Source organism: Kitasatospora sp. NBC_00240 (assembly GCF_026342405.1).
Classification (GTDB): Bacteria; Actinomycetota; Actinomycetes; order Streptomycetales; family Streptomycetaceae; genus Kitasatospora.
Genome location: NZ_JAPEMU010000001.1, coordinates 7,449,277 through 7,563,039, shown reverse-complemented (window position 1 = coordinate 7,563,039; position 113,763 = coordinate 7,449,277). Strand labels below are relative to the sequence as shown.

At 73.6% G+C, this 113,763-nt stretch carries 99 protein-coding genes, 1 tRNA gene and 3 pseudogenes (2 of these 103 cut by a window edge); 39 read left to right on the top strand and 64 right to left on the bottom strand.

Going from position 1 to position 113,763, the window contains the following annotated elements:
- Nucleotides 1–901, bottom strand: the 5' portion of a protein-coding gene (locus tag OG689_RS32440) for a carbohydrate ABC transporter permease (RefSeq protein WP_266324399.1). The gene continues 149 nt to the left of window position 1, outside the view; only the first 901 of its 1,050 coding nucleotides appear in the window; its start codon is at nt 899–901; its stop codon lies off the left edge, out of view.
- A gap of 2 nt (nt 902–903) precedes the next feature.
- Nucleotides 904–2,175 (bottom strand): extracellular solute-binding protein, encoded by a 1,272-nt coding sequence (locus OG689_RS32435; RefSeq protein WP_266324398.1) that lies wholly within the window; start codon nt 2,173–2,175, stop codon nt 904–906.
- Between the two features lie 395 nt (nt 2,176–2,570).
- Between OG689_RS32435 and OG689_RS32430 the strand changes: the two genes are divergently transcribed.
- The 4 genes from OG689_RS32430 (at nt 2,571) to OG689_RS32415 (ending at nt 7,245) form a co-directional block, all read left to right on the top strand.
- Nucleotides 2,571–3,632, top strand: coding sequence for a LacI family DNA-binding transcriptional regulator (locus OG689_RS32430; RefSeq protein WP_266324397.1), 1,062 nt, complete (start codon nt 2,571–2,573; stop codon nt 3,630–3,632).
- A gap of 47 nt (nt 3,633–3,679) precedes the next feature.
- Complete coding sequence (locus OG689_RS32425; RefSeq protein WP_266324396.1) at nt 3,680–4,315, top strand: polysaccharide deacetylase family protein; 636 nt, start codon at nt 3,680–3,682, stop codon at nt 4,313–4,315.
- A 99-nt stretch (nt 4,316–4,414) separates the two neighbouring features.
- Nucleotides 4,415–5,302: a TetR/AcrR family transcriptional regulator gene (locus OG689_RS32420; RefSeq protein WP_266324395.1), complete on the top strand. Its 888-nt coding sequence runs from the start codon at nt 4,415–4,417 to the stop codon at nt 5,300–5,302.
- Nucleotides 5,303–5,442: 140 nt separating this feature from the next.
- The gene (locus OG689_RS32415) at nt 5,443–7,245 is read left to right on the top strand and encodes a hypothetical protein (protein ID WP_266324394.1); all 1,803 of its coding nucleotides are present in this window, start codon (nt 5,443–5,445) and stop codon (nt 7,243–7,245) included.
- Between the two features lie 122 nt (nt 7,246–7,367).
- On the opposite strand, the gene OG689_RS32410 is transcribed toward OG689_RS32415, so the two are convergent.
- Nucleotides 7,368–8,447, bottom strand: coding sequence for a saccharopine dehydrogenase NADP-binding domain-containing protein (locus OG689_RS32410; RefSeq protein WP_266324393.1), 1,080 nt, complete (start codon nt 8,445–8,447; stop codon nt 7,368–7,370).
- A 71-nt stretch (nt 8,448–8,518) separates the two neighbouring features.
- Between OG689_RS32410 and OG689_RS32405 the strand changes: the two genes are divergently transcribed.
- Together OG689_RS32405 and OG689_RS32400 are read left to right on the top strand one after the other, a co-directional pair.
- A complete protein-coding gene (locus OG689_RS32405) occupies nt 8,519–9,484 on the top strand; it encodes a helix-turn-helix domain-containing protein (RefSeq protein ID WP_266324392.1) in 966 nt (321 codons plus the stop codon).
- 349 nt (nt 9,485–9,833) lie between these two features.
- A complete protein-coding gene (locus OG689_RS32400) occupies nt 9,834–12,101 on the top strand; it encodes a glycoside hydrolase family 18 chitinase (protein ID WP_323189342.1) in 2,268 nt (755 codons plus the stop codon).
- A 122-nt stretch (nt 12,102–12,223) separates the two neighbouring features.
- Here the strand turns inward: OG689_RS32400 and OG689_RS32395 are convergent, their stop codons facing one another.
- The 6 genes from OG689_RS32395 to OG689_RS32370 form a co-directional block, all read right to left on the bottom strand.
- Nucleotides 12,224–12,922: a spermidine synthase gene (locus OG689_RS32395; protein ID WP_266324391.1), complete on the bottom strand. Its 699-nt coding sequence runs from the start codon at nt 12,920–12,922 to the stop codon at nt 12,224–12,226.
- A 130-nt stretch (nt 12,923–13,052) separates the two neighbouring features.
- Nucleotides 13,053–14,156 carry a putative sulfate exporter family transporter gene (locus OG689_RS32390; RefSeq protein ID WP_266327599.1) on the bottom strand — a complete coding sequence of 368 codons (1,104 nt, stop codon included), beginning with the start codon at nt 14,154–14,156 and terminating at the stop codon, nt 13,053–13,055.
- Nucleotides 14,157–14,169: 13 nt separating this feature from the next.
- Entirely contained in the window at nt 14,170–14,733 is a 564-nt protein-coding gene (locus tag OG689_RS32385; protein ID WP_266324390.1) for a cysteine dioxygenase family protein, read from the bottom strand.
- 199 nt (nt 14,734–14,932) lie between these two features.
- On the bottom strand, nt 14,933–15,838 hold the full coding sequence (locus tag OG689_RS32380) for a LysR family transcriptional regulator (protein ID WP_266324389.1): 906 nt from the start codon (nt 15,836–15,838) through the stop codon (nt 14,933–14,935).
- A 208-nt stretch (nt 15,839–16,046) separates the two neighbouring features.
- Nucleotides 16,047–16,796 carry a response regulator transcription factor gene (locus OG689_RS32375; protein WP_266327597.1) on the bottom strand — a complete coding sequence of 250 codons (750 nt, stop codon included), beginning with the start codon at nt 16,794–16,796 and terminating at the stop codon, nt 16,047–16,049.
- A gap of 35 nt (nt 16,797–16,831) precedes the next feature.
- A complete protein-coding gene (locus tag OG689_RS32370) occupies nt 16,832–17,656 on the bottom strand; it encodes a histidine kinase (protein ID WP_266324388.1) in 825 nt (274 codons plus the stop codon).
- 152 nt (nt 17,657–17,808) lie between these two features.
- Here OG689_RS32370 and OG689_RS32365 point away from each other — a divergent pair, with 152 nt between their 5' ends.
- Nucleotides 17,809–18,519, top strand: a complete 711-nt coding sequence (locus OG689_RS32365) for an ABC transporter ATP-binding protein (RefSeq protein WP_266324387.1) — start codon at nt 17,809–17,811, stop codon at nt 18,517–18,519.
- A complete protein-coding gene (locus OG689_RS32360) occupies nt 18,516–20,828 on the top strand; it encodes an ABC transporter permease (RefSeq protein WP_266324386.1) in 2,313 nt (770 codons plus the stop codon). The genes OG689_RS32365 and OG689_RS32360 overlap by 4 nt, the downstream gene beginning before the upstream one ends.
- A gap of 61 nt (nt 20,829–20,889) precedes the next feature.
- On the opposite strand, the gene OG689_RS32355 is transcribed toward OG689_RS32360, so the two are convergent.
- The 7 genes from OG689_RS32355 to OG689_RS32325 form a co-directional block, all read right to left on the bottom strand.
- Nucleotides 20,890–21,708: an amino acid ABC transporter permease gene (locus tag OG689_RS32355; RefSeq protein WP_266327595.1), complete on the bottom strand. Its 819-nt coding sequence runs from the start codon at nt 21,706–21,708 to the stop codon at nt 20,890–20,892.
- 107 nt (nt 21,709–21,815) lie between these two features.
- Nucleotides 21,816–22,460, bottom strand: a complete 645-nt coding sequence (locus OG689_RS32350; protein ID WP_266324385.1) for an amino acid ABC transporter permease — start codon at nt 22,458–22,460, stop codon at nt 21,816–21,818.
- 12 nt (nt 22,461–22,472) lie between these two features.
- A complete protein-coding gene (locus OG689_RS32345) occupies nt 22,473–23,369 on the bottom strand; it encodes a glutamate ABC transporter substrate-binding protein (RefSeq protein WP_266324384.1) in 897 nt (298 codons plus the stop codon).
- Nucleotides 23,370–23,377: 8 nt separating this feature from the next.
- Nucleotides 23,378–24,130 (bottom strand): amino acid ABC transporter ATP-binding protein, encoded by a 753-nt coding sequence (locus OG689_RS32340; RefSeq protein WP_323189341.1) that lies wholly within the window; start codon nt 24,128–24,130, stop codon nt 23,378–23,380.
- A 35-nt stretch (nt 24,131–24,165) separates the two neighbouring features.
- Nucleotides 24,166–24,417, bottom strand: coding sequence for a lipopolysaccharide assembly protein LapA domain-containing protein (locus OG689_RS32335; protein WP_266324383.1), 252 nt, complete (start codon nt 24,415–24,417; stop codon nt 24,166–24,168).
- Between the two features lie 261 nt (nt 24,418–24,678).
- A complete protein-coding gene (locus OG689_RS32330) occupies nt 24,679–26,451 on the bottom strand; it encodes an ABC transporter ATP-binding protein (protein WP_266324382.1) in 1,773 nt (590 codons plus the stop codon).
- Between the two features lie 214 nt (nt 26,452–26,665).
- A complete protein-coding gene (locus tag OG689_RS32325) occupies nt 26,666–28,465 on the bottom strand; it encodes an ABC transporter ATP-binding protein (RefSeq protein ID WP_266324381.1) in 1,800 nt (599 codons plus the stop codon).
- 422 nt (nt 28,466–28,887) lie between these two features.
- Here OG689_RS32325 and OG689_RS32320 point away from each other — a divergent pair, with 422 nt between their 5' ends.
- Nucleotides 28,888–29,751, top strand: a complete 864-nt coding sequence (locus OG689_RS32320; RefSeq protein WP_266324380.1) for an aldo/keto reductase — start codon at nt 28,888–28,890, stop codon at nt 29,749–29,751.
- A gap of 174 nt (nt 29,752–29,925) precedes the next feature.
- Here the strand turns inward: OG689_RS32320 and OG689_RS32315 are convergent, their stop codons facing one another.
- Nucleotides 29,926–30,792 (bottom strand): MarR family winged helix-turn-helix transcriptional regulator, encoded by an 867-nt coding sequence (locus OG689_RS32315; protein ID WP_266324379.1) that lies wholly within the window; start codon nt 30,790–30,792, stop codon nt 29,926–29,928.
- A gap of 438 nt (nt 30,793–31,230) precedes the next feature.
- Here OG689_RS32315 and fabG point away from each other — a divergent pair, with 438 nt between their 5' ends.
- Complete coding sequence (fabG, locus tag OG689_RS32310) at nt 31,231–31,998, top strand: 3-oxoacyl-ACP reductase FabG (protein WP_266324378.1); 768 nt, start codon at nt 31,231–31,233, stop codon at nt 31,996–31,998.
- Nucleotides 31,999–32,334: 336 nt separating this feature from the next.
- Here fabG and OG689_RS32305 read toward each other — a convergent pair whose 3' ends face one another.
- Nucleotides 32,335–33,297, bottom strand: a complete 963-nt coding sequence (locus OG689_RS32305; protein WP_266324377.1) for an LLM class flavin-dependent oxidoreductase — start codon at nt 33,295–33,297, stop codon at nt 32,335–32,337.
- A gap of 86 nt (nt 33,298–33,383) precedes the next feature.
- Between OG689_RS32305 and OG689_RS32300 the strand changes: the two genes are divergently transcribed.
- Both OG689_RS32300 and OG689_RS32295 read left to right on the top strand, forming a co-directional pair.
- Nucleotides 33,384–34,181 (top strand): helix-turn-helix transcriptional regulator, encoded by a 798-nt coding sequence (locus tag OG689_RS32300; protein ID WP_266324376.1) that lies wholly within the window; start codon nt 33,384–33,386, stop codon nt 34,179–34,181.
- A 217-nt stretch (nt 34,182–34,398) separates the two neighbouring features.
- A complete protein-coding gene (locus OG689_RS32295; RefSeq protein ID WP_266324375.1) occupies nt 34,399–35,157 on the top strand; it encodes a phosphatase PAP2 family protein in 759 nt (252 codons plus the stop codon).
- 26 nt (nt 35,158–35,183) lie between these two features.
- Here OG689_RS32295 and OG689_RS32290 read toward each other — a convergent pair whose 3' ends face one another.
- Nucleotides 35,184–35,372 carry an I78 family peptidase inhibitor gene (locus OG689_RS32290; RefSeq protein WP_266324374.1) on the bottom strand — a complete coding sequence of 63 codons (189 nt, stop codon included), beginning with the start codon at nt 35,370–35,372 and terminating at the stop codon, nt 35,184–35,186.
- 95 nt (nt 35,373–35,467) lie between these two features.
- Between OG689_RS32290 and OG689_RS32285 the strand changes: the two genes are divergently transcribed.
- Nucleotides 35,468–35,740 carry a DUF6343 family protein gene (locus tag OG689_RS32285; RefSeq protein WP_266324373.1) on the top strand — a complete coding sequence of 91 codons (273 nt, stop codon included), beginning with the start codon at nt 35,468–35,470 and terminating at the stop codon, nt 35,738–35,740.
- Between the two features lie 67 nt (nt 35,741–35,807).
- Here OG689_RS32285 and OG689_RS32280 read toward each other — a convergent pair whose 3' ends face one another.
- The 15 genes and pseudogenes from OG689_RS32280 to OG689_RS32210 all read right to left on the bottom strand — a co-directional run bounded on the left by OG689_RS32280 (nt 35,808) and on the right by OG689_RS32210 (nt 53,678).
- The gene (locus OG689_RS32280; RefSeq protein WP_266324372.1) at nt 35,808–37,238 is read right to left on the bottom strand and encodes an aspartate aminotransferase family protein; all 1,431 of its coding nucleotides are present in this window, start codon (nt 37,236–37,238) and stop codon (nt 35,808–35,810) included.
- On the bottom strand, nt 37,228–39,138 hold the full coding sequence (gene dxs / locus OG689_RS32275; protein ID WP_266324371.1) for a 1-deoxy-D-xylulose-5-phosphate synthase: 1,911 nt from the start codon (nt 39,136–39,138) through the stop codon (nt 37,228–37,230). Before dxs ends, OG689_RS32280 begins: the two co-directional genes overlap by 11 nt.
- A gap of 269 nt (nt 39,139–39,407) precedes the next feature.
- On the bottom strand, nt 39,408–40,436 hold the full coding sequence (hpnH, locus tag OG689_RS32270; RefSeq protein WP_266324370.1) for an adenosyl-hopene transferase HpnH: 1,029 nt from the start codon (nt 40,434–40,436) through the stop codon (nt 39,408–39,410).
- 2 nt (nt 40,437–40,438) lie between these two features.
- Nucleotides 40,439–41,197, bottom strand: coding sequence for a 1-hydroxy-2-methyl-2-butenyl 4-diphosphate reductase (locus OG689_RS32265; RefSeq protein WP_266324369.1), 759 nt, complete (start codon nt 41,195–41,197; stop codon nt 40,439–40,441).
- Nucleotides 41,194–43,122: pseudogene (gene shc / locus OG689_RS32260) on the bottom strand (squalene--hopene cyclase); the annotation flags it as partial. The pseudogene shc and the gene OG689_RS32265, both read right to left, overlap by 4 nt.
- Nucleotides 43,123–43,345: 223 nt before the next feature.
- Nucleotides 43,346–44,377 (bottom strand): polyprenyl synthetase family protein, encoded by a 1,032-nt coding sequence (locus OG689_RS32255; protein ID WP_266327591.1) that lies wholly within the window; start codon nt 44,375–44,377, stop codon nt 43,346–43,348.
- A 158-nt stretch (nt 44,378–44,535) separates the two neighbouring features.
- On the bottom strand, nt 44,536–45,963 hold the full coding sequence (gene hpnE / locus OG689_RS32250; protein ID WP_266324368.1) for a hydroxysqualene dehydroxylase HpnE: 1,428 nt from the start codon (nt 45,961–45,963) through the stop codon (nt 44,536–44,538).
- 103 nt (nt 45,964–46,066) lie between these two features.
- The gene (gene hpnD, locus OG689_RS32245; RefSeq protein ID WP_266327590.1) at nt 46,067–46,924 is read right to left on the bottom strand and encodes a presqualene diphosphate synthase HpnD; all 858 of its coding nucleotides are present in this window, start codon (nt 46,922–46,924) and stop codon (nt 46,067–46,069) included.
- A gap of 41 nt (nt 46,925–46,965) precedes the next feature.
- Entirely contained in the window at nt 46,966–47,952 is a 987-nt protein-coding gene (hpnC, locus tag OG689_RS32240) for a squalene synthase HpnC (protein WP_266327588.1), read from the bottom strand.
- A gap of 307 nt (nt 47,953–48,259) precedes the next feature.
- Entirely contained in the window at nt 48,260–49,051 is a 792-nt protein-coding gene (locus tag OG689_RS32235) for an ABC transporter ATP-binding protein (protein WP_073925453.1), read from the bottom strand.
- Between the two features lie 28 nt (nt 49,052–49,079).
- Nucleotides 49,080–50,018, bottom strand: a complete 939-nt coding sequence (locus OG689_RS32230; RefSeq protein ID WP_266324367.1) for an ABC transporter permease — start codon at nt 50,016–50,018, stop codon at nt 49,080–49,082.
- 127 nt (nt 50,019–50,145) lie between these two features.
- Nucleotides 50,146–51,069, bottom strand: coding sequence for a glycosyltransferase (locus OG689_RS32225; RefSeq protein WP_266324366.1), 924 nt, complete (start codon nt 51,067–51,069; stop codon nt 50,146–50,148).
- Entirely contained in the window at nt 51,066–51,803 is a 738-nt protein-coding gene (locus tag OG689_RS32220) for a CDP-alcohol phosphatidyltransferase family protein (protein ID WP_266327584.1), read from the bottom strand. Before OG689_RS32220 ends, OG689_RS32225 begins: the two co-directional genes overlap by 4 nt.
- Before the next feature lie 70 nt (nt 51,804–51,873).
- On the bottom strand, nt 51,874–52,935 hold the full coding sequence (locus OG689_RS32215; RefSeq protein WP_266324365.1) for an iron-containing alcohol dehydrogenase family protein: 1,062 nt from the start codon (nt 52,933–52,935) through the stop codon (nt 51,874–51,876).
- The gene (locus OG689_RS32210; protein WP_266324364.1) at nt 52,923–53,678 is read right to left on the bottom strand and encodes a phosphocholine cytidylyltransferase family protein; all 756 of its coding nucleotides are present in this window, start codon (nt 53,676–53,678) and stop codon (nt 52,923–52,925) included. Before OG689_RS32210 ends, OG689_RS32215 begins: the two co-directional genes overlap by 13 nt.
- A 556-nt stretch (nt 53,679–54,234) precedes the next feature.
- Between OG689_RS32210 and idi the strand changes: the two genes are divergently transcribed.
- On the top strand, nt 54,235–54,876 hold the full coding sequence (gene idi, locus OG689_RS32205) for an isopentenyl-diphosphate Delta-isomerase (protein WP_266324363.1): 642 nt from the start codon (nt 54,235–54,237) through the stop codon (nt 54,874–54,876).
- Between the two features lie 258 nt (nt 54,877–55,134).
- On the opposite strand, the pseudogene OG689_RS32200 reads toward idi, so the two are convergent.
- Nucleotides 55,135–55,599, bottom strand: a pseudogene (locus OG689_RS32200) (ATP-binding protein); the annotation flags it as partial.
- Between the two features lie 550 nt (nt 55,600–56,149).
- On the opposite strand from OG689_RS32200, the gene OG689_RS32195 reads away from it, so the two are divergent.
- Both OG689_RS32195 and metG read left to right on the top strand, forming a co-directional pair.
- Nucleotides 56,150–56,234: transfer RNA gene (locus OG689_RS32195), tRNA-Leu, on the top strand.
- Nucleotides 56,235–56,476: 242 nt separating this feature from the next.
- Nucleotides 56,477–58,201, top strand: coding sequence for a methionine--tRNA ligase (metG, locus tag OG689_RS32190; RefSeq protein ID WP_266324362.1), 1,725 nt, complete (start codon nt 56,477–56,479; stop codon nt 58,199–58,201).
- Nucleotides 58,202–58,336: 135 nt separating this feature from the next.
- Here the strand turns inward: metG and OG689_RS32185 are convergent, their stop codons facing one another.
- The 6 genes from OG689_RS32185 to OG689_RS32160 all read right to left on the bottom strand — a co-directional run bounded on the left by OG689_RS32185 (nt 58,337) and on the right by OG689_RS32160 (nt 67,384).
- Entirely contained in the window at nt 58,337–59,116 is a 780-nt protein-coding gene (locus OG689_RS32185) for a VOC family protein (protein WP_266324361.1), read from the bottom strand.
- Between the two features lie 68 nt (nt 59,117–59,184).
- Entirely contained in the window at nt 59,185–62,286 is a 3,102-nt protein-coding gene (locus OG689_RS32180) for an AAA domain-containing protein (protein ID WP_266324360.1), read from the bottom strand.
- Nucleotides 62,287–62,648: 362 nt separating this feature from the next.
- Nucleotides 62,649–65,174: a collagenase gene (locus OG689_RS32175; RefSeq protein ID WP_266327582.1), complete on the bottom strand. Its 2,526-nt coding sequence runs from the start codon at nt 65,172–65,174 to the stop codon at nt 62,649–62,651.
- Nucleotides 65,175–65,555: 381 nt separating this feature from the next.
- Entirely contained in the window at nt 65,556–66,050 is a 495-nt protein-coding gene (locus OG689_RS32170) for a DUF5990 family protein (RefSeq protein ID WP_266324359.1), read from the bottom strand.
- A gap of 153 nt (nt 66,051–66,203) precedes the next feature.
- Nucleotides 66,204–66,914 (bottom strand): hypothetical protein, encoded by a 711-nt coding sequence (locus OG689_RS32165; protein WP_266324358.1) that lies wholly within the window; start codon nt 66,912–66,914, stop codon nt 66,204–66,206.
- A 14-nt stretch (nt 66,915–66,928) separates the two neighbouring features.
- Entirely contained in the window at nt 66,929–67,384 is a 456-nt protein-coding gene (locus OG689_RS32160) for a helix-turn-helix transcriptional regulator (protein ID WP_266324357.1), read from the bottom strand.
- A 187-nt stretch (nt 67,385–67,571) separates the two neighbouring features.
- Between OG689_RS32160 and OG689_RS32155 the strand changes: the two genes are divergently transcribed.
- A complete protein-coding gene (locus tag OG689_RS32155; RefSeq protein WP_266324356.1) occupies nt 67,572–68,120 on the top strand; it encodes an RNA polymerase sigma factor in 549 nt (182 codons plus the stop codon).
- 12 nt (nt 68,121–68,132) lie between these two features.
- On the opposite strand, the gene OG689_RS32150 is transcribed toward OG689_RS32155, so the two are convergent.
- The 4 genes from OG689_RS32150 to OG689_RS32135 all read right to left on the bottom strand — a co-directional run bounded on the left by OG689_RS32150 (nt 68,133) and on the right by OG689_RS32135 (nt 72,910).
- Nucleotides 68,133–68,612 (bottom strand): VOC family protein, encoded by a 480-nt coding sequence (locus tag OG689_RS32150; protein WP_266324355.1) that lies wholly within the window; start codon nt 68,610–68,612, stop codon nt 68,133–68,135.
- 300 nt (nt 68,613–68,912) lie between these two features.
- Nucleotides 68,913–69,542: a PadR family transcriptional regulator gene (locus OG689_RS32145; protein WP_266324354.1), complete on the bottom strand. Its 630-nt coding sequence runs from the start codon at nt 69,540–69,542 to the stop codon at nt 68,913–68,915.
- 145 nt (nt 69,543–69,687) lie between these two features.
- Nucleotides 69,688–71,709 carry an NADPH-dependent 2,4-dienoyl-CoA reductase gene (locus OG689_RS32140; RefSeq protein ID WP_266324353.1) on the bottom strand — a complete coding sequence of 674 codons (2,022 nt, stop codon included), beginning with the start codon at nt 71,707–71,709 and terminating at the stop codon, nt 69,688–69,690.
- 178 nt (nt 71,710–71,887) lie between these two features.
- Nucleotides 71,888–72,910, bottom strand: a complete 1,023-nt coding sequence (locus OG689_RS32135; protein ID WP_266324352.1) for a HEAT repeat domain-containing protein — start codon at nt 72,908–72,910, stop codon at nt 71,888–71,890.
- Between the two features lie 266 nt (nt 72,911–73,176).
- Here OG689_RS32135 and OG689_RS32130 point away from each other — a divergent pair, with 266 nt between their 5' ends.
- Nucleotides 73,177–74,124 carry a polysaccharide deacetylase family protein gene (locus OG689_RS32130; RefSeq protein ID WP_266324351.1) on the top strand — a complete coding sequence of 316 codons (948 nt, stop codon included), beginning with the start codon at nt 73,177–73,179 and terminating at the stop codon, nt 74,122–74,124.
- A 173-nt stretch (nt 74,125–74,297) separates the two neighbouring features.
- On the opposite strand, the gene OG689_RS32125 is transcribed toward OG689_RS32130, so the two are convergent.
- From OG689_RS32125 to OG689_RS32110, 4 genes are all read right to left on the bottom strand, one after another.
- Entirely contained in the window at nt 74,298–75,275 is a 978-nt protein-coding gene (locus OG689_RS32125; RefSeq protein WP_266324350.1) for a carbohydrate ABC transporter permease, read from the bottom strand.
- Nucleotides 75,275–76,210 (bottom strand): carbohydrate ABC transporter permease, encoded by a 936-nt coding sequence (locus OG689_RS32120; protein WP_266324349.1) that lies wholly within the window; start codon nt 76,208–76,210, stop codon nt 75,275–75,277. The genes OG689_RS32125 and OG689_RS32120 overlap by 1 nt, the downstream gene beginning before the upstream one ends.
- A 426-nt stretch (nt 76,211–76,636) precedes the next feature.
- The gene (locus tag OG689_RS32115; RefSeq protein ID WP_266323786.1) at nt 76,637–77,911 is read right to left on the bottom strand and encodes an extracellular solute-binding protein; all 1,275 of its coding nucleotides are present in this window, start codon (nt 77,909–77,911) and stop codon (nt 76,637–76,639) included.
- 584 nt (nt 77,912–78,495) lie between these two features.
- Nucleotides 78,496–79,431 carry a MerR family transcriptional regulator gene (locus OG689_RS32110; RefSeq protein WP_266324348.1) on the bottom strand — a complete coding sequence of 312 codons (936 nt, stop codon included), beginning with the start codon at nt 79,429–79,431 and terminating at the stop codon, nt 78,496–78,498.
- Nucleotides 79,432–79,713: 282 nt separating this feature from the next.
- Here OG689_RS32110 and OG689_RS32105 point away from each other — a divergent pair, with 282 nt between their 5' ends.
- Entirely contained in the window at nt 79,714–80,835 is a 1,122-nt protein-coding gene (locus OG689_RS32105) for a helix-turn-helix transcriptional regulator (RefSeq protein ID WP_266324347.1), read from the top strand.
- Between the two features lie 110 nt (nt 80,836–80,945).
- On the top strand, nt 80,946–81,917 hold the full coding sequence (locus OG689_RS32100) for an NAD-dependent epimerase/dehydratase family protein (RefSeq protein ID WP_266324346.1): 972 nt from the start codon (nt 80,946–80,948) through the stop codon (nt 81,915–81,917).
- A 457-nt stretch (nt 81,918–82,374) separates the two neighbouring features.
- On the opposite strand, the gene OG689_RS32095 is transcribed toward OG689_RS32100, so the two are convergent.
- Nucleotides 82,375–83,628 (bottom strand): SUKH-4 family immunity protein, encoded by a 1,254-nt coding sequence (locus OG689_RS32095; RefSeq protein ID WP_266324345.1) that lies wholly within the window; start codon nt 83,626–83,628, stop codon nt 82,375–82,377.
- Nucleotides 83,629–83,878: 250 nt separating this feature from the next.
- Between OG689_RS32095 and OG689_RS32090 the strand changes: the two genes are divergently transcribed.
- The 3 genes from OG689_RS32090 to OG689_RS32080 all read left to right on the top strand — a co-directional run bounded on the left by OG689_RS32090 (nt 83,879) and on the right by OG689_RS32080 (nt 87,686).
- Nucleotides 83,879–85,438, top strand: coding sequence for a M1 family metallopeptidase (locus OG689_RS32090; RefSeq protein WP_266324344.1), 1,560 nt, complete (start codon nt 83,879–83,881; stop codon nt 85,436–85,438).
- 171 nt (nt 85,439–85,609) lie between these two features.
- Nucleotides 85,610–86,110 (top strand): hypothetical protein, encoded by a 501-nt coding sequence (locus OG689_RS32085; protein WP_266324343.1) that lies wholly within the window; start codon nt 85,610–85,612, stop codon nt 86,108–86,110.
- A gap of 577 nt (nt 86,111–86,687) precedes the next feature.
- Nucleotides 86,688–87,686, top strand: a complete 999-nt coding sequence (locus OG689_RS32080; protein ID WP_266324342.1) for a helix-turn-helix transcriptional regulator — start codon at nt 86,688–86,690, stop codon at nt 87,684–87,686.
- Here OG689_RS32080 and OG689_RS32075 read toward each other — a convergent pair.
- From OG689_RS32075 to OG689_RS32060, 4 genes are all read right to left on the bottom strand, one after another.
- Nucleotides 87,658–88,467, bottom strand: coding sequence for a family 1 encapsulin nanocompartment shell protein (locus OG689_RS32075; protein ID WP_266324341.1), 810 nt, complete (start codon nt 88,465–88,467; stop codon nt 87,658–87,660). The genes OG689_RS32080 and OG689_RS32075 overlap by 29 nt on opposite strands.
- Nucleotides 88,464–89,618, bottom strand: a complete 1,155-nt coding sequence (locus tag OG689_RS32070) for a Dyp-type peroxidase (protein WP_266324340.1) — start codon at nt 89,616–89,618, stop codon at nt 88,464–88,466. The genes OG689_RS32075 and OG689_RS32070 overlap by 4 nt, the downstream gene beginning before the upstream one ends.
- Before the next feature lie 405 nt (nt 89,619–90,023).
- Entirely contained in the window at nt 90,024–90,638 is a 615-nt protein-coding gene (locus OG689_RS32065; RefSeq protein ID WP_266324339.1) for an FMN reductase, read from the bottom strand.
- Between the two features lie 35 nt (nt 90,639–90,673).
- Nucleotides 90,674–91,780, bottom strand: coding sequence for an LLM class flavin-dependent oxidoreductase (locus OG689_RS32060; RefSeq protein ID WP_266324338.1), 1,107 nt, complete (start codon nt 91,778–91,780; stop codon nt 90,674–90,676).
- 201 nt (nt 91,781–91,981) lie between these two features.
- Between OG689_RS32060 and OG689_RS32055 the strand changes: the two genes are divergently transcribed.
- A complete protein-coding gene (locus OG689_RS32055; RefSeq protein WP_266324337.1) occupies nt 91,982–92,743 on the top strand; it encodes a protein phosphatase 2C domain-containing protein in 762 nt (253 codons plus the stop codon).
- A 133-nt stretch (nt 92,744–92,876) separates the two neighbouring features.
- Here OG689_RS32055 and OG689_RS32050 read toward each other — a convergent pair whose 3' ends face one another.
- Nucleotides 92,877–93,275, bottom strand: coding sequence for a peptidoglycan-binding domain-containing protein (locus OG689_RS32050; RefSeq protein WP_266324336.1), 399 nt, complete (start codon nt 93,273–93,275; stop codon nt 92,877–92,879).
- Between the two features lie 432 nt (nt 93,276–93,707).
- Here OG689_RS32050 and OG689_RS32045 point away from each other — a divergent pair, with 432 nt between their 5' ends.
- On the top strand, nt 93,708–94,292 hold the full coding sequence (locus OG689_RS32045) for a TIGR03086 family metal-binding protein (RefSeq protein WP_266324335.1): 585 nt from the start codon (nt 93,708–93,710) through the stop codon (nt 94,290–94,292).
- Between the two features lie 238 nt (nt 94,293–94,530).
- Entirely contained in the window at nt 94,531–95,274 is a 744-nt protein-coding gene (locus OG689_RS32040; RefSeq protein ID WP_266324334.1) for a hemerythrin domain-containing protein, read from the top strand.
- On the opposite strand, the gene OG689_RS32035 is transcribed toward OG689_RS32040, so the two are convergent.
- Nucleotides 95,258–96,043 (bottom strand): VOC family protein, encoded by a 786-nt coding sequence (locus tag OG689_RS32035; RefSeq protein ID WP_266324333.1) that lies wholly within the window; start codon nt 96,041–96,043, stop codon nt 95,258–95,260. The genes OG689_RS32040 and OG689_RS32035 overlap by 17 nt on opposite strands.
- Nucleotides 96,044–96,401: 358 nt before the next feature.
- On the opposite strand from OG689_RS32035, the gene OG689_RS32030 reads away from it, so the two are divergent.
- The 8 genes and pseudogenes from OG689_RS32030 to OG689_RS31995 form a co-directional block, all read left to right on the top strand.
- Complete coding sequence (locus tag OG689_RS32030) at nt 96,402–97,106, top strand: hypothetical protein (RefSeq protein ID WP_266324332.1); 705 nt, start codon at nt 96,402–96,404, stop codon at nt 97,104–97,106.
- A 174-nt stretch (nt 97,107–97,280) separates the two neighbouring features.
- Nucleotides 97,281–97,832, top strand: coding sequence for an OsmC family protein (locus OG689_RS32025; RefSeq protein WP_266324331.1), 552 nt, complete (start codon nt 97,281–97,283; stop codon nt 97,830–97,832).
- A 212-nt stretch (nt 97,833–98,044) separates the two neighbouring features.
- Nucleotides 98,045–98,704 carry a TetR/AcrR family transcriptional regulator gene (locus tag OG689_RS32020; RefSeq protein ID WP_266324330.1) on the top strand — a complete coding sequence of 220 codons (660 nt, stop codon included), beginning with the start codon at nt 98,045–98,047 and terminating at the stop codon, nt 98,702–98,704.
- A 193-nt stretch (nt 98,705–98,897) separates the two neighbouring features.
- Nucleotides 98,898–100,403, top strand: coding sequence for an MFS transporter (locus OG689_RS32015; RefSeq protein WP_266324329.1), 1,506 nt, complete (start codon nt 98,898–98,900; stop codon nt 100,401–100,403).
- Between the two features lie 46 nt (nt 100,404–100,449).
- Entirely contained in the window at nt 100,450–101,361 is a 912-nt protein-coding gene (locus OG689_RS32010; RefSeq protein ID WP_266324328.1) for a glutaminase, read from the top strand.
- 146 nt (nt 101,362–101,507) lie between these two features.
- A complete protein-coding gene (locus tag OG689_RS32005) occupies nt 101,508–102,284 on the top strand; it encodes a hypothetical protein (protein WP_266324327.1) in 777 nt (258 codons plus the stop codon).
- Between the two features lie 81 nt (nt 102,285–102,365).
- On the top strand, nt 102,366–102,839 hold the full coding sequence (locus OG689_RS32000) for a DUF4240 domain-containing protein (RefSeq protein WP_266324326.1): 474 nt from the start codon (nt 102,366–102,368) through the stop codon (nt 102,837–102,839).
- A 127-nt stretch (nt 102,840–102,966) separates the two neighbouring features.
- Nucleotides 102,967–103,191, top strand: a pseudogene (locus OG689_RS31995) (disulfide bond formation protein DsbA); the annotation flags it as partial.
- Between the two features lie 164 nt (nt 103,192–103,355).
- Here OG689_RS31995 and OG689_RS31990 read toward each other — a convergent pair.
- The 3 genes from OG689_RS31990 to OG689_RS31980 all read right to left on the bottom strand — a co-directional run bounded on the left by OG689_RS31990 (nt 103,356) and on the right by OG689_RS31980 (nt 105,032).
- Nucleotides 103,356–103,748: a transglycosylase family protein gene (locus tag OG689_RS31990; RefSeq protein ID WP_073926505.1), complete on the bottom strand. Its 393-nt coding sequence runs from the start codon at nt 103,746–103,748 to the stop codon at nt 103,356–103,358.
- A gap of 703 nt (nt 103,749–104,451) precedes the next feature.
- Entirely contained in the window at nt 104,452–104,637 is a 186-nt protein-coding gene (locus tag OG689_RS31985; RefSeq protein WP_266324325.1) for a hypothetical protein, read from the bottom strand.
- A 125-nt stretch (nt 104,638–104,762) separates the two neighbouring features.
- A complete protein-coding gene (locus OG689_RS31980; protein ID WP_266324324.1) occupies nt 104,763–105,032 on the bottom strand; it encodes a dsRBD fold-containing protein in 270 nt (89 codons plus the stop codon).
- A gap of 215 nt (nt 105,033–105,247) precedes the next feature.
- On the opposite strand from OG689_RS31980, the gene OG689_RS31975 reads away from it, so the two are divergent.
- Together OG689_RS31975 and OG689_RS31970 are read left to right on the top strand one after the other, a co-directional pair.
- Nucleotides 105,248–106,069, top strand: a complete 822-nt coding sequence (locus tag OG689_RS31975; protein WP_266324323.1) for a YndJ family protein — start codon at nt 105,248–105,250, stop codon at nt 106,067–106,069.
- A 255-nt stretch (nt 106,070–106,324) separates the two neighbouring features.
- Complete coding sequence (locus OG689_RS31970; RefSeq protein WP_266324322.1) at nt 106,325–107,065, top strand: hypothetical protein; 741 nt, start codon at nt 106,325–106,327, stop codon at nt 107,063–107,065.
- Here OG689_RS31970 and OG689_RS31965 read toward each other — a convergent pair.
- The 3 genes from OG689_RS31965 to OG689_RS31955 form a co-directional block, all read right to left on the bottom strand.
- A complete protein-coding gene (locus tag OG689_RS31965; RefSeq protein ID WP_266324321.1) occupies nt 107,043–107,756 on the bottom strand; it encodes a zf-HC2 domain-containing protein in 714 nt (237 codons plus the stop codon). The two genes, OG689_RS31970 and OG689_RS31965, sit on opposite strands and share 23 nt — an antisense overlap.
- The gene (locus OG689_RS31960; RefSeq protein ID WP_266324320.1) at nt 107,753–108,316 is read right to left on the bottom strand and encodes a sigma-70 family RNA polymerase sigma factor; all 564 of its coding nucleotides are present in this window, start codon (nt 108,314–108,316) and stop codon (nt 107,753–107,755) included. Before OG689_RS31960 ends, OG689_RS31965 begins: the two co-directional genes overlap by 4 nt.
- Before the next feature lie 168 nt (nt 108,317–108,484).
- Entirely contained in the window at nt 108,485–109,093 is a 609-nt protein-coding gene (locus OG689_RS31955) for a hypothetical protein (RefSeq protein WP_266324319.1), read from the bottom strand.
- 286 nt (nt 109,094–109,379) lie between these two features.
- On the opposite strand from OG689_RS31955, the gene OG689_RS31950 reads away from it, so the two are divergent.
- On the top strand, nt 109,380–109,757 hold the full coding sequence (locus tag OG689_RS31950; protein WP_073925722.1) for a co-chaperone YbbN: 378 nt from the start codon (nt 109,380–109,382) through the stop codon (nt 109,755–109,757).
- Between the two features lie 158 nt (nt 109,758–109,915).
- Here the strand turns inward: OG689_RS31950 and OG689_RS31945 are convergent, their stop codons facing one another.
- Together OG689_RS31945 and OG689_RS31940 are read right to left on the bottom strand one after the other, a co-directional pair.
- Nucleotides 109,916–110,467, bottom strand: a complete 552-nt coding sequence (locus tag OG689_RS31945; RefSeq protein ID WP_266324318.1) for a GNAT family N-acetyltransferase — start codon at nt 110,465–110,467, stop codon at nt 109,916–109,918.
- 115 nt (nt 110,468–110,582) lie between these two features.
- Nucleotides 110,583–111,218, bottom strand: coding sequence for a TetR/AcrR family transcriptional regulator C-terminal domain-containing protein (locus OG689_RS31940; protein WP_266324317.1), 636 nt, complete (start codon nt 111,216–111,218; stop codon nt 110,583–110,585).
- Between the two features lie 138 nt (nt 111,219–111,356).
- Between OG689_RS31940 and OG689_RS31935 the strand changes: the two genes are divergently transcribed.
- Together OG689_RS31935 and OG689_RS31930 are read left to right on the top strand one after the other, a co-directional pair.
- Nucleotides 111,357–112,871: an APC family permease gene (locus tag OG689_RS31935; RefSeq protein WP_266324316.1), complete on the top strand. Its 1,515-nt coding sequence runs from the start codon at nt 111,357–111,359 to the stop codon at nt 112,869–112,871.
- Between the two features lie 211 nt (nt 112,872–113,082).
- On the top strand, nt 113,083–113,763 hold the 5' portion of the coding sequence (locus tag OG689_RS31930) for a 1,4-alpha-glucan branching protein (protein ID WP_266324315.1). The gene runs 33 nt beyond the window's last position; 681 of the gene's 714 nt are visible here — the first part of the coding sequence; it begins with the start codon at nt 113,083–113,085; the stop codon falls past the right edge of the window.

The window sequence follows — 113,763 nt, the reverse complement described above, 5'->3', positions numbered from 1 at the left end:
TGACGTAGGTGGCCATGGTGGCGGACGAGCCGGCCGGGCCTCCGAGGGTCATGATCCAGACCAGCTCGAACAGTTGCAGCGATCCGATCACCGAGAGGAAGATCCAGATCCGGATGGTCGGGCCGAGCAGCGGCAGGACGACCTTGCGCGTCGTCTGCCACTGGGTGGCGCCGTCCAGGGCGGCCGCCTCGCGCAGCTCGGCCGGTACGCCTTGCAGGCCGGCCAGGAAGAGGATGATGCCGAAGCCGATGTACTTCCAGGTGGCGACGACGAACAGGGTGTAGAGCACCAGGTCCTGATCGGCCAGCCATTCGTGCACCAGCCCGTCCAGGCCCACGCTCCGCAGGCCCTCGTCCACGGCGCCGCCGGGCTGGAGCATCACCAGCCAGGCCACGGCCGTGATCGCCTCGGACAGCACGTACGGGGTGAAGGCGATCAGCCGCAGGGCCGCCCGGCCGCGGATCCGGCCGTTGAGCAGCAGCGCGAGTCCCAGCGTCAGCGGCAGCTGGACCACGATCGACAGGACGGCGAACTGGATGTTGTGCCGGAGGGCGCCCTGGAACATGGGATCGGCCAGCGCCTTGGTGTAGTTGGCGAAGCCGACGAGCTTGGTCGGCGGCCCGAAACCGTTCCAGTCGAAGAAGCTGTAGTAGACGGCCGCCGCGATCGACACCAGCACGAACAGGACGAACAGCACCAGCGCCGGGGTGAGCAGGAGGGCCAGCTCCCAGCGGCTGCGAACGCTCAGCCGGCGCCCGGTGCGCCGCCGCCTCGTTCGCCCCGCCGGTTCGGCGCCGGGTGCGCCCGGCGGGCGGGCGTCGGTGCGGGAGGCACCGGTGCGGGAGGCACCGGTGCGGGAGGCACCGGTGCGGGAGGCACCGGTGCGGTCGAGGGTGGTCATGGTCAGCCTGCCGAGTTCACGGCCTGGGCGACCGAGCCGGCGTCCCCCTTGCCGGCGAAGAGGTTCGCCACGGCGTCGTTGAGCGCCTGGCCGGCCGCCGTGGGCAGCGCGACGTCGAAGTACACCTGCACGTAGCTGGCCTTGGAGTTGTAGGTGAAGACCTCCTTGACCACCGGGTCCTTGATCGCGGCCTCCGCCGCGGGGTTGACCGGAATGGTCGCGGCCCCGGAGGCGATCAGATCGGTCTGCACCTCGGCGCTGGTCAGGTACTTGAGCAGGTCCGCACAGGCGTCGGCCTGCTTGGTGGTGCAGGAGAAGCCGTCGCCGCCACCGAGCGCGACCGACGGGTCGCCGGCCGCGCCGGCGATCGAGGGGAAGGGGAACCAGCCGAGCTCGGCCTTGTAGGAGGGGTCGTCGGTCAGGCCCTGCATCACGCTCGGGTTCCAGTCGCCCTGCAGTTCCATCGCCGCCTGGCCGGCCGCGACCATGCCGGCCGAACTGCCGGTGCCCTGCTGCGCGGGCGTGCCGTTGAAGCCGGCCTGGAAGGGCTTGAGGGCGATCAGGTCGATCACGTCCTGGCCCGCCCTGGTGAAGCACTGATCGGTGAACTTCGCCTTCGCCACCGAGGACTTGAGCGTGTCGACGCTGCACTCGCGCACGGCGAAGTAGTTGTAGTAGAAGGCGTCGGGCCAGCGGTCCTTGCCGCCGAGGGCGATCGGCACGGTACCGGCGGACTTCAGGGCGGCGACGGCGGACTTCAGCTCGTCGATGGTGGCGGGCGCCTTGGTGATGCCCGCCTTGGCGAACAGGTCCTTGCGGTACCAGAAGCCGACCACGTGCGAGGCGTAGGGGACGCCGTACTGCTTGCCGTCGGACGCCCAGCCCTGGGCGGCCGCCCCGAGCTCCTTGATCCAGCCGCTGGTCCGGGCGGTGATGTCCGCGACCCGGCCGGACTTGGCCTGGGTCGCCAGCAGGCCGCCGCCCTGGTTGAAGTAGACGGCCGGCGGGTTGTCCGACTGCAGGGCCAGCGGGACCTTGGTGGGGAACTGCTCGTTCTGGATCGGGACCACGTCGAGCTTGGCACCGGGGTGGTTCTTCTCGTAGGCGATCGCGGCACGCTGCCAGACCGACCGCAGCGGGTCCTGGGTGCCGTTGTGCCACCAGGTCGTCGCGCCGCCGGCGGCGTCCGATCCGGAGCCACCGCCGCTGCTGCAGGCCGTGACCAGGGCGAGTGCCGCCGCCATGACCAGGGCGCCGTTCGTACGTCTGCGCATGGACATTGTTTCCTCCGTGACAGTCACCGGTTGCGAAAGTTTCGAATTGCGGTCGACGTTCGTCGACATGCAGCGGGGCCAGGACTTGGGGGCGACCAGGACCGAGGCCGACCTCGGACCTCGACACCTTGGAATCCCAAGGCACCGAGGTCATGGAACCGTTGAACCATGGGCCCCGGGCTACGACCCGTGTATCCCCGAAGCTCAGGCACTGGCGGCCACTTGGAGCCGGGGGCCCGAACCGACGCTCGAATGTTTCAGCTATCTTTCGAACGTTTCGGGAAAGCTATGACGCCGCCCGGACGGAGTCAAGAGCCGTGACACGATCGCGCGGGATCGACGGACGAACGTCCCGTCCGGCCGCCGCCGGAGGCCCAGGGGCTACCATTCCTGCCATGAGTGCTGGAGAGATCGAGTTTGGAAGCGGCGAGGTGATCGACCTCGCCGAGGGTTCGGACAGCACACCCACGCTGTCGGAGATCGCCCGCGCCGCCGGCGTTTCGGCCCCGACTGTTTCGAAAGTGCTCAACGGCCGCACCGATGTCGCGCCGAAGACCCGGGCCCGGGTCGAGGAGCAGTTGCGGGAGCTCGGCTACCAGCGCCGGCGCAGCACCGCGCAGCCGTCCCGGCTGCTCGACCTGGTCTTCCACGAGCTGGACAGCGCCTGGGCGGTGGAGGTGATCCGCGGGGTGGAGAACGTCGCCCGCGCGGAGGACCTGAGCATCGTGCTCTCCGAGTCGGCCGGGCGCCTCACCCCCGGCCAGACCTGGGTCGACGGCGTCCTCGCCCGGCGCCCGGCCGGGGTGGTGCTCGTCCTGTCGGACCTCGACGCGGGCCAGCGCACCCAACTGACCAGCCGCGGCATCCCGTTCGTCGTGATGGACCCGGCCGGCGACCCGGCCGACGGCGTGCCCTCGGTGGGTACCAACAACTGGCACGGCGGGCTGGCCGCCACCCGCCATCTGCTCGAGCTCGGGCACCGCAGGATCGCCATGGTCGGCGGCCCCTCCGGCATGATGTGCAGCCGGGCCCGCCTGGACGGCTACCGGACCGCCCTGGAGACGGCGAAGATCCCGGTCGACCCGCAGCTGATCCTGGAGGGGAACTTCCACCACGAGGCCGGCTACACCGCCGGCCGGGAGCTGCTGACCCTCCCCGAACGCCCCACCGCCGTCTTCGCCGGCAACGATCTGCAGGCGCTCGGCCTGTACGAGGCCGCCCGCGAGCTCGGCCTGCGGATCCCGGAGGATCTCAGCGTCGTCGGATTCGACGACCTGCCGCTGGCCCGCTGGGTGGGACCGCCGCTGACCACGGTGCGCCAGCCCCTGGTCGAGATGGCCGAGACGGCCGCCCGGCTCGCCGTCGATCTCGGCCGCAGGCGCCAACCCGCCGCGACCAGGGTCGACATCGCCACCAGCCTGGTGGTCCGGAGCAGCACCGCCGCACCGCCGAGGTGAGCCTCCCGGCGGCCGGCCCGGGCCGGCCGGAGGGGGCCGGGGCGCCGGTGCGAGGACGGCGGGCCGGGCCATGCTCCGACCTGGACTTCGAGAACCGTCCCGAAAGTTTCGATCCCACTGCGCGACCTGCCACCGTCGCCCTGACCTTCGACGACGGGCCGCACCCCGACTCCACGCCCGCCCTGCTGGCCGCCCTGGCCGCCGGCGGCCGGCCGGCCACCTTCTTCGTCCGGGGCGACCAGGCCGAACGCCACCCCGGCCTGGTCCGCGCGATCCACCGCGCGGGCTTCGAGATCGGCAACCACAGCTTCAGCCACCCGTACCTGACAGGTCTGCGGCCGGCCGGGATCGAGGCCGAGATCGAACGCACCCAGCGCACCGTGGCCCGCCTGACCGGCACCAGGCCGGCCCTGTTCCGACCGCCCTACGGCGAGACGAACCCCATGGTCCGTGCGGCGGCCACGGCCGCCGGCCTGACCGAAGTCCTCTGGACGGTGGACACCCGCGACTGGGCCGGCGCCGACCCGGCCGCCATCGCCGGGGCCGTGGCGGCGGCCCGGCCCGGCGACATCGTCCTGCTGCACGACGCCGGAGGCCGGAACACCGTCGACGCCCTCCCCCTCGTCCTGGCCGCCCTCGCCCGCCGAGGGCTGCGGCCCGGCCCCCTCGCCACCGGGGCCTGAGCGGCCTGGGGAGCGCGCCCGGGCGGCCCCGCTCGGCGGACCGGCCGGCAACCGCCCCCTGGCCACCCCGATCCGGCGCCGACGAATTAGGGTGACGGCATGGCTTCCCGTACCCCTCCGGTGGCGCAAAGGTCCGCGAACACGCCGGTCGACGAAGGCACCGGCCGGACCGCCGCCCACGCGACCGCCGGCGTCCAGGCCGGTACCGGCGCGCCGGGTACCGCTCCGACGGGCGCCGCCCCGGGCGGGGCCGACCGCCCGCGCCGCCGGCTCAGCGTGGACGAGCGCCGCGAGCAACTGATCGCCGTGGCCCTGCAGCTGTTCAGCCTCCGCCCGCCGGAGGAGGTGTCGATCGACGACATCGCGGCCGCGGCCGGCGCGTCCCGGCCACTGGTCTACCACTACTTCCCCGGCAAGCAGGCGCTGTACGAGGAGTCGCTGCGCCGGGCCGGGCAGGAGCTGGCCGGGCGGTTCGAGGAGCCGGCCGCCGGCCCGCTGTCGGAGCGGCTGTACCGGGTGATGGGACGCTACCTGGACTACGTGGACAGTCACGGCCCGGGCTTCGCCGCGCTGCTGCGCGGCGGGTCGGTGGCCGCCAGCCCGGGCACGAACGCCGTGATCGACCAGGTCCGGCGGGCCGCGCACGACCAGATCCTGCTGCACCTGGCCGTCGCCGAGCCCAGCGCCGGCCTGCGGCTGACCGTCCGGGCCTGGATCGCCAACGCCGAGATCACCTCGCTGGAGTGGCTGGCCGACCGCGCCGTCCCGCGCGAGGACCTGCAGCTGCGCCTGGTCCAGGAGTTCATCGCCTCGCTGACCCTGACCGCCGCCCGGGAGCCCGCGCTGGCGGTCGAACTGGCCGGGTACTTCGCGGAGGAGCAGCCGGACGGCCCGACCGGCCGGCTGGTCCGCGAACTGGCCGGCCTGTTCGGCGTGCCGGGCCTGGCCGACACGGTGGCGCGGCTGGCCGCACCGCCGGCCGGCTGACCGCCCGCCGCGCGGCGGCTCGGCGCCGTCCGCCCGTCGCCGCCCGGACTGCTTCGGCTTCAGCTGGGACGGCGGCGTCTGATAGAAATTGAGCGCATCTCAGACGATCACGAACGCAGTAGAGCGGGGGGCTCGCCACCATGACCCAGGACGGCTACACCGGCGTGGAGGTGGCCCCGTTCGCGGCGGCCGAGCAGGTCTCCGCGACGCTCGGCAGCCTCGCCGAGGCCTTGCTCGACAACCGGGCCGCACGCTACCCGCTGGCCTCGCTCACCGCCCTCCGGGGCCGGGCGCACGCCGACACCGAGGCTCTCTTCACGGTCCGTCCGGCCGGCGCGGGCCACACCCACCAGGCGGTCCGCGGCCTCGGCACGGTCCTCGCCACGGGGGCGGCCGGCCGGGTTCCCGCGCCGCGCTCCGCGAACGCCGCCGCCGCGCTGCTGACCCGCTTCGGCGGCGGCCCGGTGCGCGGCGTCACGCCCGGCCCCGAAGGCCTGGCCGCCGCGGACTTCGAACTCCCGGTGACCGGTGAGGCCGCGGACCCGGCGCTGCGCCCGGAGTTCACCCCCGCGCTGGCCGAGCTCGCGAGCGGTCAGCAGACCCGCCGACCCGCCGAACTGGCGGCCGGTGCGGGCGCCGAGGCACGGCTGGTCGTCCCGCCGGTCTTCCACCCGCTGACCGCGCCCGAGGCCGGCGGCGACCTGGCCGTCCACCTGGCCGAGGTCGCCGAGGAGCTGTTCAGCGGCACCGGCCCGGCCCGGCGCCGAGACTTCGCGGTGCTCGGTGCCACCCTGGCGGACCTGACCGCCGCAGCCGGCGTGAGCTTCGCCGGCCTGTCCGCGCTGACCGTGGACGGCCGTCCGTCCGACGCCTCACTGGTGGTCTCGCTGACCCGCCACCCCAGCCCGATCCAGGTGCTCGCCACCGAGCTCGCCACCGCCCGCCCGAACGCCGAGGTGTGGACGGTCCTGCTGCCGGCCGGCCCGGCCGCGGTGCTGGTCGAGGGGCGCAGCGTCCCGGTGCCCGGCCGGCTCGCCGCGGACGGCATCCGGCACTGGGCGGTGTCGTCCGTGGTGGAGGCCTTCGTGCCGCTGCCGGACGGCGCCTCGGTGCTCTGCGTCCAGCTCGCCACCGCTCACCGCGAGGACTGGGAGCTGTACACCGGTGTCTTCGCCGAGCTGCTGAAGAGCGTCCAGTTCGCCTGGGACGGTGTGGACGGGCGCGCCACGGCGCCGGTCGCCGCGCAGGCCGCTCCCGTGGCGCCGACCCACCCGGTGGTCGAGGCCGCCGGAGCCGCGGTCGAGGCGGCGGCCGTCGCGGTGGCGCCGGCCGAGCCGGAGCCGCTGCGCGGCACGCCGGTGCGGATCCCGCCCGCCGACTTCAACCCCTTCGCCCCGCAGCCGGACGTCCCGGCGCCGGCCGCCGAGGCCGCCGCCACCGAGCTCGCCTCGGCCGAGCCGGTCCTGAAGGGCACGCCGGTGCGGATCCCGCCGCCGGACTTCAACCCCTTCGCGCCGATGGCCACCCCGCCCGCCGCGGCCGAGGAGGCACCGGCGCTGAAGGGCACCCCGGTGCGGATCCCCCCGCCGGACTTCAACCCCTTCGCGCCGATGCCGGCCGAGCCCGCCCCGGCGGCCGCGCCGACCGCTCCGGCCGCCGCCCAGGCCGCCGATCCCTTCGGCACCGTGACGGCCCCTCAGCAGAGCGACCCGTTCGGCACCACCCTGCCGTCGGCCGCCCCGGCGCCGGTGGCCGCCCCGCCGATGCCCACCACCCCGCCGGCCGCGGTGCCCGCACCGGCGGCCGACGAGGAGCCGGTGCTGAAGGGCACCCCGGTGCGGATCCCGCCGCCGGACTTCAACCCCTTCGCGCCGATGGCCACCCCGCCCGCCGCGGCCGAGGAGGCACCGCCGGCTGCCCCGGAGACCAGCCCGTTCGGCTGATCCGCCGCACGAACGCTTCACCGTACGGCGGGGCCGGCTCCGGTCGGCCCCGCCGCCGCGTGTCCGCCGGGGGGCTGTCCGCCCGGGTACCCGTCCGGACGGCTCCCGTCCGGTCTGCCTGGTCAGCGGCCGCCGTCGGCCGGGTCGGCGTCGAGGTGGAGCTCGACGAGGATGTGCGGGGCCAGTGCGCGCAGGAAGTCGGCCGCGTCGAACATCGCGCCGGCAGCCAGCACCCCGCCCGGCTGCCCCGGCGCGCCGAGCAGGCGCTGGACCGCCTCGACCGCCAGCGGGGCGCTGACCGCGTAGATGTCCTGGCCCCGGGCCACCGCGCGGCGCTCCCGGCCCTCGGCCCGCACCACCACCTCGACCAGGAAGGTCTGCGCCGAACGCCCGCGCTCGTCGACCGGCGCCGGCGGCGGCGCGTCGGGGGCCGACAGGTCCGCGACCGCCTCGGTGGACATGTAGGTGTGGATGTTCCGGACGCTCAGGTGGCGGGGGATGGTCACGCTGTCCGCCATGGTGAACTCCCCCAGCACCGCCCGGTCGCCGACCGGCGCCGGGAAGGCCCACCGGGTGGCCGGGGCCGGTGCCGTCCGGGCTTCCATCCGGCCGTCGGCGAAGACGAGCCGGCGATCGCCCCGCCGCTGCCGGGAGACCCGGCCCGACGCCCTGGTGCCGGCCGTGGGGTGCCAGGTGCTCAGCGCGTAGGCGATGTGCACCTCGTCCGCCGTGTGCCAGTCGTCCATGGCCGCGGTGACCAGCAGGTCGCCGAGGCCGCCGTAGAAGGCCATCGCGGGGACGACGGGCGTCCCGGCGGCGCGGGCCCGGTCCGCGTGGTGCGCGAAGGTGTCGGCGACCGCCTCCAGCTCCGCCGCCACGTCCACGTACGGGATCCCGGCGCGCAGCGCCGCCTCGACGACGGGTGCGGCGGTGGTGGCGAAGGGACCGGCGGCGTTGATCACGGCGGCCGCCCCGGTCAGGGCGCTGTCGAGCGAGGCGGGGTCGTCCACCGACGCGGGACGGACGTCGAGGCCGCCGTGCGACTGCGCCAGCTCCTCGAGCCGGCCGGCGTCGCGCCCGGAGAGGATCGGGGTCAGTCCGCGGTCCAGGAGTTCTGCCACCACGAAGCGCCCGGTGTGCCCGTAGGCGCCGAACACCACCACGGTCGTCCGGCCGTCTGCCCTGCTGTCCAAGAGGTCCATGACGAACATCCTGCCGAGGACTTCAGGCGTCCGGGAGTGTCTGCAATGCCATGCCCCGTACAGTTTCGGACATGAGCATCGTCGCGATCGCCGTCACCGACGGCGTCATGCACTTCGAACTCGCCGCGGCCTGCGAGGTCTTCGGTGTCGACCGGTCCGACGTCGCCGACCCCTGGTACGAGTTCGCGGTCTGCGGTCCGCCCGGCGCGCAGGTCGGCGGGCGCTTCCGGCTCGAACCCGACCACGGGCTCGACCGGCTGGTGCAGGCCGACACGGTGATCGTCCCCGCCTGGGCCGACCTCGACGTGGCCCCGCCGGCCGAGCTGGTGGAGGCCGTCCGCGCGGCCCACCGGGCCGGCGCCCGGGTGGCCTCCCTGTGCACCGGGGCGTTCGTGCTCGCCGCCGCCGGGCTGCTGGACGGCCGGCGCGCCACCACGCACTGGCTGCACGCCGCGGAGCTGGCCGCCCGGTACCCCCGGGTGCGGGTCGACGCCGATGTGCTCTACGTCGACGAGGGCAGCGTCCTCACCTCCGCGGGCAAGGCCGCCGCGATGGACCTCTGCCTGCATCTCGTCCGGCTCGACCACGGCACCGCCGTCGCCAACGCGGTCGCCCGCTGCCTGGTCGTGCCACCCCACCGGGCGGGCGGCCAGGCACAGTTCATCCCCTCCCCGATGCCCGCCCGGTGCGCCGCGCACCCGCTGGCCGAACTGCTCTCCTGGGCGCTGCGGCGGCTCGACCGGCCCATCACCGTGGAGGACCTGGCCCGGCAGGCCAACATGAGTTCACGCAACCTCGCCCGGCACTTCCACGCCACCACCGGCACCACGCCGCTGCGCTGGCTGCTGGCCCAGCGGATCCACCGCGCCCAGGAGTTGCTGGAGACCACCCAGGACAGCATCGAGGCGATCGCCACCGCGACCGGGATGGGCACCGCCACCACCCTGCGCCGGCACTTCAACCGCACCCTCGGCGTTCCCCCCGACACCTACCGGCGTACTTTCCGCAACGACCGGCCGCCGACGGGTCTCGGCTGACGCGCGATCTCCTTGATACGCAGGGCAGTTAGGCACCATGTCCCAGCTCTGCGGCACAACCTCCCCCTTCTTGCGGCACCTTGACGTCGACCCATGGCGGAGGCAGGCCTTCATGACGGACCGTGCCAGGTCCGCGACGCCAAGTGGTACAGACCTATTGCCAGTTGGCGTCACGCTCCCTACCCTCGCTTAGCACAGGACCTCCACGGCAACCCGACGGCCCGAGGCCCCCGCTCCGCGCTGCACCCTGGCCGGAGCCGCACACCGCTCCACGCACCTGACACCTCCCCACAGGTAACGGGGTGGCTCCGGCCCCGTCCGGACGCGCCCCCAGACAGGAGCCACATCCATGCGCAGACGTCGGATCCGAATCCCCCTGCTCGCGGCCGGGAGCCTGCTCGCCCCGCTGATCGCGGTCGCGCTGCCCGCCACCGCGGCCCACGCCGCCTCCCCGACCGCCACCCTGGCCAAGGGCAGCGACTGGGGCAGCGGCTACGAGGGCAGCTACACCATCACCAACGGCTCCACCAGCACGCTCAACGGCTGGACCCTGGAGTTCGACCTGCCGGCCTCCAACACCGTCGCCTCGCTCTGGAACGCCACGTACACCACCGCGGCCTCCCACGTGACGGTCAAGAACCCCGGCTGGGCCGCCACCATCGCCCCCGGTGCCTCGTACAACTTCGGCTTCAACATCGCCTATTCGGGCAGCTACCAGGCGCTGGCGAACTGCAAGCTGAACGGCAGCCCGTGCGGCGGAGTCACCGGACCGGACACCACCCCGCCGAGCACGCCCGGCAACCTGCGCAGCACCGGCAGCACCTCGACCACGGTGGCGCTGGCCTGGAACGCGAGCACCGACGACGTCGGCGTGACCGGCTACGAGGTCTACCAGAACGGTGTCAAGGTCCAGACCGTGACCGGGACTTCGGCCGGTGTCAGCGGCCTGACCGCGGCCACCGCGTACCAGTTCACCGTGCAGGCCCTGGACGCCGCCGGCAACCGCTCGGCCGCCGCCGGACCGCTCGCCGTGACCACCCCGCCGACCACCGTCCCGGACATCACCCCGCCGTCGGCCCCCGGCACCCCCGCGGTGACCTCGACCAGCTCGACGAGCATCTCGCTGAGCTGGGCCGCCAGCAGCGACAACATCGGTGTCACCGCGTACGACGTCTTCAACGGCACCGCGCCGGCCACCACGGTGACCGGCACCACCGCCGCTGTCGGCGGCCTGACCCCGGACACCGCGTACACCTTCACCGTCAAGGCCCGCGATGCGGCCGGCAACATCTCGGCCGCCTCCGCCCCGGTGAGCGCCAGGACACAGGTCGGCGGCGGTGATCCCGGACCGGCGCTGAAGATCGGGTACTTCACCCAGTGGAGCATCTACGCCCGCGGCTACAGCGTGAAGAAGCTGGACACCTCGGGCTCGGCCGGGCGGCTCACCACGCTCAACTACGCCTTCGCCAACATCCACCCGACCACCAAGCAGTGCTTCCTCACCAACAAGGCGGCCGGGACCGACTCCGACCCCAACGCGGGTGACGGCGCCGGCGACGCCTGGGCCGACTACGGCCGGGGCGTGGACGCGGGCAGCTCGGTGGCCGGCACCACCGACACCTGGGACCAGAAGCTCGCGGGCAACTTCAACCAGCTGAAGCAGCTCAAGGCCAAGTACCCCAACCTCAAGATCCAGATCTCGCTGGGCGGTTGGTCGTACAGCAAGTGGTTCTCCGACGCGGCGGCCACCGACGCCTCCCGCAAGGCGCTGGTCAGCTCCTGCATCGACCTGTACCTCAAGGGCAACCTGCCGGTGATCGACGGCCGCGGCGGCGCCGGCAGCGCCGCGAACATCTTCGACGGCATCGACCTCGACTGGGAGTGGCCGAACTCCGACGGGCACCTCGGCAACGTCTTCAAGCCCGCCGACAAGGCCAACTACACCCTGCTCGCCCAGGAGTTCCGCCGCCAGCTGGACGCCCTGGGCGCCACCAACGGCAAGCACTACACGCTGAGCGCCTTCCTGCCCGCCGACCCGCTGAAGGTCACCGCCGGCATCGACATCCCCGGCCTGTTCGGCGCCTTCGACTTCGCCACCGTCCAGGGCTACGACTACCACGGCGGCTGGGAGACCGGCACCAACCAGCAGTCGGCGATCAAGCTCCCGGCCGGCGACCCGAGCCCGGCCGACCGGAAGTTCAGCTCCGAGATCGCCATCAACGCCTACGTCAACGGCGGTGCCCCGAAGAGCAAGCTGACGCTGGGCATCCCGTTCTACGGACGCGGCTGGACGGGCGTGCCGCGCGGCACCACCAACGGCCTCTTCCAGACCGGCACGGGCCCCGGCCCGGGCACCTACGAGGCCGGGTACGAGGACTACCACAAGCTCAAGGACATGGCCACGAGCGGTGGTTACACCATCTACCGCGACCCGGTGGCCGGCTACGCGTACATCTACAACGGTTCGGTCCTCTACACCTACGACGACCCGACCGAGATCGCCCGCAAGACCGCCTGGATCAAGTCCCAGGGGCTGGCCGGCGCGATGGTGTGGTCCTTCGACGGCGACACCGCGAACGGCGAGCTGATGGCCGCCGTGGACAACGGCCTGAAGTAGCGGGCCGATCGGGAGACGGTGCCCGCCGCCCCGGCCGGGGGCGGCGGGCACCGTCGCGGCGTGCCGCGGCGGGCGGCGTAGGACGTCCGGGCGGCTCGCGACGCCGCTGCGGCGCGGTCCGCTCAGGCCGGGTGGCGGGCCAGGTGCACGACGTCCGGCACACCGCGGGCGACCGGGACCTCGTACGTACGGACGTCCGAGAACCCGGCCGTGCGCAGCGCCTCCTCGAACGCGGCGGAGGGCTGCGCGCTCCACACCGCGAGGACGCCGCCCGGCCGCAGCCTGGCGCGGAGCCGGGCCAGCCCCAGCGAGCCGTAGAGGCCCGAGTTGGAGTCGGTGACCGTCCAGTCCGGCCCGTTGTCGATGTCCAGGCAGAGGGCGTCGTAGCGCTCGCCGTCGACGGCCAGGTACTCCAGCAGGTCGGTGTGCAGCACCCGCACCCGGGGGTCGGCCAGCGCCCCCGCCGAGAAGGCGGCCAACGGGCCGTCGCGGTGCCAGTCGATGACGGCGCCCTCCCGCTCGACCACGGCGATCCGGCCCCAGCGCGGCTCGGCCGCGGCGTACGCGAGCGAGAAGCCGACGCCCAGCCCGCCGATGAGGACGCGCGGCTCCGCGACCGCGGTGCCCAGGCTGTCCAGGGCGGCCTGGACCAGCAGCCGCTCCGAGCGGCCGTCGGCGGTGTCCATCAGGAAGCACCCGTTGGCGATGATCTCGAAGTGCTCGCCGCGCCGCCGCAACACCACCTCGCCGTACGGGCCTTCCCGCCGGTCGAGGGTGTCGACGGCATCCGGTCCGTCCCGGTCGGGCAGTGCGGTCGTCATGGTGTCCCCCGGGCTCACGTGTCAGCAGTGGTACGTGGGCGACTCTATCCGAGCCCGGGCGGGCCGGACCGGGACTTTTCGGGGCGGAGAGGCCGGCGGGGCGCGAACCGTGCGGCGCGCGGGTCCGGCCCTACGAGGTGAGCAGCACCCCGGCGTAGGAGACTCCGGCGATCATCACCCAGGAGGCGAGGCCCAGGGCGGCGATCCGCCCACCGGTCCGCATCATGGTCGGCAGGTGGACGGCGCTGCCGAGGCCGAACAGTGCGGCGGCGAGCAGCAGTTCACGGGCGTCCTGGGCGAGGGTGAGGGCTCCGGCCGGGACGGCCCCGGTGCTGCGCAGCGCGATCATCAGCAGGAACCCGGCGACGAACAGCGGGACGACCGGTGGTCGCGTCCCGGCTCCTGAGCGCCCCCCGGAGCTCCCGGGCGCCCCCGCCGTCCCGGTGCCCTCGGTGGCCTCAGTGCCCTTCGCCGTCCCGGCGGTCCGGCGCGGACGCCGGGCGGCGAGGCCGACCCCGGCCACCAGCGGCGCGAGCAGCACCACCCGCATCAGCTTCACCAGGACGGCCTCGCGCAGCGCCACCGGTCCGCCGCTCTGCGCGGTGGCGACCACCTGGCCGACGTCGTGCACGCTCGCGCCGACCCAGCGCCCGAAGCCGCCGTCGTCGAGCCCGAGCGGCTGGTGCAGCAGCGGGAGCACGGCGATCGCCAGGGTGCCGCAGAGGGTGACCAGGGCGACCGAGGCGGCGATGTCCTCCTCCTCGCTGCCGGCGGCCTGGCCGACCGCGCCGATCGCCGAGGCGCCGCAGATCGAGTAACCGGTCGCCACCAGCAGCGACTGGTCGCCGGGCAGGCCGAGCCGGCGGCCGAGCCACCAGGTACCGGTGAAGGTCAGGGCGACGACCGCCAGCACCATCCCGACCGTGGCCCAGCCGAGGCCGAGCACGTCGTCCGCGCCGAGCGCGAGGCCGAGCAGGACGATGCCGAGCCGCATCAGCCGGCGCCCGGCCGTGGAGAGGCCGGGCCGGGCCGCGCCCCGGACGAAGGGGCGCAGGCCCGGCAGGTGGGCGGCGGCGATGCCGAGCGCCACGGCGGCGGTCAGTTTCGGTACGGCCGGCACGAGTTGGTGCACGCCGAGGGCGGCCGCCACGCCCAGGCAGGCCAGCAGCAGGCCGGGGGCGTCCCCGCGCAGCGGCGGGCGGGCGGATGCCCTGGGGTGGGTGCGCAGGGTCAGTGCCACGCCCGGCTCACCCCTCGTCCGCGGGCAGCCGGTAGACGCGCCGGATGCTGGTGCCGAGCCGGCCGACGTCGGCGCCGTAGACGTGCAGGGAGACGGCGAGGGTGGACCCGGCGTTGCGGACCTGGTGGATGTCCCCGGGCGGGGCGAAGGCGGCGACGCTGCCCTGCGGGCCGAGCACGTCCTCGGTGGCGACCAGGCGACCGGTCCGGCCGTCGGAGACCAGCCGGTAGCGGCGTTCGCTCTCCTGGCCCCGGTGGACGCCGGCCACGCACCAGGAGACGTGGTCGTGGATGGGGGTGCACTGACCGGGCAGCCACACCAGGGCGACCAGCGAGAAGCTGCCGTCCGCCTCGGCGTGCAGCACGTGCTGGCGGTAGCGCTCCGGGTCGGCCTCCTGCTGGGCCAAGGTGAGCAGCTGCCCGGCGCCGAGGTGGGGCGCGAGGCGTTCGCCCACCAGGTAGGCGGTGAGTTCGGGTGGCAGGCCCCGGCCGACGACCTCGCGGATCTCGCCGACGAGGGCCCGCATGCGCTCGGTGAGGACGGTCGTGTCGACCGTCGCGGAAGTGGTCATGTCCGCAGCGTCGGCTCGGCCGCCCCGCGACGTCCAACGACGGTTTCTTCGGCTCCCCCTGGCTGAGCTTATGGGTCGGGACGGCCCCGGCCGTGCCCCGGGACGGCTCCCGGGGCACGGTCCGCAGCAGCCCCGCGGGCCGGACGGCCCGGACCGGGCCTGCGGGCCGGGCCTCCCGAGCCCGCCCCGACGGGCCTGGTCAGCAGCCGGACCGGGCCGCCGCGGCCGTCCGCAGGCTGTCCAGCACCAGCGTGGTCGCCGGGATCGCGCGATGCTCGCGCAGTACGAAGGCGCTGACCTTGCGGCGCAGGTGCGGTTCGGCGGTGCGGCCGGTGACCTTGCGGTGGCACATGAAGCTGAGCACCAGGGCGGGCATCAGGGCGACGCCGACGCCGGCGGCGACCAGGCTCTGCACCGCGAGGTTGTCGTCGGTGCTGAACACCACGTCGGGTTCGAAGCCCTGCTCCGCGCAGACGTGCAGGAGGTTCGCCCGGCAGCGCGGACAGCCGGCGATCCAGCGCTCCTCGGCCAGGTCCGCCAGCCGTACGGCGTGCCGGCGGCCCAGCGGGTGGCCGACCGGCAGCAGGACCGTCAGCAGGTCCTCCATCAGCGGGATCTCCTCGACCCCCGCCGGTGGCCCGGCCACCGGGCCGGGGTAGCTGAACGCCAGGGCGATGTCGCACTCCCCGCGCAGCAGGCGGCGGACCGAGTCGGGTGGCTCGGCCTCGTGCAGTTCCACCCGGACGCCCGGGTGCTCGGCGAGCAGCTGGGCGATGGCGGAGGGGATCAGGGTGGCGGTGGCGCTCGGAAAGGCGCAGACCCGGACCCGGCCGGCCCTCAGCCGGGCGAGGGCGGTGAGCTGCTGCTGCGCGGCCGAGAGGCTGCCGAGGATGAGTTCGGCGTGCCGGGCCAGTGCCTCCCCCGCCTCGGTGAGCCGCAGCCCCCGGCCGGACCGGGCGAACAGCGGTACGCCGACGGAGCGTTCCAACGCCTTCATCTGCTGGGTGACGGCCGGCTGGGTGTAGCCGAGCTCGCGGGCCGCCGCCGAGTAGGAGCCGGCCCGCACCACCTCGTGGAAGGTCTTGATGTGACGGGTGTCGAACACTCCCGAAGCATAAGCAAATATTGTGGCGCTCCGGGCGGGTCCCGCTTTTCCCTTTGGTTTCCCGCGAATCCTCGGTCCCCGTGAACCCGCCGTTCCCCACAAGGCCCGCACTCCCCGGCGAACCGTCGGCCTGCCGCTGACCTCCGGAGCCCGGGCCCTCGTCCGCCGACCCCTTCCGCACCGCCGGTGCTTGCGCCCCGCCGCCCCGTCAGCCGCCCGGCGGCGGGAAGGAGTCGCCCGGTGACACCAGCCCGGTCTCGTAGGCGAGCACCACGGCCTGGGCCCGGTCGCGCAGCGAGAGCTTGGCGAAGATCCGGGCCACATGGGTCTTCACCGTCGCCTCGCTGAGCGTCAGGACGGCCGCCAGTTCGGCGTTGGACAGCCCCCCGCCCATCAGGGTCAGCACCTCGTGCTCACGGGGTGTCAGCGCGGCGAGGTCCCGGTGGACGGCCGGACCGCCGGTGCCCGGGCGGTGGCCGCCCCCGGCGCCCGTGCCCTGGCCGCCGGCCGCGAAGCGCGCCACCAGCCGGCGGGTGATCGAGGGCGCGAGCAGCGCGTCACCGGTGCCGACCAGCCGGACGGCCGCGGTCAGGTGGTCGGAGGTGACGTCCTTGAGCAGGAACCCGCTGGCGCCGGCGGCCAGTGCGGCGTAGACGTAGTGGTCGAGGTCGAAGGTGGTCAGCATGATCACCCGGCAGTCCCGGTCCTGGGCGAGCACCCGGCGGGCGGCCTCCAGGCCGTCCATGCCGGGCATCCGGATGTCCATCAGCACCACGTCGGGCCGCAGGGTGCGGGCGGCCTCCACCGCCTCGCCGCCGTCGGCGGCCTCGCCGACCACGTCGATGCCGCGTGCGGTCAGGATCAGCCGGAACCCGGTGCGCACCAGCTCCTGGTCGTCCACGATCAGGACCCGGGGCGCCGGCGCGGCGGTCGGCCCGGCGCTCGGGCCGGCGGGCAGTACGGCCCGCGGGTCCGACCCGGCCCCGGAGCCGGTCACGGCCGGTCCAGCGGGATCCGGGCGCGGACGCGGTAGCCCCCGCCGAGGCGCCTGCGGGCGTCCAGGTCACCGCCGTAGACGGCCACCCGCTCGCGCAGCCCGAGCAGTCCGCGGCCCGCGCCGTCGCTCCCCTCCCGGGTGCCGCGCCCGCCGCCGCCGGCGAGCACGCTCGGCCCGCTGTTCAGCACCTCCACCCGCAGGTAGCGGTCGGAGTACCGGACCGTCAGTTCGGCCTGTCCCCCGTCGCTGTACTTGAGGGCGTTGGTCAGCGCCTCCTGGACGATCCGGTAGGCGGTCAGGTCGATCCCGGCGGGCAGCGGGCGCGGGTCCCCCGAGATCCGCACCTCGACCGGCAGGCCGGCGAAGGCGATCCGGTCCACCAGTGGGCCGAGCCGGCCCAGGCCCGGCTGCGGTTCGAGGCGGCCGGCGCCCTCGCCGCCCTCGTCCTCCGCGCCGTCCGGCGAGGGGGCGAGCAGGCCGAGCAGGTGCCGCAGTTCGGTCATCGCGCCCCGGCCGGCCGCCTCGACCGCCCGCATCGCGGTGGCGGCCTCGTCCGGCATGGTGGTCAGCACCTCACGGGCCGCGCCGGCCTGAACCACCATCAGGCTGACGTTGTGGCTGACGATGTCGTGCAGCTCCCGGGCGATCCGGGCCCGCTCGGCGTCCACGGCGGCCACCGCCGCGCTCTCCCGCTCCCGCTCCAGCAGCCAGCCGCGATCGGCCAGCGCCTTGCGGTGCGAGCGCCGCTCCCTCAGCAGCGCGGCACCCAGCCAGCCGGCCGCGGCGCACACCACGGCCAGGATCATCACCAACGGTCCCACCCCGGATCTCCACACAAGATCACTTTGGCAGTCCGCGCCGCGTTCCGCATCCCTCCGCGGGACCCGGCCCCGTACATCCGCAGGATGACGGGCCGGGCCGGATACACCGGGGGGCTGATGCCGGGGGCCGGCGGCGCTTCTAGGTTCATGTCATGACTACAGATCACGACAGCGCGCAGCCGGTCGTCGTACGGCTGGACGCCGTGCGCAAGGAGTACGGCGAGGCGACGGCCCTGGACGGGGTGTCGCTGGAGATCCGGGCCGGCGAGGCGGTCGCGGTGATGGGTCCGTCCGGCTGCGGCAAGTCGACCCTGCTCAACATGGTGGCCGGCCTGGACCGCCCGACCGCCGGCACGGTCCGGGTGGGCGGCGAGGACCTCGGCAGCCTCAACGAGACCGGGCTGGCGCTGTTCCGGCGCCGGCAGGTGGGCATGATCTTCCAGTTCTTCAACCTGATCGACGACCTGCCGGCCCTGGACAACGTCGCGCTCTCCGCCCAGCTGACCGGGACCCCGGCCCGCCAGGCCCGCCGCCGGGCGCTCGAACTCCTCGACGAACTGGGCATCGCGGACCGCAAGGACGCCTACCCGGCGACCCTGAGCGGCGGCGAGCGCCAACGGGTGGCCGTCGCCCGGGCCCTGATGAACCGCCCGGCCCTGCTGCTGGCGGACGAGCCGACCGGCGCGTTGGACAGCCGCGCCGGCGAGCAGGTGATGGACCTGCTGATCGACCTCAACCAGATCGGCCAGACCCTGCTGATCGTCACCCACGACCCGCGGCTCGCCACCCGGTGCGCCAGCCGGCTGATCGAGTTCGCCGACGGCCGGGTGGCCCGCGAGAGCGTGCTGGAGCGGTCGTCGTGAGCGCGGTGTGGCGGGCCGCGTGGGCGGCCGTACGCCGCCGGCGGCTGCAGAGCGTGGTGGTCGGCCTGGTGGTGCTCTGCTCCACCACGACCGTGATGCTCGCGCTGGGCCTGCTGGACGCCGTCTCGGCCCCGTTCGACCAGGCCTTCGGCCGGCAGCACGGCGCCCATGTGGTGGCCACCTACGACCCGGCCGGCGTGTCGGCCGCCGAGCTGGCCGAGGCCGCCCGGCGGCCGGGCGTCCAGGCGGCCGAGGGCCCGTTCGGCCAGGGGTCGGTCAAGGTCGTCAAGGGCTGGCCCGGGTTCCCGGCCGGGACCCTGAAGGTGGTCGGCCGGGCGGACCCGGCGGCCGCCGCGGTGGACCGGCCCGCGCTGCTGGCCGGGCGCTGGGCCGCCGCTCCCGGAGAGCTGGTGCTCAACCAGGACTACACCGGGCTGGTGCTGGCGGACCTGCTGGGGACGACGATCGACGCGCCCGGCAGCCCGCCGCTGACCGTCGTCGGCGTCGCCACCAGCATGAGCCGCTCCGCCGACGCCTGGGTGGTGCCGGAGCAGATCGGCGCGCTGCACCCGGACGCCGTCCAGATGCTCTACCGCTTCACCGCCGCCGGCACCGCGCCGGAGGTCGGCTCGGCCCTGGACGCGGTCACCGCCGGGCTGCCGCCGGGTGCGCTGGTGTCCGCGCAGTCCCATCTGACCCTCAAGGAGGCCTACGCCGGGACGGCCAGGGACTACCTGCCGTTCATGACCCTGTTCGGGGTCCTCGGGCTGGCGGTCTCCGTCCTGATCGTCGCCAACGTGGTCGGCGGCGCGGTGGTCTCCGGGTTCCGCCGGACCGGCGTGCTCAAGGCCCTGGGCTTCACCCCCAACCAGGTGGTGGCGGTCCACCTGGTGATGGTCTCGCTGCCGGCCGTGGTGGGCAGCGCGCTGGGCACGCTGGCCGGCGGGCTGCTGGCGGAACCCGTCCTGGACGCCGCCTTCCAGGGGGTGCGGCGGGGCAGCGCGGTCGTCGAGATCGCGCCGTGGGTGTCCGTGGTCTGCCTGCTCGGCATGCCGGCCCTGGTCCTGCTGGCGGCCTTGCTGCCCGCGCTGCGCGCACACCGCCTCTCCGCGGCGCAGGCCATCAGTGCCGGCAGCGCCCCGCGGACCGGCCGGGGCCTCGCGGTCCAGCGCCGGCTGGGCGGCAGCCGGCTGCCGCGTGCGGTCAGCCTTGGCCTGGGCCACCCGTTCGCCCGCCCGGCCCGCACCGCGCTGACCCTGGCGGCCGTCCTGCTCGGCGTCACCACGGTCACCCTGACGACCGGCCTGACCAGCACCATGGTCGCGTACGGCGGAACGCAGGCCGGCCGCACCGGACCCGAGGCGGTCGTCTGGGTGGGGCGGCCCGCCTTCGGGGAGACGCTTCCCCGGCTGGGCGACCGTGAGCTGGAGTCGCTGGTGCGGTCCCGGCCGGGCGTGACCCGGGTGACGGCGCACGCCGTCGTCGACGTCCGGCTCGCCGGGTACACCCAGCCCGACACGGTCTTCTTCCAGCGCGGCGACGACGACCCGGGCATGGCCGCCCAGATCGTGGCCGGGCGCTGGCTCGCCGGGCCGGGCGAGGTGGTCGCCGCGCCGCTGTTCCTGAAGCAGCACGGACTGGCGGTCGGCGACCGGACCACCATGGAGCTGGACGGCCGGCAGACACCGGTGACCGTGGTCGGCGAGCTGATCAGCGGCGGCGGCGACCGGATGTGGTCGAGCTGGCCGACCCTGACCGCACTCGCCCCCGACGCCGTGCCGGTCAACTACGCGGTCGAGCTGGCCCCGGGCACGGACGTCCAGGCCTTCACCGAGGCCGTCCGGGCGGCCGAGCCCGGCCTGTACCCGATGCCGGCGGGCACCGGGAACACCGCGACGACCACCGTCGTCACCTTCGCCTCGGTGTTCACCCTGCTGCTGACCGCCGTGGCCGCGCTCGGTGTCTTCCACACGGTGCTGCTGAACACCCGGGAGCGCCGCCGGGACCTGGGCATGCTCAAGGCGGTCGGGATGACGCCGCGCCAGGTGGTGCTGATGACCGTGACCTCGGTGGCGGCGCCGGGCGTGCTCGCCGGGCTGGCCGGCGTCCCGCTCGGGATCGCCGGGCACCGCCTGATCGTGGACCACGTCGGGTCCGTGGTGTTCCCGGAGTCCATGAAGGCCGTCTGGCACCCGGCGGGCCTGGCGCTGCTGGTCCTGGCCGGGGTGGCGATCGCCGCCCTCGGTGCGCTGCTGCCGGCCCGGTCGGCGGCCCGGCTCACCATCGCCGAGGTGCTGCACAACGAGTAGTGCGGTGAACAGGGCGGCCGGGCCGTACGTCGCATCGCGGCGCGGCCCGGCCGCTCCGGGCCTACTGCTGAGCCTCCGGCGGCACCCCCGGGGGCAGGCCGGGCACCACGCCCGCCTCGGCGACCGGGGCGCCGCCCCTGATCCGCGGGCTGCGCCGGCTGCGCCCCTCCACCCAGCGGGCCAGCCAGGAGAGCGCCAGGCACATCCCGATGTAGACCGGCGCGATCACCATCACCACCGGGATGAAGGGCAGGTCGTAGTCCAGGTTGGTGGCGATCAGCTTCCCCGCGTGCAGGAACTCCTCGTAGGTGATCAGGAACCCGAGCGAGGTGTCCTTGAGGGCCACCACCAGCTGGCTGATGATGGCCGGCAGCATCGCCCGGTTGGCCTGCGGCACCAGGACGGCGGCCATCACCTGGGTCTTGCGCATACCCAGCGCGTACGCCGCCTCCCGCTGGCCGGCGGGCACCGCCAGCACCCCGGCCCGGAAGACCTCGGCCAGCACCGAGCCGTTGTAGAGGGTGAGGCCGGCGACCAGCGCCCAGAGCGGCTGGACCTTCAGCGCGACGAAGATGAAGAAGATCATCACCAGCAGCGGCATCGCCCGGAAGAACTCCACCACCACCGTGGACACCCAGCGCACCACCCGGTGCTCGGAGAGCCGGCCGGCCGCGAACAGCGCGCCGAACGGCAGCGCGAACAGCACCGTCCAGCCGAAGGCCTCCAGGGTGCGGCCGAGGCCTCGCAGCAGCAGCTCCTGAACCCCCCGGTACTCGAAGGCCATCCACTTCTGGTAGGTGAACTGCTGGGTGTGGAACAGCATGTAGACCACCCAGCCGAGCAGCGCGGCGATCGCCAGCAGCGCGAGCACCCCGTACATCCGGTGCCGGGCCACCGCCTTCGGGCCGGGCACGTCGTACAGGGCGGAGGCGGGCGCCGACCGCCGCGCGGAGGGGCGGACGGCCGGCCGGACGGAGGGGGGAGCGGTCACCGGGACACCGCCGTTCGTCGTTCGAGGAGGTTGAAGACGGCGCTGATGGCCAGGGTGATGACCAGGTAGCCGACCGCGATCCAGACGAAGGTCCAGACGATGCCGTACCCCAGCTCGTTGATGGTCCGGTAGGTGCCGAGCAGTTCGACCACGCTGAACGAGCCGGCGATCGCGGAGTTCTTGGCGAGCGCGATCAGCACGCTGCCGATCGGCGCCACCACCGACCGGTAGGCCTGCGGGAGCACCACCAGGCCCAGCGTCTGACCGAAGGTCATGCCGAGACTGCGGGCCGCCTCGCCCTGCCCGAGCGGCACGGTGTTGATGCCCGAGCGCAGCACCTCGCAGATGAAGGCCGAGGTGTAGCAGCCGAGCGCCAGCACCGAGAAGGTGAAGAACGGCAGCACGATGTCGAAGCGCGGCAGGCCGAGCACCACGATGAAGAACAGCAGGGTCAGCGGGGTGTTGCGCAGGATCGTCACCCAGCCGGTGCCGAAGGCCCGCAGGGCCCGGATCGGCGAGACCCGGAAGCTCGCGATCAGCACGCCGAGCAGCAGGGCCAGCGCGGAACTGACCACGGTCAGTTCCAGCGTGCCGACGAAGCCGTGCCAGTACGTCGACCAGTTGTCGGTCAGGACTTTCATACCGCGCGCTCCTCAGTACCGGTCGATCGGCGGCGGGGCGGGGGCCGGCACGCCGGACAGGCCGAGCGTCGCGTCGTAGGCCTTCTTCCAGTCGCCGTTCTTCTCGTGCGCGGCCAGCGCGTCGTCCAGGGCCAGCCGCAGCACCGTGTCCTCGCGCGGGGTGCCGATCCCGTACGGCTCCTTGGAGAAGGGCTCCCCGGCGATCTTCAGCTCGTCCGGCACCTTGGCGGCGTAGCCCTGCAGGATGGCGTTGTCGGTGGTGACGGCGGCGACCTGCCCGGTGACCAGGTTGTCCACGCAGGCCGAGTAGGTGTCGTAGGCGACCAGGTCCGCCTGCGGGTAGTCCTTCTCGATCCGCTGGTACGGGGTGGAGCCCGCCGCCGAGCAGACCTTCTTGCCGGCCAGGTCCTGCGGCCCGTGGATGCTGTCGTCGCTCCGGCGCACCAGCAGGGACTGGCCCGCGACGAAGTAGGGCCCGGCGAAGCCGACCAGCTTCTTGCGGTTGGCGTTGATCGTGTAGGTGCCCACGTAGTAGTCGACCTGGCCGTTCTGCAGCGCCGTCTCACGGTTGGCGGAGGCGATGGTCCGGAACTGGATGCGGTCCGGGCCGAAGCCGAGGTAGGCGCCGACCATCTTGGCGATCTCGATGTCGAAGCCCGAGTAGACGCCGGTGGCGGGGTCCTTCTGGCCCAGGTAGGGCTGGTCCTCCTTGGCGCCGATCACCAGGTGCCCACGGCCGCGGGCGGCGTCCAGGGTGGGCGAGCCGTTGATCACCTCCCCGGTGCGGACCTGGTACGAGGGCAGCGCGCTCGGCTGCGGGCCCTTGGGCGGCGGGGTGCCGGGCTTGCCGCAGGCGGCGAGCAGCACCAGCACGGCGAGGGCGGCGAGGGCGCGTCGGACGGTCGTCATGGCGCCCCTCAGTGCTTGAGGATCTTGGAGAGGAAGTCCCGGGCCCGCGCGCTCTCGGGAGCGTCGAAGAAGGCCTCGGGGCTGCGGTCCTCGACGATCCGGCCGTCGGCCATGAACACCACCCGGTTGGCGGAGGCCCGGGCGAACCCCATCTCGTGGGTGACCACCACCATGGTCATGCCCTCGTGCGCCAGCAGGCGCATCACGTCCAGCACCTCGTTGATCATCTCGGGGTCGAGCGCCGAGGTGGGCTCGTCGAACAGCAGCGCCTTGGGGTCCATCGCCAGCGCCCGGGCGATCGCGACGCGCTGCTGCTGGCCGCCGGAGAGCTGCGCCGGGTACTTGTCCTCCTGCGAGGCCAGCCCCACCCGGTCCAGCAGCGCCCGGGACTTCGCGTCCGCCTCGGCCCGGCCCCGGCCCCGGACCTTGACCTGGGCCAGCGAGACGTTCTGCAGCACGGTCTTGTGCGCGAACAGGTTGAAGGACTGGAAGACCATCCCGACCTCGGCCCGCAGCTTCGCCAGGCCCTTGCCCTCGGCGGGCAGCGGCTCACCGTCGATCCGGATGCTGCCGCTCTCGATCGGCTCCAGCCGGTTGATCGTCCGGCACAGGGTGGACTTGCCCGAGCCGGACGGCCCGATCACCACGACAACCTCGCCGCGGCCCACCGTCAGGTCGATGTCCTGCAGGACGTGCAGGTCGCCGAAGTGCTTGTTGACCCCGCTCAGCTCGATCAGCGGGGTGAAGACAGCGGTGCTCACCTGGGTGATCCCTCCTCAGGGGTCGAGGAGGTCCGTCACTTGGCCCGGCGGCCCTTGAGCAGCCAGCCCAGCGCGGCGCCGGCCAGCAGGGTGGCCAGCAACGCGACCCAGAGCGGCGCGGTGACCGTGAACACCCAGAACTGGATCTTCACCTTGTCGAGGTTGGCGAACAGGAACCACACCGCCAGGACGACGATCGCCCCGATCGCCAGATAGCGGGTGGGGACACCGGCGATCTCGCTCTTCCCGGGGCCTGCCGACGACGAACCGTCCGAAACTTTGGTCACCCCGGCAGTCTGGGTGCCGGGCCGGCGGTTCGTCCGTTCGCCCGGCCGCGACTGACCCTCCCGGGCCCGCCGCCCCACCCGAACGGCCCAGCGGCCGGGAACGGACGCCCCCCCGGGGGTGGCGATCAGGGCACCGGGGTGGCGTGCGGGGCACCGGGCAGGCAGGACCGGCGATCAGGGCACCGGGCAGGACCGGACGGCGAACGGCGCCCGCGCCGGGCTGCTCCGGATGCGGAGGGGCCCGGCGCGGGCGCGGCAGCACTACCGCTCGTCCCGCCAGGAGCGCCAGAGCGCCGCGTACGGGCCGCCGGCCGCGACCAGCTCGGGATGGCTGCCGTACTCGCTGATCCGGCCGCCCTCGACCACCGCGATCACGTCCGCGTCGTGCGCGGTGTGCAGGCGGTGGGCGATGGCGATCACCGTCCGGCCCTCCAGCACCCGGGAGAGCGAGCGCTCCAGGTGCCGGGCGGCCCGGGGGTCGAGCAGCGAGGTGGCCTCGTCCAGCACCAGGGTGTGCGGGTCCGCCAGGACCAGCCGGGCCAGCGCCAGCTGCTGGGCCTGCGGCGGGGACAGGGCCGTACCCCCCGACCCGACCTCGGTGTCCAGGCCCTCCGCCAGGCCGTCCACCCACTCACCGGCGTCCACCGCGTCCAGGGCGGCCCGCAACTCGGTGTCGTCGGCGTCGGGCGCGGCCAGCCGCAGGTTGTCCCGCAGGGTGCCGACGAACACGTGGTGCTCCTGGTTGACCAGCGCCACCCGGGCCCGGACCCGCTCGGCGGGCATCCGCGCGAGCGAGGCGCCGCCGAGGGTGACACTCCCCCGGCCCGGGGCGTAGATCCCGGCCAGCAGACGGCCCAGGGTGGACTTGCCGGCCCCGGACGGGCCGACCAGCGCCACCCGGCTGCCCGGCGCCACGTCCAGGCTGATGCCGTGCAGCACGTCGGCGCCCTCCCGGTAGCCGAACCGCACCTCGGTGGCCTCCACCCGGTGCCCGTCCGGGTGGACCGAGTCGTCCGTCTCCGGATCCTCCACCTCGCGGACCCCGACCAGCCGGGCCAGCGAGGCCTGGCCGATCTGGAGCTCGTCGTACCAGCGCAGGATCAGGTCGACCGGACCGGTGAGCGCCTGCGCGTAGAGCACACCGGTGGTCAGCTGGCCCACACTGATCCAGCCCCGGAGGGTGAACAGCCCGCCGAGCACCAGGGTGCCCAGCACCGCGAGCGTGTAGACGGCGTCGATGGTGGGGAACCAGACCGAGCGGAGCCAGAGCGTGTAGCGCTCCCAGGCCAGCCACTCGCCGAGCTTGCGGTCGGTGAGGCGGATCCGGTCCTCGCCCAGCCGCAGCGTCTCGACCGTCCGGCCCGCGTCGACCGTCTCGGCCAGCACCGTGTTGACCGCCGCGTACCCGGCCGACTCGGAGCGGTAGGACTGCGGGGCACGCCGGAAGTACCAGCGGGAGCTGGCCAGCAGCAGCGGCAGGCCGATGACGGCGGTGAGGGCGAGCAGCGGCGAGGTGACCACCAGCGCGCCCAGCACCAGCACCAGCGAGACCACGGCGACGGCCAGCTCGGGCACCGCCTCGCGGACCGACTTGGAGAGCCGGTCGATGTCGGTGGTGCCCCGGGAGACGAGGTCACCCGTGCCGGCCCGCTCCAGCACGCCGGGCGGCAGGGCGACCGAACGGACCAGGAAGTCCTCCCGGAGGTCGGCGAGCACCTCCTCTCCCAGGACTCCACCGCGCAGCCGGGACCACCAGGTGAAGGCGGACTGGACCAGCAGCGCCAGCAGGTACCAGCCGACGGCCGCCGCGATGGCGCCCTCGGCACTGCCGGAGGCGAGCGACTCGACCAGCCGGCCGAGCACCCACGGCCCGACCAGCCCGGCCACCGTCGCGACACCGTGCAGCCCGACGACCGCGCCGAAGTTGGCACGGTGGCGCCGGGCGAGCAGCCGGACGTAGCTGCGGACGGCCGCCGGGGAGCCGACCGGCAGCATGGTCGCCGGACCGGTCTCCGACTGGGCGGGGGGCTTCATTCGGTACTCCTCGGGCGAGATCCGGCGGCTGCGCCGCGGTGCCGGCCGGGAAGGCTCCGGACGGCCGGGGGACGGCCGGGCCGGGGCCCGCCGGGCAAGGACGTGACGGGACGGGACCGGACCGGCGGGGACGGGAGAGGTGGCGACGGGACCGGCGGTCCGGTCCGCCGCTCCCGCGCGCGGACGCACGGGGGAGCGGCGGGGAAGGCGTGCCTCACACCGCCTCCTTCACGCTCACGGGCGCCGCCGCCGGCGCCGGGTCCTCCTCGCGGGTGACCACGGCCCGGTAGAGCGGTTCGCGGTGCAGCAGCTCGCGGTGGGTCCCGGAGGCGGTGACCCGGCCTTCGTGGACCAGCAGCACCCGGTCGGCCTGGTCGAGCAGCAGCGGGCTGGTGGCCAGGACGACGGTCGTCCGCCCGGCGCGGCTGCGGCGCAGGCCGGCCGCGATCCGCGACTCGGTGTGGGCGTCGACGGCGCTGGTCGGTTCGTCCAGGACGAGCACCGGCGGATCGGCCAACAGTGAGCGGGCCAGTGCCAGGCGCTGGCGCTGGCCGCCGGAGAGCGAGCGTCCGCGCTCGGTGATCACGGCCCGCATCGGGTCTCCCCCGCAGTCGGGCGAGCCGTCCACCAGCGCGTCCAGCACGTCCTCGGCGCGGGCGGCGGCCAGCGCGTCGGCGGGCTCGATCCGGCCCGAGGCGGGCACGTCCAGCAGCTCGGCCAGGGTGCCGGAGAGCAGCACCGGCTCCTTGTCGTGGACCAGCACGGCGGCGCGGGCCTCGGCCAGCGGCACGGCGTCCAGCGGGGTGCCGCCGAGCCGCACCGCGTGCTGCTCGGGCGCCGGCTCGTCCCCCTCGGCCGGCGGGACATGGCCGCCGAGGCGCTCGGCGAGCTCCCCGGCGAAGTCCGGATCACCGCAGACCACGGCGGTCAGCTCGCCCGCGCGGGCGGTCAGCCCGGTGCGGGGGTCGTGCAGGTCGGCGCGGTCCGGGCGGGCCAGCGCGGCGTCCGGGGCCCGGCTCGTCCGGGACAGCGCGAGCACCCGGGTGGCCCGTCCGGCGGAGACCCGGGCGACGCTCCAGGCGTGCGCGGCCTCGCCGAGGATGCGCAGCGGCGCGGCCAGGAAGGCCGTCGCGCCGTAGACCGAGACCAGGGTGCCGATGCCGATCTCCCCGGTGGCGGCCAGGTGCGCGCCGTACCAGGTGACGCCGACCACGAAGAGCCCGGGCAGCAGCACCTGCTGGGCCTGCATCAGCGAGGAGAGCCGGGTGGCCCGCACCGCGGCCGCCCGGACCTTCTGCGAGGCGGCGCGGTAGCGCGCCAGGAAGAGCTCCTCACCTCCGATGCCGCGCAGGACGCGCAGCCCGGCGACGGTGTCCGCGGCCAGCTCGGTGGCCTTGCCGCCGAGCGCGCGCTGCTCGGCGTACCGCTTCTCGAAGGGCCCGAGCAGCGGCCAGACCGAGGCGGCCAGCACCGGCACGCCGAGCAGGACCACCAGGCCGAGCAGCGGCTGGACGGCCAGCACGACCGCGCTGACGCCGAGCCAGACCAGCACCGCGGCGCGGACCCGGGCGACCAGCTCGACGTACCAGCCGATCTTCTCGACGTCACCGCTGCCCACCGCGACGATCTCGCCGGTGGCGATCCGGCGGGAGAGGCCGGCGCCGAGCCGGGAGGCCTGTCGGGCGACCAGCTGGCGGACCTGGGTGGCGGCGGTGATCCAGTTCCAGACCGCCTGGCGGTGGAGCAGCACGGTACCGCCGGCGGCGACCACCGACAGGGCCAGGGCGAAGGCCCCGGCCCGCCAGATCCCGGCGGCGTCACCGTCGACGGCGGCCTGGACGCCCTGGCCGAGCGGCAGCGGCAGGGCCGCCCGACAGCCCATCTCCAGCAGCGCCCAGCAGGTGGAGAGCACCTGGCCGCGGCGTTGGCTGCGCTGGAGCCAGCGCAGGAAGGCGAGCGGCGAGGAGAGATCGGGACTTCCGGGGTCGGACAGCGGCAGGGGTTTGAGCGGCATGACGCTCCGTTGCAGGGTGTACGGGCATGGGACGGGTGGCGCACGGCCCGGATCACGGGACGCGGCCTGGCATCCGGCGCACCGGGTGGCCGGGGCCGTAGGGGTACGGAGGCGTCGGGGACGGCGACGGGACACGGGGTCACCGGCGTTGCCGACAGCCGTCGTCGACCGGAAGGATCGAGGTGGTGCGGACGGGGGTACGCCCACGGGCGGCAGGTGGGAGGCGGGGCCGGCGGCATCACGGCGGATGGGGTTCAGGACGTCATGGGAATCGAGCCTGCCGGTAGCGATGTGACGTACGCAACAGGTTTTCCGGCCGTCCGGCAGCCGCCGACTTTCCGGGCCGGCCCGGGAACATCGACGCCACCGGCCTGGTTGGCAAGATCCGGAAGCATCGGACGACCAGGAGGGCACCCCTTCCCGTGAGCACCATCCCCACCGTCTCGCTCAACAACGGGGCGCACATCCCGCAGCTCGGCTTCGGTGTCTGGCAGGTCCCGGACGCCGAGGCGACGGCCGCGGTCCGCACGGCGATCGAGGCGGGCTACCGATCCGTCGACACCGCCGCGGTCTACGAGAACGAGGCCGGCACCGGCCGGGCCGTCGCGGAGGCGATCGCCGGCGGCGTCCGCCGCGAGGACCTGTACATCACCACCAAGCTGTGGAACTCGGGCACCGCCGACTGGACGGGCGAGCAGGGCCGCGACGCGGTGCTCAAGGCCTTCGACAGCTCGCTCGACAAGCTGGGCCTGGACTACCTCGACCTGTACCTGATCCACTGGCCGCGGCCGATGCACGGCAGCTACCTGAACGTGTGGAAGGCCTTCGAGCAGCTGCTCGCGGACGGCCGGGTGAAGTCGGTGGGCGTCTCGAACTTCGGCCCCGAGCAGCTGACCCGCCTGCTGGAGGAGTCCTCCGTGGTGCCGGTCCTCAACCAGGTCGAGCTGCACCCGCACTTCCCGCAGCGCCAGCTGCGCGCCTTCCACGCCCAGCACGGCATCGCCACCGAGGCGTGGAGCCCGCTGGGCCAGGGCAAGAGCCTGCTGACCGAGCCCGCCCTCGTGAAGATCGCCGAGAAGCACGGCCGGACCACCGCCCAGGTGGTGCTGCGCTGGCACCTGCAGAGCGGCGTGATCGCGATCCCGAAGTCGGTCACCCCTTCGCGGATCAAGGAGAACCTGGACGTCACCGGCTTCGAGCTGGACGCCGAGGACTTCGCGGCGATCGAGGCCGTCGAGACCGGCATCCGTCTCGGCCCGGACCCGCAGGGCTTCGACTGGAACTGACCGGCCGCACCGGGCCCGGCGTCGCCGGGCCCGGACCGGACGAGCCGGCACGGGCCGCACCGGGAAAGGCCCGGACGGGCACGATCGAATTCTGAAGGCGCGTCAATGCCGAAGGCCGTCACCCCGGGATCGAGGTGACGGCCCGCAGAATTCAGGCGAATCGTTTTGGCTGGTCTACAGACGAGCCGCCTTGGCCAGCAGCGCGAGGGCATCCTCGTGCTCGTGCTCCTCCAGCGGCGAGAGCAGCAGTCGCTGCACCTCGCGCACCCCGGCCGCGGAGCGGTGCAGCAGATCCTGGCCCGCCGAGGACAGCGAGAGCAGGTTGCGACGACCGTCCGAGGGGTCGCGGCGACGGAGCACCAGACCACGGCGGACCAGCCGGCTGACCATCTCGGCCATCGTCGCCTTGTCCAGCGAGGCCAGCTCGCCGACCGTGCGCTGGTCGGCGCCCGGCTCCAGCTCCAGTGCGTCCAGCACCGCGTACTGCGGCGCCGTCAGCTCCGAGCCGACATGCTCGGACCAGAGCTTGGTGTGCACCTGCTGCCCGACGCGGATCAGGTAGCCGATCGCCCGCTGGGCGTCGAGCATCGGACGGGCATCGGTCAGAACGGCCACCGCGGCCGGCTCCAGCCTGGCTATCCTCGCCATCACCCGGACGATTTCCAGCTGCTCCTCAGGGCTGAGCGGCTCGAACAGCGTGCGCTGCACACGAACCACGCCGCCGGTGGCCTCGCGGACCGCCTGGGCGCCGTTCTGAGAGAGCGCCAGCAGCTTGCGCCGGCCGTCCGCCGGGTCGCGACGCCGCAGCACCAGGCCGCGCCGCACCAGACGGGCGACCATTTCGGCCATCGTGGCCTTGTCGAGCGAGGCCCGCTCCCCCACCGTGCGCTGGTCGGCGCCCGGTTCGAGGGCGAGAACCAGCAGTACGGCGAACTGCGGAGCCGTGAGGTCGGCCCCGACGTGCTCGGACCACAGACGAGTGTGGACCTGCTGTGCAACGCGGATGAGGTGTCCGGGCGACTGCTGCAGTCGCGCGGACACGCGGGTCGTCGGGATCTCCCCCAGCACCATGTATCCGTCCCGATGTCACACCCGGTGTGTGTGGGACACCCGGGTGGGGCAGTAACGGCGTGTGGGCGTCCCGCTATGAGGGAGGGCGCGCCAGCCGTGCAGCCGGTGGCTGCTGGCGCACACTATACAAACGCCAAGGCCCTGCTGGCAGACGGGGGCCGATAGTAGACGCAACTTCGGCGAACTTGGCATATTTACACGCCCGCCCGGGGTGCCGTTCACCCGCTCGTAGCAGAAAGCCGACCGACCGGTCCTTACCCTCGGTCACCTGCGGCTCTGTCCTCTGGTTCACCAGACTACTCGTCGGTAAGGTGGCGGCGAAGCGCTCTCAACGCCACCCTCCGGCCGGCCTTCACGAATTTTTCGCGCGGCCCGGCCCGTAACCCCACGAGAGAGACGAGACCGAGCATGACCGAGCAGAGCACCGCCCCCCGGGTCGCGGTCGTCACCGGCGCAGCCCGCGGCATCGGCGCCGCCACCGCACTGCGGCTGGCCGCGGACGGCTACGCCGTCGCCGTGGTCGACCTGGAGGAAGCCGCGGGCAAGGACACCGTGGACAAGATCGTCGCAGCGGGCGGCCGGGCCCTGGCCGTCGGGGCGGACGTCTCCGACGCCGAGCAGGTCCAGGCCGCCGTCGACCGGATCGCGGCCGAGCTCGGCGCCCCGGTCGTCCTGGTCAACAACGCCGGCGTACTGCGCGACAACCTGCTGTTCAAGATGTCCGAGTCCGACTGGGACACCGTGATGAACGTGCACCTCAAGGGTGCTTTCCTGATGACCCGCGCGGTGCAGAAGCACATGGTCGACGCCGGGTTCGGCCGGGTCGTCAACCTGTCCTCCTCCTCCGCCCAGGGCAACCGCGGCCAGGCCAACTACTCCGCCGCCAAGGCCGGCCTGCAGGGCTTCACCAAGACCCTGGCGATCGAGCTGGGCAAGTTCGGCATCACCGCCAACGCCGTCGCGCCCGGCTTCATCGCCACCGAGATGACGGCGGCCACCGCTGCCCGAGTCGGCATGGAGTTCGAGGCCTTCAAGGCGGCGGCCGCCACCCAGATCCCGGTCAACCGGGTCGGCGTCCCCGAGGACATCGCCAACACCATCTCGTTCCTCGCCGGTGAGGGCGCGGGCTTCGTGTCCGGCCAGGTCATCTACGTCGCCGGCGGGCCGCTCGACTGAGCCGCCCCGGCCCACGGGCGCCCTCGGCCGCCTCGGCCGGGGGCGCCTTCCGCCGTCCGGGCCCGATCCTCCCCGCCGGCCCGGTCGCGGGCGGCGGCACTGTCCTCTATATAGGCATGAGCATGCTCCCGTGCACAGCATGGTCATGCCCGGACCGCCTGCCTCGGAGCGGCGCGGGCCGTGACCGGGCCGCCGGCCCGGCGCCCGGGACCGGCATCCTCGCCCCCGGCCGTACCGAGCTCGCCCGCCCCGGCCGTACCGCCCGCGCCGACCCGCGCCACCCGCGCACCCGCGCACCCGCGAGGAGCAGCACCGCGGGCCGGCCGCCGCCCGCACTCAGTCGCGCCCCCGCAGGACGGGCAGCAGTGCGGCGAGCCCCTCCAGTTGCTCCGCCTGGGCGGCGGCGTCGAGCGCGCCGATCCGGCACACCAGGTGCCGGGCGCCCTGCTCCGCGTACCGGCCCAGCTCCCGCGCGATGTGCTCGACCGGTCCGGCGATCAGGCACTGGATCGTCTCGGCCACCTCGAGCGGCGCCCCGTAGGTCGTCCTGGTGTACACGTCCAGCGCCTTCCGGCCGGCCGCCGGGTCGGGCGCGATCAGCACGGTGGTGTAGAGCGCGGGGGCGACCGCGGCCTGGTCCCGCCCCGCCTCGGCGGCCGCGCGCCGTACTTCGGTCAGGCCCGGTCCGTAGGCGCGGTGGTCCGGCGGGTAGGGCAGCCAGCCGTCGTAGTGCCGGCCGGTCCGGGCCAGCGCCGCGGGGGTGGCGCCGCCCAGCCAGATCGGCGGGCCGCCGGCCCGGTGCGGGGCGAGGCCCCCGGGCAGGTCGTCGAGGTGCAGCACCTTGCCGTGGAACGCGGACGGGCCGGTCGAGGTCCACAACTGCCGCCAGAGCGCCACGGTTTCGTCCAACCGGCCGAACCTGCGCTCCCACGGCACCTCGGAGGCGGCGTACTCCCGCTCGGAGCGGTTCGGGAAGCCGGCGCCCACCGTCACCACCAGCCGGCCGCCCGACAGCAGGTCCACCGAGGCGAGCGCCTGCGCCGTCTGCACCGGCCGGCGGAAGGCGGGCAGCAGGGCGGCCGTGCCGAGGGTGACCCGCTCGGTGCGGGCGGCCAGCGCACCGAGCAGGGTGATCGGCTCGATCATGGGCTTGAGCAGGGTGTCCCCGACCCAGAGCGAGTCGAAGCCCAGCTCCTCGGCCCGCGCCCCGAGACCGAGCAGGCCGCGCGGCCCGCCGGCTCCGTCCCACTGTGCCGCTCCGGTCGGCAGTACCACTCCCACGCGCATCTCGTCCGTCATGGGAGCCAGCCTGCGCCGCTCCGGCGAGCCGGGCAATTCCCTGCGGGGAATGGCGACTCCCTCAGCCCCGGCAGTAGAACTGGGTCGTGGACTTCCCTCAGGCACTGCGCGAGCGGCGCACCCGACGCCGCCTCAGCCAGCTCGAACTCGCGGACCGGGCCGGCACCACCCAACGGCACCTCAGCTTCATCGAGACCGGCCGCTCGACGCCCGGGCGTGACCTGGTGGTCCGGCTGGCCGAGTCGCTGGAGCTGCCGCTGCGCGAACGCAACGACCTGCTGCTGTCCGCCGGATTCGCCCCCGCCTATCCGCGCGGCGCCCTGGGCGGCCCCGAACTCACCCCGGTGCTGGACGCGTTGGAGCACATCCTGACGGGCCATCTGCCCTATCCCGCGGTGGTGGTCGACCGGTACGGCGAACTGGTCGCCGCCAACGCGGCGTTCGGGCTGCTCACCGAGGAGGTGCCGGCCGAGCTGCTGGGTCCGGCGACCAACGTCTACCGGGTGGCCCTGCACCCGCGGGGCCTGGCACCGAGGATCGGCAACTTCGCCGAGTGGGCCCAGCACGTGCTGACCGGTTTGCGCCGCGAGCTGGAGCGCCACCCGGACGAGCGGCTGGACGCCCTGCACGCCGAGCTGCGCTCCTACCTGCCGGCCCGGGCGCCCGTCGCGGCCCCGCTGGGATTCGCGGTCCCGCTGGAGCTGCACTCGCGGCACGGCCTGCTGCGGCTGATCACCACCATCACCACCTTCGCCACGGCTGCCGACGTGACCCTGGCGGAGCTGAAGCTGGAGGCCTTCCTGCCGGCCGACCGGGCCACCTCGGTGATCCTCGCGGGGCTCCGGGACGCGCAGCGGGAGGATGGGCCGAGCGGGCGGGGCTGACCTAGACAATCCATAGGATTCATGCTCGAACATCGTTCACCAATTCGATTCGAATTGACCCCCAGGGGTGATCGACAGAAACCTTCACTTTCGCTTCGAGGTCACCCCCCGAGGTGCGAACACCTGACGAGAAGCCTGCTTAGCACATACCGTGACCTGCAGTCTTTTCCTCAGGGAAATTCAGTCATGAATTCTTGGCGCGGGTAATCTCCATTCCGTGCAAGCCCAGACCGAATCATCATCGGCCCCGAGTCGGCCGCCGGCCGAGCAGGTCACGGCCTACTCCACCTGGCCCCCGTTGAACCGGACGCAGGCCACCCTGCTCGGCCTGACCGCACTGGCCTACCTGATCGTCATCGCCGGGGTGCTCCTGGACACCGCCCTGGTGGACCTCGACTGGTGGGCCAGACTGGCCCGGCCCTACCACCGGTGGCCGGAGCTGGAGCCGCTGCTGAGCGCCTGGGTGGTGGCGGGCCAGCGCGGCCCGTCGGCGATCGCGGCCGGCGGCTGGCTGGTCTGGCGCGCCTGCCGGACCCACAACGCGCGCCCGCTGCTGGTGATGGGCACCGCCCTGCTACTGCTCAACGTCACGGTCGGCACCGTGAAGATCGTCACCGGTCGGCTCGGTCCGCACTACGCCCACTACGTCGGCTCGGCCGAACTCTTCTCCGGCGGCACCATCTTCCCCTCCGGTCACACCGCCAACGCGGTGGTCACCTGGGGGGTGCTGGCCTACCTGGCGGCGCGCTGGCGGCGGACCGGCGCCGTCCTGGCCGGCGCCACCGCCTGCTCGATCGGGCTCACCACGGTGTACCTCGGCACGCACTGGGTGAGCGACGTCCTCGCGGGGTGGGCGGCCGGCCTGCTGGTCCTGCTCGCCCTGCCGCTGGCCGAGCCGCTGCTGGCCTCCGCGGCCGTCCGGATCGCGGCCCACCGCCGGGCGCGGCGGCCCGGGGGCCCAACCGCCGGCCCGTGACCGCGCCACCGGCCCGTGGCCGCGGGTCAGCCCTCCCAGCCGCGCTCCACCACACCGTCCCGGACCACCAGGTTCAGCCGTCCCTCGCGGTACTCCATGGTGATCATCGCGCCGGGTTCCAGCACCCGGACGCCGGCCCAGCCACGCTCACGGGCCAGTTCCTCGGCGACCTCGACGGACAGCCCGGCGAAATCCCGGGTCGTCTCCTCCGTCATCGCGGTTCCCCCTTCCGGTCGGACGTACGCTGGAATCGTAGACCCGCCCGGGCCGGACGGCCGGGGCGGTGCCCCGCCGCGAGGAGGTGAGCGCCGTGCGTGCGACGACCCCCCGGCGTTGGCGCAGCGGCACCGAGCCCGCGACCGCCCGCAGCGACCTCAAGCTCCGGCTGCTGCTCTCCCTGACCTTCACGCCGTTCTTCGCGCTCTGCACCGTCGGTTTCGCGGTGTTCGCCGCCCGGGCGGCGCCGGACGGCGCGCCCTCCCGCGGGACCCTGATCGGGTTCACGGTCGCCTGCGCCGTCCTGACCGTGTTCGCCCTGATGGACCTGGTGGTCGTGCTGCACCGACGGCAGACCGAACTCTGACCGCCGGCCCCTCGCGCGGACGGCACGGACGGTGCCCCGACCCGGCCGGAGGCACGGTCCGCCCCGGTCACCTGCTGCCGACCGCCTGCTTGACCAGCGTCCGCCCGAAGTCCCACATCAGGCCGCTGCCCCGGTGCGCGTCGTCCATCACGTCGGTGAAGGCGTCGACGAAGCGGTCGACGTCCCGCTCGGTGATGGTCAGCGGCGGGATCAGCTTGATGACCTCCAGGTGGTCCCCGGACACCTGGGTGAGGATCCGGTGCCGCTGGAGCAGCGGGACGACCACCATCTGCGCGAACAGGCCCTTGCGGGCGGCCTGCAGGGCCGTCCACCCGGTGCGCAGCTTCAGCGACTTCGGCCGGCCGAACTCGATACCGATCATCAGGCCCCGGCCCCGGACCTCGGCCAGCAACTCGTACCGGTCGGTGAGCGCGGCGAGCCTTTCGCGCAGCAGGTCGCCCGTGCGGCGGGCGTTCTCGACCACTTTCTCGTCCCGCATCACGTGCAGGGTGGCCAGCCCGGCGGCCATCGCCTGGGCGTTGGAGCCGAAGCTCGCCGAGTGCACCAGGACCCGGTCCATCGAGGAGTACACCTTCTCGAAGATCCAGCCCCTGCCGAGGGTGGCGCCGACCGGCACGTAGCCGCCGGAGAGCGCCTTGGCCGCGCAGACCAGGTCCGGCAGCACGCCCGCCTCGTGCTGGTAGGCGAAGAACTCACCGGTCCGGCCGATCCCGGTCTGCACCTCGTCGCAGATCAGCAGGGCCTTGTTCGCGTGCAGCAGCTCCTGTGCGGCGCGCAGCCAGCCGGGCGGCGGGGCGAGCACGCCCTTGCCCTGGATCGGCTCGACGATCAGGGCCGCGACGTCGCCCTTCCTGAGCTCGCGGGCGAGGGCGCCGAGATCGCCGAGCGGGATCGCGGTGTCCGGCAGCAGCGGGTCGAAGCCCTTGCGGAACCCGCTCTCCCCGTTGACCGAGAGCGAGCCCGCGGTGAGCCCGTGGAAGGCGTGGTCGCAGTAGAGGACGCGGCGGCGCCCGGTGGCGTACCGGGCGAACTTCAGCGCCGTCTCGACCGCCTCGGTGCCACTGTTGCCGAAGAACACCCGGTCCAGCCCCGGGGTGTGGGAGAGCAGCTCCTCGGCGAGCAGGCCGGGCAGCGGGGCGCAGTCGAAGCGGGTGAGGTCGGGCAGGTCGAGGTCCATCACCTGCTGGACGGCCGCCCGCACCACGGGGTGGTGCCGGCCCAGCGCGAAGATGCCGAAGCCGGCCAGCATGTCGAGGTACTCGTTGCCCTCGGCGTCGTAGAAGTACGGGCCCTCGGCGCGCTCGTAGTACTTGTCGAAGCCGATGGTCCGCAGCATCCGGGGCAGCTGCGGGTTGAGGTACCTGCTGTGCAGCTCGTAGCGCTCGGCGCCGCGTTCGGCGAGCAGCGCGGCGAGGTCGAATCCCGGCCCGGCGGCCGGGCGGTCGGGGGCCGGTTCGGTGCTGGAATCAGCCGGCATGGCGCTGGTTCGCTCCTCGGGTCGGTAGCAGCCGCTTGGCGACGGCGGCGGTCTGGGCGGCCACGCCGGTGCCGGTGAGGCCGATCTCCTCCAGGATCTCGCCGCGGGAGGCGTGCGCGAGGAACTCCTGGGGAATTCCGAGCGCCCGCAGCGGGGTGTCCACCTCGGCGTCCCGCAGCGCCTGGGCGACGGCCGCGCCGACGCCGCCGGCCCGGCCGTTGTCCTCGACGGTGACCACCAGGCGGTGGGCGGCCGCGAGTTCGACCAGCGCGGGGTCCACCGGCTTGACCCAGCGCGGGTCGACGACGGTGGCGGTGAAGCCGTCGGCCAGCAGCAGGGCCGCGGCGTCCAGGCAGGCGGGGGCGGTGGTGCCGACGGCGACCAGCAGGATCTCCGGCGCGGGACCGGTGCGCAGCAGCACGTCGACACCGCCGATCCGCTCCTGCGCCGGGACGGCCGGCCCGATGTCGGCCTTGGGGAACCGCACCACCGTGGGCGCGTCGGCGACCTCGACCGCCTCCCGTAGCAGGGCCCTGAGCTGGTCGGCGTCGCGCGGGGCGGCGAGCCGCAGGCCCGGGACGACCTGCAGGATCGACATGTCCCACATGCCGTTGTGCGAGGCTCCGTCGGTGCCGGTGACACCGGCGCGGTCCAGCACGAAGGTCACACCGAGCCTGTGCAGCGCGACGTCCATCAGGACCTGGTCGAAGGCCCGGTTGAGGAAGGTCGCGTAGACCGCGACGACTGGGTGCAGCCCGCCGGTGGCCAGACCCGCGGCGCTGGTGACGGCGTGCTGCTCGGCGATCCCGACGTCGAAGGTCCGTTCGGGGTACGCCTCGGCGAACTTGGTCAGCCCCACCGGCTGCAGCATCGCGGCGGTGATGGCGACGACGTCCGGCCGCTCGGTGCCGATGGCGAGCAGCTCGCTGCCGAACACGGACGTCCAGGAGGTGCCGCCGCTGGGCGAGATCGGCAGGCAGGTGTACGGGTCGATCGGGCCCACCGCGTGGAACCGGTCCGCCTCGTCCTGCTCGGCGGGCCGGTAGCCGCGGCCCTTGACCGTCAGGCAGTGCACGATGACCGGGCCGCCGAAGCCGCGGGCCTGGCGCAGCGCCTGCTCGACGGCGGCGATGTCGTGCCCGTCGATCGGGCCGAGGTACTTCAGGCCGAGGTCCTCGAACATGCCCTGCGGCGCGAAGGCGTCCTTGAAGCCCTTCTTGGCGCCGTGCAGGGCGTCGAAGATCGGCTGCCCGACCAGCGGCGTGCGCTGCAGGGCGCCCTTGCCGAGCGCCAGGAACCGTTCGTAGCCCTGGGTGGTGCGCAGGGTCGAGAGGTGGTGGGCCAGGCCGCCGACGGTCCTGGCGTAGGAGCGCTCGTTGTCGTTGACGACGATGACCAGCGGCCGGTCCTGCGCCTCGGCGATGTTGTTGAGGGCCTCCCAGGCCAGGCCGCCGGTGAGCGCCCCGTCGCCGATCACGGCGACGGTGTACCGGTCGTGCTGGCCCAGCAGCTGGGTGGCCTTGGCGAGGCCGTCGGCGTAGGCGAGCGCGGTGGAGGCGTGCGAGTTCTCCACCAGGTCGTGCTCGGACTCGGCCCGCGACGGGTAGCCGGACAGGCCGCCCTTGGCGCGCAGCCGGCTGAAGTCCTGCCGCCCGGTGAGCAGCTTGTGGACGTAGCTCTGGTGCCCGGTGTCCCAGACGATCCGGTCGTACGGGGAGTCGAAGACCCGGTGCAGGGCGATGGTGAGTTCGACGACGCCGAGATTGGGGCCCAGGTGACCGCCCGTCCGGGTGACGGCGCCGATCAGGAAGTCGCGGATCTCCTCGGCCAGGAGGGGGAGGTCCGATGCGGGAAGCTGTCTGAGGTCCGCTGGTCCCTTGATCGCGGGCAGGAGTGACATGGGTTCACCTCAGGACTCGTTCGGCTCAGGGCTTGTACGGCTCAGGGCTGGTTCGACTCAGGGTTTCCGGGACTCGGGGCCTTCCTGGACTCAGGGTTCCGGGACCGGGGACCTCTTCGGCTCGGGACTTGATCGGGTCGGACTCGTGCGACCGGTGAAAGCGGTGTCCAGCCTGCCGTGGGAACGGCCGGCGCGCCTGCTGAGCGCGGCACGCCCGGCCGCCCGCGAGGGGCGGGGCCCGGCACGGGGAGCCCGTGCCGGGCGGCGGGTCAGTGCTGGCGGTTGGCGCCGATGGTCTCCCGGACGGCCCGCAGCGACTCGGTGAGCGAACCCATGGTGGCGAGCACGGCGGTCGGCTCGTACCCGCAGTGCGCCATGCAGTTCTCGCAGCGGGGGTCGCGGCCGCGGCCGTACTTCGACCAGTCGGTCTTCTCGATCAGTTCGCGGTAGGTCGGCACGTAGCCGTCGGACATCAGGTAGCAGGGGCGCTGCCAGCCGAACAGCGAGTAGTTCGGGATGCCCCAGGCGGTGCACTCGAAGTCGACCTTGCCCTCCAGGAAGTCCAGGAAGAGCGGGCTGTGGTTGAGACGCCAACGGCGCCGGTTGCCGCCCGCGAAGGTCTTCCTGAACAGCTCCCTGGTCTGCTCGACGCCGAGGAAGTGCTCCTGGTCGGGTGCCTTCTCGTAGGCGAAGGCCGGGGAGATCATCATCTCGTCGACCTTGAGGTCGTCGTTGAGGTAGTCGAGCACCTCGATGATGGTCTGCGGGGTGTCGGTGTTGAAGAAGGTGCTGTTGGTGGTGACCCGGAAGCCGCGCCGCTTGGCCTCCTTGATCGCCTCCACGGCCTCGTCGAAGGTGCCCTCCTTGGCCACCGACGCGTCGTGCCGCTCACGAAGCCCGTCGATGTGCACCGTGAAGGTGAAGTACGGCGAGGGGGTGAACTTGTCCAGCTTCTTGCGCAGCAGCAGCGCGTTGGTGCAGAGGAAGACGTACTTGCGCCGCTCCACCAGTTGGCGGACGATCTCGTCGATCTGCGGGTGCATCAGCGGCTCGCCGCCGGCGATGGAGACCATCGGGGCGCCGGACTCCAGCACGGCGCCGACCGCCTGGGCGACCGGCATCCGCTGCTTGAGCACCCCCGCCGGGTGCTGGATCTTGCCGCAGCCCTCACAGGCCAGGTTGCAGGCGAACAGCGGCTCCAGTTCCACGATGAGTGGGAACTTGTCCCGGCGCTTGAGCAGCTTCTGCTGCATGAGGTAGGTACTGACCCGCACGGTCTGGCGCAGCGGCATGGCCATGGCTAGCTCGCCTCCTGAGGGAGCGTCGAGGATGTGGGGTGAACCGGGGGGTGATGGCCGGTGCGCAGACCGGCGCGGGAGGCGCCGGCCGGGGCCGCACCGGCGGTGGCGCAGACCTGCGCGTGCCAGGCCACCAGGGCGGGAACGGTGGCGCGCAGGGTGCGCCAGGCGCGCAGTCCGGCCGGCAGGGTGCCGGGGCGGACCAGCTCGCGCTCTGGTGTGTCGACCACGACCCGCAGGACGGCGGCCGGCATCGGGCCGGCGGCGGGTCCGCCGCCGGGCTGCGCCGCCGGGTGGAGCTCCCGGAGCCGGGCCAGCACGGCCGCGGCCTCCATGTCGACGGCCAGCGCGCCCTGCGCGTGCAGGGCGCGGCGCTCCAGGCCGCGGACGACGTGGTCGGCGGTGTGGTGCACACCGATGTGGGTGGTCAGGCCGTCGGCCCGGAGGGCCTCGGCCAGGGCCGGGCCGGACCCGATCCCGAAGTGGTTTCCTTCGGCGTCGCGCACCCCGTCCGCGACGATGACGTCCCCCGGGCTCGTCCCCAGTGCGACGGCGGCGCCGAACCCGGCGACCACCAGGGCGCTGTACCCGCCCGGGGCGGCCGTCAGGAGGCGTCCGACGGCGAGTCCGGCGCGGCGCCGGCCCATCCCGGTGCGCACCAGGACGGGCGGGCCACCGGTCGCGCCCGACCAGTCCCCGCCGCGCAGGGCCCAGACCTCGGGGCCGAGCGCGCAGAGCACCAGGAGCGGGGCCGTGCTCATCGGGCGGCCCCGATCCGGGGCACGCTGCCGGCCGGGGTGCCGGTGCCGGGCGTGCCGTGCAGGTAGCGGCCGAGGGCGGTGACGGGGAAGACCAGGCGGTAGAGGTGGTAGTTGATGGAGAAGTCCCAGGGGAATCCGGTGCCGGTGAACTGTGGTTCGTCCCAGGTGCCCTCGGGCAGCTGGGTGCCGACCAGCCAGTCGACGCCGCGCTCGACGGCGGGGTTGGCCCGGCCCTGCGGGCCCTCGCCGGCGGCGAGCAGGGCCATCAGGGCCCAGGCGGTCTGCGAGGCGGTGGAGTCACCGCGCCCGGCCCAGTTCTGCGGGTCCTCGTAGGAGCGCATGTCCTCGCCCCACCCTCCGTCGGCGTTCTGGCGCTCCTCCAGCCAGCGGACGGCCCGGCGGATCGCGGGGTGGCCCTCCGGGAGGCCGGCCGCGACCAGGGCGGGCAGGACGGAGCCGGTGCCGTAGATGTAGTTGGTGCCCCAGCGGCCGAACCAGGAGCCGTCCTCCTCCTGGTTGCGCAGCAGCCACCGCACGCCCCGGCGGGTGCGCGGGTCGTCCGCCATGCCGACCTCGGCGAGCATCTCGACCACGTGGGCGGTGACGTCGGCGGACGGCGGGTCGACGACCTCGCCGAAATCGCAGAAGGGCAGCTTGTTGGGCAGGGTGCTGGTGTTGTCCACGTCGAAGGCGCCCCAGGCGCCGTTCTTGGACTGCATGCCGAGGTTCCAGTCGACGGCCCGCCCGACCGCGCCGGAGACCCGGCCGGGGTCGGGGTGCGCCACCCGGCGCAGGGCGAGCACCACCTCGGCGGTGTCGTCGATGTCGGGGTAGTTGTCGTTCTCGAACTCGAAGGCCCAGCCGCCGGGGGCCAGCGACGGGCGCCGGACGGACCAGTCGCCGCGTCGGGTGATCTCCTCGCCGATCATCCAGTCGACCGCGGAGACCAGGGCGGGGTGGTCGGCCCCCACCCCGGCGTCGACCAGCGCGACGGTGGCCAGGCAGGTGTCCCAGACGGGTGACTGGCAGGCCTCCAGCCAGCGCATGCCGTCCTCGGTGTGCACGGTGAAGCGGTCGAAGGCGGCGAGGCCGGCCTGCATGACGGGGTGTTCCAGCTCGTAGCCCTGCAGGTGGAGGGCGATCAGCGAGTAGACGGCGGGGGGCTGGATGCCGCCCCAGCAGCCGTCGGCCTCCTGGCGTTCGACGATCCAGCGGGCGGCCTGCGCGAGGGCGACCCGGCGCAGCGGGCGGACGGCCCGGCGGTGGTAGGCGTGCAGGAACTTGTCCAGCCGCTCGAAGATGCCGTCCCAGCTGGTGGGCGACGCGAGCGGGCGCTGGGGGAAGGGGTTCGCCGGGTCGGTGTGCAGTTCGGTGAGGGCGAACGGGGCCGGGCGGACCGGGCGGTGGGCGGACACCACGGTGAGCGGGACGATCGTCTGCCGGGCCCAGCAGCCGAAGGCGTAGATGTTCAGCGGCAGCCACCGGGGCAGGAACATGATCTCGGGCGGCATCTCGGGCAGCCGTTCCCACGGCCACCAGCCGAACAGGGCCAGCCAGATCCGGGTGAAGACCCGGGTGGCCGCGATGCCGCCGCTGTCCCTGATGTGCCGGGCGGCCGCCTGCATGTGCGGGGCTCCGGGGTCGTCCCCGGCGAGTTTCAGGGCGACGTACGCCTCGACGGTGGTGGAGAGCTCCGCCGGGCCGCCGTAGAAGGTGGACCACGTGCCGTCGTCCCGCTGCTGGGAGCGGATCCATTCGGCGGTGGCCTTGGTCAGTTCTTCGTCCCGGATGCCGAGGAACTGGCGCAGTAACAAGTCCTCGGCGTCCATGGTGACGTTGGTTTCCAGGTCACCCTTCCACCAGCCCTCGGAGCTCTGCAGTGACAGCAGGTGGGTGGTGGCGCGGGACAGTGCCTCCTGGGCGGAGGCGGGGCCGGTGCCACCGATAGTAGGTCCATCAGCTTGTCGGACCGGTTGGCTTCCGTCGGGCTCCCACCGCCCGGCGCTCGCGGGTGGCAGGGACGGAGCCGCCGCCGGCGCCTGGTGCCCCTTGAGGCGGTCAGGCGCCGGTGGGCGCTCGCCCACCGCGACCGGCTCGGAATCGTACTCAGGGTCGAGCCGGCCGTCCGCAGTTGCTGTCAACTTGACGTCACCTCTCTCGTACCACCACGAATTCGGCGAGTGCGACGAAGTGCTCGCGCACCGTGTCGGCCATCGGCACCTCGTCCAGGGCGGCGAGGGCAGTCTTGTGCTGGCGGCGGGCCTCGTCCTGGGTCCAGGACCGGCCGCCCGCCTCCTCGATCAGTGCCGCGCGGGCGGCGAGCTGCGGTTCGCTCTCCTCCCCGCGCCCCTTGGGATCGGCCAGCTCCTCGGCCAGCCGGCGCGAGGCGGCGCTGCCCTCGGCCAGGGCCGCGGCGACCGGCAGGGACTTCTTGCGCTGGCGCAGGTCGCCCCAGTGCGGCTTGCCGGTGACCTCGGTGGCACCCCAGATGCCGAGCAGGTCGTCGACGGCCTGGAAGGCGAGGCCGAGGTGGTGGCCGTAGCGCTGGAGCGCGTCCGAGGTGCGGTCGTCGGCGCCGGCCAGCACCGCGCCGATCGCGGCGGCGGCGGCGAGCAGGGCGCCGGTCTTGTTGCCCTCCATCTCCAGGCACTCCTCGACGGTGACGACGTCGCGGTGCTCGAAGGAGAGGTCCTGGGCCTGGCCGTCGATGAGCTTGCGGGTGGCGGTGGTGATCAGCCGGACGGCCCGGGCCGCGTCGGTGGCACTGGCCCCGCCGGTCACGGCGGCGTCCAGCAGCACCTCGGTCCCGAGGGTTGCCAGGGCGTCGCCGACCAGGATCGCCTGGGCCGGACCGAAGACCGTCCAGGCGGTGGCCCGGTGCCGTCGGGTCTCGTCACCGTCCATCAGATCATCATGGAGCAGGGAGAAGTTGTGCACCAGTTCAACGGAGACCCCGCCGGGCACGCCGACCTCGGCCGGAGCGCCCACGGCCTGGGCCGAGAGCAGGGCCAGCGCGGGGCGCACGGCCTTGCCGCTGTCGCCCTGGACGGCGCTGCCGTCCCGGTCGATCCAGCCGAAGTGGTAGGCCGCCACGGTGTCCATCGGGGCCGCCAGACGGGCCACCGAGGCCCGCAGCGGGGCGGCGCAGAGCCTGCGGGCGTGGGTGAGCAGCTCGGGCACCGAGACCGGCTCGGCCTGCGCCGTGCCTCCCGCGCCTCTGCCGGTGCGTGACTCCACGTACGTTCCCTCTCCCTGGTGGTGCCGGGCCGTGCTGGACGGCCGGGTGATTGCGGTGTCGGCGGCGGTGTGCGCGGCGCCGGCGCGGACGGGGCCCGGGGTCACCTGGGCCACCTCCCGTCACCTCGGTCGACGGGTCGGCGGGCGCCGCCCGCCAGGGCGGCGTCGGCCGCCGCGTGGCCGCTGCGCACGGCGCTCTCCATGGTCGCGGGCCAGCCGGTGGCCGTCCACGAACCGGCCAGCAGCAGGCCGGGGACGCGGGTGCGGGCCTGCGGGCGCAGCGCGGCGCTGCCCGGCGCCGGGTCGAAGGTCGCGGTGCGCTCGCGGGTGACGAAGAAGTCCAGCACCTCGGCGCCGGCCGCGGCGGGCAGCAGCCGGGCGAGCTCCGGCAGGTACCGCCGGCGCAGCTCCGCCACCGGCAGGTCGATCTCGTCCTGGACGGCGGACTGGGACACCGCGAGGTACTGGGCGTCCGGGTGTGCGGCGCCGAGGCCGGAGCCGGCCAGCCCGGAGTGCGAGGTCCGGTCGAAGACCCACTGGACGGGCGAGTCCAGCGCGGCGAAGAACGGGCGGCGGAGCACCTTGCGGTCGTAGATCACGTGCAGGTTGAGGATCGGCGCGGTGCCGAAGGCCGCGAGCCGCTGCTGCCCCTCGATCGCGTCCGGCGGGAGCAGGGCGGCGGCGCTGTCCTGGGCGCCCGCGAGGACGACCGTGTCGGCGGCCAGCAGCTCGCCGCCGTCCAGCCGTACGGCGTGCTGGCCGGCGGGCTTGAGTTCGGTCGCGCGGGCGCGCAGCAGGACCCGTACGCCGGCGCGCTCCAGCTCGGCCAGCGCCGCGTCGTGGTGGATCGCGCCGAGCGGGACGGCGGCCGTGCCGATGTCCGAGGCGCCCGGCTCGGAGAGCAGGCCGGTCTTGAAGACCATCGCGGCCAGGGCCAGCGAAACCTGGTCGGCCCTGGCGTTCAGGGTCGCCACGCCCACCAGGTCCCACATGGCGGCCAGGGTGGCGGCGTTCTGGCCGTGGCGGCGCAGCCAGTCGCCGAAGGAGATGTCGTCCAGGGCCGGGTCCGCGAGGTCCAGGCCCTTGAGCGCGAGCGCCGCCCGGACCACCCGCAGCCGGTCGGCGGGGCCCAGGTGCGGGTACGCCGCCAGGCTGCCGGCCAGGTGCAGCGGGACGGGCAGGGCGGCCCGGCGCAGCCGGCCGAGGGTGCGGCGGGCGGTCGGCCCGGAGCCCCGGACGCCGAGCACGGGGACGTCCAGCCGGGGCTGCACGTCGACCAGTCGGCCGGCGCCGAGCCGGTCGACCAGGCCGCGGTAGGCGGTGCAGCAGCGCAGGAAGACGTGCTGGCCGTTGTCGACCGTCAGCTCGCCGCGCTGGAAGGAGAAGGCCAGGCCGCCCAGCCTGGGACGGCCCTCGACCAGGGTGACGCGGTGGTCGGCCTCGGCGAGCCGCAGGGCGGCGGTGATGCCGGCCAGGCCGCCGCCGACCACCACGGCGGTGGGCCGGGCGGTGTCGGATCGCACGCTCATCGGCCCTCCCCCCTGTCGTCGGCGCACGGGAAGCAGGTGCTCGACGCGAATCCGCCCGTGTGTGATTCCGCGTTGACAAAGCGTGACATAACTGACGTGAGAATCAAGAACGCCCTCCGGCGAGCCCCGACAGTGCCACGTATGCCTTCTCCCAGCCCGGCAGCGACACCCGGCCGCGCAGGACCGACTCGGGGTCCGAGGCGATCCGGCCGAGCAGCCGGTGGTAGATGCCGGCCATCGCGGCGGTGCAGGCGCGGCTGCGGCGGTCCAGCAGCGGGAGCAGGCGCAGGCCCTCGGCGAAGGCCTGCTGGGCCCGCGCGGCCTCGAAGGCCACCAGGCCGGCGAAGTCGGCGCCGGGCTCCGGCCTGGCCTGGGCGAAGCCCTGCTCGCAGCCGAACCGGGCGAGGTCCTCGGCGGGCAGGTAGGTCCGGCCGTTGACGGCGTCCTCGCGCAGGTCGCGCAGGATGTTGGTGAGCTGCAGGGCCAGGCCCAGGGTGTCGGCGTACTCGGCGCCGCGCTCCGGGTCCTCGCAGCCGTAGACGCCGAGCGAGAGGCGGCCGATCGAGCCGGCCACGCAGCGGCAGTAGACCTTGAGCTGCTCGTAGGTCCGGTACTCGGCGCCCTTGAGGTCCATCTCGACGCCGTCGATCAGCTCGTCGAAGCCGCCCAGCGGGATCGGGAAGCGCCGCGCGGCGTCCGCCAGCGCGACCTTGATCGGGTCGGTGTCGTCCTCGGCGACCTCGCCGGCCCGGATCTCGTCCAGCAGGTCGCGGGTGCGCAGCAGCTGGTCGGCCTTGCGCTCGGGAGGCAGTTCGCCGTCGCCGATGTCGTCGACCCGGCGGGCCAGGGCGTAGAGGGCCGACATGGCCAGCCGCTTGGGCTCCGGCAGCAGCCGGATCCCGTAGCTGAAGTTGCGGGCCTGCAGGCCGGTGACCGCCTCGCAGTACCGATAGGCCGCCATGACCTGCGCCGACGCCAGTGGTGATGCCGCCACTCGGGCGTTCACCTTCCCTTCGCGAAGATTGCCGCCGCCTTCGCTGCGAGGCGGCGCTTGTCGGGCTTCGCCTGCTGGGCGAGTACGTCGTACCCGGCCGCCTCGACGGCGGCCAGGGCCGCGTAGCCGCCGGCGGTGAATCCCGCCAGGAGCAGTCGGAGCCTCCCCCGAACCGTACCCACCAGCGGCGCGCCGCGATCGAGCAGGGTCCGGGCCCGCTCCGCCTCGAAGGCGACCAGCTCACGGACGGCCGGGCCGGCGCTCGGGGCGGCGAGGTCGGCCTCGGTGACGCCGAACCGCGCGAGGTCCTCGGCGGGGAGGTAGATCCGGCCCCGGGCGAGGTCCTCGGCGACGTCCTGGAGGTGCTCGACGATCTGCAGCGCGGTGCAGATCGCGTCCGAGAGGGCGATCCGCTCGGGGGTGGAGACGCCGGCGATGGCGAGCACCAGCCGGCCGACCGGGTCGGCGGAGAGCCGGCAGTAGTCGGTGAGGTCCTGGTAGCCGGGGTAGCGGGCGGTGGTCTGGTCCACCCGGTTGGCCTCGATCAGCCGCCGGAAGGGCTCGGGGGTGAGCGCGTGCCTGCCGACCAGCGGGACGAGGGAGCGCATCAGCGGGTGCCGGGGCCGGTCGGCGGCGCCCGGCTCCAGGGCCGTCTCGAAGACCCGGTCGAGGTCCCGTTCCAGGCCGTCGAGCAGGGCCAGCCGGAAAGCGGTCTCCGCGGGGTCGGGCGGGCCGGCGGGGGCTCCCGCGGCCGGGCGTGCTGGCGCGGGCACCTCGACGTCGAGCTGCCGGGCGGTGCCCGCGGGGTCGGCGAGGTCCCCGTCGCCGGCGTCGTCGACCAGCCGGGCGAAGCCGTACACCGCCATCAGGTCGGTGCGCCAGGCGGCCGGCAGGAAGAACGGGGCGACCGGGAAGTTCTCCAGGTCCGCCTTGTCCAGCGTCTCCCCTGCTGACGGGTCCGTTGACTCAACTCTCGGATGGGCCGAAGCCGACACTGCTGTCACTCCCCCGTTCTACACCGTCCGGACCACCGACCTCGCCCGGACACGCGTCCGATACCGGGGGGCACCCCCCGGCCGGGACCGGGCGCACCCTCCCGCGGAACGCCTCCGGCGCGGGGCCGCCCGGGGCGTGTCCCCTGCGGCACACCCCTCCCCCGTGTACAGACTGACATCACGGGGCGCGCCGGGAAAGACCACCCCGGCCGCCTCGCCGCCGTCTCACCCGCACAGCCGAGGGGCCGGTGCCCGGGCGGCGTCGCCGACCCTGGCACCGGCCCCGTGACCGGCCGTGCGTACACCCTTACGGGCGCTCGCCCTTCTCGTAGGCGCGGACGACCTCCTCGGTCGGCCCGTCCATGATCATCTCGCCGGTCTCGATCCAGATGGTCCGCTCGCAGGTGTCGCGGATCGAGTTGTTGTTGTGACTGACCAGGAAGACCGTGCCGGCCTCCTGGCGCAGCTCGCGGATCCGGTCCTCGCTGCGCTTCTGGAACGCCTGGTCACCGGTGGCGAGCGCCTCGTCGATCAGCAGCACGTCGTGCGTCTTGGCGGCCGCGATCGAGAAGCGCAGCCGCGCCGACATCCCGGAGGAGTACGTGCGCATCGGCAGGTTGATGAACTCGCCCTTGTCGTTGATCCCCGAGAAGTCGACGATCTCCTGGTAGCGCGCCCGGACCTCGGCCGGGGTCATCCCCATCGCCAGGCAGCCGAGCACCACGTTGCGCTCACCGGTCAGCTCGTTCATCAGTGCGGCGTTCACACCGAGCAGCGAGGGCTGGCCGTTGGTGTAGATGCCGCCCTTCTCGGTGGGCAGCAGGCCGGCGATGGCCGCCAGCATGGTGGACTTGCCCGAGCCGTTCGAGCCGATCAGCCCGACCGCCTCGCCCTTGTACGCGGTGAAGCTGATCCCGCGCACCGCGTGCACCTCGGTGATGGCGGGCGAACGCTTGCGGGCGATCAGCCGGCTCAGGGCCGAGGTCGCGCTGCCCTTGCCCGCCGACGCGCCGTGCACCTTGTACACGATGTGCACGTCGTCCACGATCACGGTGGGCACCCTGGCGGTGTCGGCGGCTGCCACAGCGTCCCGCGTCATGGTGTCGTCCTCGGTGATGGTCGTCGTCTCAGCCACGGCCGTACTCCTCCTCGGCCTTCCAGAAGAACACATATCCGGCAACAAAGAGCACCACGGCCCAGGCGATCGCGATCACCCAGATGTGCTGCGGGAGGGTCTGGTAGTGCTCGGGGTACAGGTTCTTGTCGAAGATCTGCGGCATCAGCGAGTGCCGCATCAGCTCCATGTAGATCGAGGCCGGGTTGAGCTCCATGAGCCGCTGGGCCCAGCTCGGCCAGCCCGAGATGCTGCCCTGGATGCTGTACATCACGCCGGAGACGTACATCCAGGTCCGCAGGATGAACGGCATCAGCTGCGACATGTCACTGGCCTTGGCACCGATCCGGGCCATGATCAGCGCCAGACCGGTGTTGAACGCGCACTGCAGGAACAGCGCCGGGACCATCAGCGCCCAGCTCGCGCCCGGCGTGATGCCGAAGCCCAGCACGATGGCGATCAGCACGACCATCGAGATCAGCAGCTGCTGGAGCTGGATCACGGTGAACGCGATCGGCATGCTGGCCCGGGGGAAGTGCAGCGCCCGGATCAGGCCCAGGTTGTCGGAGATCGACCGGGTACCGGCCTGCACCGCGCTCTGGGTGAACTGGAAGATGAAGACACCCGTGCAGAGCCACGGGATGTACTCGGGGATGTCGCGGTTCTTCAGCATCACGCCGAAGACCAGGTAGAACACCGCGCAGTTCAGCAGCGGCGTCACGACCTGCCAGACCTGCCCGAGCTTGGCCGTCGTGTACTGGGCGACCAGGCGGGCGGTGGCGAAGGCCACGATGAAATGCCGACGTCCCCACAGCTGCCGGCTGTACGCGAACACACCGGGGCGTTTGCCGCTGATGGTCAGGCCGTACTTGTTGGCAAGCTGCTTGGGAGTCAGGCCCGCGTCCGCCCCCCTCGGGGCCGAGAGGCTAACGGGTTCACTCACTGTCGACACATTCGTCCTTCGCGGGATCAGGAGTCGGGCGGCCGGTCGGCGGGGGTACGCCGGACGTCCGCCGGAAGGGGATCCACTGGGATCACGGGGGAGGTCCGGCCGGCGGTGTGGTCGCCGGCCGCTGCGATCAGATGACCGGCGGTCTGCCCAACCTGGTCAGCCGCCACACAGTACGCCATCGCATGGGCCGGCGCGTGCCGCAGGGCTCGCTCCAACCCGCCCGGAACCCGCCCACCCAGGCCTTGAGCGCCTCGGGGGAGGGGCGGCGGGCCAGCGTCAGCAGGAACCAGGTTCCCAGGTAAAGAGGCACGAACAGGGCGGGAAGGTTCCGCCGTGCGAGCCAGACCCGGTTCCGGGCCACGTTGTGGAAGAACGTGGCATGCCGGGCGGGCGAGGTGGTCGGGTGGTGCAGCACCACGTCCGCCCGGTAGTCGATGGACCAGCCGGCGTCCAGCGCCCGCCACGCGAGGTCGGTCTCCTCGTGCGCGTAGAAGAACTCCGCGGGCAGCTGGCCGGCCTGCTCGAACACCGTGCAGCGCACGGCACTGGCGCCGCCCAGGAAGGTCGTCACCCGGGACGAGCGCAGCGGATCGCTGGCCCGCAGCCGGGGCACGTGGCGGCGCTGGGTGACGCCGGTCTCCGGATCGGCGATCCGGAAGCTGACGATGCCCAGAGCCGGATCGGCGGTGAACGCCTCACGCAGCAGCCGGGCCGAGTCGGTGCCGGGGAGCCGCCCGTCGTCGTCCAGGAAGAGGACGGCGTCGACGTCCCGGCCGTTCGGGCCGAACAGCTCGATGCCGACGTTGCGCCCGCCGGGGATGCCGACGTTCTCCGGCAGCTCGACCGAGCGCACGCCCGCCGGCAGCGGCGGCAGCGCGGCGCCCTGGCCGACCACCGCCAGCTCGACGGCCGGACCCTGCTGCGCGAGCACCGAGTCGATCAGCGCGTTCAGCTCGGCCGGGCGGTTGCCCATGGTGATGATCACCGCGCCGAGGCGGAAGTCCTCGGGGCGGGTGGCGGCGGTGCCGGCGGAGGCGGCCGGGGCGGTCATCGGAGCCTGCTGGAGAGGACGATGCTAAGCAGGTGCAGGACCGTCTGCAGCATGGCGACGGCGGCCAGCACGACCACCGCGAGCCGGGTGAAGAACAGCCCGCCGTGGACGGCGTCGGCCAGCCCGGCGGCCAGGATGAACAGTGAGGCCTCGACCGCGCCGACCAGCCGGTGGAACTTCAGGAACGCGGCGGCCTTGCGGGCCTTGGCCACGCCTGAGGAGCGCGGCACCGCGGCGCTGTCCTCGACCGCGCTCAGGCCGCTGCGCGCCCGCGCCACGTCCACCAGATCGGTCTCCGACTTGATCAGGATCGCGCCGAGCGCGGCCAGCGTGCCCAGGAACGCCCACTCCCACTTCGACCCGCCGCCGTCCTGGTGGAACAGGTCGGCCGCCCGCAGGCCGAGGCCGGTGAGCAGTGCCGCCTCGGACATGTAGTGGCCGACCCGGTCCAGGTAGACGCCGGTCAGGGAGGTCTGGCGGCGCCAGCGGGCCACCTCGCCGTCCACGCAGTCGAGCAGCAGGTAGACCTGGATCAGCAGCGCGCCGAGGACCGCACCGGCCAGCCCGGGGACGACCAGGGCCGCACCGGCCAGGATGCCGGTGAGCATCATCAGGTAGGTGAGGCCGTTCGGCGTGATGAAGGTGAACGGCGCCAGCACCCGGGTGATCCGCAGCGAGATGCTGCGCATGTAGAGGCGCCCCGCCCAGTGCTCCGCGCTACGGCGCTGCAGCATGCCCTCAGGGTGGATGACGGCCCGCAGCTCCTCGATCGAGGGCCGGACCGTGAGGTCGACCGCGGGGCGGTCAGTCGTTGACGGCTTGGACATAGTCGGCGTACGCGTCCCTGATGGCTGATGGGGAGAGGTCTAGGTGCTCAAGGATGGTGAAGCGACCCGGACGGGTGTTCGGAGCGTAGTGCACCGCCTCGGTGAACTCCGCCTCGGTGAAGCCGATCTGAGCAGCGGTCACCGGCAGGCCGTGGCGCGCCAGGCACTCCACGATCAGACCGGTCAGCTCACGCTCGCCCCGCAGGAAGCTGGCGAAGGCGGCCCCGAGGCCCACCTGTTCGCCGTGCTGGGCGGATCGCTTGGGATACAGCACGTCCAGGGCATGCGAGATCTCGTGGCAGGCACCGGAGGAGGGCCGGGTACTGCCCGCGATATTCATCGCGATGCCGGACAGTACCAGGGCTTCCGCCAGGGCCGTAAGGAGGTCCTTGTCCTGGAGGTTTCCCGGATGGCGCAGCAGGCTCTCGCCCGCCGAACGGGCCATCGCGACGGCCAGTCCGTCGACCTTCTCGCCGGTGACGGCCTGGGACAGCTCCCAGTCCGCGCAGGAGGAGATGTTGGAGATCACGTCGCCGATGCCGGCCGCGACGAAGCGCTGCGGCGCCTCGCGGATCACGTCCAGGTCGACCACGATGCCGATCGGTCCCGGCACCCCGTAGGAGCCGCGCCCGGCGTCGTTGTCGAGGGTCGAGACCGGCGAGCAGATGCCGTCGTGGGCCAGGTTGGTGGCCACCGCGACCACCGGCAGGCCGACCCGGGCGGCGGCGTACTTGGCGGCGTCGATGATCTTGCCGCCGCCGAGGCCCACCATGGCGTCGTAGTGCCCGGCCCGCATCCGGTCGGCGAGGCGCACCGCGCTGTCCAGGCTGCCGTCGTCGACGTTGTACCAGTCGGCGCCGGGCAGGGCCGGCTCCAGCCGGGCCCGCAGCGCCGCGCCGGAGCCGTTGCTGATCGCGATGGCGATCCGGCCGGAGGCGGACAGCCGTTGGTCGGCGAGGATGCCGGCCAGCGAGTCCAGGGCCCCCGGGCGGATCTCCACGAAGACCGGCGACGGCACCAGGCGGGTCAGTACTGGCACGCGATCTCCCGCGCCTTGGCCAGGTCCTCGTGGTTGTCGACCTCGACCCAGGAGACCTCGCCGATCGGCTGGACGTCGATCCGCAGGCCCCGGTTCACCATCTCCTGGTAGCCGTCCTCGTAGTACAGCTGCGGGTCGCGCTCGAAGGTGGTGCGCAGGGCGTCGGAGAGGTCCTCGGCCGCGGAGGGGTTGATCACCGTGACGCCGATGTACTCGCCGGTCGCCTCGGCGGGCTCCATCAGCTTGGTGATCCGGCGCATGCCCGCGGCCGGGTCCATGACGACCTTCATCTCCTCGTCGGCGAGCTTCTTCACCGTGTCGAGGGCCAGCAGGATGCCGGGGGCGCGGCCCTCCATGGCGAGGCGGTCGTTGCCGTCCAGCATGGTGCGCTGCACCGAGGCCGGGTGCACGGTGTCGCCGTTGGCGAGCAGCAGGCCCTCGCCGAAGAGGTCCCGGGCGCACCAGAGGGAGTAGGCGTTGTTCCACTCCTCGGCCTTGTCGTTCTCGACCAGGGTGAGCTTGACGCCGTACTTCTGCTCCAGGGCGTCCTTGCGGTCGTACACCGCCTCCTTGCGGTAGCCGACCACGATGGCGGCCTCCCGCAGACCGACCTCGGCGAAGTTGCCGAGGGTGAGGTCCAGGACGGTCCGCTCCCCGTCGACCGGCACCAGAGCCTTGGGCAGGGTGTCGGTGTACGGGCGCAGCCGGCGGCCGGCGCCGGCTGCCAGAACGAGGCCGATCATGCGGTGTCTCCTGATCCGTCGTGCTCCGCTTGTCGAGCGCCGCGCACAAGGTGGGTGCGCGCGGCCGCGCGGGCGTGATCACGCGGGAGCGACCCCGCACCACCCGGCCCACCTGCACACCGGATGCCCGCGCCGGCCACTCTGGGTGGCGCTCCGGTACCGCCGCGGGGGCGGTACGCCGTACTGGTGATGGTAGGCGACCGCGGCGACCAGCCCGAACGCGCCCGGTCCGCCGCCGCGGGGCCGGCGACCGCGGGGCCGGCGACCGCGGGGCCGGACGGGCACCGGGCGGGCACCGGGCGGGGGGTCGGGCGGCAGGGCGCGCCAGGATGGGCCGGGGCGAGTGACCGGGAAGGGGGACGGGACGGGGCGGAGATCAGGACGATCTCGGGTGGAAGGAGCACTCATGATCGGAAGTGATCGAACCAGTACTCCGATCGAACGGATTTCCTATTCGAAAGCGCAGGACCTGGCCAACAATGCGTCGGGCGGCAATCCGGCGCACCCATACGGCAGACTGGGGCGCGACGCCACCGGTGCTCCCGAAAGAGGCCTCATGCCGCAGAGTCCCCCGACCAACCCGACGCACTTCACCTCCGAGATCGACACCGGTCTCGACGTCGAGACCGACGTCGCCGAACCGGCCGACGAGACCGGCGCCCCGGAGATCTTCCTGGAGCTGGTCGACGACGAGGGCGTCACGATCGGGACGGCCGAGAAGCTCTGGGCCCACCAGCAGCCGGGCCGGCTGCACCGTGCCTTCTCGGTGTTCCTGTTCGACCGCCAGGGCCGGATGCTGCTCCAGCGCCGCGCGCTCGGCAAATACCACTCCCCCGGGGTCTGGTCCAACACCTGCTGCGGACACCCCTACCCGGACGAGCCGCCCTTCGTGGCCGCCGCCCGCCGCACGGCGGAGGAGCTCGGGGTCGCACCCGCGCTGCTCTGCGAGGCCGGCACCGTCCGCTACGACCTGCCCGACGAGGCCTCCGGGCTGATCGAGCGCGAGTGGAACCACCTGTTCGTGGGCCTGGTCACCGCGCCCGTGCGGCCGAACCCGGACGAGGTGGACGACTTCGCCTTCGTCAGCGCCGAGGAGCTCAAGGAGCTGGAGGCGGAGCGCCCGTTCTCGGTCTGGTTCCGGACTGTCTTCGAGGCCGCCCTGCCCGGGATCCGCGAGATCGCCGGACGCGACTGGTAGCAGGCCGGACGGCGGCCCGTCCCGGCCGTCCGGCGCTCGCCCGAGCCGCCCGGACCCCGGCCGGACGGACCGGGCGACTCAGGCGAGCGCCGGGGTCCCGCCGTCGCCCTGCGGCGTGATCGGCGGCTGCGGTGCGGTCAACGGCTGGAGCGCGGTCAGTACCTGCACGGTGACGGTGGCCAGCGGCAAGCGCGGCGGCTCCGGCGCCTGCGGGCGGCGCCCCTGCTCCTCGGGGGCCGGCGGGGCCTCCTCGGCGGCCGCCGGCGGAAGCGGCAGGGCGGCCCAGATCACCTTGCCCCCCGCCGCCGTCCGCTCGACGTCGCAGACCCCGCCGGCCTGCAGGGTGACGCTCTTGACCAGCAGCAGCCCGCGCCCGCCGAGCTGCCCCAGGTCGCTCTCCAGCGCCTTCGGCCGGTACGGATGGCCGTCCTCGACCGCGACCCGGACGCTGCCCCCGCCGATCGTGAGCTCCGTGGTGACCTGCGGCGAGAGCACCGCCGCGTGCGTCACCGCGTTGCTCACCAGCTCGGAGACGATCAGGAGCAGGTCGTCGATCAGCTCCTGGTAACGCCAGCCCGCCATGCCCTGGGCCAGTAGCCGGTCCCGAACCGCGTGCCTGGTTCTCGGCACGGACGACTCCTGGGCCAGGACCGAGATCCGCCAGACGCCCTCGACCGGACCGGCACCGGGCCGTCTCGCCCCGGGCTCGGCCGCCCCGCTGATCTGTTCCACGTCAAGCCGCCCTTCATGCTGGTAACGGGAGGCGTCACCGGCTGCCGCCGACGTCGGGAATCAGTCGTTCCACTCATGGCTCCCTTGGTCCCCAGAGGCTAGGAGAGCGACGCCGGACACCACGGCAGCGTCGACAACTTGCTCGTGTCGGACCGCTCACGCACGATTTCGACCGGTCCCCGTTGCAGATCTGACAGAAAATCCCGCCGAGAACTGCCGGATCGTTCACGGCGCAATTGCTTTCTCCACCCCACGCCCCCGTGCGCCCCCACCCGTGTCGATCACCCCGCCGGCACCGCCGCCCCACCGGGCGCCCCAGCCCCCGGGCGCAGCCGGCGCCCCGGACCCACACCGTGCGCCGCACTCCGACCTCAGGCGCCCCATTTATCATGGTTCACCCTATTCACCCTCTCCCGCCCGGGCGGTGGAACACCCACCCTCGCCGACCACAGAAACGCAGGTGAGAAGCGCTCCAGAACCCTGGTAGTGTTCTCTCTGTCGCCAAGGGGAACAGCAACAGAAACCCCGAGGCACACACCCTGTCCGGGTGGCGGAATGGCAGACGCGCTAGCTTGAGGTGCTAGTGCCCTTTATCGGGCGTGGGGGTTCAAGTCCCCCCTCGGACACTTCGACGAACACGCGAAAGAGCGGGTCGTGACTTCACCGTCACGGCCCGCTTCTTCACGTTCCGGACCGCGGGCCGAGGCCTCCCCCGCAGTCGATAAACTGATGGCTGCCTGTAGCAGCGGCCGCCACGGCCGGTGACGGTGGCGTACGCACCTGCCGTACGCCCCGGCTGCTGCCCGCCGACCAGCGCCCGGCGCTCCGCCGAGACCGGCGCCCACCTCATGAAGAGGAGCATCCCAGGATGGCTCGACACCTGATCACCAGCGCGCTTCCCTACATCAACGGGATCAAGCACCTGGGGAACATGGTCGGGTCCATGCTCCCCGCGGACGTGTACTCCCGCTACCTGCGCCGGCGCGGTCACGAGGTGCTCTACATCTGCGCCACCGACGAGCACGGCACGCCCGCCGAGCTGGCGGCCAAGGCCGCCGGGCTGCCGGTGGACGAGTTCTGCGCGCAGCAGCACCTCGCCCAGAAGGCCGTCTACGACGGCTTCGAGCTGTCCTTCGACTACTTCGGGCGCAGCTCCTCGGTGCAGAACCGGGAGATCACCCAGGAGTTCGCGCGGGAGCTGCACGCCAACGGCTTCATCGAGGAGCGCGCCGTCCGCCAGGTGTATTCGAAGGCCGACGACCGGTTCCTGCCGGACCGTTACATCGAGGGCACCTGCCCGCACTGCGGCTACGACAAGGCCCGCGGCGACCAGTGCGAGAACTGCACCCGCCTGCTCGACCCGACCGACCTGATCGACGCCCGCTCGGCGGTCAGCGGCAGCCGGGACCTCGAAGTCCGGGAGACCACGCACCTGTTCCTGCTCCAGTCGAAGCTGGAGAGCGAGGTCGCCGCCTGGATCGGCGCGAACGGCTCGGACTGGCCGACGTTGGCGTCCTCGATCGCCCGCAAGTGGCTGACCGAGGGTCTGGCGGACCGGGCGATCACCCGGGACCTCGACTGGGGCGTCCCGGTGCCCGGCGACGTGTGGCCCGAACTGGCCGCCGCCGGCAAGGTGTTCTACGTCTGGTTCGACGCCCCGATCGAGTACATCGGCGCGACGAAGGAATGGTCCGACGCGGCGCCGGCCGACGAGACCCGGGACTGGAAGTCCTGGTGGTACGAGGCCGACGACGTCCGGTACACCGAGTTCATGGCCAAGGACAACGTCCCGTTCCACACGGTGATGTTCCCGGCCACCATCATCGGCACCCGGGCGCCCTGGAAGAAGGTCGACTACGTCAAGGCCTTCAACTGGCTGAACTACTACGGCGGGAAGTTCTCCACCAGCCAGCAGCACGGCATCTTCACCAACACGGCCCTGGAGCTGCTGCCCGCCGACTACTGGCGCTACTTCCTGATGGCCAACGCCCCGGAGTCGGACGACACCAGCTTCAGCTGGGAGCTGTTCGCCTCCTCGGTGAACAAGGACCTCGCCGACACCCTCGGCAACTTCGTCAACCGGGTGCTCTCGTTCAGCCTCAAGCGCTTCGGCGACACCGTGCCGGCCGGGAACGAGGCCGGCGAGGCCGAGCGCGCGCTGGGCGCGGAGATCGCCGGCCTGCTGGCCGAGTACGAGGGGCACCTGGAGGCCCTGCGGTTCCGGAAGGCCGCCCAGGCGCTGCGGGCCCTGTGGAGCGCCGGCAACTCCTACCTGGAGGCGAAGGCGCCCTGGCTGGAGATCCGCACCGACGAGGCGGCGGCCGCCCTGACGCTGCGGACCGCGATGAACCTGATCCACCTGTACGGGGTCCTCTCGGAGCCGTTCGTCCCGTCGACCGCCGCCACCATGCGGGGCGTGTTCGCGCTCCCGGAGCAGGACCCGGCGGCCGGCGCCGAGTGGGTGACCGGCGAGCAGGCCGGCGCGCTCGGCTTCATCGGCGCCGGCACCCCGTTCACCGTGCCGCCGGTGCTCTTCGCCAAGATCACCGACGAGGACCTGGAAGCCTGGCGGGAGCGCTTCGGCGCGGAGTGAGGGCCATGGGGTGAGCGTTCTACGGCGAACACCCCAGGGCGATCACACGAAGCCGCCCGGGCGTCGGTGGTCCGATGCCCGGGCGGCTTCGCCGCGCTCCCGGCCGCACTCCCGGCCGCCGCCGGGCAGCCACCGCTACATCGGCAGCGGCGCGATCACCGCGAAGACCGCTCCCTGCGGGTCGGCGACGACCGCCATCCGGCCGGCCACCATGTCGAAGGGCGGAAGCAGCGCCTTCCCGCCCTTCTTGACCAGCTGGTCGACGGTGCTGTCCGGGTTCTCCACCGCGAAGTACGCCAGCCAGTGCGGCGGGGTCCCGGGCGGTTCGTTGTCGAGGTTCGCCATGCCGCCGACGCTGCGGCCGCCGACGTTGAGGGAGAAGTAGCCCTCGGCGCCCTCCATCGGCGTGACCTCGATGCCCAGGACCGCCCGGTAGAAGGCGGTCGCGGCGGGGAGGTCACCGGTGTGCAGGTCGTTCCAGACCAGGGCGCCGGGCTCGCCGACGATCTCGGCGCCGGCGAAGTCCACCGCCTGCCAGATCCCGAACACCGCGCCCGTCGGATCGGCCACGATCTGCATCCGGCCGGTGGTCCCGACGTCCATCACCGGCACCAGCACGGTGCCGCCGGCCTCGGTGACGGCCCGCTGGGCGGCGTCCGCGTCGTCGGTGCACAGGTGGGTCGTCCAGGCGACCGGCGGCTTGGGCATCCCCTCGGGCGCCATCGTCGGGCCGATGCCCGCCACCGCCTTGCCGTTCAGCGTGCACACCGCGTAGCCGCCGAACTCGGCCGGTCCGATCTCGCCCTGCCAGCCGAACAGGTCCCGGTAGAAGTCGAGGGCCGCCTGCTGGTCGTCGGCCATCAGGTCGACCCAGCACGGTGTGCCGGGCACGTACGGGTCAGTGACTTCAGGCATCTCTTCTCCCTGGTGGTACCCCCTCGCCCACCTTCCCCGGGCGGGCCGGAGTCTGCCACCGGACGGCGCTACGGCAGCCAGCGCCGCACCGCCGCCCGGTCCGTGCCCGCGGCGTCCACCCACCAGAGCTTCAGCTTGCCGTCCCAGCGGGCCTTGACCAGGCGCCTGGCCTCGTCCTTCTCCTGGTACGGCACCTTGAGGTAGAGCCGCCCGTCGACCACGTCGCCGGGTGCGGTCCCGGCCGGAGCCCCGGCCACCGGGCCGGCCACCGCCCGCGCCGTTGCCGCTGCCACCTCGGGAGCCGGCGGCGCGGCGGTGCGGGCCCGCGGGTCCGCGCCGCCGGGGCGCTCCCAGCGGTTCTCGTCCGCCGGCCTGGCCTGCGCCATGATCCGCCGCACCCGCCGGCAGGACTCCGGGTCCGTCAGCCGCATCATCAGGTCGGTCGGCCCGATCTTCGCCAGCAGGTTCAGCGAGCCGTGCCACAGCACGGTGTCGTCGACGATCAGCACCTTCTCGTGCATCCGCTCCCGCTGCAGCACCGTGATGCCGCTCCGGCCGAGCCGGTCGACCAGCCAGCTCGCCCGGGTGTCCCCGCGGTGGTCCCGGGTGTGGACGGTCACCGTGACCCCGGCGGCGGCCCGCTCCGCCAGCGGCCCGATCCAGTGGTCCACGGCCTTGGGGTTGAGGAAGGCGCAGAAGACGTCGATGCTGGTGGCGGCCCGGCCGAGGTCCCAGGCCACCGCCCGGCCCACCTCGTCGGCGGGGAAGAACGCGGGGCGCGCCAGCTCGTCCTCGGCCAGGCCGGCCAGCTCGGCCGCCTGCCGGACGGGCACCAGCTCCTCCACCGGGAGCCGGACGGCGTGCCGCTCCAGGTGGTCCAGCATCACCAGCGCCTCGCTGTGCGGGGCCAGGTGCTCGCGCAGGTGCGCCACGTCGGCGACCACCACCAGGTGGTCCTGGGCCCGGCTGGCCGCGACGTTGAGCAGCCGGGTGGTGGTGGAGGACAGCCCCGTCCCCTCGTAGAAGTAACCGGGCTTGGCCCCCGCCCCGGCCACCATGTCGATCACCACCAGCGGCCGCTGGCTGCCCTGGAACCGGTGCACGGTGTCGACCAGCCCCTCGTACTCCTCCCCGAAGCGGTGCCGCAGCCCCTCGCTCAGCCGCCGCACCTGGTCCTTGTACGGCGCGATCACCGCCAGCTGCGCGCCGGGCCCGGGCACGCCCTCCACCGCGGCGGAGAGCCGGGCGGGCAGGACCCCGTCGTACTGCAGGCCGCGGACCAGCTCGTGGATCACCGCCTCGTGCACCGCGTTGGTCCGGTGGGCCCCCGCGCCGCCGCCGGGCACCCGCTGGCCGGAGGTGTCGAGCAGGACGAGCGGGCCGGGCAGCAGCGGCGACTCCGGCAGCCGGCTACCGTCCGGTCGCCCGGTGCGCAGCGGCGCGTCCGGGTAGGCGACCGCGTTGACGAGCCCGCAGATCGCCGGGTGCATCCGGTACTGGGTGTCCAGGCCGACCAGGCGCGGGTCGCGGCCGCGGGCGGCGCCGTCCGGACCGACCAGTCCGGCCGCGTGGAAGGCGTCCCTGGCCGCCCACTGCCGCGAGTGCGGCTGCTGGTCCTTGTCGGCGTCGTCGCCGGCCGCCTTGGTGACGGCGGGCAGTTGGCGGAAGTCCCCGGCCACCACCACCCGCTTGCCGGCCAGGCCGGCCGCGACCCAGGCGGACGGGAGGTCGACCATGCCGGCCTCGTCGATCACCACGACGTCGATCTCGTCCATCAGCCGGCGGGACTGCACGGCCCGGGCGACGGTGGTGCCGAGCACCCGGCAGCGGGCCCGGACGGCGTCCTGGAGCCGGCGCCGCTCGGCGTCCAGCGTCTGGATCTGCTGGTGCAGTTCCTTCGCCCGGGCCTCCAGCCCGGCTCGGGGCGGGGTGCCGGTCAGGGCCGCGACGGCGCGCTGCCGCTGTGCCTCCAGGGCGGGGATGCCGGCCTCGGCCCGAGCGGCGCGCGCGGCGGCGTCCCGCTGGGTCCGGGCGGCGGCCTCGGTGGCCTCGATCTGCCCGGCGAGCTCCGCGCGCAGCTCGTCCAGCCTGGCCTGCTTGCGGTCGGCGCCCCAGCCCTGGGCCGATGGCGCCTGGGCGAGTTGGAGGCGGAGCGCGGCCGCGGCGGCGTCGGCGACCAGCAGCCGGTGGCCGGCTGCGTCGCGCTCGACCGCGGCCTCGCGCTGCCGGGTCCGGGCGCCGTCCAGGCTCTCGGTCAGTCGCAGACTCTCGTCGTGGCGGGCCAGGGCGGCCCGTACGTCGTCCAGTTCCGGTTTGGCGCGGGCGAGCCGGGCGTCGATCTCGGCGTGCACCCGGGCGGTGATCCGCTCCTCGTCGACCTGCTCGCCGAAGCGCCGGGCGAGGCTGGGCACGACGAGCTTGCCGGCGCGCTGCACCAGGCCGGAGTCGAATCCGCTCTCCCGCTCCAGCAGTTCGCAGATCCGCTCCAGCGCCTGGTCGACCGCGACGTTGGTGGGGGCGAGGAAGAGCACCCTGTGCCCCTGCCGGTAGCAGCCCTCGGCGATGTACGAGACGACGTCGGTCTTGCCGGTGCCGGGCGGGCCCCAGAGGAAGAGCGCCCGGCTGCCGAGGGCCTGCGCCACGGCCCGGCGCTGACGGTCGTTCAGCTGCAGCCCGTGCCAGCCGGCCACCCAGCGGTGCGGGTCCGGCACCTGGCCCACCGCGGCGTCCCCCTGGTCGAGCACCAGGCCGGCGATGGCGGTCTCCAGCCGGCTCTCCGGGCCGCCCACCGCTTCGAGGCGCTTGACCAGGGCGACCCAGTTGCCGGCGTCGTCCTCGCGGAGTTCGGCCCTGGCCCGGTCGGCGCCGAGGTCGGCGGCGGTCAGCACCCGGACGGCGCCGTCCGGGCCGCGGGTCACCTCGGCCGGCGACCAGTCCCGCTGGGAGCCCTCGGGCCGGACCAGCAGGGCGCGGCCGTCCAGGGTGTCGCGCCAGTTCTTGCAGCGGAACACGTACTCGCGGAGTTCGCCGCCGCCGGTCTGCCGCCCGCTGTGCAGCAGGACGGTGTCGGTGCCGCGCGGCGAGCCGTCGTGCCGCCTGGCCGAGGCGATCTCCGCCCGGCACGCTCGCAGGAACTCCTCGGTCGGATACGGACGTTCCGGCTCTGCCATGTGGTGCCCCCCTTGTCGCCGGCCTTCCGGCTGCACGATCAAGGTTAAGCCCCGGGGCCGGCCGGCACCGCTGTTCCCGGCGGACGGGCACCGGATGCGGGACACCGGGAGTCGGGTACGGAGTCGGGTACGGGACACCGGGACCCGGATGCGGGACGCCAGGACGCCGGATGCGGGACACCGGGACGCCGGGTACGGAGTCGGGTACGGGACACCGGGACCCGGATGCGGGACGCCAGGACGCCGGATGCGGGACGCCAGGACGCCGGGTACGGGACGCCGGGACGCCGGGTACGGGACCGCCCCGGCGGGGCGCTGGTGCGTCCCCGCCGGGGCGGTCCGGTGCGCGCGGGAGGTGCGGGTCAGTAGAGGGTCTTCACGGTGGCGCCGGTGAAACCCTGCTGGGCGTACAGGCTGATGTAGACCGGCCCGGCGGGCGGATTGCTGACGGTGAGGGTCTCGGTGTTGCCGGTGCTGGTGGACTTCGCGGTCCAGGAGCCGGTGGTGGCCCAGCCGTTGGCGTTGTAGTAGAGGTCGGCGTTGCCGGTGCCGCCGGCGGCGGTGATGGTCAGCTGCTGGGTGCCGGCCGGCACGTACAGGTACAGGTAGCTGTAGTTGCCGGTGGTCGCGGCCAGGTTGGAGCGGCGGCAGTTCTGGCCGAGCTGGCGGGTGTCGGCGGCCGTGCACTCCGGGACGGTGGTCACGGTGACGGTCCTGGTGGCGGTGGCGGTGGCGCCCTTGTCGTCCGTCACGGTCAGGGTGACGGTCCAACTCCCGGCCGACTGATAGGTCTTGGCGGGGTTGGCGGCGGTGGAGGTGGTGCCGTCACCGAAGTTCCAGGACCGGGCCGCGATGGTGCCGTCGGCGTCAGTGGAGGTGTCGGTGAAGGCGGCGGTCAGATCGTTGGTGACGGCGGTGAAGCCGGCGGTCGGCGCCTGGTTGGCGGGCGGGTTGGTGGTGCCGCCGCAGCTGCCGGCCGCGCAGGCGGTGAGCCAGCTGTTGAAGTCGGCGTCGTAGCGGGTGCCGATCGTGCCGGTCAGGTAGCTGCGGGCGCCGGCCCAGTCGCCGGCGCGGTACTTGGCGAGCACGGCGTCGATGTCGGCGCGGTGCGACTGCAGCATGTAACGGACGGCCAGGTAGCCCCAGTTGTAGATCCGGGTCTGGTCGGCGTTCTCGTAGGTGGTGCCGAACAGAGTGCTCAACGGGTAGGTGTGCTGGGCGGCCTGGGCGATGGCGGCGTCGTAGGCGACGTTGCGGTAGGAGTAGGAGATGTACTCCGCGAAGCCCTCGACCCACCAGATGGTCGGGGTGGTCACGCCGGCGTCGAAGTCGCCGTACATGTCGAACCGGCCGTCGAGGTAGTGGGTGTACTCGTGGTTGAGGTTCCAGATCTGGAAGGCCGGGCGCACCCACTCCGCCTCGTAGGCGATGAACCGCGGCTGGTTGCCGACCGCGGCCGGGTCGCCCTCCAGGTACATCCCGCCGTTGTCGGTGCTGATGCCGAAGATGGTGCCGGCGTAGGTCTGGTAGTCGCTGCTGGAGTCGAAGACCACCACCTCGATGGTGGTGTTGGTGTCCCCGGCGACGGCGCCGTTGTCGCGGACCACGCTGTGGAAGTACGCGTCCTGGCTCTTCAGGCTGGTGCAGGAGGAGGCGAGTTCGGCGGCCGCCATCTGCTGGGCGATGATCCGGATACTCGGGCTGCAGGTGTAGTCGACCGTCAGGACGGCCGCCTTGAGCCGGGCCGGCAGGTCGCAGGTGCCGTAGTAGGCGCAGTTGGCCTTGTCGTAGGAGTCGGTCATCTCGGCGAGGCCCACCCAGAGTGCGGCGGTCCGCCCGGTGATCGAGCTCTGTCCGAGCAGGCCCTTGACCAACGGCCGGACCTTGGCCTGCAGGGCGCTGTACTGGAGGAAGCGGCCCAGCTCACGGCCGGCGTTGGAGACCAGGTAGCCCTGGTCGCCGCCGAGCAGGGCATTGTTGGCGGTGGCAAAGGCGGAGAGGGTGTCGGTGACGCTGGGGTCGGCCTGGACGGCTGCCACGAAGACGTCCGACTGGTGGCCGCGCCAGAGGACCGTGTAGGTGTTGTTGACGGCGTTCAGCATGTACCAGGAGCTGTTCCAGGCAGGGGTGTACCCCGACAGCAGCCGCTTGACGACCGAGAGGTAGCGGGCGTTCTCCTCGGCGCTGTCGATCAGGGTGACCGCCTCGGAGAGGGTCGCGCCGTTGGCGTCGGTGACGTCGCGGGAGTGCGGGGCGGCGAAGAAGGTGTCGAGGCCGCCGCGGATCGCGGTCTGCAGCGTGCTGCCGTAGGTGCCGACGGTCGAGGCGTTGTACCAGTGGACGTAGTAGCCGGCCCGCAGGAAGAGCACCAGCTGGCCCGCCGAGGTGCTGTTGTCACCGGGGTAGCCGGCGGAGACGTCGCGCAACGCGTTGGCCACGGTGGTCATCTGGGCCTCGCGGAACGCGGCGTACGCGTCGTTGCCGGTCAGGTTGAACAGCGTGTTGACGCAGTCCAGGGTGGCAGATTTGATCTGCTGGACCAGCGCGCTGCCGCTGCGGGTGGTGAAGTCCGAGGTGTTGCAGGCCGCGGCCGCGAGGCTGCGGGCGGCCGGGCCGCCGGACGTGGCGGCCGTCGCGGGCCGGTCGTAGTCGCGCCGCAGCGCACTGCGGTCCAGCGGCAGCGGGGCGCGGTCCTTGGTGGCGAGGGCGCTGCCGGCGTGACTGTCGTCCTGGTCGGCCGTACCGGTGGCCGGCCTGGGGGCCTGCCCTGCGGGCGTAGCGGTGCCGGGCGTCGAGCCGCCGAGGGCGCGGTCGGCCGGGCGGGGCGCGGCGGCGTTGCTCCTGGGGCTGAAGACGCCGATCGCCAGACAGAGCGTCAGCGCGACCATCAGCAGCCTGACGAGGTCTTTCGGTATCCGGGCGGTTCTCACGTGGGGGCCTCCTGGCCAGTGGTCGACCGCGTGGGGGCGCGGCCGTGAAGGAGGTGAGGACCGTTGCTGGGGAGCCGTGGGGCGGCTCCGCCATGGCACGGCGGGGAGTGTGACATGTACCATTGCATACGTCACATGGTGAGTGGAAGGCCTTCTGCGGAAGGAAGTTGCCGACCCGTAGCACCGTCCGGCTTCACCCGCCACGACCGGCGGACGGCGCGGGCGCACCGGGACGCCGGCGGCCGAGGTCGCTCAACCATCCTGCCGGTAGCACGACTTGGGACGACGCGGCCGCCGGGCCGGGCCGGCCTGGCGCGCAGGACTATCGGGGACGACGGGTCAGGCCCCCGGTGCGGCGGCGTCGGAGGGCGAGCCGGCGGGCCCGGCCGACCAGGCGACCAGCGGCGGCCGGACGGCGGCGCAGAGCGGATGCCCCTTCGCGTCGGTGAGGCCCAGCCGGGCGATCAGCAGCCCGGACCGCTCGGCCGCCTCCAGGACGGCCGGGTCGACCGCGTCCAGCATCAGCTTCGCCCGCCGGAACATGGCGAAGCCGCCGGCGGCGTCGACCGACCCCCAGGGGAGATAGACAAAACGGGCCCCCGGACCGCCCTGCAGGTACGGCCCCCTGAGGTCCGGCCCGCCGGACGGGGTACGGGTGGCGGAGCAGTCCAGCTCCCAGACGGCCGACGCGGCGTCACCCGGCCGCAGGCCGAACAGCTCGGCCGGCCGGCCCCGGCGCTGCACCGCGACATGGACGTCGGTACGGCCGGGGAAATCACCCCCGGCAGGGCAGTCCCGCCCCGGCAGGTCGGTCGCCTCGATCCGGATCAGCATGCGGCCATCCTGCCCGCCGGGGCCGACAATCCGGCGCCGACTCCGACTCCGACTCCGACTCCGACCACGGCGGGGCGCGCGTTCAGCCCCCGCCACCGGCCGCTCGGCCGGCGCTCCGAAGCCGACAGCCCGACAGCTACCCGTGGCGTGCCGTCACAGGTCGGGCCCCGGGCGCGGAGGCCGCGGCGCCGGGCGGCCGGGCGGCCAGGGCCGGCCCCGGGGTGACGGCCGGTCGGAGCCGGGCGGCCCGCAGAAGCCGAGCTGCCTGCACACGGACTCCTGGACGAGGGCGTTCCATTCCCGGGTCAGGTCGGCGAGTTCGGCCCTGGCGTGCGCGGCCTCCTCGTTGGCGAGGTTCAGCTCCTGGTGCACGGCTTCCAGCAGGCGCAGCAGCCCGTCCGAGGCCGGGTCGGCACCGGCATCCGCACCGGCGCCGCGGTCGGCGGGTGCGGACGGCCGGGCGGTGGCGTCCGGGCCGGTGGCGTCAGGGACGGTGACGTCAAAGACGGTGACGTCGGGGGCCAGGCCGAGATGGCGCGCCGGGCGGGAACGACGCCCCGGCGCCCCGTACTGCGGGCGACTCCCGGCCCCGCCTCCGGTTCCGCCCTCGGGCGGCCGGGCGGGCGGACCGCTCTGCCGGGCGGTGACCTGGGCGAGCTGCCGCTCACTGCGGCTCTCCGTCTCCGCGATCCAGCGGCGCAGCCTGGCCAGCGCGAACTCGGTCAGGGACAGGGCGATGACGGCGAGGCAGCCGAGAACGGGGATCCAGCGGGAGTCGTACGTGCCGACGACGATCGCCGCGATTCCGGCGGCCGCGGCGGCGACGCGTAGCCCGTCGGTCGTCCTCGGCGAGATTCTCCGCATTTCTGGCCTCACCTCTACATGTGCGCAGACCCTCCCCCGCGGCTTTCGTGCTCGCTTTCCCGCTGCAGGGCGAATGCCTGCGCAATGGTGGCGAGGAGGAATTTCCTGATCATGGGATGCCTGATACCCCATGCGTCCAACGCTTCTTCGGGGGTGATGGGTGAGCGTACACCCCGAGCTAGATCATGTGCGGAATCCTCGGAAACAATGCCGCCACGGACCAACAGCTCCCGCAGGTCGAGGTGGACCACCTGGGCAATTCGCTGGAATTGGGAGGGTCTCGGCAGCGTTTCGCCGCGCAGCATCCGGCCGACCGCCGAGGCGCTCATTCCGGTGTCCCTGGCGAGGGCGAGACGACCGCCCGTCCCGGGTGTGAGGTCGTAGCCGGCCCGCTGCGCGGCCTCGTGGACGACCGCCCCGAAGCGCTGGGCCGGGGTCGTCGCGTCCGAGGTGTCCCCTGTCAACTGCATGGCGCGCAGGCTATCGCGTGTCCCGTCCACGGGCGCGCACTTGCATGCTCGCAAGCCCCCCGACAGCGCATCACACCTGCTCAGATTGAGTGCGAGGAAATGCGGACGGGTCAATTCCAGGGAATCGCTTGCACGCCTGCACGCATCCTCCTAACGTGACAGCCCTTCCACTCCCAGGAGGTCCGGCATGACCGTCACACCAGCGCTGATCGACGCCGCGAAGGCCGGGGACGGCGCTGCCTGGACCGAGCTCTACCGTCTCTACCAGGGCCGGGTGCTCGCCTTCCTCGTCCGGCGGACGGGGAATCGCGCCCTGGCCGAGGACCTGACCCAGGACACCTTTGTCAGGGCAATGACGGGAATTGGTAACTACCAGTTCACCGGCACCGACATGGGTGCCTGGATAATCACCATCGCCCGAAACCTCATGCTCGACCACGACAAACGGCGCTCGACCCGGCGCGAGTCCGCGTTCGACGTGGTCGGCGACACCGATGCCGGTATTCGGGTGGAGGAACTGGTGATTGCCATCGTGGAGGCCGACCGGGTTTTCGCCGCGCTCGCCGCACTGAACGACCACCAGCGGACGGCCGTCACACTCCGTTACTGGGGCGGCCTGAGCTCCAAGGAGATCGCCTCGCGCACCGGCCTGCGGGTCGGCGCCGTCAAGACGCTCACCTACCGGGCCCGGGTCAACCTGCGGCGCCGGCTCTCCGAGGAGCCCGCTCCGGGGTAGTGCGGCCCGTGCCTACTCCCCCGTGTAGGCCTTCTCCAGGGCGGCGAAGTCGAACTTGACCATCGAGAGCATCGCCGCGGTCACCCTCTGCGCCTTCTCCGGGTCCGGGTCACTGATCCGTTCGATCAGCCCGACCGGGATCACCTGCCAGGACACCCCGAACTTGTCCCTGAGCCAACCGCAGGCGACCTCGGCGCCGCCCTCGGTCAGCCTCTCCCAGTAGTGGTCCAGCTCCTGCTGGTCCGCGCAGAAGAGCTGGAACGAGATGGCCTCGTTGAAGCGGAACTCCGGGCCGCCGTTGAGGGCGACGAACTTCTGGCCGTTGGCCTCGAACTCGACGGCCATCACGCTGCCGGCCGGGCCCGGACCGGCCTCGGTGTAGCGGCCGACCCGGCCCAGCCGCGAATTCTGGAAGACCGAGGTGTAGAACGCGGCCGCCTCCTCGGCCTGCCCGTCGAACCAGAGGCATGTGGTGAAGCCGTCGCTGGTCATCGTCTCTCCCTTGTCCGTGAGCGAGTGTGTCCCGGCAGCCGGCCCGGCCCTCGACGGATCGGTCCCCGCACGGGTGGCCCCGCACAGCACTGCCCGTGGGCGGAACCTCCCGGGGGCGGGCCGCTGCTCCGAGTGTCCCCGTCCGCGGCCGGACACACCGGCCGCCACCCCGGCCCGGGCGCGATCTCGTTTCTCGCTTCTCCCGCGCTCCGGGCCGGAGCCCCTTGGCGGGTGCCGGCCCGGAGGGCGAGCGCGGCAGGCCGAGGTGACGAGCTGCCAGGACCGCTCGTACTCCCCCGCTCAGTCGGTCCGGGTCGTACCCTCGCCGCCCGCCGGGCCGTCCCCGACCGCACCGGTCGGGCCGGTCGGGCCGGTCGGGCCGGTCGGGCCGGTCGGGCCGGTCGGAGCGTCCGTCGCCTCGACGGCCTCGGTGAGCCACGCGATCCAGAAGGTTTCGAGCCCGATGCCCGCCCGCAGCACCACGTGCTGCAGTCGGTTCTCGTCCGCGGCCTTCTCGGGCGGGAAGTCCCGTTGCTCGATCTCCAGGTAGTCGTTCAACTGGCGCTGGTGCAGGGCGAGATGACGCCGCAGTTCGGCGTCCAGGCCGGGCAGGCCGAGCACCGCCGCGGCCCGCAGCCGAAGCAGCAGCGGGTCGCGGACGGCCTTCGGGTCCTGGCTCTCGGCCGTCCAGCCTGCGAGTTCCGTGCGGCCGGCCGGCAGGACTTCGTACTCCTTGCGCTGCCCGCGCGAGGGCGGCTGGGGAACGGCGCTGATCAGGCCGGCCTGCTCCAGCTTGCCGAGTTCACGGTAGATCTGCTGGTGGGTGGCGGACCAGAAGAAGCCGATCGACTTGTCGAACCGCCGGGTCAGCTCCAGCCCGGAGGACGGCTTCTCCAGCAGGGCGGTGAGGATGGCGTGCGGCAGCGACATGGGAGGAGCTTAATCCGGCGGCTCCGGGCGCGGCCGGTCGGATCCTGGCCGGTCAGGGCCCACCGCGGTCCGGGCCCCCACCCGGTCGGCCCCCACCGGCTCGGGGACCGACCGGTCCGGGCACGACCCGTCGGAGCGCGCCCTGTCAGAGCGCCGCCGCCAGGCGGGTGCCCTGGTCGATGGCGCGCTTGGCGTCGAGTTCGGCCGCCACGTCCGCGCCGCCGATCAGGTGCGGTTCCAGCCCCTGTGCCCGCAGGGCGTCGTAGAGGTCGCGGCGGGGCTCCTGCCCGGTGCAGAGCACCACGGTGTCGACCGGGACGATCCGCTGCTCGCCGTCCAGGGTGATGTGCAGGCCCTCGTCGTCGATCCGGTCGTAGCTCACGCCGGCGACCATGGTGACGCCGCGGTGCTTGAGCTCGGTGCGGTGGATCCAGCCGGTGGTCTTGCCCAGGCCGGCGCCGACCTTGCTGGTCTTGCGCTGGAGCAGGTGGACGGTCCGCGCCGACTGGTGGCGGACGGGCTCGCGCAGGCCGCCCGGGCCGCGGTGCTCGGTGTCGACACCCCACTGCTCGAAGAAGGCCTCGGAGGTCCGGCCGGTGCCCGCCCCCGGGTCGGTGAGGTACTCGGCGACGTCGAAGCCGATGCCGCCCGCGCCGAGGATCGCCACCCGCTCCCCCACCTCGGCCTTGTCGCGCAGCACGTCCAGGTAACCCACCACGCTCGGGTGGTCGGTGCCCGGGATGTCGGGGGTGCGCGGGCGGACGCCGGTGGCGATCACGATCTCGTCGTACCCCTCGGCGGTGAGGGTGCCGGCGGTGACGGGGGTGGAGAGCCGGACGTCGACCTGCTGGGCCGCCAGCTGGTGGCGGTAGTAGCGGATCGTCTCGTCGAACTCCTCCTTGCCCGGCACCTGGCGGGCGATGTTGAGCTGGCCGCCGATCTCGGGTGCGGCGTCGTAGAGGGTGACGGCGTGTCCGCGCTGCGCGGCGGAGACGGCGAAGGCGAGGCCGGCCGGGCCGGCGCCGACCACGGCGACCCGCTTGCGCAGCCGGGTCGGGGTGAGCACGATCTCGGTCTCGTGGCAGGCCCTGGGGTTGACCAGGCAGGAGGTGATCCGCCCGCTGAAGGTGTGGTCGAGGCAGGCCTGGTTGCAGCCGATGCAGGTGTTCACCGCCTCGGGTGTGCCGGCGGCGGCCTTGGCGACGAACTCGGGGTCGGCCAGCAGCGGGCGGGCCAGCGAGACCAGGTCGGCGAAGCCGTCGGCGAGCAGCTGCTCGGCCAGTTCGGGTGTGTTGATGCGGTTGCTGGTCACCAGCGGGATGCCGACCTCGCCCATCAGCTTCCTGGTGACCCAGGTGTACGCGCCGCGCGGCACCGAGGTGGCGATGGTGGGGATCCGGGCCTCGTGCCAGCCGATGCCGGTGTTGATGATGGTGGCGCCGGCCGCCTCGACGGCCTTGGCGAGCCGGACCACCTCGGGCAGCGTCGACCCGCCGGGGACGAGGTCGAGCATGGAGAGCCGGTAGATCAGGATGAAGTCCGGCCCGACCCGCTCGCGCACCCGCCGGACGATCTCCACCGGGAGGCGCATCCGGTTCTCGTACGAGCCGCCCCAGCGGTCCTCGCGGTGGTTGGTCCGGGCGGCGATGAACTCGTTGATCAGATAGCCCTCGGACCCCATGATCTCCACGCCGTCGTAGCCCGCCGACCGGGCGAGCGCGGCGCAGCGGACGAAGTCCTCGATGGTCCGCTCGACCTCCTCGTCGGTGAGGGCGTGCGGCGGGAACGGGCTGATCGGGGCCTGCAGGGCGCTGGGCGCGACCAGGTCCTCGTGGTAGGCGTACCGGCCGAAGTGCAGGATCTGCATCGCGATCCGGCCACCCTCGCGGTGGACGGCGTCGGTGATCAGGCGGTGCTCCTGGGCCTCGGCCTCGGTGGTGAGCTTGGCGCCGCCCGACCAGGGCCGGCCCTGCTCGTTGGGGGCGATGCCGCCGGTGACGATGAGGCCGACGCCGCCGCGGACCCGGGTGGCGTAGAACTCGGCCATCCGCTCGAAGCCGTGCTCGGCCTCCTCCAGCCCGACGTGCATGGAGCCCATCAGCACGCGGTTGGGCAGCGTGGTGAATCCCAGGTCGAGCGGGCGCAGCAGGTGGGGGTAGGCGCTCATCCGGTCACTCCTCGTACGACGGTGTCGCCACACGGTAGGACGCCGCCCGCCCTTATGCAACAAGTTGCACATGTGGCGGACGCAACGCTCCCCCGCACCACCGCCGGTCCGCCGGGCTCACGGCCGCCCTCGCCGGGGGCTCAGGTCGCCCGCCCGCCGCCGCCCGCACCCGCGTCGATCAGGCGCGCCCGCCCGCCAGGCTCGCCAGGACGGAGGCGGCCGCCCGGTCCGGGGCACCCGCGGACCGGTCGAGCAGGCCCTCCACCGACCAGTGCAGAATCTCCCCCGCCGCGGTGAGGGTCAGGGTGAGGCCGGTCTCGAAGCGCTCCGCATGGACGGCGGCGTCCGAGTCGGGGGCCTGCCGGTGGAGGGTGTCCAGCAGCGCCGCGGCGAACGCCTCGTCCCGCGCCCGGACGGCCGGGTCGCAGCCGGCCAGCGCGTCGGCGACCCCGGGGTCGGCCGGGTCGTAGTGCTCCAGGTGGGGCAACAGCTCCGCGGCGCCGAGGATCGCCGCCGCCCGGAAGGTGAGCACGTGCGCGCCGGCCTCGTCGTCCAGCAGCTCGGCGAGCAGCGGGACGGCCCGCGGGTCGCGCCGGCGGGCCAGGCCGCGGATGCCCTCCTCGCGGGCCGCGGCGTACTCGTCCGCCGTGCGGTTCCACAGCGCGGCCCGCACCTCCGGGGAGTCCGCCTCGACCTGGAACCCCAGGGCGAACGTGGCCCAGTTGCGGACTTCCGGGTCCGCGTCCCCGGTCAGGCGGATCAACGCGGGGAGGACCCGGCCCGGATCGTCCGTGGACACCGGGGGGAGCGCCTCGGCCACCGCCCGGCGGACCTCGGGGTCCGGGTGAGCGGCGAGCGCGAGCAGGACGGGGACGGCCCGCGCGTCCTGGCCGGCGCCGAGGGCCCGGACGGCCGCACGCTGCACCTGGTGGTCGGGCTCGTCCTCGGCGGCCAGGGCCAGCACCGCCGCGGTGACCGCCTCCCGGACCGGCTCGTGGCGGTCGGCCGCCTCGGCCAGCAGGTCGCAACCGGCCCGCCGGACCAGCGGATCGGCCGAGTCCAGCAGGCCTGGGCCAAGCCGCACCGCCCATGCGCCGTCCTCGGCGACGTCCGAGAGCAGCGCCCGCAGCGCCGTGCGCGCCCCGGGGCCGGCCCGGCGGGCGGCCTGTTCGATGAGGGCCGAGTCCGACTCCGTGTCCATCCGCGCATTCTCGCCCAGTGCCGCGCCGGGTCCGCCGGCCGGGTCGGCCCGAACCGGCCACCGCCCGGCCCGGCAGGCCCTGACCTGGCCTGGCCTGGCCTGGCCTGGCCTGGGCCGTCCGGGTGTGCCGGGACGGCCCGCCGGGTGTGTCCGCCCGGGGGCGCCCCGCCCGCCCTGCCTACGGTGGGCGCAGGACGGGCGGCGATCCGGGCCCGGCCGCCGGACAGCGCCCCGGGGCTCGTCACCGGACCGCGGGAGGGAACGACATGCCACCCAGTCGCCGGGAGTTGCTGGCCGCCCTGGCCGGAGCCGCCCTGACGGGCTGCCAGGCGTCCGGCGGGGACGGCGGGGGCGCCGGGGCCGCCGCGCCGGTCCGGCCCGCCGGCTCCGCCCCCGCGACCACCGCGCCTTCCGCCCCCGCCACGGCCGCCGCCCCCGGCGACCCCGCGGCCGACGCCGTCCCGGGCTCGGCCGACCCGCCGCCCGGGGCCGCGAGCCGCGCCGAGGCGGTCACCCGGGCCGACCTGGTGAGCCGCTACGGGCAGGCGGAGCCGACCAGTTGGGGGTTCGACGGCCCCGGCGTGCTCAGCCGGCTGCCGTCCGCCGACGCGGCGATCGCGCTGACCTTCGACGCCTGCGGCGGGCCGCAGGGCAACGGCTACGACGAGGCACTGATCGGGTTCCTCCGGGACCGGGCGGTACCGGCGACGCTCTTCCTCAACTCGCGCTGGATCGACGCCAACCTGCCGGTCTTCCGCGCGCTGGCGGCGGACCCCCTGTTCGAGATCGCCAACCACGGCACCCGGCACTGCCCGCTGTCGGTCTCCGGGCGGTCCGCCTACGACATCCCCGGCACCCGCGACGTCGGCGAAGTCGTCGACGAGGTCACCGGCAACCGGGCCGGACTCACCGAACTGCTGGGCCGCCCACCGCGGTTCTTCCGCTCCGGCACCGCCTACCTGGACGACGTGGCGGCCCGGATCGTCGCCGACCTCGGCGAGCGCTTCGCCGGCTTCACGGTCAACGGCGACGGTGGCGCCACCTTCACCGCCGGGCAGGTCCACACCGCGGTCACCGCGGCCGGGCCGGGGGCGATCGTGCTGGCCCACATGAACCACCCGGCCGCCGGCACAGCCGCGGGCATCGCCACCGCGGTCCCCCGGCTGCTGGACGAAGGGCGCCGGTTCGTCCGCCTCTCGGACGCCGTGCCCTGAACGCCCGCACGCCCCGGCGCGTCCTGAGCGCGTCGGGGCGTGCGGGTCGGTCGGCCGGCTGCCGGCCCGAACGGACCTTCCCCACGCCCGACTTCGTTGTCGGGCACGGGGCAGGTGGCGCAGCAGGCGGTGGCGGATCGGGGGCGGCGGGGCCTTCGCCGTTGTGCGTGGTGCTATTTGACGGATCCGGCGGTGAGGCCGGAGACGACCTGGCGTTCGATGAAGGCGAACAGGACGACGACGGGGAGGATGGCGACGACGGATCCGGCGAAGAGGTAGTTCCACTGGACGGTGTAGTTGCCGATGAAGTTGTTGATGCCGACGGTGAGGGGCTGGCTCTCGGGGACGGTGGTGAGGCGCAGGCCCATCACGAATTCGTTCCAGGCGGAGATGAAGGTGAAGATGAGGGCGGTGACGATGCCGGGCATGGCGAGGGGGATGGTGACGCGGCGCAGGGCGCCGAGTCGGCCGAGGCCGTCGATCTGGGCTGCTTCCTCCAACTCCACCGGTATGGAGGAGATGTAGGCGGTGAGGATCCAGATGGCGAACGCGAGGTTGAAGGCGGCGTTGCAGATGATCAGGGTCCAGACCGAGTTGAGCATCCCGAACTGGTAGAACTCGCGGTAGAGGCCGACCAGCAGGGAGGTGGGCTGGAACATCTGGGTGACCAGGACGAGCAGCAGGAAGAGTTTGCGGCCGCGGTACTTGATGCGGGCGGTGTAGTAGGCGGCGGGCAGGGCGACGAGCAGGACGAGCAGGGTGGAGCCGGCGGCGACGAGCAGGGTGACGCGCAGGTTGCCGCCGAGGGTGGAGTCGGTCCAGACCTTGATCAGGTTGGACCATTCGAAGTGCGAGGGCAGGTAGGTGGCGTCGCGCAGTTCGTCGGCGGGCCGCAGCGCGGTGACGATCATCTCCAGGTAGGGGATGAGGAACAGCGCCGCCAGCAGCCACGCGACCGCCGCGACGACCACCGTACGCGGCCGGATCGGCTTGCGGACCTTGGCGGTGGAACGGGCTTCGCCGGAGCGGGACCTGCCGGCCCCGCCGGCGGTGGCGGCGGGCCGCACGGCCTCGGCGGTCACGGTCGGCGCGGCCCCGGCGGGTGCCGGGTCGCCGACGGGCGCGGCGGCGGTGGTTTCGTGCTGAGACATCAGTTCTCTCCCTCGTTCCAGCGGCTGACCTTGAGGAAGAGCAGCACCATGACCACGACCAGGCCGAAGTTGATCACGGACATCGCGGCGGACTCGCCGATGTCGGTGTTCATCAACTGGAAGGCGAACACGGTGCTGGTCGCGGTACCGCTGTTCGGGCCGCCCTGGGTCATGCCCCAGATGACGGGGAAGGAGTTGAAGACGTTGATCAGGTTGATCACCAGGCCGACCAGCAGCGCGGGGCGCAGCAGCGGGAGGGTGATCAGGCGGTAGGTCTGCCAGGGGCCGGTGCCGTCGACCTTGGCGGCCTCGTAGACCTCGGCGGGGACGGTCTGCAGGCCGGCGAGGATGGTGTAGGTGGTGAACGGCAGTGACACGAACACCGCGACCAGGACCATCCAGGGTTTGGCGGAGCCGGGGTCGCCGAGCCAGTCCTGCGGGCCGTCGATGATCCCGAGGTCGGTGAGGGCGGTGTTGAGGACGCCGGCTGTGCGGTCGAGCATCCACTTGAAGCCGATGGCGGTCATCAGCACGGACGCGGCCCAGGGGGCGATCAGCGCCCAGCGGGTGAGCCGGCGACCGGGGAACTGCTGGTTGAACAACTGCGCCAGGGCCAGCGACAGCACCATCGTCAGCACGACCACGACGACCGTCCAGACCAAGGTCCAGCCGAGCACCGGGACGAAGTCCGGCTCGTCGAAGAGCTTGGAGTACTTGTCGAAGCCGGCCGATCCGCGGACGAAGCCGGTGGTGCTGATCCGCAGGAAGGAGGTGTGGACCATCTCGTAGACGGGCCAGAGCACCACGAGCAGGATGAGCAGGACGGCCGGGGCGATCCAGGGCAGCGGACCGAGCCTGGCCAGGCCGGAGCGCCTGCCCGCCGGGGTGCCCCGGCGTGCCCGGTCGGCACCGGGCTCGGCGGTCTTGAGCGACACGGGGTAAGGCCTTCCCTTGGTGTGCGGCGGTGTGGGCCGCCGCACGGTGTGCGGTGGTGGTGCGCGGTGCGTGCGGGGCGCGGGGAGCGCGGTGCGCGGGCACGGAGTACACAGATGCTGTGTGCGCGGGAGCCGGGTGCGCGGGGCGGGCGTACGGGGATGTCGCGTACGCGGGCCCTGCCTGCGCTCGTCGGCTGTGCCGGCTCTTCGCAGGCCCGGCGTTGCGGGTGCGTGAGCGGTGCTGGTGCGGGTGTGTGAGCGGTGGTGGTGCGGGTGTGTGAGCGGTGGTGGTGCGGGTGTGTGAGCGGTGGTGGTGCGGGTGTGCGGTGGCCCTTGCGGAGCGAGCGCGGTGCTGCGGGTACGGTGCTGCGGGTGCGGTGCGTCGGGCCGGTGCCGGCGGTGGGGCCGGCACCGGCCCGAGGGGCACTACTTGTCGGCGGCCGCGGCTTCGGCCTTCTTCTGGAGGTCGCCGAGGACGGCGGCCGGGTCGCCGGCGACGGCGGTGCCACCACTCTTCTTGATCTCCGCGGACACCGCGTCCCAGCTGGTGTCACCCAGCGGGTAGAACGCCGCCGACGGCAGCAGCGCGAAGAACGGCTCCAGGTCCGCGTGCTTCCCGCTCGCCGTCATCTCCTTCAGCGTGTCCTGCGTCACCGGCATCAGGTTGTACAGCTCGTCGAACTTGAGGGTGTTCTCCTTGTTGTACGCGAAGTCCAGGAACGCCTTCACCTGCGCCTGGTGACCGTTCTTCTTGAACGCCATCACCCAGTCCGCCACACCCAGCGTCGACTTCAGCGGCCCCGCCTTGCCCGGGATCGGCGCCACCGCGTAGTCCACCTTCCCGTCCTTCGACTTCTGGATCAGCGACGGGTGCCCGTTCAGCATCGCCGCCTTCCCCGCACCGAAGTCCGCGAACGCCGTCTTACGATCCGTCGTCGCCGGGTTCGGGTACGTCAGACCCGGGTCCACCAGGTTCGCCTTCAGCCACGAGAACGTCTCCACGTTCGCCGCCGAGTTCAACGCGTACTTCCCCGACGCGTCCGTCACCCCGCCGCCGTTGCCCAGCTCCCACATCATGCTCTCGCCCTGCGCCTCCTCCGGGCCCAGCGGCAGCGCGTACGGGGTCACACCCGGAACCTTCGCCTTGATCAGCTCCGCGTCCTTCTTCACCTCGTCCCACGTCTTCGGCGCCTCGGTGATCCCCGCCTGCGCGAAAATCGCCTTGTTGTAGAAGAACGCCCGCGCCGAGGACACGAACGGGATCCCGTACTGCGTCCCCTTCACCTGACCCGCCTTGGAGAACGTCTCGATGAAGTTCGACTGCGTCGCCGGCGACAGCACGTCCGCCGCCTTGTACAGCAGATCGTCCGCCACCTTGTCCGCGTACCCACCCGTCTGCAGCACATCCGGGTAGTTCCCCGACTGGATCATCGTCTTGACCTGCTTGTCGATGTCGTTCCAGTTGACCACCTGGACATCGACCTTGATCTTCGGGTTCGCCGCCTCGAACCCCTTCACCACACCGTCCCAGTACGCCTTCGACCCGTTCGCCGCCGAGTCACCGTAGTCCGCCGCCACCAACTTGATCGTCGTCGTACCACCCGACGAAGCATCCGAACCACCACCACTGCTGCCACAACCCGTCAGCACCAGCGCACCGGTCACACAGGCCGCCGAAAGGAGAAGTACAGATCGGTTCATGGGAGTTACCGCCTTATGAGTTGACCTGAAGCCACCTGTGGAGGGGCTTCGAAGAGTGGGGGACGGGCAGGATCGGGGCCGAGGGTGACGCTGCCGGCCCGTGAACGCCCGGATGCTTTTCGACTGAACTTTTCGACTGCGCGGTGTGCGGCCGTGCGCGCGGCCGCAGCATGCGGGACCGCGAGGTCGGCGCCAGTGCCTGGTCAAGGCTGCGGGCCACCGTCGTCTGCCGCGTGAGTCAGAGTGCACCACCTGCGGACAGAGGCCTAGACCTCTTTACCGAATCGATGCTGGGGGTGCAGAGGGTGCCTCGAAAGTGGCCGCCGAGCAAAGAAATCGGCACTTGGTACAGACCAAGTCCCCGTCAGTTCCCCTTCCGGGCGGGTCCGCCGGCGTCAGCGCCCACGGAGATCGGACAGCCACGGTAGATGGTTGCGTGCAGGAACAAAAGAGGAAAGGGGTTGCCCGCCCCCGACATCGGAGGACGGGCAACCCCTGAGCGGGCGCCGCACCGCGCCACCCGGGCCTGCGGGCGGCGATCCGGACCGGCCGAAGGCGCCCCGTGCCCCACGGCCGGACCGGCATCAGGCCGCCCGCAAGGCACCCACCAGCCACTCGACCGCCGGGGCCAGCGCGGGCGCCGGCGGCCGCCCGTCGACCACCGCCACCAGGTGCCAGTACCGCTCGTACCGCGAGTCGGCGGCGACCTCCAGCCGCTCCAGCAGCCAGGCCCGGAACTCCGGGCCGTCCTCCCGCCCGGACAGCCGCGCGTAGGCGCCGACGAGCTCGTCCACGACCGGCCGCGCCGCCGCCGAGGCGGGACCGACACCGGCGGCGCGGGCCGCTGCCGTCCGCCCCCGGAGCAGATCGGCCAGCCGGGCGGCCGCCTCCGGGTCCGGTTCCGCCACCTGATCGCGGGAGCCGACCTGGTCGGCGGCCGCCCGGCGGACACCGGCCCGGAACTCCGGGTCCTGGACCAGTTCGGCCAGTTCCACCCACGCGTCCACCTGCTCCGCCGTGGGGTCGTCCGGCAACCGCGGCATGGCCGCCTGCAGCCCGGCCAGGAACTCCGGGCCGACGTCCAGGCCCTCGAAGACCTGGTCGATGAAGTCGTTGATCAGACCGGTGCGTTCCCGGTCGGAGAGCTTGGCGAGCCTGTGCATCAGTTCCATCTCCTCGGGTGTGGCCCCTCGCCCGGCCGCCGCGCGCAGGATCGCCCTGCGCAGCTGCAGCGTGCGGATCTGTGCGTCCAGGGCCTCGGCGTGCACCGCCGCGACCTCGGCGAGGCCGATCTCCTGAGCCAGCACCCGCTGGATCGCGGCGAGATCGACCCCGAGGTCACGCAGGGTGCGGACGAGGCCCAGCCGGACCAGCGCGTCCTGGCCGTACAGCCGGTAGCCGGCGGGGGTGCGGGCGGTCGGCGGCAGCACTCCCGCATCGGACCAGAACCGGATGGTCTTGACCGTGAGACCGGTCAGCCCGGCCAGCTCGCCGATGCTGCGGAGGGTGTCGTCGTCCATGTCCGCCACTCTGGGGTCTCCCCCCGCAGGAGACTCAAGCCTAGGGCTTGGGAGGGTTTCGCGACCGCCCGGGGACGGCTCGCCCGCGCGCCCCGGAGCGGCCCCCACCGGCCTGCCGGGCGGGCCGGCGGCGACCGCCCGGACACCCCCGCCGTCCGGAACGCGATCTTCAAACCCTGGTAAAAACGCCCCCTGGCCAGTCATCATGTACCTGGCGGGCCCCTGCCGGCGCGGGATCCCGCCGGTCGTGGGCCAAGAACGCGAGCCTGGGAGGTACAAGGGGTGCTGGCTGTCGTGGGGCTGAGCGACCTGGCCGAACGGCTCTACACCGACCTCGTCACCCATGGCCCGGCCGGCGCCGGCGAACTCGCCCGGCGCTCCGGCACCCCACCGGACGAGACCACCGTCGCGCTCGGCGAGCTGGCCGCCCAAGGGCTGATCGCGGCCCGGCACGACGACAGCACCCGTCCCGCCCCCGAAGGCGCCCGGGCGAACCGCACCACCACCGAAGGCGCCTCCCCCGCCGCGCCCGGCCCCGCTGCCCCCGCGCTGCCCGGCCCCGGCCCCGAGGACGCCGCACCCGGGCAGCCCGTCCTCCGGTACTCCGCCGCGCCGCCCGCCGTCGCCCTGGAGGCCCTGCTCGCCGGCCGGCGGCACGCCCTGCGGCAGGCGGAGCTCTCGGCGGCCGCCCTGGCCGAGGCCTACCGCGCCGCGACCTCCGACGACGCCCACCGGGACCTGGTCGAGGTGGTGGTCGGCCCGGCCGCGATCGGCCACCGGGTCGAGCAGGTCCAGCGCGGCGCCAAGCACGAACTGCTGGCCCTGGTCACCGGCCAGTACGACGTCGTCCCGGCCGACGCGACCGGCGCCGAGACCGAGGCGGTCGAGCGCGGCGTGGCCTACCGCGTGGTCATCGGACGGCACTCCCTCGGTGCTCCGCACACCGCCGAAGCCCTGTTCGAGGCGCTCGGGCGGGACCAGCGGATCAGAGTGGTCGACCAGGTCCCGACCAAGCTGATCATCGCCGACGGCACCCTCGCCCTCGTCCCGCTGACCACGCCCGGGGAGGCCGGGGAGCCGGCCGCCCTGCTGGTCCGCGCCCCCGGGCTGGTGAACCTGATGACCATCCTGTTCGAACAGGTCTGGGCCTGGGCCCAGCCGCTCGGCCTGGAGGCCGGCCTGCCCGTGGTCGGCAACGCCCCGGCCGGCGAGCCCGTCGGCACCGACCGCCGGATCCTGGCCCTGCTGCTGGCCGGCTCCACCGACCAGGCCGTGGCCAACCAGCTCGGCCTCGGCCTGCGCACCGTTCAGCGGCGGATCAAGGCCGTCATGGAGCTCGCCCACGCCGAGACCAGGGTCCAGCTCGGCTGGCAGGCCCACCGCCGGGGCTGGGTGGAGGACTGAGCACCCGGCCCGGGGCGCCGCCGCGCCGCTCGACCCCGGAGCCCGCGCCCGGTCCTTCGCCGCGCAAATCCGGTCGGCCCGACCGCCGGACGTGACTAGGGTCGGGAACCATGCGAATTCTTGTGTTGGGCGGTACGTCGTTCGTCGGCCGGGCCGTGGTGGAGGACGCGCTGCGGAGCGGGGCCGACGTCACCCTCTTCGGCCGGGGCAGAACCGGGACCGGCCTGTTCCCCGGCCTGACCCGACTGGCCGGCGACCGCGACACCGACGACTACTCCGCGCTCGGCCAGGGCCGTTGGGACGCGGTGGTGGACGTCAGCGGCTACGTCCCACGTCACGTCGGCCGGGCGATGGACGCACTGGCCGACCGGGTCGGCCGCTACCTGTTCATCTCCAGCAACGCGGTCTACCGGCGCAGCGGCGTAGGGCCCGGCGCCGACGAGGACGCGCCGCGGCGTACCCCCGTACGCGACACCGAGGAGCTCGTCGAGGAGACCTACGGCCCGCTCAAAGTGGCCTGCGAGGATGACGTGGTGGCCCGCTACGGCCCGCGGGCGACCGTCGTACGGCCCGGAAAGGTGGCCGGCCCGCACGACCCCTCCGACATGTTCACCTACTGGGTGCGCCGGGCCGCCCGCGGCGGCCGGGTCGCCCTGCCGGGCGACGCCGACCAGCCCGTCCAGATCGTCGACTCCCGTGACCTCGCCCGCCTGGTGGTGCAACTGCTCGCGGACGACCGCCCGGGCGCCTACAACGCGGTGGGCCCGGCCGAGCCGGTCACCCTCGGCGGGCTGATCCGGACCTGCGCGCAGGTCGCCGGCACCCAGGTGGAGATCGTGCCGGTCTCGCCCGACGGCGTGGCGCCCTTCTTCCCCCTCGTACGGGACAACTGGCCAACTCAGCAACGCAGCTCGGCCCGCGCCCGGTCGGCCGGCCTGCCCGCCACCCCGCTGGCGGTGACCGCCGCCGACGTCCTCGCCTGGGACCGCGGACGCGGCGAGCCGCCGCTGCAGAGCGGATTCACCCCGGAGGAGGAGCGGGCGGCGCTGGCGCGACACCGCGGCGAGGCCCCCAACGGGTGAGTCACCGGCAGGAGGCGCCGAGGCCGCGCGACCTCCACCGAATCCGTTCGGCCGGTCCGGCGCCCGACTTCGACGGCCGCTCGGCACCACGAAAACGGAACGCCGTCATTTCCGTTCGACTCCCTCCCGGCAAGTGGCGATACGGCACGCCGTCGTCGAAAGGCGGCCGCCCGACAGAGCTTCGCCCGCGAATTCGGTGGAACCGGATCGTCCGCACGACATGTCCGCCAAGATGTTCGGGCTCTTCCGGACGCCTCCGGATTCCGTGGCACGCCGGGCTGTAAGAAGACCGGACGAGCAGAACTGGCAGCCAAGCGCTGGGCCAGGACCAGACCCGGTGGTCGCACGGACGCGGGGCGCGGCCGGCTGCCTGCCCTGCCTCGCGCCTCGGTGACACGCGGACGGGACGGCCTCCGCCCGCGGCCGGCGGGCGCGCGGGCGGGGGCCGACCGCGCGGTCAGTTGATCAGCCCCTGCGTCCACGGGTCCTCGGCGAGGGTGCGCCAGGGGTGGGTCCGCTGCGCGAAGGCCGGCGGGTCGACGGCCTCCACCAAGGTGTCCACCGCACAGCGCAGCGTCTGCTGGACGTCGAAGGCCTGCCACTCGACCGGGGGTTCGTACTCCCAGCGGGACCGTTCCCGGGTGAGCGTCTCGATGATCCAGCAGACGTGGAGCAAGGCCGAGACGTCCTGGTTCAGGTACCCGTACGGGATGCCGTCGCCGGTGCCGAGCGCCTCCAGACGCCCGGTCGCGCCGTCCAGCGCAATCGGGATGTCCGCCCCCAGGGTGCCCAAGTACAGCCGGTCACGGTTTGCGGCCCGCGGGCTGTCCGAGGTCTCCGGCTCCTCGGACAGCGCCTCGAACCACCGGGGCCGGGCCTGTGCCAGGGGGCGCAGCGGCCCGCCCCCGGCCTGGAACAACTCGTACCCGACCGGCAGGCCGACCTCCGCCAGCAGGCGCCGGGTCGGTTCATGGGTGAGCTCGGGCGGCAGTTCCTCGGACGAGAAGCGGTACACCGTGACGTCCCCCTCGTCCTCGCCTTCGTCGTCGTCCGGCTCCATGAGGTCGGCCACCAGCTCCGGCGTCAGCACATGGGCGAGTTCGCCCGGGCCGCCCGGCCGCGCTCCCCACCCCAGGGAGGCCAGCAGGACAGCCGTGCTCCAGTGCGGCGCCGGGCCGAGCGGGTGGAAGACCTCGGGATCGACGGCGCGCATCCGGTCCTCCGCCACCTCCGCCACCACGCGTGCGATCTCCGGGCCGCGTGCCCCGTCGAGGACCGCCGGATCACGAGCCGCCCGGGTCAGCGCCGCCACCTCGCGGATCAACCCGACCAGCCTCGAGAGGTCGGAGGCGAGCAGGTCGAGCAGCGGCGCACCGCCACGGCCGGGGGCCGCGAGGTAGACCCTGCCGTCCGCCATGTCCAGCACCACCTCGGCATTGCGGTCCTCCGTGGTTCCCAGGACCAGCAGCCCTCCACCGCCCGGCACTTGGTCGGCCCCGCCGATCTCGGCGAAGGTCGGCAGCCCCGACCCGGCGCCCTCCAGCAGCCTCAACCCGCCCTCGGCCGCGGGAAGTCCGGCCTCGACGAGGAAATGCCGGCTCGGCGCGTGCGTCAGCGCTTCGGGCAGCAGGTCCGACGGGACGCGTGCGACGGCATGCTCCCCGCACCACGCCGTCAGGTCCTCGGCCGTCGTCCCGAACCGCTCGTCCATCGCTCCGCCCCGTTCGTTCGGCCTCGGCCCCACCGGTGCCGGGCGGGCGGGCCGTACCCGCCGGCTGCAGCCGGCCCGGCACCCCGCCCGACGAACGACCTTATCGGCAGCCTGCGGACGGGCGGGCCGGCGGTGCCGGCCTCGGGGCCTGTCCCGGCCGCCGTCCTCCTGGCCGACTGTCAGTGACCGGAGGTAGCCTTCCGTGTACGCATCGCCACCGGCCTCGCCGGCGGGGCACAGGGAGGTTCGGATGGCCGCTCGGGGCAGTGACGGCAAGGGCTTTGACCAAGCGTCGACGGCGCCACGCAGTCCGGCGGCCCGCCGGGCGCGTCGGCTGCGGCGGGCGCTCGTCCCGTTGTGGCTCGTGCTGGCGCTGGCCGCCTCCCTCGGCGCGCCCGGAGCGGCGGCGGCCGAGGAGGGCGGAGCGCCGACCGCGGGGGCGGCGGGGCTGGGCGATCCGCTGTTTCCGCTGGACGGGAACGGCGGCTACGAAGTCCGGCACTACACCCTGGACTTCGACTGGTCGGCGCCACGGACGGCGTTCCCCGCGGTGGCCACCGTGGACGCGGTGGCGACACAGTCGCTGTCGCGGTTCGACCTGGACTTCGCCGGGAACCTGCTCGGCCGGGTCCTGGTGGACGGCCGGCCGGCCGCGACCGCGCGGGAGGGGGACGAGCTGGTGGTGACCCCGCAGCGGGCGGTCCGGCGGGGGCGGCCGTTCAGCGTCCGGGTCGAGTACACCGCGGATCCGACGCAGCTGCGGCACCGGGACGACGCGATCGAGGACTACGGCTGGATCCCGACGCCGGACGGGACGGTGCTCTACCCGCAGCCGAACGGCGCGAAGATGATCTTCCCGGCGAACGACCACCCCAGCCGCCGGGCGCCCTTCACCTTCCACATCACCACCCCGCGCGACCTGACCGCCGTCGCCAACGGCACCCTGACGGGGCGCCGGGAGGTGGGCGCGGACCAGGTCCGGTGGAGCTACGAGTCCGGGCAGCCGATGGCGACCCAGCTGGTGCAGGTCGCCATCGGCCGGTTCACCGTGCTGACCGGCACCGGCCCGGGTGGGCTGCCGCTGCGCGACGTGATCCCCACCGACCTGGTCGACCGGGTGGAGCCGTACCGCCGGCTCACCCCCGGCCACCTGGCCTGGCTGGAGCAGCGCCTCGGCCGGTACCCGTTCGGCACGTACGGCGTCCTCGCCGCGCACACCGACCTCGGCGTCGCGCTGGAGACCCAGACCCTGTCGCTGCTCCCCGAGGCCGACCTGCTCGGCAGCCAGGTCGACGCGGAGCGCGACCTGGTGCACGAGCTGGCCCACCAGTGGTTCGGGGACAGCGTCGGCCTCAAGGCCTGGTCGGACCTCTGGCTCAGCGAGGGCCACGCACGCTTCTACGAACGGCTGTACTCCGAGGAGCACGGCGGCGTGAACTTCGAACAGACCATGCGGGCCGCCTACCAGGCCCACGACCTCTGGCGCCGGGACTACGGCGCGCCGGCCGCGCCGACCGAGCCCGCCCTCTTCAAGCGGATGCGGTACGACGGCTCCGCCCTGGTCCTGTTCGCGCTGCGCGAGCAGGTCGGCGACCCGGCGTTCCGGGCGGTGGAACGGGCCTGGGTCGAGCGCTACCGCGACCGGCCGGCGGGGACGGCCGACTACGTCGAACTGGCCTCCCGGATCACCGGCCAGGACCTCCGCGGCTTCCTCACCGCCTGGCTCTACGGGGACCACACCCCGCCGATGCCGGGGCACCCGGACTGGACGGTCGACCGGGTGCCGGCGGGCGCGGCCGCCGGCTCCTGAGAGCACGGCCCCTGGCGGGCCCGCGAGGAAGGGACGGCGTACCGCCCTCCCCCGGGGCCGCGCAGGTCCGGGCGCCGGCGGAGGGTGGTGTGCGGCCGGCGGCGGGCGGGGCACTACGCTGGCCGCCGCAGCCCCGGTCGGGGCCGGACCCGCCGTGACGGAGGAAGACCGATGGTTCTGGACCTGCGATTCGCCGACGGCGGCCGGCTGCGGATCGGCGCACCGGAGAGCTCGCGGTCGGTCGCCCTGCTGCCGGGGCTCGGCGTGCACCGGCTGACCTTCCGCCTCCGGGTCGAGACCGTCGTGGCGTCCAGCGGCTGCAACCACGTCCACCTGGGAGGCGAGGCATGGGCCGAGCACCTGGGCAGCGGCCCGCACTGGATCGGGCTCCTCGCACCCACCGTGGTACCGCTGGCCCCCGCCGGCGGCGCGGCCGAGGCCGCGCTGTCGATGGCGGTCACCAACGACCAGGTGCTCGCGCTGGAACGAGCCCGGGGCGGACGGGAACTGCCGCTGCGGCTGGACCTCGCCGCCACCCTGCCGCAGAGCACCGCGAACCCCTGCGCGCAGGGGCAGGAGGCCCGCCGGGTCGCCGCCGAGGACTGGGACGCCCAGGTCCAGGCCCTCACCACGATGCTCGCCGGGCCGGACGCGGGCGCCGGCCGGCGCTGAGCCGGCCGCCTCCCGTACCGGGCCCGGCACCGACCGGGCCGGGCTCACAGCTCAGGACTCACAGCTCAGGACTCACGGCTCACCACTCAGGGCTCACGGCTCAGCCGGCCGCCGGACCCGGCCGGGGCAGCACCGGTGCGGTTCGCAGGGCCGCCGGCCGCTGTGACGAAGGATCCGGATCGGCGCCGGCCGCTCACCCCCCGGGCCATCCTTGACCTGCGCCGGAGCGCCCAAATAGGCTGGTGGCATGGCAGATTGGCGGACCGACTTCACCCTGGTCGGCATCGGCGGCTCGTGGCACCGCAGGTGCTTCGACGAGCGCTGTCCCGCCCGCGGCGGGCACTGACCGTCCACGGAACGTCGCCCCGGAACGCCGCCGCGGAACGCCCCCAGGCCATGCGCCGGCCACCCGACCGGCCACCCTCTCGGCCACCACGCGCCTCGGCCGGTCCGAAGCCCTGCGGGCTCGGGAGCGGCCCCGGCCTGACGGCGGCTCATGGCACGGCGAGCCGCGCCGTCGTACCCCTCGCGCCGTACCGGGCGCGACCTCAGCCACCCTCGATGGGAACGCCCCGCCTTGCCGCAACGCCCCGACGCCCCGGCGCCCACCCGCACCCCGAACCCGACCCGGAGTCCGGCCCGCACCCCGACCGCCCCGACGGCCCGTGCCACCGCTCGCACCCCGGCCCCCGCACACGGCCAGGAGCTCGGCGCCTTCCTCCGGGCCCACCGCGAGCTGCTCAAACCCGCCGACGTCGGCCTGACCGCGTCCTCCCGACGGCGCACCCCGGGCCTGCGGCGGGAGGAGGTGGCCTCGCTCTCCGGGGTGGGCCTGGCCTGGTACACCTGGCTGGAGCAGGGCCGGGTGGCGGCCTCCCGGCAGGTGCTGGAGGCGGTCGCCCGTACCCTGCGGCTGGACCCGCTCGCGCGGCGGCACGCGCTGCGGCTGGCGGGCTTCCACGAACCGGCCGGTCCGCCGACCGGGGCGGGCGCCCGCGCGGCGCTCGGCGCGGCCGTCCGGCCGGTGCTGGACTCCTGGCCGGCCGGCCCGGCGGTGCTGCTGGACCGCTACTTCGACCTGCTCGCCTGGAACTGCGCCTGGAGCGCCGTGTGGGGCGCGCCCGAGGCGGTCTCCGCGGAGCGGCGCAACCTGATGTGGCTGATGGTCGCGGACCGGCGGCTGCGGAACGCCGTGCACGACTGGGAGCCGCTGGCGATGAACGTCTTCCAGCACTTCCGGGCCCAGGCCGGCCCGGCCGTCGCCGACCCGCGCACGGCCGAACTGTACGACTGCCTCGACCAGGACGTACCGGAGTTGCGGCACTGGTGGGGCTGCCGATCGGTCGCGGAGCTGACCGCCCGTACGGTCACCGTGGAGCTGCCGGGCGCGGGGCCGGTCCGGCTGTCGCTGTCCTCGTTCCGGCCGGTCGACGACCCGTCGGCGCTGGTCCTGCTGCTCACCCCGGTGACCGCCGAGGACGCCGCCCGGGTGACCGCACGGGTGGCCGGCGCGGCGCTCCCGGCGGTCGGGGAGGACCTCTCCGAGGTCAGGCCGGGCCGCTCTGGTCGAGGGTGACGACCGCCTCCGCCGTGTACATCAGGAAGGTCAGCGACTCCTGCAGGTAGAGCTGCACGCTGTCGTCGTCGTGCGCGTGGTAGCCGATCGCCAGGTCCTGGCCGAGGTGCAGTTCGTAGTCGCCGCCCCGGGTGGAGAGCAGCAGCGCGCCCTCGATCGCGGGCGCCCAGATGATCTCGCCGTCGAGCAGCCGGGCCAGGTGGTTGTGCACCGGGTAGCCGTGGTCGGACGTCTCGTTGACGGCGGTGTAGGCCTCGGCGCCGAGCAGCAGGGAGTACGGGCCGTTGACGCCGGCCAGCCGGAGCGCGGTCAGCGCGCGGCTGACGGTGTTCGGGTAGTCCCGGACGTCGGCCGGCAGGGTGAGCGCCGGGTTGGACGAGCTCTCCCGGATACCGGCGATCGCGGCGGGTCGGTAGCCGTCGAAGACCACCCGGTCCTCGGCCCGGGCCATGGTGAGTGCGGCGTCGTTGACGGGCTGCCAGTCGGAGTCCTTGGCGCCGCGTTCGACGTCGTCCACGGCCCGCCGGTCGACGGCGAACGGCACTCTCAGCTCCACCACCGGCTTCGAGCGCCGGGCGTGCGCGCTGACGCCCTCGACCGGTGGGGCGATGTCCTCCAGATGGCCGATCCCGACCGCCGCCAGGGTCTCGCCCTCCGGGCCCTGCAGGTCGACCACGCGTCGCCCGGCGACGTGCAGTTTGAAGGTGCGCCTGGCCTCCTCCTCGATCTCGGCCCAGGCGGCGGCGGAGATCGGGGCGAGTTCGCGATGCAGGTTGTTCATCGGACGGTGCTCCTTTTCAGACTGCCGATGCCGAGCGAGCCGTCCGCGCCGGCGGGTACGGGCGCGGGCTCGCGCTCGGGTACGGACGCCGGGTCCGGCGCGAGGTCCGGCGCGGGCGGCGGACCGGCGAGGTGCCGGTCCCGCGCCTCCTCGGCCGGCGGCCCGGGCAGATCCCCGAGCAGGGCGGCCGTGGGGGTGAAGAAGAGCGACCCGGTGACGGGGGTCGAGAAGTCCAGGATGCGGTCGTAGTTGCCCGGCGGCTTGCCGAGGAACATGTTGCGCAGCATCTCCTCGGTCACCGCCGGGGTACGGGAGTAGGCGATGAAGTACGTCCCGAACTCGCCCCGGCCGACCGTCCCGTACGGCATGTTGTCGCGCAGGATCTGCAGCTGCGAGCCGTCGGGGGCGTTCACCGTGTTGAGCGCCACATGGGAGTTGGCGGGTTTGGCCTCGTCGTCCAGCTCGATGTTGGCGGACTTGGTGCGGCCGATCACCCGCTCCTGCTCCTCGACCGGCAGGTCGTTCCAGGCCTTCATGTCGTGGACGTAGCGCTGCACGACCACATAGCTGCCGCCGGCGAAGTCCGGGTCCTCGGCGCCGATGACGACGGCCTCCTCGGCGGCCCGGCCGGCCGGGTTCTCGGTACCGTCGACGAAGCCCATCAGGTCCCGCTCGTCGAAGTACTTGAAGCCGTGCACCTCGTCCACCACCCTGGCGGCGCCGGCCAGCCGGTCGACGACCTGGGCGGCCAGCTCGAAGCAGAGGTCCATCCGGTCGGCGCGGATGTGCAGCAGCAGATCGCCCGGGGTGGAGACGGCCCGGTGCCGGGCGCCGACGAGCTCCTGGAAGGGGTGCAGACCGGCCGGGCGGGGGCCCGCGAACATCCGCGCCCAGAGGGCCGCACCCACGCTGGTGACGCAGGTCAGCCCGGCGGTGGGGACCCGGGAGCCGACCGAGCGGCGCAGCCCGGCCAGCTCGGGCAGCAGGTCCCGGACGGCGGCTTCACCCCCGGGGGCCACCACCGCCACCAGGAACACGGCGGCGCTGGTGAGCGGGCTGAGCACGGCCTGGGGGTCGGCGGCGGGCGGGGTGGCAGCGGCCGCGGGCCGGTCGTCGGAGGGCTGGGCCGGCTGGCCCGCGGGCGGCGTCATGGCAGCACAAGTCCTGGGGTTCGGCGACGGGCCACGGGTCACGGCGGCCCTTCGACCGAGTATCCGGTCGCGCCTTCGTCCCGGCCACCGCTGTCGCGGCGCCGGGACCAGGGTGGACGGCGCCTGCGGGCGGCCCCCGGCGGGCGGGTGGCCCGCCGCGCGGTGCCTGCGGTCACAACGGGCCCGTCCGCCCGGGTCTGCCGGCCCGAGCGGGGCCGTCAGCGCCGGCCGGACACCGCGGCACCCGATCGGACCAGCCCGGCCGCCGGACGCGCTCCGCGGGCCCGTACCCGATCGTCCCGGGCGGCAGTCCCGCCCCCGCCGGGGCGAGGGTCGGACGCCAGGGCGCCGTCGGACGCCGGGGCGAGCGGGCGGACGCCCGGGCGACAGGTCGACCGCCCGCCGTCAGACCCGAAGCGCCGCCAGCTGCTCGGCGAACGGGACCACCGCTTCGGCCTGCTTCGGAACCGCCGGCCGGCGGTCCATCAGGCCCGCCAGCTCCCCCGCCGCCCGGTCGATCCGGGCCGGCAGTTCGTCGGTGTGGGCGTCACCGCCGCTGCCCCAGTCGTCCGTCGCCGCGTAGACGGCCGTCGGCACGACGATCGCCCGCAGGTAGCTGAACAGCGGCCGGACGGCGTGCTCCAGCGCGAGCGAGTGCCGGCCCGTCCCACCGGTGGCCGCGATCAGCACCGGCTTGCCCGCCAGCGTGTCGTTGTCGATCACGTCGAAGAACGACTTGAACAGGCCGCTGTAGGAGGCGGTGAAGATCGGCGTCACCGCGATCACGCCGTCCGCCCGCGCCACCGCCTCCACGGCCTCGCGCAGCGCCGCGCCGGGGAACCCGGTGACGAAGTTGTTCGCGATCGCGGTGGCGAGGTCCCGCAGCTCGATCACCTGCACCTCGACCCGGTCCGCCCCCAACTGCCGGGCGGCGGAAGCGGCGAGACGGTCCGCCAGCAGGCGCGTCGAGGAGGGCTTGCTCAACCCGGCCGAGACGGCCACGAGTTTCAGGGTGTTCATGGTGCTCACCTCTCTGCTTCCGTGCTCGGGTCGGGTCAGACGGTGCTGCCGGCGGCCGGCGCGGCCTCGGCGGCGTGCCGGGCGACCAGGGCCCGGTGGGTGGGACCGTCCGGGACCTCGGCCGGCCGGCCCTTGGCGAACTCCTTGCGCAGCACCGGGACGACCTCCTCGCCCAGCAGGTCGAGCTGTTCCAGGACCGTCTTGAGCGGCAGGCCGGCGTGGTCCATCAGGAACAGCTGGCGCTGGTAGTCGCCGAAGGTCTCGCGGAAGGCGAGGGTCTTCTCGATCACCTCCTGCGGACTGCCGACGGTGAGCGGGGTCTGCTCGGTGAACTCCTCCAGCGACGGCCCGTGGCCGTAGACCGGCGCGTTGTCGAAGTACGGACGGAACTCCCGTACCGCGTCCTGGGAGTTGCGGCGCATGAAGACCTGCCCGCCCAGACCCACCACGGCCTGCTCGGCGGTGCCGTGGCCGTAGTGCGCGTAGCGCTCGCGGTAGAGGTTGACGAGCTTCTTGAAGTGCTCCTTGGGCCAGAAGATGTTGTTCGCGAAGAAGCCGTCGCCGTAGTAGGCGGCCTGCTCGGCGATCTCCGGGCTGCGGATCGATCCGTGCCAGACGAACGGCGGGACGCCGTCCAGCGGGCGCGGGGTGGAGGTGAAGGACTGCAGCGGGGTGCGGAAGCGGCCCTCCCAGTCCACCACGTCCTCACGCCACAGCCGGTGCAGCAGTGCGTAGTTCTCGATCGCCAGCGGTATGCCCTGGCGGATGTCCTGGCCGAACCACGGGTAGACCGGCCCGGTGTTGCCACGCCCCATCATCAGGTCGACCCGGCCCTGCGCGAGGTGCTGGAGCATCGCGAAGTCCTCCGCGATCTTCACCGGGTCGTTGGTGGTGATCAGGGTGGTGGACGTGGAGAGGACGATCCGCTCGGTCTGCGCGGCGATGAAGCCGAGCATGGTGGTCGGCGAGGACGGCACGAACGGCGGGTTGTGGTGCTCGCCGGTCGCGAAGACGTCCAGCCCGACCTCCTCGGCCTTCAGGGCGATCGCCACCATCGCCTTGATCCGCTCGTGCTCGCTCGGCGTCCGGCCACTGGTGGGGTCGGGCGTGACATCACCGACGGTGAAGATTCCGAACTGCATGCTGCTCACCACTGCTCACCACATCCCATGTCATTGAAACTTCAACCACTGTAGCACCCCGCCTTCCCGCGCTATTCCCGGTCCACCCCCGGGCCGGGGCGCCACCTCCCCGCCCCGGCCGGGAAATACGGCGGGCGCCCCGGCGGCGGGCGCGCCCACAATGGAGGGAAGCGACGACCGACCCGGAAGGGCGGAGAGGCGATGCCCTACATCGCGGTGAGTGCGCTGAGTCATGAGGGGCTGATCCGGGAGCACAACGAGGACAGCCTGGTGGCCGGGCCCTGGACGCTCTGCGCCACGGTGACCGGCAACCCCCAGACCCTGCTGTTCCCGCTGGGGCCCGAACCGTGCGTGATCGCGGTGGCGGACGGACTGGGCGGCCACCCGGGCGGCGAGGTGGCCAGTGCGCTGGTGGTCCGGCGGCTGGCGGCGGCCGGACCGGCACTGGGGAGCGAGGAGGCCGTCGAGGACGCCCTGCACACCTGCAACCGGGCGGTGTTCGAGGCGGCGGGGGCGGCCCCGGAGCTGACGGCGATGGGGACGACGGTGGCGGGGGTCGTCCTGCTCGCGGAGGCGGTCATCACCTTCAACGTGGGTGACAGCCGGGCCTACCGGGTGACCGGCGACGGACTGCTGCGGCTGAGCGTGGACGACAGCCCGCCCCTCGAACCCGGGCGGCGTACCACCTCGCTGGTCACCCAGACCCTCGGTGGATCCAGCGCCCTGACCGTCGTCCGGCCGCATGTCAGCAGCCGGCCGCTGAGCCTCGGGGACCGCTTCCTGCTGTGCAGCGACGGCCTCACCGACCCGGTACCGGAGGAGGAGCTGGCCAGGCTGCTCGCCGCATCGCACGAGGATGCCGAACGGGCCGACGCCCGGGCCTCGTTCGAGCTGTGGAAAGCCGCGATCGAGGCCGGCGGGCCGGACAACATCACCCTCGCCCTGGTCCGCGTCCGCGAGTGAACCCGTCCGCGAGTGAGCCTGCCCACGAGTGAACCCGTCCGCGAGTGAGCCTGCCCACGAGTGAACCCGTCCGCCGGTGGCCCCGCTCGGGAGCGGCCCCGTCCGGGGCGGGCGGGCGAGACCCGGCGGCGGCTCAGCAGACCGGCGCGGCGCTGTCCTGGGTGTAGTCGCGGCACCCGCCGAACGGAAGACGCAGGTCGATCCAGAGCAGCCTGCCAGCCGTCCGCGGCCCGACCACCCCGTCGGGCTCCAGGCCCTGGCTCCGCTGGAACTCGGCCACCCGGCCCCGGGTGGCCGGACCGAAGTCCCCGTCCACCACGAGGGGAGTGTCGAACCAGCTGTTGAGCGCGGTCTGGAGCAGCTCGACGGCGCCGCCCGTGCGGCCGAGGCAGAGCTGGTGTCCGGCGCGGGACGGGCGGGCCGCGACTCCCAGGGCGGCCAGGGCCACCGGGCCCACAGCGACGGCGAGCGTCCCGGTCCGCCGGAACCTGCCCGGCTCCCTCTGCTGCTCACTCCCGGCGGGACTGCCCACCCGACTTCCCTGCACGGGCCCACCTCTCCTCCGGCTGCGGTCGAACCCTCGGCCGCGATCGTGGCCGGTGCCGCCAACGGACGACCAACAGGCCGCCAACACCCGGCGGCCAGGGGCGCCGAAGCCGGGCCCACGAGCGCCCGCCGGGCCTGTCCGCCCTGAGCGCCACGGGCGGGCCAGGAGCGCGGCCCACGGTGCCCGCCGGCCGACCCGCACCGGCCGGCGATCGCCCGGGAGGAGCGATCGCGGTGCTACCGGGGGCCGCAGCCCCCGCTCGGCACGCCGGCCGCGCTCCGTGTCCCCGATCCTGCCCGCGCCCACCAACGGGCGGCCGACACGCCACCAACCTCACGCCGGGACGGTCCGGCCGCCGGCCCCCGCGGGGCCGCCGCCCGACGGGCAACGCACCACGATCAGGGGCACGCTGGAGGCATGTCCGAACGACCCGAGGCGCCGGTGCTGCGCCTGTTCCCGAAGGCCCTTGAGGCGTTCGGCCACCACGTGCGCCTGATCACCCCGCACCAGTGGCCGGCCGCGACCCCGTGCTCCGAGTGGTCCGTCCGGGACCTCGTCAACCACCTCACCGCCGAACAGCTCTGGGTCCCCGAACTGCTGATGGGGTCGACCGTCGCCGAGGTCGGCGCCCGGTTCGACGGGGACGTGCTGGACGAGAACCCGGCCGCCTTCTGGCAGAACGCCGCGGAAGCCGCCGAGGAGGCCTTCCGGGTGCCGGGGGCGGCCGACGTCACCGTGCACCTCTCGTTCGGCGACGTCCCCGCGACGAGCTACTGCGCCCAGCTGATCGCCGACGCCGTGGTGCACACCTGGGACCTCGCCCGGGGCCTCGACGCCGACCCCGGCCTCTCCGACGAGCTGGTGGACTTCGCGCTGACCGAGATCGACAGCTGGGGCGACCTCGCCACCACCGGCCTGTTCGCCCCCGCCCTGCCCGTGCCGGACGGCGCGAGCACCCTCACCCGACTGCTCGCCCTCACCGGACGCGGGGTCGGCCCCTGACCGGGCCGCTCCCCCGGCCGGCGGCACCGCCCTGGCCCGCCCTGGCCCGCCCGGATCCGGCCCGCGGGCACCCCCGCCGGCCGTGCGGCGACCCCGGCGGCCGCGCCCGGCCCGCGCGAACGCAGCACACTCACCCGGCGGACGCCGGATACTGGATACACCCGACCCGCTCAGCGGACACCTTCCGCGGCGGACCGGGCCGGCCGAGGTGATGGGGCGAACCGAAACGAGGCGAGCCATGAGCCGCAGGGCAGACGTCGTGGACGAGCTCAGCGCCGACCACCGCGCGGTGGCGGAGCTGCTCGCGCGGATCGAGAAGGCCGCGCCGAACCGCGCCGGCGCGGGCAGCGGCGCGGCCGCACCGCCCGCCGCCGGGCCGCCGGACGCGGAACGGCCTGGAACACCGCAAGCACCGCCGCAGGCCGAGCCGGCCGCCGTGTCCCAAGGGGCCACGGCTCCGGACGGCGCGGGCGCGTCCCCGGACGCCGACGCGGGCGGCGACCCGGGCACCGTACCGGGTGCCGTACCGGGTGCGGAGGCCGACCCGGGCGTGGTGGCGCTCGTCGAGGGGCTGTCCGACCTGCTGCTGAGCCACTGCACCGAGGAGGAGGAGTACCTCTTCCCCGCCGTCCACGAGCAGGTGCCGGACGGCGGGTCGCTGGTCTTCACCAGCCTCGCCGACCACCTGGCGATCGGGCAGTACCTCACCGACCTGCAGGGGCTGTCCCCCGGCGACCCGGCGTTCGCCCCCTTGCTGGAGGGCCTGGGCAGCGCCGTCCACACCCATCTGGCCGAGGAGGACGAACGACTCTTCCCCGCCGTCCGCAAGGCGATGACCGCGGAACTGCTGGCCGCCCTCGGCGAACGGCTGCGGGAGGGCCGCCGGGCGCTCCCGCCCCTGGAACCGCCCGCACCGGCCGCGCCGGCGGCCACGCCCGCACCGGCCGCGCCGCCCGCACCGGCGGCTACGCCGGAGAGCTGATCACCGCGAACCGGCCGCCTTCCGGATCCACCAGTCGGGCCACCCGGCCGTACGGGGTGTCGAACACCGGCCCGACCAGTCCGCCGCCGAGGCCTTCGGCCAGCTTGGCGGCGGCATCGGCGTCCGCCACCGAGAAGGAGATCTCCCAGTGCGGCGGGGTGCCCACCGGCCCGGCGGCCTTCTCCGCCCGCAGCGCGGCGACGCTGCGGCCCTCCACCCGCAGCACCACCCGCTCGTGCTCGTACCGGACCTCGAAGTGCGCCGGGTCGCGGTCGTCCCAGCGGAACACCTCGCCGTAGAACAGGGCGGCGGCGAACGGGTCGGGGGTGCGCAGCTCGATCCAGACCGGGGAGCCGGGCAGGGCCAGCTGCCGGTCCGGGCCGGGCGGGCCCTCCCAGATGCCGAACACCGCCCCGGCCGGATCGGCCGCGAAGGCCACCCGGCCCGCGTCGAAGGACAGCGGCCCCACCGCGAGCGTCCCGCCGCGCTCGCGCACCGCGTCGGCCGCGGTGTCCGCGCTCTCCGTCCCGAAGTAGCCGGTCCAGGCCACCGGCATCATCCAGCCGCTGCCGGACACGCCGAGGCCGGCGACCGCCTCGCCCTCCACCACCGCGTGCACGTACGGGCCGAAGCGGTCCGGTCCGGGTTCGAAGTCCCAGCCGAGCAACTGCCCGTAGAAGGCCTGCGCCGCGTCGAGGTCGCGCGCCATCAGGCTGACCCAGCACGGCGCGGCCGGCACGCATCGCACGCTGGCGGTTCGGCTGCCCATTTCGCGGTACCTCCTCGACCCGGCGCCGGGCCGGTCCCGGCAACAGGCGGCCGCCGAGCCGCCCGCCGCCCTCAGCCTAGGGTCACCGACCGGTCCCGGCGCGGCACGGCACGCGCCTTGCCCGTACCTCTCACCGCGTCGCCACCCGGACCGCGCGCGGACACCGCCCCGCCGGCCGGCGGCCGGCCGGGTGTCCGTCCGATCACTCCCCGTGGTCCGGCGGCGACGCCCAACTGCCCCGACGGGCAAGGGCTTCCGGCCGCTTCGGCGGAGCCCGGCAAGGCGGCCGCCGGGGCTTGACAGCCGGAGGAGAATCGGCCGAAAAGCAGGGTCTCCAGGCGACGGACGGGCGGCTCGGATGGCAACGCGACGGTACTGGTTCGCTCTGGCGGTGTTCGGCGGGCTGCTGCTGCTCTCCCTACCGCTGTACCTGACGGCCGGGTCCGCCTGTGCGGACGCGGGCTGCTCGATCGGCGTCTCCGCCCCGAGCGGCCTGCTGACCGTCGGCCAACTCCCGCGCCCGCGGCTGCTGGAGGCGTACGCCCTGCTGGCGATGCTGATCGGCGGGTTCCTGCTGATCAGGCGGTACCGGCGGGCCGGGACGCTCGGCCGGCTGGTGCCGGCGCTGCTGGCGGCCACCGCCTTCGCCGGCGGGACGGCCTGGCTGACGGCCACCCACTGGGAGGGGTTCCGCAGGCCGTCGGCGCTGCTGGAGACGGCCGAGCTGCTGCTGTTCAACGGGGCCACGCCGGTCCTGCTGGTCGCGGTGACCGTGCTGGCCCTCGCGGCGGGCGAACGCAGTCTGCCGCTGCTCGCCTTCGCGCTGCTCTTCGGCGCGGTGGCCTATCTGGCGGCGACCTACGACTCCTTCTACCTGCTGGGCCGGATCGGCCTGCCGCTGGACACCCTGCACGATCCGGACGGGATCCGGCAGATGCTGAACATCGCGGTGCCGGCCGGGCTGCTGCTGACGGCCGCGCTGGTCGCCCGGCTGGCCGCCGGCCGCACGCCCGCCGCCGGCGGCGGCGGCGCTGCCCGGCGCGGCCGGCACTCGAAGCACTGACCCGCCAGCCCTCCACCGCACCCGGGGCCCGGCACGCGGCGGCCCGGCGAGGCCCGTACGCCCCGGCCTCGCGAGCCGCCGCCGGCGCCCGCGCCGGACTGCGCCTGCCCATGCGCCGGCCGGGCTGTTCGAAATCGACCCTCGGGGCCCGCCCCGCCCCGTACGCTGCCCGGCATGACGATCACACCGGAACCGCGTCGGCCCGGGCTCGCCGAGCACCTGCGCGACAAGGGCGCCGCCATGCGGGCGGCCGCCGGACGCCGGCCCGCGAGCGAGGACTGGGAGGAGGAGATCGGCGCGGTCTGCGTGGCCGACGACGCCACCGGGGTCCGCAAGGTACGGGTCGGCGACTGGTCCTTCGTCGGGGACGGCGGCCCGGACATCGGCGGCTTCGGACTCGGCCCCTCCTCGCCGGAACTGCTCTGCGCGGTGATCAGCACCTGCCTGACCCACACCGTGCTGTGCATCGCGGCGCTGGACGGGCTGCCGCTGGACCGGGTGGAGGTCGCCGTCACCGCCCGCAACAACGACGCCCGCTTCTTCGAGGTCCCGACCGACGCGCCGCCGGTGCCGTACGACCTCACCGCCACCGTCGACCTGCGCGGCCCGCTCACCTCCGAGGCCGCCCAGGCGCTGCTCGCCGCCGCCGACGAGCGCTGCCCGATGCTGCGGATGGTCCGGTCCGAGCACGCCCTCACGGTGCGTGCGGGCGCTGCCGCCCGCTGAGCCCCCCGTGCGAGGAGGACGGCCCGGGTCGCCGGCCACGTCCGTGGTCCTCCCGACCGGCTCCGACCCCACCGGGACACCCATCGGGACACCCACGACGCGATGTGACCCAGATCACATCGCGTCGTGAAATTTCTGGGGACCAACTCCCCGTTTGCTCTTCTGAAGGACGAAACGGGGAAGCTTTCCCCGGAACCCGAGAGGAGCAGACCGTGACCGTCACCGCTGCACCGCGCCCGCCCAAACTGCGCGCGGACGCCACACGCAACCGGGAGCGGATCATCACGGCGGCCCGCGAGGCCTTCGTCGAGCACGGCGCCGACGCCCCGCTCGACGAGATCGCCAAGCGTGCGGGAGTGGGCAACGCGACCCTGTACCGTAACTTCCCGGACCGCGCGGCCCTCTTCCGGGCCGTCGTCCTCCACGTGAAGACCCGCATCGTCGCGCACGCCGAGGCCGCCCTGGCGGACCACGCGGCCCCGTTCGACGCCCTGCAGGACTTCGTGCACGCGGCCGCCGACGAGAAGCTCGGCGCCCTGTGCCCGATGATCTCCGGACGCTTCGACCCGTTCGACCCCGAGCTGGTGGAAGCCCGCTCGCGGCTGGAGGGCACCGTCACCGAGCTGCTGGACCGCGCCCGACGATCGGGCGCGCTGCGCGCGGACGTCGGCGCCGGGGACGTCTTCGTCGCCATCAGCCAGCTCACCCGACCGCTCCCCGGCTCCACCTGCCTGAACTTCGCCGACTTCGTCCACCGCCACCTGCAGCTGTTCCTGGACGGCATGCGGGCACCGGCCCCGAGCACCCTGCCCGGCCGGGCGATCACCTTCGAGGACTTCCAGCACCACACCGACGCGACACCCGGCGCCTGACCCCCGCCGACCCGACGCCTGACGGTCGTTTCAGGCCCCTGACCACCGAAGCCCGTCCCGCGGACCGCCCACCGGCGACCGCCCAGCCCGACCTGTCGGAACACGCCCGCCGGAGCACAGCCCGGCGCGGTGAGGGTTCCGCACGCCAACTGCCCTGAGTTTGCAAGCCACGCACCGCAAAGTGAGTACCCCCATGCCCGAAACAGCCCTGCAGCCCGATCCCCGGCGCTGGAAAGCGCTGATCTTCATCGGCCTCGCCCAGCTGATGGTCGTGCTCGACGCGACGATCGTGAACATCGCCCTGCCGTCCGCCCAGCGCGACCTCGGTATCACCGACGGCAACCGCCAGTGGGTCATCACCGCGTACGCCCTCGCCTTCGGCGGGCTGCTCCTGTTCGGCGGCCGGATCGCCGACCTCTGGGGCCGCAAGCGCACCTTCGTGGTCGGCCTGGCCGGCTTCGCGTTCGCCTCCGCACTGGGCGGCGCCGCCGCCAACACCGCCATGCTGCTCGGCGCCCGCGCCCTGCAGGGTGTGTTCGGCGCCCTGCTCGCCCCCGCGGCGCTCTCGCTGCTCGCGGTCATGTTCACCGAGGCCAAGGAGCGCGCCAAGGCGTTCGGCATCTACGGCGCCATCGCCGGCGGTGGCGGTGCCATCGGCCTCATCCTCGGCGGCCTGCTCACCGAGTACATGAACTGGCGCTGGACCTTCTTCGTCAACATCCCGTTCGCCATCATCGCCGCCTTCGGCGCCGTCATGGTGATCCGCGAGCCCGCCCAGGGCCGCAACCGCAACCGCCTGGACATCCCCGGCGTGCTGCTGGTGACCACCGGCCTGGTCTCGCTCGTCTACGCCTTCACCCGCGCCGAGTCGGACGGCTGGTCCGCGCCGCTCACCATCGGCCTGTTCGTGGCCGCCGCCGTCCTGCTGGCCGCCTTCGTGGTGGTCGAGCGCGTGGTCAAGGCCCCGCTGCTGCCGCTGCGCGTCATCCTGGACCGCAACCGCGGCGGTGTCTACCTGTCGCTGGGCCTGGCCGTGATCGGCATGTTCGGCCTGTTCCTCTTCCTGACGTACTACCTGCAGGTCGTGCTCGACTACAGCCCGGTGCTCACCGGTGTGGCCTTCCTCCCGATGGTCGCGGGCATGATCACCGGCTCCACCCAGATCGGCGCCCGCCTGATGACCCGGGTGGCCCCGCGCTACCTGATGGCCCCCGGCTTCCTGGTCGCCTCGGTCGGCATGCTGATCCTCACCCAGATCAAGACGGACAGCTCCTACCCGGCGCTGATCCTGCCCGGTCTGGTCCTGATGGGCCTCGGCATGGGCACCGCGTTCATGCCGGCCATGAGCCTGGCCACGCACGGCGTCCAGCCGCGCGACGCCGGTGTCGCCTCCGCCATGGTGAACACCTCGCAGCAGGTCGGCGGCGCCATCGGCACCGCGCTGCTCAACACCATCGCGGCCAGCGCCACCACGGCCTACCTCACCGCGCACGCCGCGGCCGGCGGCTCGCCGCAGGCCCTGCAGCTGCAGTCGATGGTGCACGGGTTCTCCACCGCCATCTGGTGGTCGTTCGGCATCCTGGTGCTGGCCGCCGGCCTGGCCTTCACCCTCATCAACACCGGCCACCAGGGCGGCGCCCCGGTCGGCAAGGGTGCGAGCGACGAGGACCTCAACGCCATCCCGGTGCTCGCGCACTGATCCCGCCCCCGGCCGCGACAGCGGCGGCCGAGTGCACAATGGCCTGGTGGATCTTCAGGACCAGTTGAACCAGGCCATGGAAGCGGCCCGTCCGGTGCTCGGCACCGGGCGGGTCGCCGACTACATCCCGGCGCTCGCCGCCGCCGACCCCGCCGCCTTCGGGCTGGCGCTGGCCACCGTGGACGGCGAGGTGCACGGCGTCGGAGCCTGGGAACAGCCCTTCTCCATCCAGAGCATCTCCAAGCTCTTCACGCTCTCCCTGGCGCTCGCCGTCGGCGGCGACGACCTGTGGCGGCGGGTGGGCCGCGAGCCCTCCGGCAGCCCGTTCAACTCGCTGGTGCAGTTGGAGACCGAGCACGGCATCCCGCGCAACCCGTTCATCAACGCCGGCGCCGTCGTCGTCACCGACCGGCTGCACAGCCTCACCGGCGACGCCCGCGCCGCCGTCCGGGACTTCCTGCGGGCCGAGTCCGGCAACCCGCTGCTCGACAGCGACTCGGTGGTCGCCGCCTCCGAGGCCGAGCACGGCCACCGCAACGCCGCCCTGGCCCACTTCATCGCCAGCTACGGCAACCTGGAGAACCCGGTCGCCACCGTCCTCCAGCACTACTACGACCACTGCGCGCTCACCGCGAGCTGCCGCGACCTCGCGCTCGCCGGGCTCTTCCTGGCCCGCCACGGACTGCGCGCCGACGGCTCCCGGCTGCTGACCCGCAGCGAGGCCAAGCGCATCAACGCCGTCCTGCTGACCTGCGGCACCTACGACGCGGCCGGGCAGTTCGCCTACCGGGTCGGCCTGCCCGGCAAGAGCGGCGTCGGCGGCGGCATCCTGGCCGTCGTGCCCGGCCGCGGCACCCTCTGCGCCTGGGGCCCGGCCCTCGACCCGGCCGGCAATTCGATCGGCGCGGTCGCCGCACTGGACGCCTTCACCACCGCGACCGGCTGGTCGGTCTTCTGAGGCGTCCCCGCCGGTCTCCCGGACCCCGCCGCTCGCCCCCCGAGCGCCCGTCGGGTGGTTCCGCCGTTACGCTGCGCGTCGTCGGATCCTCTGCCACCATCAGGTGACGGTACGTCAGGTGGCGCGGCGACGGCGAAGGAGCGGGCATGCGGTGGTCCTGGCGGAGCACGGGGCCCTTGCTGGCCTGTTCGCTGCTGGCCCTCGCGGGCTGCTCGGGCTCCGACCCCGGCCACGCGTCGGCGGACGCCGGGCGGTCGGCGTCCGCCTCCGCGCAGAGCCCGGACCCCTCCCCCTCCCCCAGTCCCTCCCCGTCGCCGACTGTCAGCCACACCCCACCGCCGGTCGCGGACTGCACCGACACCGCGGCCTTCGGCCAGCAGCAGCTGCACGACTACCTGGCCAAGCTGCCGAGCGACAGCGGCGGGCTCAACGGCCTGCACACCTCGTACGACGGGGTGCACTACAACCCGTCCGTCGACCATCGGCCGTGCAAGACCCTGTACGTGAACGTCACCCACTTCTGGGTCGTGGTGGTCGGCGGAGGCAGGCCCACCTTCAACCCCGGCGACTGGAGCACCGGCATCCCCGGCTTCCCGAGCCGCACCCCGTACCCCGGGGTGCCGACCAGCACGCGCACGTCGAGCGCGGAGGCCGAGTTCACGTACAAGCTGATCAGCACCACACCGCTGGCGCTCACCCTGGGTGCGGGCACCGTGATCGGCAGCCGTCCGCCCGCCCCGGAGACCTGCCGGGGCACCCTCACCGTCGTCCATCTCGGGGACCCGATCACCGACGAGGAGCTGCCGGACTCGCTCCGCTTCGAAGCCTCGACGCTCGATCACGGCGCCTCCACCGTCAAGGTGAAGGCCGACCGCGCCATCGACGCGACCCTCGTTCCGCCGTCGAGCCGGGTGGGCTGCTGACGGGGGCGGCGGCCCGGTCCGGCATCGCGTTCGGCGACACCCCGGGTCCGATTGTCCGAGGCAGCGGACACAATGCCGCCCATGATGACCTGGGACGACTTCTGGACCTTGATCCACCTGCTGGGCGACCGGCGCTGCTGCGACTACGACACGCCGCTGGCCGAGGCGCTGGCCGAGGTGCCGCCCGCCAGGATCGTCGACTTCGAGGAGCGCCTGGCGCAGGCTCTGTACCGGCTGGACCGGCGCGAGTTCGGGGTGCTGCCGGTGATCGACATGAGCAGCCCGGGGAAGCCCTTCGCGCAGTCCGACGACTCCTTCCTCTACTCCCGGTGTGCGGTGGTCGCGGCCGGGCGGGGGGAGTACGAGGCGGTACTGGCCGATCCCGCCCGGTTCGCCCCGCACACCGCCACCACTCTGCACGGCGAGAACCTGCTCGACCTGGCCCGGGAGGCGTACGAGGAGGTCACCGGCGAGGAATGGGACGTCGTCACCGAGTTCGACTACGAGTCCTGCTCCAACGCGGCCGGCTGGCCCGAAGTGGTGCGGCAGTTCTGATCCGCGGGACGGCCGCCAAGCACGCATCCGGCTGCACGATTGGCCCAAGGTTCCGGGCTCCGAATGGCTCTTCAGCCTGGTCCACCCGGAGTCTGGTCTCGGGCGGGTGACCAACCGAGTCGACTTTGAGGCCCTGCGCAAGAGTCATCACGAAGGCATGGACCCGGTCGGCGAGGAGGTGGGCACGCCCACCCTGCACATCGACGGCGCCGCGTTCTTCGGCCCGGTCCTCACCTCGATACCCCGTGGCGAGGAGGCGGTCCGGATCTTCGAGGGCGTGCGCCTGCTGGCCGGCCACCCCACCTTCTTCGAGCTGAAGCGCAGCCGTACCGGCGGCCTGGACTTCGGCTGAGCGTACGGTCCCGGGCATGGCGTGGCCCCGACGGCGGGACGCACCGGCGGTCCGCCGGCTGCACCTGCACTGCCCGAAGGCCGGGGTGGAACGCGGAAGAGGGGCCCTGCCCCGCTCGTGAGAGCGGGGCAGGGCCCCTCTTCGGCTGCCGCCGGGGGTGGTGCTTACTTGGTGAGGCCGGCCTTGACGGAGCAGACGGGCCAGGCGCCGGGGCCCTGGGCGGCGAGGACCTTCTCGCCGATGGCGATCTGCTGGGCCTTGGTGGCCTGGTGGGCCTGCGGGGCGTAGGCGGTGCCGCCGAACGCCGCCCAGGTGGAGGAGGTGAACTGCAGGCCGCCGTAGAAGCCGTTGCCGGTGTTGATCGCCCAGTTGCCGGTCGCCTCGCACTGCGCGACCTTGTCCCAGGTCGACGCCGGCGCGGCGGAGGCGGAGGTGGCCGTGACGAGGCCTGCCACCGGCAGGGCCAGCACGGCACCCGCCATCAGAGCCGTCCGCACCCGGTTGCGCTTGACGGCGGTCTTGGCGGTGGCAGCGGCGGTCTCGTTACGGAAGATCATGCACAGTCCTCTCCAGAACCCCGGGCAGGCATGCGGAACCGGACCCCGTGAAGGGCCTACGACTTCCAACGCCTCGACTGGACGAGCGACGACCACCGGACGTCAGGGACGCACCGTGCCGGAAGAACCCGGCGGGGCCGTGCTGCGGGATGAACCCGGGCGGTGCTCGTTGCACCGACAACAACGAAGCTACGGACCCACCAGGTTTACATCAAGCAATTCCACGTTCCCCCAGGCCACAGGCCCGTTACCGGCCGTACCGATCAAGAAAAAACGCCCGGAACCACCCGAAACCACCCCAAATCCATGATCCAACAAGCCCCCGAGTGCCCCCGCTCACACCACACCCCCTGTGACCCCACCCACACCATCCACCCACCGTCACCACCACCCCACCCACCGCCCAACAACCCACCCCCACACCCACCCACCACAGTGACCCCCACCACAACCACCACCCCCAGCCACCACACCACCACCCCCAGCCACCAAAACCCCACCCCCGGCCGACCAAGTCCCGCACGCAGAACGGCTCCGCCCCCACCGGCCGGTGGGGGCGGAGCCGTTGGACCCCGCAGGAGATGGACCGGGCCGCAGGGTCGGACCGGGCGGGCAAGCCTCGGCCGGGGGGTCGTCGGGCCGGGCGCGCCTGCCGACCGAGGCGTACCAGCCCGACGGCGAAGGGCGGCGCGCCCGTCCGGCGTCAGCCTTCGGGGCCGGCCCGGCCGTCCGAGGACGACCAGCCGGACTCGGCGCCGGACTCGGCCTCGTCCGACCCGCAGGCCGCACGGCCGGTGTCCGCGTGCACGACCCGGACCACCCGGTCGCCGCCGGGGACGACACGTTGCGGTTGCCCGCACCGCGGACAGATCAGCGGGATTCGTTCCATGGGACCACCTCCCACCGGGCCCACGTCCGGGCGTGCGGCCGCGACCGTTCGGCGGAGACCCGCCGGCACCACTGCTGCGAGCGGCACGACCGGCAGCCGGGCGCGGAGCGCGGGGCCGGGCGCTGTCACATCAGCGGATGCGTCGGGACGGTGCTGCCGCTCTGGATCTCGGCGTGCGCCTTGGTCAACAGTTGGGATGCCAGGTCGTTCAGCGCCCGGGCCGCCGCGATCTCCTCGCCGACCCGCATCTGCTCCGAGTCAGCGGGGTGGCGGCTGGTGAAACCGTGGGCACGGAGTTCCGAGCCGTCGGCGAGCCTGAGCAGGGCGGCCGCGGCCGTCCTCGTCCCTTCCTCGCGGAACTCCATCTCGATGTGCCAACCGACGAGAGTCTGCATGGCGGACCACCTCCAGCGGATACCACTTCCAGGGTGCGCCGGGTGCCCGCCGAATTCCAGAGGGACGCGCAGGAGCGGCCCCGGAAGCGACTTGAACACGTTCAATACCTCCCGTAGAGTCTGCACCAGAGGGATTTGAACACGTTCAAGCTAGGTCGTGACCGCATGCCCCCCAGCACCACCGGCCAACGGCCTCCGGCCCGGCGGGACCGGCCGTGACCACCCTGGTGAACCTCGTCGTCATGCTCGGGATGCTGGTCGTCGTCCCCGTCGGCCTCACCCTGATCGACGGGCCGGGCACGGCGCTGCTGCGCCGCTGCTGGCCGGCGGCCGCCGTCCCCGGCGCCGTCGCGCTCTGGCTCCCCCGCGGCCCGGCCGCCACCGCACTCGCCGCGCTCTACGCACTGGCCACCGCCGCGCTCGCCCTCCAGGCCCCGCTGCGGCTCGCCCGCACCCGCTCGACCGCGCCCCGTGAGATCGCCGTCCTCACCGCGCTCACCACCCCGGCCGTGGCCGGACTCGCCCTGGTCGCCGAACGCTCGGGCCACCGGCTGCTCGGCTTCGACCTGGACATCCTCGCCCTCACCGTCCCGCACTTCCACTACGCCGGGTTCACCGCCGCCCTGGTCGCCGGGCTGGTCTGCCGGGCCGCCCCCGACCTCCCCGCCGCCCGGTACGCGGCGCTCAGCGTGCCGCTCGGCACCCTGCTCGTGCTGGCCGGCTACTTCGTCGACGACTGGGCCGAACTGCTCGGTGCGGCCGTCCTCACCACCGGCATGTGGGCGGTCGGCCTGATCACCTGGCGCGACCTGCGCGGCCGCACCGCCGACCGCGTCACCGGCACGCTGCTCGCCGTCTCGGCCGCCGTCCTCGTCCTCACCATGCTGCTCGCGCTCTGGTGGGCGCTCGGGGAGGCCGGCGGGATCCCCCACCCCACCCTGACCTGGATGGCCGCCACCCACGGCCTCGGCAACGCCCTCGGTTTCGCCCTCTGCTCACTGCTCGCCTGGCGCCGCCTCAAGGAGATCCACCCGTGAACACCGGCGGCCCCGCCCTCGGACCGCAGCCCCCCTCAGCCACCCCGAACGGCTGGCCCGCATCCGGCCGGGCCCGGCCCTCGACGAACGTGACGCCGGCGCCCGATCCTGCGGCGCCGAAATCGGGATGCGGCCGGCGCCCGCCCGGCGGCAGAATCGGCCGATGCTCCCGATCCGGCCGGCACCGGCCCCCGCCCCCGCCTCCGCCCCCGCCTCCGCCTCCGCCTCCGCACCGTCCACCGCCGGGCCGCCCTGATGGCCAGCTTCCTGACGCACCGCGCCCTCGTCCTCGACGAGGCCCTGCCTCCCCACCGGCGGCACAGCGCGTTGCGGACCTGCCTGACCCTGTTCGCACCGTACGGACTCCGCCCGACCTACCACCACCTGACGCTCAGCGCCCGGATTCCGCGCGAGCTGGCGGCCGATCCCGGCTCGCTCGTCCGGGCGATGGCGGAACTGCACGAGGCCCGGCTGCTGTGGCTGGCCGCGACCGAGGGGTACGTTCGGCGGCGACGGGCCGAGAAGCGGGCCGGGCGACGACGGGGACCGGACGACCCGTGGCAGCTGGTGCGGCGGGGGCAGACCTGCTTCCAGACGGACGTCTGCTGCCACCCCGCGATGTCCCTCTCCGCCTACGTCCGCCGTCGGATCGCCGTCCTGGAGGGGCGGCAGCTGCCGGGCTGCCACCGGTGCGGGGACGAGCGGCCGGTGGTGTCGTACTCGACCGGGCACGGGTTCGTCGACATCTGCCGGGGCTGCGGCACGGTGCTGAAGTCCTGCGGGTGCGGCACCGGTCACCGGTTGGAGCCGCCGGAGCGGTACCAGTGGCCGGGCATCTGGCGCCGCGAGCACATGACGGACGAGGGACTGCCGGCTCCCGGCGCGCCCCGCGGCGCCGAGGGCCGCGCGGAGCGGCTGCGGCTGTGGACCCCCGCCGACCGCCCAGGCCCCCCGCCGCCCGAGGGCCCGCCGGTCAGGCCGCGACCGGCACGCTGACCAGGACCTGGTTGCCGTCCAGGGTGCGCACCTCGAAGTGGTCGATGTCCTTGAGCTGGAGGCCGGCCCCGCCGGAGGTGCGCAGGGCGTCGGGCGAGCCGGTGGTGCCGTAGCCGGCCGGCGGGACGGTCCAGGTGGTGACGGTCTGACGCTCCCCGACCCGCGAGACGGCGACCAGGTCACAGCTCAACGGACCTTGAACGTGGGAGAGTTGGAGACTGATCTGGCTGCCCCACTTCTTGCCCTCGACGCCGACGGTGGCCTGCGCGCCGGTGGTCGCGTCGGTGGCGGTGAACTGCTGCTGGGCGACCACCTGCGGGGCGTGGTTGCCGGAGCCGGCGGTGACCGCGGCGGTGACCGCCGGTCCGCCGACGACCAGGACGGCGGCCGCGGCGACCAGCACCAGCCGGCGCCGGCGACCGCGCCGGCGGGTGGCGGTGACCTCGTCGACCAGGCGGGTCAGCAACTCGTCCCCGGGACGCGGCACGGGATCGGCCGGGTCGGCCGCGTCCGCCGCGCCGGCGGCCAGGAATTCGGCCAGCATGGGCTCCAGCGCACCGAGTTCGTCCACCTGCTCGGCGCACTGCGGGCAGCCGGCCAGGTGCTTCTCGAAGGCGCCGCGGTCCGCCGCGTCGAGTACGCCGAGGACGTACGCGCCGACGTCGACGTGGTCTTCCCTGGGCGGCGTCACGATGTCACTCCTCGTTCCTCGAGCGCGAGCTTGAGCGAGCGCAGCGCGTAGAAGATCCGGGACCGCACGGTGCCCGCGGGGATGCCGAGTTCGGCGGCCGCCTCGGTGACCGTGCGGCCCTTCAGATAGGTCTCGACGATAACCGCCCGGTGAGCCTCGGTCAGATCGTCGAGCGCGTCGGAGATCGTCATCAGCCTCAATGCCTTGTCGAGTTCGTCCTCGGCGGGCAGGAGCTCCAGCGGCGACGGGTCCACCTCGCGCGGCCGGGCCAGGCTGCTGCGGTGGTTGTCGATCACGATCCGCCGGGCGACCGTGACCAGCCAGGGTCGCAGCGAGCCGGTCGCCGCGTCCAGCCGGTCGATGTTGCGCCAGGCCCGGACGAGCGTCTCCTGCACGACGTCCTCCGCGCGTTGGCGGTCGCCCGCGACCAGGCGCAGCACGAAGCCGAACAGCGGCCCGGCGTGCTCCTGGTAGAGGGTGCGCATCAGCGCCTCGTCCGGCCCCGGGCCGTACGGCGGCCCGTCGCCGCGTTCGGCGCCACGGGAATGCTGCTCGGTCACAGCGCTATCCTTGCGCACCCGTACCTCCGGGTCGAGGACTCGCCGTTCCGCTCGACGATGTCCGTCCGTGGCCCGCACCGGCCCGCCCGTCGGGTCGGTGGTGGCCGTGGTCTCCTACGGCGGCCGGGGCCGGGGCTGCCCGCCCCGGCCCTCGACCGGCCGGGCGGTTCAGTAGCCGTAGCCGCCGGGGGTGGTGGCCGGGGGCTGCGCGGGGGTGGCGGGCTGGGCGGCCGGGGCGCCCGCCTTCTTGCCGTCCGGGGTGATGACGAACCAGGTGCCGCCGACGCCCTGGCCCTTGGTGTCACCGGGCTTGGTGTCCGGCGCGTAGCGGTAGACCGGCCAGCCGCCGAGGGTGAGCTGCTTGCTGCCGTCGGCACGGGTGACGGTGCCGACCAGCTTGCTGTCGATGCCCTTGACGCCGACGTCGGACCCGGCCGGGACCGGCGGCCAGGTGGTGGCGCAGCCGCCGTTGCAGTTGGACGCGGACGGCTGGGCGGTGTCCTTGTCGAAGCGGTACAGCGTGTGGCCGGCGCCGTCGGTGACGATCGCGCCGAGCTTGGCGTCGGTGCCGGCCTGCAGGGCGGCGGCGCCCTGGGCGGGTGCGCCCGCGCCGCCCGGGCTGGCGGGGGCGGTGGCGGCGGGCGGCTGGGCGGTGCTCGCGCCGGTCGACCCGGAGGACCCGTAGGACCCGGATCCGCTGGAGCCGCAGGCCGTGACCAGGGCCAGCGAGGTGACGGCGGTGGCGGTGAACAGTGCGGCTCGGCTGGTGATGCGCATGGTGATATCCCCCAAAGGACATGCCGGACAGCGCCACCGGGAGATCCCCGGCGGCGGGGGCGCCTTCCCCGCGCCCGCACCCTTCAGTACGGGCCGGGCGCCCGGGGTGCTCAATGTCCGGCGAGATTTTTTTCGCCGGACCCTGGAGCGGCTCCCCGGGATCTCGTGCGGGATCTCGCGCGGCGGGTGCGGCGGGCGGTGGCGGCCCTGGGTGGAATACCTCGTACGGTGGTCGGGTTGACGCCAGCGGACGCCTGATGACGCTGCCCGAGGAAGGAACTCGCACATGAGCACGGTCGAGCTGACCAAGGAGAACTTCGACGAGGTCGTCCCCGGCCCCGAGGGCAAGGACTTCGTCTTCATCGACTTCTGGGCGGCGTGGTGCGGCCCGTGCCGGCAGTTCGCACCGGTGTACGAGAAGGCGGCCGAGCGGCACACGGACCTGGTCTTCGCCAAGGTCGACACCGAGGCGCAGCAGGAGCTGGCGGCGGCCTTCGGGATCCAGTCGATCCCGACCCTGGCGATCATCCGCGAGGGCGTGCTGGTCTTCTCGCAGCCGGGGGCGCTCCCCGAGGCGGTCTTCGAGGACCTGATCGGCAAGGCCCGCGAGCTGGACATGGACGAGGTGAAGCGCAAGGCCGCCGAGTCGGCCGGGACGGTCTGATCCGGACGGTCCTGTCCGGGGCGGCCGGCAGGGTCGCCGGACGCGGCGGGCCCGGGGTGCAGGTCACCCCGGGCCCGTTGTCGTGGCCGCCCCGCGCCGGCAGGCCGTACCCGTGCCGGCCCGCCGTTGATGTCCGGGCGGCCGCCGCGGGCGGCGGCTCAGCTCCGGGCGAGGGCGAGTTCGTAGTCCTTGGCCGGGGCATCGCCGGGCGCCGGCACGAAGTCACCGGTTCGGGTGAAGCCCGCCCTGAGGTACATCGCCTCGGCCCGGCCGTTCTGCTCGTGGACGAAGAGCCGCACCCGCTCGACCCGGGGCTCGGCGAGCTGCCAGGACCACTCCAGCGCGGCCCGGAAGAGCTCGTCCACCAGCCCGGTGCCCCGGGCCTCGGGCCGGACGAAGACGCCGACGATGTGGGTCTGCGACTGCTCAGGAACGTCGTCGAAGAAGGTCTTCTCGCCGGCCGGCTCGACCAGCGCGGCCACCGTGCCGAGCCAGCGCCCGTCGGGCTGCTCGGCGACGAACTGCCGGGTGGCCCGGCCCTCGGCGGCGCGGTCGGTGCGCTCCTGCCAGAACTCGTCGGGCCTGGCGAGGGCCTGCTCGTACGTCTCCAGGAAGGCGAGGTGGGCGACCGGGTCCTGCAGGGCGACCAGGCGCAGTTCCTTGACCTTGGGCCAGTCCTCCTGCTGGACGGCCCTGATGTGGTGGTTCATCCGATGATCCTCGCACCGACCCGGGTGGGGTCCGCAACGAGATTTCCGTCGCCCCGGCCCGGCGTCCGGCACGGTGTCCGGCCCGGCGTCCGGCCCTGACCTGGCCCGGCCGGGCTCAGCGGCGGGCGGCGAGGCCGTCCAGCAGCAGCTTCAGGGCGAGTTCGAAGCCGCGGTCGTCCAGCCCGCCGGGGCCGCCGCCGCGCAGTGCCGAGGCCTCCAGGGCGTCGGCCAGCGCGGGGTGGCGCGGGCGGTACTCGGCCGGGTCCCGGGTGAAGCCGGCGGTGAAGGTCTCCAGGGCCGAGCCGAGGACGAGGTAGTCGATGGCGGCGGCGGCCTCGGCCGCGTCGGCGGGCGCGAGGCCGGTCCGGCCGAGGCCGGCGAGCAGGGTGTCGTAGCCGAGCAGCTGGCGTTCGGCCTCGACCCGGCGGCGGGCGAGCAGCGCGATGGTGTGGGGGTGGCGCAGGAAGACGGCCCGGTAGCCGCGGATGTAGGCGGCCAGGCCGGGCCGCCAGTCGTCGTCGGTGAGGCCGGCCAGCGGGGCGAGGTCGATCTCGGTGTTGACGAGGTCGGCGAGCGCGTCGAGCAGCTCGTCCTTGCCGGCCACGTGGTTGTAGAGGGAGGCGGCCTTGACGCCCAGGCGCTCGGCGAGGGCGCGCATGGTGAGGCCGTCCGGGCCGTGCTCGTCGACCACCTCGAGCGCGGACCGGGCGATGATCTCCCTGCTCAGCAGCGCTCTGCTCGGTCTTCCCACGGCCCGCCCCTTCACGTCTGTGCCGACCCGGCAAACGTTATTACAGCCTGGTGTCGGCCCCTTCCGCTGCCCCGGGTGCAGGGGCTACGGTCCGGAACTAACAAAGTTAGTTTTCGACGACGGCAAGGTGGACGAGCCATGACCGAGAACCCCCCGAGAACCCCGGCCCCCTCCGACAGCGAACGGCTGGCGGCCCTCGGCTACCGCCAGGAGCTGCGCCGCAGCCTGGGCGTCCTCGGCAACATCTCGATGGGATTCGCCGTCGTCTCCCCCGTTGTCGGCCTCTACGCCGTCAGCCAGGTGGGGATGAGCGTGGCCGGCGGCGCCTGGGTCTGGGCCCTTCCGCTCTGTCTGCTCGGCCAGGTCCTGGTGGTCTGCGTCTACTCCGAACTGGCCTCGCAGTGGCCGCTCGCCGGCGGCGCGTACCAGTGGAGCCGGCGGCTCGCCGGCCCCTCCTTCGCCTGGATGACCGGCTGGCTCTGGCAGTTCGCCATCATGTTCGCCAACACCACGGTGGCCTACCTCGCCTCCCCCTGGTTCTTCGCGCTCTTCGGCCTCACCCCGTCACCGGCCCAACTCGTACTCGTCGCCGTCGGGTTCATGCTGCTCTGCACGCTGGTGAACGCGTACGGCATCAACCTGCTCCGCCGCTTCGTCTCGCTCGGCATCGCCGCCGAGGCGCTGGCCTCCGTGGTGGTGGGCCTGGCCCTGCTGCTGTTCTTCCGGGAGCACGGCTTCGCGCTGCTCACCGACACCCTGGACGCGCCGGCCACCGCCGGGGTCTCCACCGGCGCGGCCTTTCTGGCCGTGATCGCGGTCGGCGGCTGGGCGTTCATCGGCTTCGACGCCTGCGTCTCCACCGCCGAGGAGACCCGCGACGCCGGCCGCCAGGTGCCCCGCGCGATGTGGTGGGCCCTGCTCAGCGTCGGCGTGGTGGTCGTCCTCAACGCCGTGTCGGTCGCGCTCGCCCACCCCGACCCGGCCGCCGTGGTGGCCGGCACCGACCTCGACCCGGTGACGACCGCCGTGGTCACCGGCTTCGGCGACTGGTCGGCCAAGCCCTTCGTGGTGGTCGTCCTGGTCTCCTTCACCGCCTGCCTGATGGCCTCCCAGGGCGGCGCCGCCCGCGGCCTCTACTCGCTGGCCCGGGACGGCGTCTTCCCGTTCTCGGCGCAGGTCCGCAAGGTCAACCGGCACAAGGCGCCGATCGGCGGCCTGGTCGCCGCGACCCTGGTCAGCTCCGCCGCGCTGCCGCTGGGCCTGGAGTCCACCGCGATCGGCAGCCTGATCACCTTCGGCACCGCCGCGACCTTCGCCCCGTTCTTCCTGCTCTGCCTGGCCGCCCTGATCGCCCGCCTGCGCGGCACCTGGACCCCGGCCGGCCAGGTCTCGTACGGCCGGGCCGGCACCCTGCTGAACGCGCTGGCCGTGCTGTGGACCGGCCTCGAAGTGGTCAACATCTGCTGGCCGCGCACCATCCTGGCCCCGCCGGGCGCCCCCTGGTACCAGGTCTGGGCGGCCCTGCTCGGCGTCGGCCTGGTCGTCCTGGCCGGCCTCGGCTACCTGCTGGTCCGCCGCCCCCAGCGGCTGATGCGGGCGGACGTACCGCTCGGCAGCCCCGACAGCGACGAGCTGGCCCCGGCCGTGCACTGAGCCCGGGGCGGACCGGTCCGGGGCGGTCCCGCGCAGGGGACGGGACCGCCCCGGACACCGGGCCCACCGGCGGCACCGCCGGCACGGACGGGCGACGCGTCACCGGCCGGGCACGCCGGACCGGCCCGGTCCGGCCCGGCGGCCAAGGACCGCCCACCGGCGGCTGGGAGTATGGGCAGGCCCTTGCCGCCCGACGAAAGAGAGCCCCGGCATGGCCGTCGTCCACCGCACCGTCCTCAAGCCCTCCAAGCTGGACCTGCTCACCTCCTGGCTCCCGACCCGGCCGTGGTACCTCGGCGGCGCGGGCGAACCGGAACTCGCCAAGGCCGGCGGTTTCCGGCTGGACGACCCGCAGGGTGAGGTCGGGATCGAGTTCATGGTGGTCACCGACACCTCCGGCCCCCACCCCGTCACCTACCTGGTGCCGCTCACCTATCGCGGCGCCCCGCTCGACGGGGCGGAACACGCCCTCGTCGGCACCATGGAGCACGGGGTGCTGGGGCGGCGCTGGGCCTACGACGGCTGCCAGGACCCGGTGCTGGTCGGCCAGTTGCTGGCTCTGATCGAGGGCCGGGTCGAGGCCCAGGACCAGAACACCAGCGACCTCCCCGACCGGGAGGTGACCCGCTCCTGCACCGGCGACGGCCTCGCCCGCACGGACGTCACCTCCGGCCCGGCCACCGACCACCGGGAGGGCACCGACCTGCCCGCGCCGCCCGGCACGGTCCTGCGCCTGCACCGGGTCCTGCGTCCCGCCGCGGACGACGCACCGCTGCTGCCTCCGGGGGCGACGGGCCTCGTCGCCGGCTCCTGGCAGCTGCCGGAGGGCGCCCGCGCGCGGGCGCCGTTCGCCGTCCTGGGGCCCGACCCTCGCTCCTGGGCCGCCCGGTCC

Coding starts and splice junctions, on each gene's coding strand:
- OG689_RS31955 (WP_266324319.1), bottom strand. CDS start 109,093: ATGCGCATCACCAGCCGAGCCGCACTGTTCACCGCCACCGCCGTCACC.
- OG689_RS32305 (WP_266324377.1), bottom strand. CDS start 33,297: ATGACGGACGAGATGCGCGTGGGAGTGGTACTGCCGACCGGAGCGGCA.
- OG689_RS32065 (WP_266324339.1), bottom strand. CDS start 90,638: ATGAACACCCTGAAACTCGTGGCCGTCTCGGCCGGGTTGAGCAAGCCC.
- OG689_RS32435 (WP_266324398.1), bottom strand. CDS start 2,175: ATGCGCAGACGTACGAACGGCGCCCTGGTCATGGCGGCGGCACTCGCC.
- OG689_RS32125 (WP_266324350.1), bottom strand. CDS start 75,275: ATGTCTCAGCACGAAACCACCGCCGCCGCGCCCGTCGGCGACCCGGCA.
- OG689_RS32100 (WP_266324346.1), top strand. CDS start 80,946: ATGCGAATTCTTGTGTTGGGCGGTACGTCGTTCGTCGGCCGGGCCGTG.
- OG689_RS32160 (WP_266324357.1), bottom strand. CDS start 67,384: ATGCAGTTGACAGGGGACACCTCGGACGCGACGACCCCGGCCCAGCGC.
- OG689_RS32055 (WP_266324337.1), top strand. CDS start 91,982: ATGCCCTACATCGCGGTGAGTGCGCTGAGTCATGAGGGGCTGATCCGG.
- OG689_RS32420 (WP_266324395.1), top strand. CDS start 4,415: ATGGCTTCCCGTACCCCTCCGGTGGCGCAAAGGTCCGCGAACACGCCG.
- dxs (WP_266324371.1), bottom strand. CDS start 39,138: ATGTCACTCCTGCCCGCGATCAAGGGACCAGCGGACCTCAGACAGCTT.
- OG689_RS32005 (WP_266324327.1), top strand. CDS start 101,508: ATGCGGTGGTCCTGGCGGAGCACGGGGCCCTTGCTGGCCTGTTCGCTG.
- OG689_RS32165 (WP_266324358.1), bottom strand. CDS start 66,914: ATGCGGAGAATCTCGCCGAGGACGACCGACGGGCTACGCGTCGCCGCC.
- OG689_RS32090 (WP_266324344.1), top strand. CDS start 83,879: ATGGCCGCTCGGGGCAGTGACGGCAAGGGCTTTGACCAAGCGTCGACG.
- OG689_RS32235 (WP_073925453.1), bottom strand. CDS start 49,051: ATGACGCGGGACGCTGTGGCAGCCGCCGACACCGCCAGGGTGCCCACC.
- metG (WP_266324362.1), top strand. CDS start 56,477: ATGGCTCGACACCTGATCACCAGCGCGCTTCCCTACATCAACGGGATC.
- OG689_RS31950 (WP_073925722.1), top strand. CDS start 109,380: ATGAGCACGGTCGAGCTGACCAAGGAGAACTTCGACGAGGTCGTCCCC.
- OG689_RS32130 (WP_266324351.1), top strand. CDS start 73,177: ATGCCACCCAGTCGCCGGGAGTTGCTGGCCGCCCTGGCCGGAGCCGCC.
- OG689_RS32015 (WP_266324329.1), top strand. CDS start 98,898: ATGCCCGAAACAGCCCTGCAGCCCGATCCCCGGCGCTGGAAAGCGCTG.
- OG689_RS32220 (WP_266327584.1), bottom strand. CDS start 51,803: ATGCTGCAGCGCCGTAGCGCGGAGCACTGGGCGGGGCGCCTCTACATG.
- OG689_RS32040 (WP_266324334.1), top strand. CDS start 94,531: ATGAGCCGCAGGGCAGACGTCGTGGACGAGCTCAGCGCCGACCACCGC.
- OG689_RS32395 (WP_266324391.1), bottom strand. CDS start 12,922: ATGACGACCGCACTGCCCGACCGGGACGGACCGGATGCCGTCGACACC.
- OG689_RS32345 (WP_266324384.1), bottom strand. CDS start 23,369: ATGACGACCGTCCGACGCGCCCTCGCCGCCCTCGCCGTGCTGGTGCTG.
- OG689_RS32035 (WP_266324333.1), bottom strand. CDS start 96,043: ATGGGCAGCCGAACCGCCAGCGTGCGATGCGTGCCGGCCGCGCCGTGC.
- OG689_RS32060 (WP_266324338.1), bottom strand. CDS start 91,780: ATGCAGTTCGGAATCTTCACCGTCGGTGATGTCACGCCCGACCCCACC.
- OG689_RS32385 (WP_266324390.1), bottom strand. CDS start 14,733: ATGACCACTTCCGCGACGGTCGACACGACCGTCCTCACCGAGCGCATG.
- fabG (WP_266324378.1), top strand. CDS start 31,231: ATGACCGAGCAGAGCACCGCCCCCCGGGTCGCGGTCGTCACCGGCGCA.
- OG689_RS32070 (WP_266324340.1), bottom strand. CDS start 89,618: ATGACGCCGCCCGCGGGCCAGCCGGCCCAGCCCTCCGACGACCGGCCC.
- OG689_RS32175 (WP_266327582.1), bottom strand. CDS start 65,174: ATGGTCGCGCTGACGCTCTGTCTGGCGATCGGCGTCTTCAGCCCCAGG.
- hpnH (WP_266324370.1), bottom strand. CDS start 40,436: ATGGCCATGCCGCTGCGCCAGACCGTGCGGGTCAGTACCTACCTCATG.
- idi (WP_266324363.1), top strand. CDS start 54,235: ATGCCGCAGAGTCCCCCGACCAACCCGACGCACTTCACCTCCGAGATC.
- OG689_RS32185 (WP_266324361.1), bottom strand. CDS start 59,116: ATGCCTGAAGTCACTGACCCGTACGTGCCCGGCACACCGTGCTGGGTC.
- OG689_RS32045 (WP_266324335.1), top strand. CDS start 93,708: ATGTCCGAACGACCCGAGGCGCCGGTGCTGCGCCTGTTCCCGAAGGCC.
- OG689_RS32405 (WP_266324392.1), top strand. CDS start 8,519: ATGAGCATCGTCGCGATCGCCGTCACCGACGGCGTCATGCACTTCGAA.
- OG689_RS32135 (WP_266324352.1), bottom strand. CDS start 72,910: ATGGACACGGAGTCGGACTCGGCCCTCATCGAACAGGCCGCCCGCCGG.
- OG689_RS32430 (WP_266324397.1), top strand. CDS start 2,571: ATGAGTGCTGGAGAGATCGAGTTTGGAAGCGGCGAGGTGATCGACCTC.
- OG689_RS32000 (WP_266324326.1), top strand. CDS start 102,366: ATGATGACCTGGGACGACTTCTGGACCTTGATCCACCTGCTGGGCGAC.
- OG689_RS32325 (WP_266324381.1), bottom strand. CDS start 28,465: ATGCCGCTCAAACCCCTGCCGCTGTCCGACCCCGGAAGTCCCGATCTC.
- OG689_RS32025 (WP_266324331.1), top strand. CDS start 97,281: ATGACGATCACACCGGAACCGCGTCGGCCCGGGCTCGCCGAGCACCTG.
- OG689_RS32415 (WP_266324394.1), top strand. CDS start 5,443: ATGACCCAGGACGGCTACACCGGCGTGGAGGTGGCCCCGTTCGCGGCG.
- OG689_RS32115 (WP_266323786.1), bottom strand. CDS start 77,911: ATGAACCGATCTGTACTTCTCCTTTCGGCGGCCTGTGTGACCGGTGCG.
- hpnD (WP_266327590.1), bottom strand. CDS start 46,924: ATGGCGGCCTATCGGTACTGCGAGGCGGTCACCGGCCTGCAGGCCCGC.
- OG689_RS32180 (WP_266324360.1), bottom strand. CDS start 62,286: ATGGCAGAGCCGGAACGTCCGTATCCGACCGAGGAGTTCCTGCGAGCG.
- OG689_RS32075 (WP_266324341.1), bottom strand. CDS start 88,467: ATGAACAACCTGCATCGCGAACTCGCCCCGATCTCCGCCGCCGCCTGG.
- OG689_RS32365 (WP_266324387.1), top strand. CDS start 17,809: ATGACTACAGATCACGACAGCGCGCAGCCGGTCGTCGTACGGCTGGAC.
- OG689_RS31935 (WP_266324316.1), top strand. CDS start 111,357: ATGACCGAGAACCCCCCGAGAACCCCGGCCCCCTCCGACAGCGAACGG.
- OG689_RS32110 (WP_266324348.1), bottom strand. CDS start 79,431: ATGGACGACGACACCCTCCGCAGCATCGGCGAGCTGGCCGGGCTGACC.
- OG689_RS31980 (WP_266324324.1), bottom strand. CDS start 105,032: ATGCAGACTCTCGTCGGTTGGCACATCGAGATGGAGTTCCGCGAGGAA.
- OG689_RS32210 (WP_266324364.1), bottom strand. CDS start 53,678: ATGATCGGCCTCGTTCTGGCAGCCGGCGCCGGCCGCCGGCTGCGCCCG.
- OG689_RS32170 (WP_266324359.1), bottom strand. CDS start 66,050: ATGCTGATCCGGATCGAGGCGACCGACCTGCCGGGGCGGGACTGCCCT.
- OG689_RS32085 (WP_266324343.1), top strand. CDS start 85,610: ATGGTTCTGGACCTGCGATTCGCCGACGGCGGCCGGCTGCGGATCGGC.
- hpnE (WP_266324368.1), bottom strand. CDS start 45,963: ATGAGCGTGCGATCCGACACCGCCCGGCCCACCGCCGTGGTGGTCGGC.
- OG689_RS32265 (WP_266324369.1), bottom strand. CDS start 41,197: ATGAGCACGGCCCCGCTCCTGGTGCTCTGCGCGCTCGGCCCCGAGGTC.
- OG689_RS32155 (WP_266324356.1), top strand. CDS start 67,572: ATGACCGTCACACCAGCGCTGATCGACGCCGCGAAGGCCGGGGACGGC.
- OG689_RS32145 (WP_266324354.1), bottom strand. CDS start 69,542: ATGTCGCTGCCGCACGCCATCCTCACCGCCCTGCTGGAGAAGCCGTCC.
- OG689_RS32400 (WP_323189342.1), top strand. CDS start 9,834: ATGCGCAGACGTCGGATCCGAATCCCCCTGCTCGCGGCCGGGAGCCTG.
- OG689_RS31985 (WP_266324325.1), bottom strand. CDS start 104,637: ATGGAACGAATCCCGCTGATCTGTCCGCGGTGCGGGCAACCGCAACGT.
- OG689_RS31945 (WP_266324318.1), bottom strand. CDS start 110,467: ATGAACCACCACATCAGGGCCGTCCAGCAGGAGGACTGGCCCAAGGTC.
- OG689_RS32140 (WP_266324353.1), bottom strand. CDS start 71,709: ATGAGCGCCTACCCCCACCTGCTGCGCCCGCTCGACCTGGGATTCACC.
- OG689_RS32330 (WP_266324382.1), bottom strand. CDS start 26,451: ATGAAGCCCCCCGCCCAGTCGGAGACCGGTCCGGCGACCATGCTGCCG.
- OG689_RS31990 (WP_073926505.1), bottom strand. CDS start 103,748: ATGATCTTCCGTAACGAGACCGCCGCTGCCACCGCCAAGACCGCCGTC.
- OG689_RS32280 (WP_266324372.1), bottom strand. CDS start 37,238: ATGCCGGCTGATTCCAGCACCGAACCGGCCCCCGACCGCCCGGCCGCC.
- OG689_RS32030 (WP_266324332.1), top strand. CDS start 96,402: ATGGCAACGCGACGGTACTGGTTCGCTCTGGCGGTGTTCGGCGGGCTG.
- OG689_RS32150 (WP_266324355.1), bottom strand. CDS start 68,612: ATGACCAGCGACGGCTTCACCACATGCCTCTGGTTCGACGGGCAGGCC.
- OG689_RS32355 (WP_266327595.1), bottom strand. CDS start 21,708: ATGTACGGGGTGCTCGCGCTGCTGGCGATCGCCGCGCTGCTCGGCTGG.
- OG689_RS32350 (WP_266324385.1), bottom strand. CDS start 22,460: ATGAAAGTCCTGACCGACAACTGGTCGACGTACTGGCACGGCTTCGTC.
- OG689_RS32410 (WP_266324393.1), bottom strand. CDS start 8,447: ATGGACCTCTTGGACAGCAGGGCAGACGGCCGGACGACCGTGGTGGTG.
- OG689_RS31970 (WP_266324322.1), top strand. CDS start 106,325: ATGGCCAGCTTCCTGACGCACCGCGCCCTCGTCCTCGACGAGGCCCTG.
- OG689_RS32095 (WP_266324345.1), bottom strand. CDS start 83,628: ATGGACGAGCGGTTCGGGACGACGGCCGAGGACCTGACGGCGTGGTGC.
- OG689_RS32290 (WP_266324374.1), bottom strand. CDS start 35,372: ATGACGGAGGAGACGACCCGGGATTTCGCCGGGCTGTCCGTCGAGGTC.
- OG689_RS32225 (WP_266324366.1), bottom strand. CDS start 51,069: ATGACCGCCCCGGCCGCCTCCGCCGGCACCGCCGCCACCCGCCCCGAG.